General features: G+C 65.6%; 73 protein-coding genes and 3 pseudogenes. 29 read left to right on the plus strand and 47 right to left on the minus strand.

What is annotated here, in order from left to right:
- The 21 genes and pseudogenes from CEX88_RS21500 to CEX88_RS26145 form a co-directional block, all read right to left on the minus strand.
- A pseudogene (locus tag CEX88_RS21500) lies at positions 1-607 on the minus strand (S8 family serine peptidase); the annotation flags it as partial.
- Entirely contained in the window at positions 604-2,121 is a 1,518-nt protein-coding gene (eccD, locus tag CEX88_RS21505) for a type VII secretion integral membrane protein EccD (RefSeq protein ID WP_094295046.1), read from the minus strand. The pseudogene CEX88_RS21500 and the gene eccD, both read right to left, overlap by 4 nt.
- A complete protein-coding gene (locus CEX88_RS21510; RefSeq protein WP_238382148.1) occupies positions 2,118-3,275 on the minus strand; it encodes a MinD/ParA family ATP-binding protein in 1,158 nt (385 codons plus the stop codon). The genes eccD and CEX88_RS21510 overlap by 4 nt, the downstream gene beginning before the upstream one ends.
- Positions 3,276-4,059: 784 nt before the next feature.
- On the minus strand, positions 4,060-5,016 hold the full coding sequence (locus tag CEX88_RS21515) for an ESX secretion-associated protein EspG (protein ID WP_094295047.1): 957 nt from the start codon (positions 5,014-5,016) through the stop codon (positions 4,060-4,062).
- A gap of 14 nt (positions 5,017-5,030) precedes the next feature.
- Complete coding sequence (locus tag CEX88_RS21520; RefSeq protein WP_094295048.1) at positions 5,031-5,324, minus strand: hypothetical protein; 294 nt, start codon at positions 5,322-5,324, stop codon at positions 5,031-5,033.
- A gap of 37 nt (positions 5,325-5,361) precedes the next feature.
- Positions 5,362-5,664, minus strand: coding sequence for a hypothetical protein (locus CEX88_RS21525; RefSeq protein WP_094295095.1), 303 nt, complete (start codon positions 5,662-5,664; stop codon positions 5,362-5,364).
- A gap of 78 nt (positions 5,665-5,742) precedes the next feature.
- On the minus strand, positions 5,743-7,110 hold the full coding sequence (locus CEX88_RS21530) for a PPE domain-containing protein (protein WP_094295049.1): 1,368 nt from the start codon (positions 7,108-7,110) through the stop codon (positions 5,743-5,745).
- Between the two features lie 4 nt (positions 7,111-7,114).
- Positions 7,115-7,414, minus strand: a complete 300-nt coding sequence (locus CEX88_RS21535; RefSeq protein ID WP_094295050.1) for a PE domain-containing protein — start codon at positions 7,412-7,414, stop codon at positions 7,115-7,117.
- A gap of 171 nt (positions 7,415-7,585) precedes the next feature.
- Entirely contained in the window at positions 7,586-8,011 is a 426-nt protein-coding gene (locus CEX88_RS21540; protein WP_094295051.1) for a helix-turn-helix domain-containing protein, read from the minus strand.
- The gene (gene eccCa / locus CEX88_RS21545) at positions 8,004-12,167 is read right to left on the minus strand and encodes a type VII secretion protein EccCa (RefSeq protein WP_094295052.1); all 4,164 of its coding nucleotides are present in this window, start codon (positions 12,165-12,167) and stop codon (positions 8,004-8,006) included. The genes CEX88_RS21540 and eccCa overlap by 8 nt, the downstream gene beginning before the upstream one ends.
- A gap of 5 nt (positions 12,168-12,172) precedes the next feature.
- On the minus strand, positions 12,173-13,651 hold the full coding sequence (gene eccB, locus CEX88_RS21550; RefSeq protein WP_094295053.1) for a type VII secretion protein EccB: 1,479 nt from the start codon (positions 13,649-13,651) through the stop codon (positions 12,173-12,175).
- Positions 13,652-13,779: 128 nt separating this feature from the next.
- Positions 13,780-16,209, minus strand: a complete 2,430-nt coding sequence (locus CEX88_RS21555) for a hypothetical protein (protein WP_094295054.1) — start codon at positions 16,207-16,209, stop codon at positions 13,780-13,782.
- Positions 16,209-16,511: a hypothetical protein gene (locus CEX88_RS26405; RefSeq protein WP_238382149.1), complete on the minus strand. Its 303-nt coding sequence runs from the start codon at positions 16,509-16,511 to the stop codon at positions 16,209-16,211. Before CEX88_RS26405 ends, CEX88_RS21555 begins: the two co-directional genes overlap by 1 nt.
- A gap of 311 nt (positions 16,512-16,822) precedes the next feature.
- Positions 16,823-17,164, minus strand: a complete 342-nt coding sequence (locus tag CEX88_RS21565) for a hypothetical protein (RefSeq protein WP_094295056.1) — start codon at positions 17,162-17,164, stop codon at positions 16,823-16,825.
- A 13-nt stretch (positions 17,165-17,177) separates the two neighbouring features.
- Entirely contained in the window at positions 17,178-17,861 is a 684-nt protein-coding gene (locus CEX88_RS26410) for a hypothetical protein (protein WP_238382150.1), read from the minus strand.
- Positions 17,862-17,940: 79 nt separating this feature from the next.
- A complete protein-coding gene (locus CEX88_RS21575; RefSeq protein WP_094295058.1) occupies positions 17,941-18,351 on the minus strand; it encodes a YbaB/EbfC family nucleoid-associated protein in 411 nt (136 codons plus the stop codon).
- Positions 18,348-20,144 (minus strand): hypothetical protein, encoded by a 1,797-nt coding sequence (locus CEX88_RS21580; protein WP_094295059.1) that lies wholly within the window; start codon positions 20,142-20,144, stop codon positions 18,348-18,350. Before CEX88_RS21580 ends, CEX88_RS21575 begins: the two co-directional genes overlap by 4 nt.
- Positions 20,145-20,154: 10 nt before the next feature.
- Positions 20,155-20,454, minus strand: coding sequence for a DUF2694 domain-containing protein (locus CEX88_RS21585; protein ID WP_094295060.1), 300 nt, complete (start codon positions 20,452-20,454; stop codon positions 20,155-20,157).
- Between the two features lie 9 nt (positions 20,455-20,463).
- On the minus strand, positions 20,464-20,778 hold the full coding sequence (locus CEX88_RS21590) for a type VII secretion target (RefSeq protein ID WP_094295061.1): 315 nt from the start codon (positions 20,776-20,778) through the stop codon (positions 20,464-20,466).
- 33 nt (positions 20,779-20,811) lie between these two features.
- A complete protein-coding gene (locus tag CEX88_RS21595) occupies positions 20,812-22,437 on the minus strand; it encodes a DUF4226 domain-containing protein (protein ID WP_094295062.1) in 1,626 nt (541 codons plus the stop codon).
- Positions 22,437-22,580 (minus strand): hypothetical protein, encoded by a 144-nt coding sequence (locus tag CEX88_RS26145; RefSeq protein WP_202931604.1) that lies wholly within the window; start codon positions 22,578-22,580, stop codon positions 22,437-22,439. Before CEX88_RS26145 ends, CEX88_RS21595 begins: the two co-directional genes overlap by 1 nt.
- A 1,297-nt stretch (positions 22,581-23,877) precedes the next feature.
- Here CEX88_RS26145 and CEX88_RS21605 point away from each other — a divergent pair.
- The 3 genes and pseudogenes from CEX88_RS21605 to CEX88_RS26630 form a co-directional block, all read left to right on the plus strand.
- On the plus strand, positions 23,878-24,717 hold the full coding sequence (locus CEX88_RS21605) for a helix-turn-helix domain-containing protein (protein WP_238382164.1): 840 nt from the start codon (positions 23,878-23,880) through the stop codon (positions 24,715-24,717).
- A 213-nt stretch (positions 24,718-24,930) separates the two neighbouring features.
- Positions 24,931-25,158, plus strand: a pseudogene (locus CEX88_RS26625) (putative immunity protein); the annotation flags it as partial.
- A gap of 32 nt (positions 25,159-25,190) precedes the next feature.
- Positions 25,191-25,445: pseudogene (locus CEX88_RS26630) on the plus strand (hypothetical protein); the annotation flags it as partial.
- A 12-nt stretch (positions 25,446-25,457) separates the two neighbouring features.
- On the opposite strand, the gene CEX88_RS21615 reads toward CEX88_RS26630, so the two are convergent.
- Positions 25,458-26,387, minus strand: coding sequence for a DUF2637 domain-containing protein (locus tag CEX88_RS21615; RefSeq protein WP_094295064.1), 930 nt, complete (start codon positions 26,385-26,387; stop codon positions 25,458-25,460).
- Between the two features lie 164 nt (positions 26,388-26,551).
- Complete coding sequence (locus tag CEX88_RS26545) at positions 26,552-26,686, minus strand: hypothetical protein (RefSeq protein WP_274381133.1); 135 nt, start codon at positions 26,684-26,686, stop codon at positions 26,552-26,554.
- A 237-nt stretch (positions 26,687-26,923) separates the two neighbouring features.
- Between CEX88_RS26545 and CEX88_RS21625 the strand changes: the two genes are divergently transcribed.
- The 5 genes from CEX88_RS21625 to ripC all read left to right on the plus strand — a co-directional run bounded on the left by CEX88_RS21625 (position 26,924) and on the right by ripC (position 33,875).
- Complete coding sequence (locus CEX88_RS21625) at positions 26,924-27,262, plus strand: helix-turn-helix domain-containing protein (protein WP_238382151.1); 339 nt, start codon at positions 26,924-26,926, stop codon at positions 27,260-27,262.
- Positions 27,263-28,114: 852 nt separating this feature from the next.
- Positions 28,115-28,831 carry a ParA family protein gene (locus CEX88_RS21630; RefSeq protein ID WP_094295066.1) on the plus strand — a complete coding sequence of 239 codons (717 nt, stop codon included), beginning with the start codon at positions 28,115-28,117 and terminating at the stop codon, positions 28,829-28,831.
- The gene (locus tag CEX88_RS21635; RefSeq protein ID WP_094295067.1) at positions 28,831-29,739 is read left to right on the plus strand and encodes a ParB/RepB/Spo0J family partition protein; all 909 of its coding nucleotides are present in this window, start codon (positions 28,831-28,833) and stop codon (positions 29,737-29,739) included. Before CEX88_RS21630 ends, CEX88_RS21635 begins: the two co-directional genes overlap by 1 nt.
- Before the next feature lie 667 nt (positions 29,740-30,406).
- Complete coding sequence (locus tag CEX88_RS21640) at positions 30,407-31,561, plus strand: lysozyme family protein (RefSeq protein WP_238382152.1); 1,155 nt, start codon at positions 30,407-30,409, stop codon at positions 31,559-31,561.
- Positions 31,562-32,783: 1,222 nt separating this feature from the next.
- Positions 32,784-33,875, plus strand: coding sequence for a peptidoglycan hydrolase RipC (ripC, locus tag CEX88_RS21645; protein ID WP_094295068.1), 1,092 nt, complete (start codon positions 32,784-32,786; stop codon positions 33,873-33,875).
- A 20-nt stretch (positions 33,876-33,895) separates the two neighbouring features.
- On the opposite strand, the gene CEX88_RS21650 is transcribed toward ripC, so the two are convergent.
- The gene (locus tag CEX88_RS21650; protein WP_083407547.1) at positions 33,896-34,693 is read right to left on the minus strand and encodes an alpha/beta fold hydrolase; all 798 of its coding nucleotides are present in this window, start codon (positions 34,691-34,693) and stop codon (positions 33,896-33,898) included.
- Between the two features lie 54 nt (positions 34,694-34,747).
- Positions 34,748-35,596: a F510_1955 family glycosylhydrolase gene (locus CEX88_RS21655; RefSeq protein ID WP_094295069.1), complete on the minus strand. Its 849-nt coding sequence runs from the start codon at positions 35,594-35,596 to the stop codon at positions 34,748-34,750.
- Between the two features lie 247 nt (positions 35,597-35,843).
- On the opposite strand from CEX88_RS21655, the gene CEX88_RS21660 reads away from it, so the two are divergent.
- Positions 35,844-36,539: a DUF305 domain-containing protein gene (locus CEX88_RS21660; protein WP_094295099.1), complete on the plus strand. Its 696-nt coding sequence runs from the start codon at positions 35,844-35,846 to the stop codon at positions 36,537-36,539.
- Between the two features lie 17 nt (positions 36,540-36,556).
- Here the strand turns inward: CEX88_RS21660 and CEX88_RS21665 are convergent, their stop codons facing one another.
- The 3 genes from CEX88_RS21665 to ripA form a co-directional block, all read right to left on the minus strand.
- Positions 36,557-37,741: a sensor histidine kinase gene (locus CEX88_RS21665; protein WP_094295070.1), complete on the minus strand. Its 1,185-nt coding sequence runs from the start codon at positions 37,739-37,741 to the stop codon at positions 36,557-36,559.
- Positions 37,738-38,484: a response regulator transcription factor gene (locus tag CEX88_RS21670; RefSeq protein WP_067952909.1), complete on the minus strand. Its 747-nt coding sequence runs from the start codon at positions 38,482-38,484 to the stop codon at positions 37,738-37,740. Before CEX88_RS21670 ends, CEX88_RS21665 begins: the two co-directional genes overlap by 4 nt.
- Positions 38,485-38,851: 367 nt before the next feature.
- Complete coding sequence (gene ripA, locus CEX88_RS21680) at positions 38,852-40,255, minus strand: NlpC/P60 family peptidoglycan endopeptidase RipA (RefSeq protein ID WP_094295071.1); 1,404 nt, start codon at positions 40,253-40,255, stop codon at positions 38,852-38,854.
- Between the two features lie 338 nt (positions 40,256-40,593).
- On the opposite strand from ripA, the gene CEX88_RS21685 reads away from it, so the two are divergent.
- From CEX88_RS21685 to CEX88_RS21710, 6 genes are all read left to right on the plus strand, one after another.
- Positions 40,594-40,956, plus strand: coding sequence for a BlaI/MecI/CopY family transcriptional regulator (locus CEX88_RS21685; RefSeq protein ID WP_083407553.1), 363 nt, complete (start codon positions 40,594-40,596; stop codon positions 40,954-40,956).
- The gene (locus tag CEX88_RS21690; protein ID WP_094295072.1) at positions 40,956-41,876 is read left to right on the plus strand and encodes a M56 family metallopeptidase; all 921 of its coding nucleotides are present in this window, start codon (positions 40,956-40,958) and stop codon (positions 41,874-41,876) included. Before CEX88_RS21685 ends, CEX88_RS21690 begins: the two co-directional genes overlap by 1 nt.
- 333 nt (positions 41,877-42,209) lie before the next feature.
- The gene (gene lpqS, locus CEX88_RS21695; protein ID WP_094295073.1) at positions 42,210-42,626 is read left to right on the plus strand and encodes a putative copper homeostasis (lipo)protein LpqS; all 417 of its coding nucleotides are present in this window, start codon (positions 42,210-42,212) and stop codon (positions 42,624-42,626) included.
- 102 nt (positions 42,627-42,728) lie between these two features.
- A complete protein-coding gene (locus CEX88_RS21700; RefSeq protein ID WP_094295074.1) occupies positions 42,729-43,847 on the plus strand; it encodes a PLP-dependent cysteine synthase family protein in 1,119 nt (372 codons plus the stop codon).
- Positions 43,844-45,109 carry an MDR family MFS transporter gene (locus CEX88_RS21705; protein ID WP_094295075.1) on the plus strand — a complete coding sequence of 422 codons (1,266 nt, stop codon included), beginning with the start codon at positions 43,844-43,846 and terminating at the stop codon, positions 45,107-45,109. The genes CEX88_RS21700 and CEX88_RS21705 overlap by 4 nt, the downstream gene beginning before the upstream one ends.
- A gap of 110 nt (positions 45,110-45,219) precedes the next feature.
- On the plus strand, positions 45,220-45,966 hold the full coding sequence (locus CEX88_RS21710; protein WP_202931605.1) for a winged helix-turn-helix transcriptional regulator: 747 nt from the start codon (positions 45,220-45,222) through the stop codon (positions 45,964-45,966).
- Between the two features lie 62 nt (positions 45,967-46,028).
- Here the strand turns inward: CEX88_RS21710 and ripB are convergent, their stop codons facing one another.
- The 5 genes from ripB to CEX88_RS21735 all read right to left on the minus strand — a co-directional run bounded on the left by ripB (position 46,029) and on the right by CEX88_RS21735 (position 51,908).
- On the minus strand, positions 46,029-46,775 hold the full coding sequence (gene ripB, locus CEX88_RS21715; protein ID WP_046361656.1) for an NlpC/P60 family peptidoglycan endopeptidase RipB: 747 nt from the start codon (positions 46,773-46,775) through the stop codon (positions 46,029-46,031).
- Between the two features lie 486 nt (positions 46,776-47,261).
- Positions 47,262-48,485, minus strand: coding sequence for a L,D-transpeptidase (locus tag CEX88_RS21720; protein WP_094295077.1), 1,224 nt, complete (start codon positions 48,483-48,485; stop codon positions 47,262-47,264).
- A gap of 366 nt (positions 48,486-48,851) precedes the next feature.
- A complete protein-coding gene (locus CEX88_RS21725) occupies positions 48,852-49,805 on the minus strand; it encodes a sterol desaturase family protein (protein ID WP_094295100.1) in 954 nt (317 codons plus the stop codon).
- A 47-nt stretch (positions 49,806-49,852) separates the two neighbouring features.
- The gene (locus CEX88_RS21730) at positions 49,853-50,623 is read right to left on the minus strand and encodes a helix-turn-helix domain-containing protein (RefSeq protein WP_094295101.1); all 771 of its coding nucleotides are present in this window, start codon (positions 50,621-50,623) and stop codon (positions 49,853-49,855) included.
- Positions 50,624-51,083: 460 nt separating this feature from the next.
- On the minus strand, positions 51,084-51,908 hold the full coding sequence (locus CEX88_RS21735) for an alpha/beta fold hydrolase (RefSeq protein WP_094295102.1): 825 nt from the start codon (positions 51,906-51,908) through the stop codon (positions 51,084-51,086).
- A 158-nt stretch (positions 51,909-52,066) separates the two neighbouring features.
- Between CEX88_RS21735 and CEX88_RS21740 the strand changes: the two genes are divergently transcribed.
- From CEX88_RS21740 to CEX88_RS21770, 7 genes are all read left to right on the plus strand, one after another.
- Positions 52,067-52,279 carry a heavy-metal-associated domain-containing protein gene (locus CEX88_RS21740; RefSeq protein WP_094295078.1) on the plus strand — a complete coding sequence of 71 codons (213 nt, stop codon included), beginning with the start codon at positions 52,067-52,069 and terminating at the stop codon, positions 52,277-52,279.
- Complete coding sequence (locus tag CEX88_RS21745; protein WP_094295079.1) at positions 52,276-53,247, plus strand: heavy metal-binding domain-containing protein; 972 nt, start codon at positions 52,276-52,278, stop codon at positions 53,245-53,247. The genes CEX88_RS21740 and CEX88_RS21745 overlap by 4 nt, the downstream gene beginning before the upstream one ends.
- 40 nt (positions 53,248-53,287) lie before the next feature.
- The gene (locus CEX88_RS21750) at positions 53,288-55,573 is read left to right on the plus strand and encodes a heavy metal translocating P-type ATPase (RefSeq protein ID WP_094295103.1); all 2,286 of its coding nucleotides are present in this window, start codon (positions 53,288-53,290) and stop codon (positions 55,571-55,573) included.
- A gap of 26 nt (positions 55,574-55,599) precedes the next feature.
- Positions 55,600-55,878, plus strand: coding sequence for a YHS domain-containing protein (locus CEX88_RS21755; RefSeq protein ID WP_011856767.1), 279 nt, complete (start codon positions 55,600-55,602; stop codon positions 55,876-55,878).
- Positions 55,879-55,948: 70 nt separating this feature from the next.
- Complete coding sequence (locus tag CEX88_RS21760; protein ID WP_011856766.1) at positions 55,949-56,278, plus strand: metal-sensitive transcriptional regulator; 330 nt, start codon at positions 55,949-55,951, stop codon at positions 56,276-56,278.
- A 55-nt stretch (positions 56,279-56,333) separates the two neighbouring features.
- The gene (locus tag CEX88_RS21765) at positions 56,334-58,466 is read left to right on the plus strand and encodes a heavy metal translocating P-type ATPase (RefSeq protein WP_094295080.1); all 2,133 of its coding nucleotides are present in this window, start codon (positions 56,334-56,336) and stop codon (positions 58,464-58,466) included.
- A 215-nt stretch (positions 58,467-58,681) separates the two neighbouring features.
- Entirely contained in the window at positions 58,682-59,188 is a 507-nt protein-coding gene (locus CEX88_RS21770) for a pyridoxamine 5'-phosphate oxidase family protein (RefSeq protein ID WP_094295081.1), read from the plus strand.
- Between the two features lie 34 nt (positions 59,189-59,222).
- On the opposite strand, the gene CEX88_RS26415 is transcribed toward CEX88_RS21770, so the two are convergent.
- From CEX88_RS26415 to CEX88_RS21785, 3 genes are all read right to left on the minus strand, one after another.
- Positions 59,223-60,107 carry a hypothetical protein gene (locus CEX88_RS26415; RefSeq protein WP_094295082.1) on the minus strand — a complete coding sequence of 295 codons (885 nt, stop codon included), beginning with the start codon at positions 60,105-60,107 and terminating at the stop codon, positions 59,223-59,225.
- A gap of 205 nt (positions 60,108-60,312) precedes the next feature.
- Positions 60,313-62,712 carry a S8 family peptidase gene (locus CEX88_RS21780; protein WP_238382154.1) on the minus strand — a complete coding sequence of 800 codons (2,400 nt, stop codon included), beginning with the start codon at positions 62,710-62,712 and terminating at the stop codon, positions 60,313-60,315.
- 173 nt (positions 62,713-62,885) lie between these two features.
- A complete protein-coding gene (locus CEX88_RS21785; RefSeq protein WP_094295104.1) occupies positions 62,886-63,848 on the minus strand; it encodes an AAA family ATPase in 963 nt (320 codons plus the stop codon).
- Between the two features lie 402 nt (positions 63,849-64,250).
- On the opposite strand from CEX88_RS21785, the gene CEX88_RS21790 reads away from it, so the two are divergent.
- Together CEX88_RS21790 and CEX88_RS21795 are read left to right on the plus strand one after the other, a co-directional pair.
- Positions 64,251-64,688 (plus strand): hypothetical protein, encoded by a 438-nt coding sequence (locus tag CEX88_RS21790; protein ID WP_238382155.1) that lies wholly within the window; start codon positions 64,251-64,253, stop codon positions 64,686-64,688.
- Positions 64,689-64,754: 66 nt separating this feature from the next.
- Positions 64,755-65,837, plus strand: coding sequence for a VldE C-terminal domain-containing protein (locus CEX88_RS21795; protein WP_094295105.1), 1,083 nt, complete (start codon positions 64,755-64,757; stop codon positions 65,835-65,837).
- Positions 65,838-65,853: 16 nt separating this feature from the next.
- On the opposite strand, the gene CEX88_RS21800 is transcribed toward CEX88_RS21795, so the two are convergent.
- Positions 65,854-66,492 (minus strand): helix-turn-helix domain-containing protein, encoded by a 639-nt coding sequence (locus CEX88_RS21800; protein ID WP_238382156.1) that lies wholly within the window; start codon positions 66,490-66,492, stop codon positions 65,854-65,856.
- A 405-nt stretch (positions 66,493-66,897) separates the two neighbouring features.
- Here CEX88_RS21800 and CEX88_RS21805 point away from each other — a divergent pair, with 405 nt between their 5' ends.
- From CEX88_RS21805 to CEX88_RS21825, 4 genes are all read left to right on the plus strand, one after another.
- Positions 66,898-67,278, plus strand: a complete 381-nt coding sequence (locus CEX88_RS21805) for a WhiB family transcriptional regulator (protein WP_094295085.1) — start codon at positions 66,898-66,900, stop codon at positions 67,276-67,278.
- Between the two features lie 649 nt (positions 67,279-67,927).
- Positions 67,928-69,130 (plus strand): helicase associated domain-containing protein, encoded by a 1,203-nt coding sequence (locus CEX88_RS21815; RefSeq protein ID WP_094295087.1) that lies wholly within the window; start codon positions 67,928-67,930, stop codon positions 69,128-69,130.
- A gap of 412 nt (positions 69,131-69,542) precedes the next feature.
- Complete coding sequence (locus CEX88_RS21820) at positions 69,543-70,151, plus strand: hypothetical protein (RefSeq protein WP_238382157.1); 609 nt, start codon at positions 69,543-69,545, stop codon at positions 70,149-70,151.
- An 86-nt stretch (positions 70,152-70,237) separates the two neighbouring features.
- Positions 70,238-75,670: a DEAD/DEAH box helicase family protein gene (locus CEX88_RS21825; protein WP_238382158.1), complete on the plus strand. Its 5,433-nt coding sequence runs from the start codon at positions 70,238-70,240 to the stop codon at positions 75,668-75,670.
- Between the two features lie 46 nt (positions 75,671-75,716).
- Here the strand turns inward: CEX88_RS21825 and CEX88_RS21830 are convergent, their stop codons facing one another.
- From CEX88_RS21830 to CEX88_RS21860, 7 genes are all read right to left on the minus strand, one after another.
- Positions 75,717-76,580: a DUF4226 domain-containing protein gene (locus tag CEX88_RS21830; RefSeq protein WP_238382159.1), complete on the minus strand. Its 864-nt coding sequence runs from the start codon at positions 76,578-76,580 to the stop codon at positions 75,717-75,719.
- Positions 76,581-76,670: 90 nt separating this feature from the next.
- Positions 76,671-78,491: a winged helix-turn-helix domain-containing protein gene (locus CEX88_RS21835; protein ID WP_238382160.1), complete on the minus strand. Its 1,821-nt coding sequence runs from the start codon at positions 78,489-78,491 to the stop codon at positions 76,671-76,673.
- Positions 78,467-78,814, minus strand: coding sequence for a hypothetical protein (locus CEX88_RS21840; protein WP_126315856.1), 348 nt, complete (start codon positions 78,812-78,814; stop codon positions 78,467-78,469). The genes CEX88_RS21835 and CEX88_RS21840 overlap by 25 nt, the downstream gene beginning before the upstream one ends.
- A gap of 230 nt (positions 78,815-79,044) precedes the next feature.
- Entirely contained in the window at positions 79,045-79,701 is a 657-nt protein-coding gene (locus CEX88_RS21845) for a hypothetical protein (protein WP_126315857.1), read from the minus strand.
- Between the two features lie 11 nt (positions 79,702-79,712).
- Positions 79,713-80,153 carry a thermonuclease family protein gene (locus CEX88_RS26420; protein WP_238382161.1) on the minus strand — a complete coding sequence of 147 codons (441 nt, stop codon included), beginning with the start codon at positions 80,151-80,153 and terminating at the stop codon, positions 79,713-79,715.
- A gap of 344 nt (positions 80,154-80,497) precedes the next feature.
- Positions 80,498-80,809: a type II toxin-antitoxin system PemK/MazF family toxin gene (locus tag CEX88_RS21855; protein ID WP_094295091.1), complete on the minus strand. Its 312-nt coding sequence runs from the start codon at positions 80,807-80,809 to the stop codon at positions 80,498-80,500.
- The gene (locus CEX88_RS21860; RefSeq protein WP_094295092.1) at positions 80,806-81,111 is read right to left on the minus strand and encodes a hypothetical protein; all 306 of its coding nucleotides are present in this window, start codon (positions 81,109-81,111) and stop codon (positions 80,806-80,808) included. The genes CEX88_RS21855 and CEX88_RS21860 overlap by 4 nt, the downstream gene beginning before the upstream one ends.
- A gap of 138 nt (positions 81,112-81,249) precedes the next feature.
- Here CEX88_RS21860 and CEX88_RS21865 point away from each other — a divergent pair, with 138 nt between their 5' ends.
- Positions 81,250-81,519: a hypothetical protein gene (locus CEX88_RS21865; RefSeq protein ID WP_094295093.1), complete on the plus strand. Its 270-nt coding sequence runs from the start codon at positions 81,250-81,252 to the stop codon at positions 81,517-81,519.
- Between the two features lie 11 nt (positions 81,520-81,530).
- Here CEX88_RS21865 and CEX88_RS21870 read toward each other — a convergent pair whose 3' ends face one another.
- The 3 genes from CEX88_RS21870 to CEX88_RS26150 form a co-directional block, all read right to left on the minus strand.
- Positions 81,531-82,019, minus strand: a complete 489-nt coding sequence (locus CEX88_RS21870; RefSeq protein ID WP_094295094.1) for a MerR family transcriptional regulator — start codon at positions 82,017-82,019, stop codon at positions 81,531-81,533.
- Positions 82,012-83,238: a coiled-coil domain-containing protein gene (locus CEX88_RS21875; protein WP_238382162.1), complete on the minus strand. Its 1,227-nt coding sequence runs from the start codon at positions 83,236-83,238 to the stop codon at positions 82,012-82,014. The genes CEX88_RS21870 and CEX88_RS21875 overlap by 8 nt, the downstream gene beginning before the upstream one ends.
- A gap of 364 nt (positions 83,239-83,602) precedes the next feature.
- Complete coding sequence (locus CEX88_RS26150; RefSeq protein ID WP_202931606.1) at positions 83,603-84,898, minus strand: helix-turn-helix domain-containing protein; 1,296 nt, start codon at positions 84,896-84,898, stop codon at positions 83,603-83,605.
- Positions 84,899-85,286: the final 388 nt, after the last annotated feature.

An 85,286-nucleotide genomic window follows, 5' to 3' on the forward strand; every position in this document is an offset into this window, starting at 1 on the left:
TGGGGAGAAGAGGCAGGGGCGGAGGCGGAGGCTCGGTGGTGGTCTTGGTAACGGTGATTGTGGGCGGTGGCGGTGGCGGTGGAATCGGTTGTGGCGCCGGGGCTGCGGGCGGTGGCGGTGCCACCTGGGCGCCCGCCGGACGCACCGGCAGCGGGGCACCCGAAGGTGCTGCGCCGATCAACGATGCGACCAAAGTCCCGTGTCCGTCACAATCTGAGAGCCCATCACCGTACTGCGCCAACACGTAATCCCCGCCTGCCACCAGGTGCGGCAGGCGCGGAGAGGGCGCCACCCCGGTATCGATGACGGCGACGACGACCCCGGCACCGGTCGACTCTTGCCACGCCGCGGTCATATCCAGCATTGCCAGCGCCGGGGGCAGCTCGCGCAGATCGCTGCCGGGGACGACACCGGTCAGCGTGCACGCGCGCGTCTGCTTCATCGGCCAGTCTGGGGCTGGCGCGGGATCTGGCGGTGGCGGGCCGGGCGGCACCACCGGTGGGGTGATCGCCCAGCTGGCTCCCATGCTGGTGGCGGCGAGCAGCGCAACCGTGCCTACCAGTCCAGCACCGGTACGCACCCGGTCGGCAAAAGGCTTGCGGCTCATATCCCGTGCCTGACTGCGTTGCGGATTACCGGATACAGATTGAGCAGCCACAGTGCCCAGGGCAGCAGCGCGAGCAACAAGACGTACTCGATCATTTCCACGAACCGGCGCATCGGGGCGGTGTATTCGCGGAAGGGCACCACAAGCGCCGAGAGCAGTCCCAGCACGGCGAGGCCGAGGGTGACCGCGACGCAAATCATGGCCACCTTCAAGCTGGTGGAATCGCTGGCGGCGTAGCGGCCGATGGCCACTGCCGCTGCCCCCATACCGGCAACCATCAACGTGACGGACTGATAGCGGTCCACGAACGAGCGTGAGCGAAGCACCAGGATCACACAGACCGCTCCCACGAAGGCGGTGTAGCGCCATCCGCCGGGCTGGCCAGGTACCACGGCGTAGCGGGCGGCGACGATGGTCACCACGGCGAGCCCAATCATCATGCCGGTCAAGGTGTTGTTACCGCGCATCACCCATGCGCGGACCTGTTCCGCGGTGGCCACTCCGGTCGGGCCGACTGGCGACACGGTGTCGGAGGGCTGGCCGGGCAGCCGCTCGAAGACGCCGCGATTGGTCACGGACGGAAACAGCGGTGTCGGCACGCCGGAGGCGGCGACGGCGGTGCTGGTCGCCCACGTCACGGCGATAACCACGCCGATCATGGCGATGACGGCGACCCGTTCTGGACGGACCTCCCACGTCGAGGCCGCGACGACCGCCGCCACGAAGGCGAACGCACTGACGGTCAGAATCGCGGCGATCGCCACGATATGGCGGCCCCAGATCGTGGCGAGCACGATGACCCCGACGATGACGGCAACAAGCGGTGCGGCGAGGTGCCACAGGCTCGGGGTGCCCGGCAGGGACATGGCCGCGGCAGCCGCCGCGGGAATGAGCGCGACCCAGGACAGTGCGTGACCGGTTGCGCGGCGCTCACGGCCGGCCACAGTGCTGGGGTCTGCCTTGGACAGTCCGCGGGCTGCCGCGACGAGCGCCACCAGCATCGTCCAAGCCGAGGCTGCGCCGATCCAGCCGTACGAGGCGTCGGTGCCGCCGATGCTCCACCACCAGTTGACCAGGATGAGGCATGCCCACCCCACAACGCCTGCGGTGAGCCAGCTGGCGACCTTGCGGCCCATGTCGGGTGTCAGGGTGGCCAGCAGCTGATTGGCGGCCCGCGCGATGGCGGTCGAGACCATTTCCGTCACCGGTTCGTAGGTCTCGGCCGAGGCCGCCGGCAGCAGCCACAATTGCTCCCCGTCGAGCACCCCACACTCATCCAGCGTCTTCTGCGGGTCCAGCGGTTGTGCGTCCGCGCGGCACAACCGGTAGCTCTGCTCGGGATTGAGCAGTGGGCGGCCCCGTTCGCGCAGAACCTCGTTGACGCGGGCCACCAGGTCTTCGGTGACCGCGATCAGCGCCACCCCGGCGGGCAGGGAGTAGTCGATCTCGAAGTCCTCACCCACCAGGAGCGCGACCCGGCACAGCGCCGGGGTGGACGGCTCGGCGGGGTTCACTTCCCGTCCTCACTGCTGTTGAAGCCCGAGGCCAGCCGAGCGGTGATTTCCAGGTAGCGCCGCCGTGTCTCCGGGCGCAGCTCGTTGATGTCAATCACCCCAGCAGAGGCGATATGCGGATCGAACGGGACGACGAAGACGCGTTGCGGGCTGACCCAGCGAGAGAACTTCTCCACCAGCGACTCCACCAACTTGCGGTGAGCCTTGCCTGTCTCGCCCCGCACATCGTTGATGACGACGACGGTGCGTTGTAGCAACCGGTGATAACCAGCCTCGTAGGCCCAATCCATCAGCTCAGCAGCGCCTTTCGCGCCGTCCGGCGCTGTCGAAGCCACCATGATCAAGGCGTCGGCGCGGCTCATCAGGCCGGGGATGACCTGGTGGTCGACATCGGTGCCGGAGTCGCTGATCAACACGCTGTAGAAGCGCTGCAGCACCGCATGAGTGTCGGTGTACACCTGCGCAGTCAGTGGCTGACGATCGCTTTGGTATCGATTGCCTAGGACATCGAGGCCGGCAGACTCGTTCATCCCGACGTGCGAGCGAATATCGCTGTAACCATTCAGGTTTCGATCCGACAGCACGTCCTTGTAGGAGTTCGTGGCTTTGGGGTCGATCCGATCGGCCAGGTTCGAGGCGCGATCGGGGTTGGCGTCGATGGCGATCACTTTGTCCTTGCGCAGCGAGGCGAATGTCGACCCGATCGACGCGGTGGTCGTTGTCTTGCCCACGCCACCCTTGCCGCCCAGCACCACGATGGAGTAGGTGCCGCGCAGGTGGCCGGCGACCGTCGCGTTGAGGTTACGCAGCAGCTGCTCATCCGGTGACTCGCCGGTGTTGATGAGCTTGAATGTCCCGTAGTAGAGCCACTTTCGCCATCCGCGTGACGAGGGGATCTTGCGTGGAGTGTTGAGTTCGGAAGCGGAAATCTGCTCGCTGCGCAGCTCAGCACCCCCGGACCCGGTGTTGTGGGACCAGTCCCATTCGGGCGGTCGCGGCCCGCTGGGCGCTACGGGTTCACTTTGCCGCGACTCCGGCGCCCGCGCCGACCAGCCCGGCGGTGGCTGGGTGGGTCGCTGTCCCCCGCCTGACTGGGGGGCACCGCCCTGAGCCGGCCAACCGGGAGGAGGCGGTGGTGTTGCGTTGGATCCCAACGCGTTTCGCAGCGTTTCGCGAGACAGAAACTGTGTGCGTTCCTCCGGCGCGACCGGCCGAGGAGCCGGTCGTCCCGGCGGTTCTGCCTCCTGGCGTGGTACGTCATTGCCGAAGGCTGATGGCTGTCCAGCCGGGCGTGCGCTCCACGGCGGCGCTGCAGGTCCCTGTTCGTGGTGCTGCGGACCTTCGGCCGTGGGCGGTCTAGGCGTCGCGTTCACTTGGGCTGTTGGCTCATCGTTCGCAGGCGGGAATTTCGCTGCCGGAGTGCGTATCTCACCCTGGATGGGGCTGGATTCGAGGCTCTGGTTGGGGCCTTCGAGCGACTGAGGCGGCCAGGGAACCGCGGGATAACCCGGTGGGGGCGCTGCGGCATCCCCGCGCGGCACGTTGTTCGTCGGTGGGGTCTGACCCGTCGTCGGTGGCTGTTGGCCCCATCCCCCGCCGCTGTCGCCGGGTGGGTCGATGTGGTGCCGGCCGCCGGCAGGGTCGCCCTGGGGCTCGTCTGTAGCAGCAAATGGTGGCTGCGGATAGCTGGGGCCTGCTGGCGGCGTTTCGTCGCCGGCGCTTGCGGCCCCTGGTGCACTCCCGCGCGTCTCGTCGTCATCGCCGCGCCCCGTGTTGTTCAGTGCGTCGAAGAACTGTTGATCTCTGGACTCGGTCATGTAGCCCCGCCCTCCTGCCGATTTCCACCGGGGAGCGCTAAAGGCTCCTCGAATCGGTGAATATCACCGTCGCAGAAAGACTACCAACCACACATTTCAGGCGTCCACGACGTTAAGCACATCAGTGTGCGTGAAATGTCTGAATTCTTTGATGCTGGTCCCAGCCAGCACCGCTGGGCAGGTCCTTCAGCACGTCGCTCACCGCGCGATTGATCCGCGCCGCGGTGCCGGGAAACAGCATTGTCCAGCGCTGCTGGTCGTCGGTGGTACTGGAGGAGATGACGACCCTGCCCATCAGGGAGTCGACAACCATCGCACCCGTAGCGGCAAACTCAGGACCATCCACTGAATATTGGGTGGCGCCGATGGCCGCGCGCACGGCCCCGGTATCGGACACGGCGACGATAACGCGAGCCTGGCGTGCCGTCAGGCCTAGCTTCAGCAATTCCCCGATCACGTCGTAACCCTGCGGGTCCGACTGCCAGCTGCCCAGCACTGACTCCAGCTGTTCGGCCTCGATGTTGACGCCCTCGAACTCGGCCGGGATCTCCTCCCCGAGCAAGTCGTTCACAGCCTCGAAAACAGTAGTGTCACCGTCGAGGGGGCTGATGGTCACTTCGTCGAGCGGTTCCTCACCGCTTCGCCACACGCGCGCTGCGACAACCCATTTACCGTCACGGCGACACAGAACCGCTGTCCGATCGGCAGATTGGTGTGCGCGCCATGCGCGTAGCGCTGCCGCGGCAGCAAGAGGCTCTTTGAGCGGATCCGCTGGCGGCGTAAAGATTTCTGGGGGGCCGGTGAGACGCTCAGACTTCGCGTCCGGGCGGGACACCCTGATTGACACGTCGATATCGCAGCGGCCCAGTGTCCAAAGCCATTCCTGCACATCAGGGTCCAGTGTCCGGCCCTGGCAGACCCCCGCCTCCTCCAGTACCTGCAGGCCGGGGTGGGAGGCCAGCATAGCCTCGGTGTCGCCCACAGGCCGCACGCGCAGCGCCGCAGGAAGTCTGGTGACGCCAGAGAGCGCAGCTGTCAGCCACAGTCCTTCGGAGGTGGTCGACAGCTGCGCTCCCATGGGTCAGTCCTTACTCAGATGCCGACGAAGCGGGCAGCGTTCGCCGCGTCACCCATATCGGTGTTCTGCACCGCGCCGCCCTGGGCGCCGCCGTGCCGCTGGATGGTCTCGAAGACCTGCTGGTAGGCCTGCGTGATCGAACGCTGAGCCTCGGCGTAGGCGTTGGCACCCTTGTCGCTCCAGAAGTCCTGCGTCTGGGCGAGAACCTGCAGTGCCTGCTCCTGAAGACCGTTCAGATGCGAGACCAAGCCGGCCTGGGCGGCCACGTGGTCCATCATCTTCGCCTGGTCGTACCGCATACCCTCCATGTGGGTTCTCCTTCGAAAGTTGTTGTCGGTAGTTGGGTTACGCCTGGGTGGCGACGCTGGACAGCTTGGCCTGGTTCTCGGCCTCCACGCGGTCGTACTCGTTGGCGCCGGTCTGCATGGCCTGGATCACCTGATCGAACCGGGCCGAGACGTTGCGGCCGGTGGTGGCCACTTCCTCGGTGGTCTTCATCGAGGCCACGGAGGCGATGCCGACGAAGGCGCTCCCGCCGAGGTCCTGGTTCATCGTCATGTAGCGGCCCAGGGCGTTGAGCGTCTGGTTCTTGATCTCGTCGAGCTGGCTGGCCGAGTTGCGCAGCTTGGTTGAGTCAGTCTGGAACATGTCCACTTCCTTTCGAGTCCCGTATGGGATGGGTGTGCTGGTTGGTTGTCATGTGTTGCGCCGGTTGTCGCCGAGCGATCACCCTCCCCCGTCTGTGTAGACCACGCCATTGGCGGTCAGGATGGGGATAGCGTCCGCGTCGTCGAGGACCACCGATAGGGAGGTGTCGTCCTCGCTGCGGCTCGCGCCTTGATCGCGGCGCTGCCCTGCCTGGGCGGCGCCCATCGGCATCATTCCGGGCATGCCGGAGCCCATCGGGCCCGTAGCCATGCCCGGCATGCCTGCGCGTGCGGCCGCCGAGGGCTTGTTCTGGCCGGGCGCGCTCGACCCGTCTGCGGCCGAGGCTGGGCCCCACCACGCCGAGGGCATCCCGATCGGGCCACTGCCCATGCTGGCGCCGGCGGGTTTGGTGAGCGCGGCCGTCACCGGGCCACCGCCGGATCCAAAGCCGCCGCTGACACCGTTCATAGACGCAGCGAGGTTGGCGCCGGGAGCGTTGGCCGATAGTCCGCCGAACGGTCCGCCGCCCATGCCGCCCATGCCGCCCATCATGCTGCTCAGCTGGCTGCCCATCTGCATAGGCGCTTGGGCCAGCTGCGACAGCGGCTGGGTCATTCCCTGGGCCATGGAGGGCAGCGAGCTCGCCATGCCCATCATCGATTGGCTGCTACCGAGCAGTTCGCTTCCACCCGGCTGAGCGAGTTGCGGGGTGCCGGTAGTGCCCACATCGCCCTCGCCGCCTGACTGGCCGGCGCTGGTCGCCGCCGACAGCGCGGCCGGGGCCGCCGACGAGACGGCTTGACCCGCGGCCTGTAGTGGGGCGCTGAGACCCTGCATGGACGCTTGGACACCGGTCTGGACTCCTTGCGCGCCCATGCTGGCCGCCCCTGCCGCCAACGCGGCCGGATTGCCTCCGGCGGCCAGCGGTGGGCGAAGCGGGACGCTGAGGCCGGACACGATGCTGGCCGCGGCGCTGGAGTAGCCGGTCATCGCGGTCGCGTTCTGCGCCCAGTACTCGCCGTACTCGACGTCAGCCTCGGCGATGGCGGGGGTGTTCTGGCCAATGATGTTCGTAGCTTGCAGCGTTGCCTCGCGGATGCGGTTGGCAACGACGACCGGATACGGAATGGTCGCCGCGACCGCCGCAGAATGGGCACCAGCAGCAGCGCCGATCAGACCACTGGCCTTCTCCGCATGAGCGCCGGCCTCAATCTGCCACTCCGACTTCGGAACAGCAGCAGCCATCATGGAGGTGCCACCTTTCCCCCACCAGCTGCCGGTAGCGGTCGTCGCCGCAGTCGCCATCATCTGGGCGCCCTGCTGAATGTGGGTGACCCCGGCGGCCTGGTAGCCGGCCACGACCGATGTCATGGCCGCCGCGCCTGGTCCGGTAGTCAGCCGGATGGCGTTGGTCTCGGGTGTAAGCCCCCAATATTGAGCGGGCATGTGCTCAGAGGAGCAGCGAGGCCTGGTTGACGGCCTCGGTTGCCACAGACATCACACCGGAGACACCGACATCGCCAGCGAACATTCCCCGGTCCGCGACGCTGACGCCGGTCTGGGCAAGGAACTGCGCGTTGTGCGTCTGGATCGCGGTGGCCAGAAGGGCGGAGACCTCCTCGCTTCCCATCGGGACAACGGCAGTCATCGCCGGTGCTGAGCCCGCGAGCACGCCGGCGGTGGTCGCCGTTCCGGTCGCTTCAGCTACGGATTGAGCAGCAACGCCAACTGGATCCACAAAAAAGGTCACGATAAGCCTCCCCTAAGGCGCTAGGTACCTGATAAGCCGAGAGTAGAGCGGTTCCGCAGTGGCTGCCACCAGCGCAGCCACATTCGCTGCCAACAATTTTGATATTCGCCGTTGGTCCGCTTGTCCCTCGGACATTTCTTCTTTTTGCATTATCCCAGCTACTGACTGACCCTAAGTGCACTTATTTTCACGGGTACGTGTAGCCAGCTGAGCTGCGGATTCCGCAATATCGCCGATGACCTCAAGTCGCTTGCTCAACGTGTCCGCGGCCGCGGACCCGGCCCTGGCTTCGTGCGCGATCTGCATGAGCTGCTCCACCAGTACCTTCGTGGTCCCGCTCAGCGGGTATTCGGTCCCCGCGCGCAACGTAGGTTCCGCCCCGTCCAGCACCGTGGCGAAGCTGCCCGGGGTCCATCCGAGTGCGGCTTCTATGCGACCCCGCGTGACTTCACGGCCGGGAATCTTGCCGCGGTTGATCAGGTCGGTGATCGTGGAACGACCCACCCTGGCGATCTTGGCCAGGTCCATCTTCGACAAGCCCAAGTCCAGCCTTGCCGCGTCGACGGCTGCGCCGAGCCGATGTCCCGGATCACTCAAGGGGCAGCACCTTCGCGATCTGTGCGGGGGCCGACAGCCGGTCGGTCACGTAGATTCCTCGGCCCGCCGGCTGCCTGGCGGCACGAACGCCTCTGATCAGCTCGCCCTCCATGCGGTGGCCGTCCATGACGATCAGAGGGGCGGTTTGCGCGATGAGCCGTCCGGCCAGCGGAGAGGACATCGCCGGCCCCCACGGGAAGCGCCGCCCGATGATCAGGTGCAGACCGACCTCGCGAGCGCGGTCGATGTATTTGGTCAGACCCTCGGTCGCCGGACCCTTACCGTCCGCGCGGAACATGTTGGCACCAGCGCTCCAACCAGCCACGATCTGTTCGTCGTCGACGAGGACGAAGATCTCCGGTCCCGACCAGGAGCGCGTGGCCTGGGCGAGTTCTTCCTGTCCGGCGCGGCCACGTGGCATGCGTGGGGCCAGGAGCGAGTCGATATGGCGGGTCATCGCCCGCACATCGTCCTCGTAGTAGGTGTAGCCCTCGGACTCCACACCGTCCTCGCCGATGTAGCGACCCAGGTGCGGCCCTTGCACCACCCGGACGACCGAGTTGCCCGGATCAATGACATAGATCTGAGCTTCTTCGGGTCGGTACGACCGCATGATCGCCCGCGCGACGGCAGCCACGGAGTTCGATACGCCGCACTCCGGGTTGCCGATGAAGAGCAGGTGGGGGTTGCGGTTGAAGTCGGCTTCGGCAGCCACCAAGCCCACCTCGGAAATGCCGAAGGGCACCACGCCGCGCTTGGGCTCGCGCTGGGCGGCGAAGACCTCCTCGAGGCTGACTGTGCTCGGCAGCATGCGGACCTGTGCGACCTGATCGACACCGGTGAGCTTCGTAATCACCTCGGCGGCCTCGCGCGGGCCGATCGTCCTTCCCTCCGGAGTGGACAGGATGGGCAGACCGGCCTGGAAGTGGTAGCCGGCCATCGACGTGCCTCGGCCGCTGATGGTTTCGGTTCTCGTCTCAGCGGTCTCGTCACTGGGATCACCGAGCAGTTCACGCTTACCGAACGGCACCTTCTTGGCGACATCACGGTTGTTCTTCGACGGATCGTCTTGGCTACCCAGAGCCAATTCGACGTTGAGGGTGAACGTGTTGGACATCCAGGAGGGGAAGCCGCCCGCGATCCAGCCCGCGGCGGCGATGATCGCGCGAACCCCGAGGCTGTTGCCGCGTTCCATGATTACGCCGAGGTCGGCCATCATGTCCTCGCCGAACGTGGTCCGGAACTGCTGCCAGCCATCGATGACCAGGAACACCTCACCGAAGGCGTCATCGGGTACCGGGCCGGTTTCACCACCGAACTTGCGCGCACGGAAGCTTTCGATGCTCAAGCCGAGCCGACTGAACGCCTCTTCGCGCTCCTCCACGAGAAGCTTCATTTCCGCGATCGTGCGCTGCACACGCTCACGGTCACCTGCCCGGGCGAACGAGCTCACGTGCGGAAGCGCCTCAACCTCGTTGAGACCCGGGCCGCCCATAGCCACCACCACGAACTGCACGCGCTTCGGGTGATACATCATGGCCGCACCGGTGATCATCGTCGTCAAAGCGGTTGTCTTACCGGAACTCTGTTGGCCGATGACGGCACAGTTGCCCGCGGAGAAGTCCAGCGCGTACACGCGTTGCGCGTGCTGGAAAGGCCGGTCCTCGATACCAATCGGGAACAGCAGTCCGGGGGTGTGTCCGTAGTCCTGATACCAGGGCTTGCGCCGCAAGCGGCGCACCAGCTCCTCGACGGGCACCGGCTCCAGCGGCGGCAGCCACATCTGGTGGACCGGCACTCTGGTCTGCTCACGCAACGAGTTGATCGAGGCCTCAAGCTCGCGGATCGGTTGCCCGTCAGCGCCGAGCACGGTGTCGGTCGATTCAACGGGAGCGGCAGAGAGCTTGGGCGCGGACGCGATCGCGGCCATCGGCGCAGCGGTAAAGACCTCGGGGGCCATGTACCCGGCTTGGGTGCGTACCGCTTCGGCGGCCACCCGGCGCGGCGGATGGTAGACCTTGCGCGCGAACGCGGATTGGAACCGCACCAGCCGATCTCGGCCCTGTACGCGCAACAAGCCCGCACCGGCAGGCTTTTCGGGAAGGTGCTTGGCTTCGTCGGTGCCGATGATGGCCATCGACTCGCCGGCGTCCAGGGTACGAAGACCCACGCGGATCGGGATGTTGGCCATGATGCCTGACTGCATTTCATGCCCAAGCCGCTGCGAGCCCAAGATCATCTTCACGTTCAAGGCGCGGCCCTGGCGGCCGATCTCGTCGATAATCTTCTTCGAGTCGGGCGCTTCGATGAACATCTGGGTGAACTCGTCAATGACGATGATCAGAGCGGGCAGCGGTTCCAGGCGCTGGCCCAGGTGGATACGGCGGTACTCATATTCGGCGACCTCGCTGATTCCTGCGCGGTCCAGCAGTGACTTGCGGCGCTCCAGTTCGCCGTTGATGACGTCGCCCATGCGCTCGATCCACAGCGAGTCGTCCTTCAAGTTGCCCATTGCGGCAACGACATTCGGCAGACCAGCGACCATGTTGGCCGTCGTCTTGCCCTTGAAGTCGAAGAACGCAAACACCAGCGTCTCCGGAGAATGCGTCAGCGCCGCCGACAGGATCAGAGTCGTGAGGAACGACGACTTACCCGAGCCTGTCGTGCCGGCGATCACCATGTGGTGGCCCATGCCACCTTCGTGGGTCTCTTTGAAGTCGATGTGGACTGGCGCCCCAGTCGGATCGACACCGATCGGGAACTGCAACCACTTTGCGCCCCAGGCATTGTCTTCAAAGGGAGGCCCTTGCAGCGTTGGCGCCCAGAGCTTTTCCACGTCGAGGTTGCCGGGGTCATCGATGCCGAGAACCTTGTAGAGGTCGGCGTCGACCGAGGTGTCGTCGATCAGGCTGCGAGAGCGCTCGCCCTCCACGCGGTACCGGGCCATCTTGCGTGCCAGCACCCGGGCGCTCGCCAGGTCCATCGAATCGGGGCGGCAGAACCATTGACCGCGGTGCGTGACCTCCGACTCCGACACCCAGAACGTATTGGCTTCTTCGAAGCCGAGGCCGCGACCAGGCTCGTCGGACAAGGCCAGGAAGGTCACCCCTGCTACACCGCCAGCGCGGGTCAGCGTTTCCCAGTGGCGGTCATCGCCGCGGCGGCGACGGTCGTCGATCACCAGCCAGTGCGGCGTGGTGGTGGCGTTCGTGCGGAAGGCGTCGCGGCCGTGCAGCTCCGTGCCCACCGCCCCGTCCATCTGCTCACCGGTTGTCCAGACCATCCGGGTAGGACCGCCGCGGTCGCGCAGCGTGGGGTGCGCGCAGTGCGGCAGCCACTTGCACCACTCCCAACGGGCAATGTCGTCGGTGACGATCATGATTTTGAAGTCCCGCGGTGAATGCGCCACGGCGGCTTGGCAAATCAGCGCCCGGGCCAGCCCGTACACCGCATCCATGCCGTCACGTCCGATGAGGGCCATACCGGCAATATTGCGCAGCAGCAGCGGTTTCGGCGCGTTCTGCAGCTTGCTTTGGGTCTGCAGAAACGCCGACGACGCGTCGTAAGTGACCGGCTCGTAGTCCTCGCGGCGGCCCAGCTCGTTGGTCTCCAGCTCCTTGACGACCTTCGAGGTACCCAGACCCACCCGGACCTGGCTGTAAAACACCTTCAACACTTGATCATTAGGCGTGCGGCACCACATCCGGGCCGACCCCACAAGGCCTGACAGCAGTGCCGGCTCGGGATGGAGATACTCGAACTGCGCGTGCTGGGCTCGGGCGGCGTCTTGTACCTTGTCCCGCGTCTCATCGAGGGTCATCGCATAGTCGCGCAGTGCCTGCTCCATCTGCGGCCCCGACAGCTGCTTATCGCCGCCGCCACCACGATTGGAGAACATGTAGGACCCCATCGACACGATCATCATGATGGGGAACAACAGGGTCATCATGCCCATCGTTCCGCTGCGCAGACCGGGCTGAGACAGCATCAGGGCCATGATCCCGAGGAACGCGACGCCCATGACAACGGGAAGGATGATCGCGGCCTTGCTGCGTGGAATCGGCCGGGGGGCCTCCAGCGGTTCGGGCACCGTTTCGCGGCCGCCCATCGTCGGTGGGATCTTCACCGAGCCTTGACGGGGCTTCACTGTTGCCATGCGGTCTACCGTCCTTGTTCGGTGATCGGGGCCGCAGAGCCGGCCAACGTGTCGTGCATGGTCATCGCCGCCTGCTTCGACAGCTCCGGGCCCGCCGGCCATACGCGAAGCAGTGGCCATGGCGCCAAGCGCGGCGCGACATTCTTGAGTCCCAGCGACTGCAGTGCTTCATCGTCGAACGGCACGCCGTAGCGCGCGCCGGATTCACTGATCAGCCAAAGAGTTTCCCGACGAGCGGACTCAGCGCTCGCACCCGTCGTCGAGACCCACGTTGCCGGACTGTCAGCGAGCAGAACCTGATCGGCCAGCGTGCCCTGGTCGGCAGTGCTGACGACCAGAGGAACCAGATGCGCCTCCTGCTCGGCAGTCACCGGCAATGCTCGCCCGACCAGAAGTCGTTGGCGGGCTTGCCGATCCGTGACTCCCCGATCCCACGCCACACACAGCACAGGCTCGGCGCGCCAGTCCACGACTTTGAGTGGCTCCGCGGGATACCCGGTCACGTCGAGCACGTCCCGCACGGGAACATCGCCCAAGACGTCCGGGGAAATGCGGGGAGGTTGTGAGACGCCGAATGAATCGCGCTGCCGCAGCATGGCCGCCACCACTGAGGACACCGGCTGCACACCACTGCCGAGTACCACGTAGAACTGGTCTTGACCCGACGCCACGTCCTGAGACACCACGACCGCGCCGTTCACCATCGGTGTCGTCGTACCCAGATTGACCGTGCTGGGCTGGCCCGCCCCCGGCACCCCCGGGACGACCAGGGGCCTACCGGCAGGCAAAGCGTCGACCATGGCCTGAGAGAGCACAACCGGGGCACCGGCTTCCTCCAACCCCAGCGGCTCCACTACTGCCCTGTCGGAAAGATCGACCGGCATCCGCACGCCATTGGTGATGACATACGCCTGCTCGTTGAAGATGCCAACAACCGCAGTATCAGGGGCGACCTCGCGGGCGCGGTCGCCCAGCGTGAGGTCACCGTTAATCCCAGTGATCACCGGACGCCCGCTCATCGTCTCGGACGCCGTGTCGCACACTGCCCAGCGCGACACCTCAGGAGTGAGCACCTTGGGCGGCTCGGTAGGAGCGCCTTCGATGCCGACCAGCGGCCCCCGCGGCCACTTGGCGAGGTCGTCGGGACTGACGAACGTCGGCTCGGACGGTTGTCCGGCGATCAGCCATGCCGACACCAGATTCAGCGCCGGATGAAGCCGGCCGTCCACTGACACGAAGACCGTGCCGAGTTTGCGGTCGGCCACGATTTTGGAGTCGTTCACCAAGCCCGCTGGCCGTAGCCAGCCCACCACGAGCGCCCCCACCATCACCAGGACGGCGAGCAGCGCCGAGATCATCAACATCAATCGCTGCGTACGCATGCGGTCGGTCTGCATACGCACCGACCGGCGCTGAAATGCAAATCCCAGCCGCCGGCGCAGGAAGTAATGACCTCGCACCTGTGTCTTGGAAGCCAGATTCATCGGCACTCCAAAACCGTACCGTGCAAAACAACGAGTCAGCCACCACCGCAGCCAAATTGACTGCGAACGAATTTAGGCGAGGTTGCTGCGCTGGCATCAGGTCGACGCCTAATGTGGACTGGGCGCGTTCACCCAGCGTGCACGAGGTCCTCTTCGACGCTGGCCAGCGACTCAACGATCAGATCGCGGATATGGACGTTCCCGGCGGTCGCAGCTGCGTAACACATGTCGGGCAGCGGCAGCGGCCGTGTAGCCCATCCACCAATCAGCTCGGCTGTGCGCGCCACCATCCAGTGCGCGCGATAGCGAGCAAGTTCTTCGATGGTCTCGCTCGGATCGGCCTGGCCAACGAAACCCGGCCGAAAAATCGACGTGACGGTATTGAAGTCCTTGGCCGCCGCGTCGTACTCAGCCCACTGCTGTGGGCTTGGATCCCGATCTCCGCCGCGTGTCAGCCAGATCTGACGAACAGCGTTGGGGATTCCCCCTTCGACCGCGACGCCCTGGGTGGTGGCCGTGTTCATCAGCAGGGCGCTGGCCGCAGCGACGATCCTGTCCTGGAGCAGGGGGTCAGCGTCCATGACGCGCAGCAGCCGCGGATACACATCAGGCCACAGCGCCGCCAATCGGTGCTCGTGCATTCCGTCCAGCCCGGGCGCAGCGGTCTGCTGGCCCGGTTGAAGCAGCGGGTTCGTCTGTCGCGTGCATGACGGCGGATGCTCCACGCCGGCATCGCGCAGCGCCGTTAACGGGCCCGTCGTCGCAGCCGCCACCAGCCGCCAACCCATTTCAGCGCGCAGCTGCGCGTACTCGATGAGCACTCGCGCCGGGTCAGCCCAGCCGAACCACAACTGTCGAAAATGGTCGTCCAACAAAGGATCCGTTGCCAGTACGCGTGCTGAGCGGGGCACATAGACACCAGCGGGAATGTAGCTGGCCCCATCGTTGGACGTCACGACAGTCTCAGTGCCGCTAGGTGAACGAAAGACTCCCACCGCCCACTCGATCGGATAACCGACCGCCTGAGCAGCGTGCTGGAGCTTCCACGCCAACTCCTTCGCCGCCGCCGCATCGGCCGACTCACGCCGCTCCCGGGCGGCAGCGGACTGGCCCGCTGCGACCACACTCGCCGGAATCAGCGTCGCACCACCTCCGGCGCCTGCTGGCGGCGACGGCGTTGCAGGCGCATTGCCACCAGCGGCGAGCGTGCCCGCCGGGACCGTCGCCGGAGGCGGCGGCGCAGCGCCGGCCGGTGGACCCATCGACCCAGGCGGCAACATCATCGGAGTACCACCACCAGTGCCCATTCCGGCCCCGGTCGAAGTGGCGGCCGCCGGAGCGGCCGGAGTGACCATGCCCGGCTGAGCTGAGGCCGGTGAGACGCCACCACCGGGAGCAGCCGAGACGGGTGCCACCGGTGCCGCGTGTCCCCCTCCAGTCAGCGCCGGCGACGGACTCGGCGGAGCCGGTGGAGCAGACGGCATCCCACCACCGATGCCCGCCCCAGTCGACAAGCCCTGGGAGAAAGCCGCCGCCGGTGAACCAGCGCCGGTGCTTGCGCCCGGAACCCCTCCACCACCTGGCAATCCGCTTCCCGCGCCGGGCACCTGACCCATGCCGCTACTCAACGGATTAGATCCCATCCCCGGCATGCCGCCGGAGCCAAGGCCGCCCGGCATTTTCGGCATACCACCGCCGGAACCAAGGCCGCCACCACCAGATCCCATGCCGCCCATCGACGGCATGCCACCACCGCCAAGCGGTGTAGCCGCTCGGCTCGGTGATGTCGCACCGGGAGTCGCCTGTGTCACCGGCGGGCTGGCCGCCGCGGCGAGTGCACCGTCGCCTGGTGCCGTGGAGGTGCCGGGCTCAATCCCTGATTGAGTAGCTCCGGATCCTGTGGGATCGGCGGGGGGCGTCTTCGGGCTTTCCACCGGGTCGCCCGCGTCATCGGTGCGCTTTAATGGATCGTCTTCTTGGGTGATCCCAGGTGATGTGTTGTGGTCGACGGGGGTAATTGCGGGGCTCGCCGCGATGTCACCGTAGCGAGTGAGAAGGTCGAGAGCGCGGGTGTTTTCGGCTGTGGCCTTGAAAGAAGTGTGCAGCGCCATTGCCGCTTCCACGCCCCAACCGGTCTGGGTTCGGGCCTGGGCGTGGTACGCGGTTACTAAAGTTTCGCGCTCCCCCGGGAGCTTGGCGGCGTTGATCGCGGCGTCCGCATCACGGACCAGTTGGTCTTGCCCTGCAGCAGTTTCGCGGAGTACCACGGCAATGCCGTTGCATTTCTTCGCAACACCGTCGTGCCACTCACTGATGGTTTTGGCTTCCTCAGCCAGCATTGCTCCAGCCTGATGTGCGCTATCGAATCCCGTGGAGTCGGCCGCGTCGCGGAATGCGGCATTGTCTTGCACGATCTGCTGGTGGATACCGTCCCATGCCGCCGCTCCCGCCTTGTAGGACTGTTCCTGGGCGTCCCAATGGGCAGCGTCCGGCGGAACCATGTCCGGCGTAACGATCAGCGGGCCATACGATCCCGCCCCTCCCCCTGTCGATGGCATTAGCGCAACCCGCACGCAGGCGCGATCACATCCACGAGGTCATTGCCGCGTTGAAGGGCCGCACTTGCCGCTGGCCAGTCCCGCATGTTTACGAAATGCAGTCTGTCGATCTCGGAAGCGATCCAGGCGCTGATGGGGGCCACGATGTCTTCGGGCGCGGCAGGTTCAATCTGAGTGCGCAGGAAGGAGACCTGCGACATGCTGACGCGCTTTTCGTTGGCTCTGGCGTCGAAACGAGCGTCCATGGCGCCTTCGCCCGGCGCAACAGCGGCGCGCGCTCGGGCGGCAGCAGCAGTCGTCAAAGCCGCCTGCTCCCAGGCCTCGCACGCAGTGGTCTTTGATGCTAGGACTTCGGCGCTGCTGTAATCGGCTGGTGATGGTGGGGGGGACACGTTGACCATGTGCTGAGCAGGTGTGATCGGGCTGCCGAGCGCGACCGCCGTTCCTACTGTCGCGGCGGCGGCAATGGCGAATGCGCTTGCAGCGGCGACGATTCCGGTGCGGCGTGGTCGCGGTGTCAGTTGAGCTGGTGGCCCACCCGCGTTTTGGGGGGGAGGTGCGGGTGGACCACCGGGTTGGGGGTGCTGGTGGGTCGCTGAGGTCGCGTAAGTAGTCATACCGTTACGGTCCCTCCGCTGGGGATGAGGGTGAGCGACTGCCGGTTTTCGTTCTCGATCGTTTCCATCGACGTGACGGACTCAGTCTTGCGCTGATAGATGCCCGCGATCCGCCGTCCGCCGCCCGCGTTGAGGCCCTGGCGAATTACTTCATCCTCGGCAATGGTCTCTGTCAGCGGCGCCCACATCGGACGGGCCGCGCAGGCAGCAACAGCGCCGGATGACGCTGCGCCAGACGGCGCTTGGGCCACAGTCTCGGCAACCAACGCAGGAGCCGACGCGTTCGCGGCGTGAGCCTCGACCGGCTTGAGGTTGAAGGGCTTGGTAACTGCAGGCATTAAGTTGTCCCTTCTACTTCTGGCAGGCCGCGTGGGCTTTGTCCATCGCGGTCTGGCCCTGCTGTGCGGGTAGGTTGCGGTCCTGGCCGCTGGTATCGGCGGCCAGCACGGCAAGCGTGGCATCGATGTAGTCGCCCATCGGGTCAGCAATTTCGCGTGGCGTGGCCGGCGGGATGTGCAGCCGCAGGTACTCCATCTCCACCAGGACCACCGCCTGCTCATTGGCGAGTGCGGCTTTGTATTCGGGGCTCTCTCGGTTGGGTAGCGCCGCTACGAGGGGCACGGAGGCCTCGTAGACGGCGGCAACCACCGACTTAGCTGCCGCGCACGCCTCGTCGCGGGCAGCGCTGACTTCCTCGGCGCTATAAACAGGTGCGGAGGGCGTCACTGTTGTGGTGACCGGCGCTGGGTCGGGGCGCGTCCAAGCAAGAGCGCCCATCACTACTGCCGCTACCGCAAGTACGACTGCGCCGCCCGAGAGTCCCCACACCAACTTCGGCGTGCGTTGACGCGGCGGGGTTGCCGGCGGCGGCATGTACGGGGCTGCCTGGGACGCATGAGGAGGCAGCACACCGGTCGGGCTGCCCGGCGGCGGGAATCCACCCACGGGTGGCTGCTCTGGTCCGCGTGGGGGTGCCCACGGCGAGCCGGGACCCGCGGCAGCGGGTCCGACCTGCGGTGACGTGCCCTCACTCATACATCAACCGTAACGCCGATAGACGACATGTGGCTACCAGCACGGCCCGATCCGCCATAACCAGCTCGCTGCGGGCTCTTCATTGCTGAAGGTTGTTGAGTAGCCGGGCTGCCTCCTCGGCTGCCTTTTCTGCGTTCTGCTCGATGACTTCACGCTCGGCGTAGGCGTCGGCGACCGCGGCTTGCAACGTCGTGCTGATGACCCGCTCGAGTCCCTCGTTGGTGTAGCGGGTGGTGCATCCCGGGGCCAGCGACAATGACACCAGCCGCCCATGGTGATTGACCGACAGCTGGACATCGCCATCAGCGCTTTCCATGTGTACGTCGATGCTGGCCCACTTCTTGCGGAGATCCCGCAGGGTCTGCTGCACACGCTCGATGCGCGCGACGGCTTGGGCGACCAGCTCGGCGTCCGATTTGTAGGCAGCCGGGCGGGCACCGTTGGTCGGTGTGGTCGCCGGCCTCGCGGCGGATCCGTGTGCTGCGGTCATTTCGCATCCCCTTCGGGATCGGGTGGCATTGTGACGCGGCGGCGCGGCCGCCCTGGCGCAGCCCGATCAGTAGGTGTCGCTTTGGTTGCGGCGGCGTTGTCGACGCTGACAGTTTGGCGGCGCTCAACTTCACCTTTGACCGGTTCCCCGTTCGGAATGGAGGGGATGACCACGGTCTTGTCCGGTGGCGGTTTCGCCCGATCGCCACCAGCGCCGCCACCGGCACCCATGCCGCCCATCATCGGCGGCATCATTCCCATCCCGCCCATACCGGCACCGGCGGGCGCGGGTGAGCCGGGCGGGACCGCCCCACCGCTCGACGGCAGCGACGGTGCCCCACCGGTGGGCGCTGAGGCAGCGGCCAGCGCGCCCCCGCCTGGAGGCAGAGAGGTGTCGAGACCGGCTGGCTCCATGCCGCCCCCACCGCCGCCACCACCGCCGCTGCCGAGGCCACCACCGAAGTCAGACAGTCCTGCGTCATCGAGCGAAGCGTCGTCGAGCCCGAGGTCAGGCTCCTCCTGAAGGCTTGACGCAGCACCTTGCATGACCTGCTGAGCGGCGCCCATCAGCTGCTGCGGGACGCTGGTCACTGCCCCCATGGCGCCACCGAGAGCGCCTGCGAGCATGGAAGGAACCATTGCCGCCATCGGCAACATCTGCTGCATCGGGTCACCGCCCATCGGCGAAGCGCCCTCGCCGCCGGCCAGCAGAGGATCGGCGGCAGGATCGGCCAGTGGGTCGGCCAAGGGGTCGCCGCCCCCGGTCTCGCTGGCCGCGGCGCCGGTATCTGACGACGCAGCTGCGCCGGACTGATCTTCGCCGTCGCCGGGCTTCCGCTCCCCTGGTTGCCCGGACCCTTCGCTCGGCGTACTGGACCCGTCCTTCACGATGTCGGTGACCGGCGGCGGTGGCGGCGGAGCTTGGGGCAACTCGCCTAGGTGATAGGACACCCCTGCCGTGGTGGCTGTGGTGTCGAGCTGCTGCAGGTGATTGCCGTACCGCACGAACTGGTCAGCGCCCATCAGGCCGCCGGTCTGCATCATCAGCATCTGCGCGCGGGTCATGGACTGCCGCGTGTCGGCGAACGCCTGGGTGCGCGGAGTTTCTTGCTGGGTGCGGTCAAAGCGGCCACCGTGATCTTGTGCGGCTTGGGCGACCGTGGCGGAGTGGGACGCCATCTGATCGGCCCAGGATGCGAACTTGTTCAGCGAGGCCGCCAGCTGTGGTCCGGTTCGCCCGGTGATGCCGGCCGCTACGGCGCTCTCAGCGTTTCGGGCAGCGACGGCGCACGCCTCAAAAGCGCCCTGGTAGGCCTGGCAGGCAGTGTGAAAGGTCGTGCCGGTGCTGCTGCTGCCCGCCTCGATCAGCCCAGCGGTCACCTCCCCGGGTCGCGGGGCCATCGGGGAAATCGGGGTGTCAGGAGCTACCGCGTTGGTCTTGACTGCAGCCTGGGTCGCCGGTCCGCCTACCGGTGCCGCGGGTGCCCCTCGCAACGCCAGTGATGCGGCATTGGCGGCTTCGCGTTCAGCCATGTCCATGCTCACCGCGGCCACGGCTTGGGCGGCGGCGGTGAGGACTGCCGCACCATCCAATGCCCGACTGGACAGCACTCCCCCATGCTCGGAGAGCCGCGCCGCCGCCGTGGTCGACACCTCGTCTGGCGCCAGCGGGGCGTGCACGGGGGGCGCAGCGGCCAGCGCGGCCAGACTGCCTGCGGCCGAGGTCATCCTCGCGGCGAGCGTGGCCATCCCGCCGAAGTCGACATCAACGCGTGGCCCCCCACTGCTTGGCATGTCTCCCCCCTTAAAAGTCGATGGTCATAGCGAACGCGGCCACCTGGTCCTCAGTGGGCAGAAACGAGCCCACGTTCTCCACACGATTGCCTTCCATCTCCAACCGCAGCGCCAACTGTGATCGCAGGTAAGCCAGGGTGTTCAGGCGGATGATCCGCGCCGCGAGCTCCTCGTCGGCGAGATCCATCGCCTCGGGCTCCAGCTGCACCCCGACCGACGCACCCTGGCGGTCGACAGAGACGATGATGGACTCGTCGTGGCTGGTTGCCTCGAAGACTTCCACCGTTGTCTGCTGCGCCGACTCAAACACCAGCCCCCCTTAAGTGTCGGACGGGCTGATGGTCACGCGCGCCCGGTTCTCAGCCTCGACTCGCTCGTACTCAGCTGCCGAGGCCAGCAGGGCGTCACGCATCTGCTCATGCCGAGCCTGCTCGCTGGCCAACGCGGCGTCGCGCTTGGCTGCAACCTCGCTGACCGACGCTTTGACCTGGTGATACAGCGGGCCCAAGGTTTGCGCCTCAGTCGTCATCCGCTCGTTGTCGGCGCGTGCGGCCACGATCTGATCGATCGCCTGCGCGTGCACTTCTGCGCGACGACGCAGCTCAGAGGGATCGACCTGTACAACCACACTCATAATTTAACCCCGTTCGTCTGTAGGTGCGGACACTCAATTGGCCCCCGCCAGCACGGTTGCTGCCGGAGCTGCAGGGGCTGTCTGGATCTGCGGACGTGCCCAGCCCAGGAAATTCGGGCCGGTGGGCATCTCCTCAACAGGGGTGACCTGTCCGTTCAGCCAGACCTTGCCGTTGCCCAGGGCCATCACGCGGTGATCGGTGAACTGGGCGTAGTCCATCATTCTGAGTTGGCTGGGCGAGACCGGATCGTTGACCGGTGCACCGGGGGGCAGCACTGTGATGTGGGCCTGTCCGGCCGCGTCGTCGAGGCTGGCGCCTTCGAGGACCAGGCGGCCGGCGTGGGCCAGCTGCGGGCTCTCTGCGGTGACGGTCGATCCGTCCGGCAGCTTCACCGAAACGTCGGGGCCGGGCTGGGCAGGAGGAACCTGACCGGTTTCAGCGGCTACCGGCTGAGGCTGTGCTCCGTCAGCAGGCTTTGCCGCCGCGGGCTCGGTCGCCGGGTCATCTGTCTTGGCGTCGTCGGCAGCGGCTTCGTCGGACTTTTCATCCTCAGGGTTGTCCCGCTCAGAACCGTCCGGCGTGGCCGCCAGCGGATCATCCTTGAGCGCCTCGGCAGGGTCGTCCTCAGGCGGTCGCGCGGACGCAGCTTCCTTGATCGCGCCGCCGATCGCCCCGCCCAAATCGCCCAGGCCACCTCCGCCGCCGAAGCCGCCCATTCCCGGCATCATCGAGCCCATCGCGCCCGGAAGCCCAGACAGCGCACCCATCGCCGGTCCGGCCAACCCACCAAGGCCTGCCATCAGCGGATCAGAGGCCAACCCATCCAGCAGAGGGTCACTGGCCAGGGGGTCGCCAGCCCCGGTGCCAGTGTCGGCCGGTGCCGGTGCGCCTCCCGCGGAACCGCCTGTGCCGCTACCGCTTTGGCCGTTGCCCCCGGTCGTGGCCGGGTCCGTGGAGCCGGTACCGGAACCAGCCGAGTCCTTCACCGCGTCGTAGCGCTGCGAAAGCGCATCGAGCACTTCGGCCTTGGATTCGGCGTCCATGCCGGAGGACTTGACGATGCCCAGGATTTCTTGAGTCTTGCTCTGCAGAAAGTCGTTGAGCTGCTGTTGACCGGCCGGAGTGTCCAAAGTTGGTCCCAGCTTGTGGATTTGGTCCACCAGTGCAGCTTGCAGTGCCTGCAGCTGCGCCTTGCCCTCATCGGATCCGGTCTTGGCACCCAGAACCGCATCGACGAGTTCTTCGTCGGCCTCGGCCAGTGCGGTCGTGTTCTTGGCCAACGCGTCATCGACACGCTGAGAAGCCTCAGCCGCACGACCGGAAAAGCCGTCGTCGGCAGGCGCTGGGGGGGCCTGGCCAGGCGCGGCAGGCGGGGCGTCGACACTGGCCGGCACTGTCGCCGGGGGCGCGCCGAGCGGGTCGACCAGCTTCCCCCCATCGAAGAGGGTGGGATTGTCCAGCCGCAGCGCACCCAGATACTTGTCGTCGATCGTGGTGGGCAGATCGCGGTTGCTCAGCCATTCCTCCGGGTGATGTTTGGCCCGCTGGTACATCTCGTTGAGCGCGGCGAAGTCGGAGTCGTTGAGGGTTCCGCGCCAGTCAGGCTTGAACCGCATGATGTGGTCAACTGCCGCCACGACTTCGGCCGCGGTGGCCATTAGCGGCCCCTTGCCTCAGCGCCTCCGCAGCACGAGACGGTTCTGTCTGCCACCGAGATCTGCGCACTGGGCGGTGTGCCGGACAGCTGATCGGCTGCGTCGGCGAGCACTGCGGCCAGCAGATGCGCGACAAAGGAGTTCATGCGTCGGACCATAGATTTGCAGGCGGTGGCGGTCCACCACCCTTGGCACATTCGTTGTAAATCTCGGTGCCGACACCCCCAAGATCACGATCTGATCTCCAATGTTCGGCGTGTCGGTGGCTTTCTGAAAGAGGGTGCGTAAGGATCAGCTCTGCTCGAACCTTGCCACGATCTGGTGGTGACCAGCGTGTCTCGGCGGTTAATCCGCCACTTGCGTGCGAAACTTCGTCAAGTACCACTCGCATCAGGAGCCGCAGAGGTCACAAGATCGACGCCGTCAGGGACCAGCGACAAGCGCGAAACGACCGTGAGAGGAGCAACGCAATTGACTGCGCAACAGGCGGCTACACCCCGCGGCCGCCCGCATCTCGGTCCGCGAGTGGTCGTCACTGCCACCTTCTGGCCGAGCCTGGAACGCCTGGTGGACCAGACGCGTGCATGTCTCGACCGGTCACCATTTCTGGCCGACCTCCTGGCATGGCACGTCGACCGTCCTGACCTTATTCGACACCACCAGCCGATCCTGACGCTCCGCGTCGGGACCGACGTCCGCGCACTGACACGGCCCAGCACCGCTACGAGACATTGCACAGTACGAGTCCACCCAGCCGTCGCTGGCGAGCTCGTCGCGCGAGCACAGGACGCTGGACTCCCCCGCTCGGTGTACAACGCTCGTGCCATCGCCGAGATCCTCGGTGGGGGTGCCCTACCCCTATCAGCGATTCAGGAGGGTTTGCCCTTGGCGATGTGACGACGCCAGTGGTGCCATGAGGAACCACTGCCAACTTCCCACATCTGAATAGGCGAAAGCGCCGATAAAACGACTTTGCCCCCCGGCTGGAACCGGAGGGCGGGTCGGGCGCGAACGCCACATTCCCCGAAGGGAACTGTCGTGGAAGACAGGTCTCACGGTAGCGCATGCGTTGGCACTGGTCCAGACTTGCGCACCGCGTTTCTCCATATGTCCACCCCGAATGTGGACAATTCGCCCCGTGCATATCGCGGCTGCAGCACCGCCGTGCGTCGCCGCGGCACGATCCGAACCACTCCGGTGGCGGACGTCTTGGCTATCCGTCGTGGTCGCCGTATGGCCGGGCGCGATCTGCCCTCTCCCGCCCAGTTCGTCAACCTCGAACTCGGGTCGGACGCCCATGCCGGCGTCGCGTGCTGGAGCGGAGGCCCTACACGTTGGGCACAGGTCACCGTGGCGTGCGCCTACGACCAGCGGTACCCACAGATCCGGGAACAGATGACGGCGCCGGTCTCCAAGCGAGCCGTGGTAACCATCGCCGCGGAAATGGCGCGCTTCGCTGACCGCAGCACCGGACGAAACTGCCGGCCGAGTGTGGCGACGCTCGCGACGCGGACGGGGTTCTCGGAACGTACTGTTCAGCGGGCGCGGGAGTGCTTACGTCTGCTCGGCGTGGCCACCGAGGTGGTCCGCGGCCGCCAGCGGACGTTCGTGGAGCGGATGGCGTCCTGGCGGATGGGTGATCGATCCCGTGGGTGGGCCTCAGTCTGGGCGTTGCACGACAACCAGCAGGTCACCCGGGTTATCCACATACTGACACCCCACCTGGAACGGTCCCCACTTAAGACAGCTATCTCACCTTTAAGGAGACTGGTTACTACCCACGCGGGCGCCAGAGGCGCCCGGCAAGGCGTCGCTACGCGCCGCCGAAACATCGACAGAAACGGGCAGCGCTTGGCGCGAACGTGGCGCGAGCATCCGAAGGCTCCACCGTGGTCACGCAAGTACGGTACCGGCGCCTGGGCAGCGGTTCTGGCCGCGCCGGCCCGTGCCGGATGGACCGCCGAGGACCTGAACGCGGCTGTGTCGGAATGGCTGATCGGTGGCCACCGGATTTCTGACGCTCCCCCTCGGCCGATCGGGCTGATCGGAGCCATCTTGGCGGCGTACACGGCGCATAACGAGCTGTCGGTGCGGCCTATGGCGTACGCGGAAGCCGCCGCTGCTGCTGAGGCCGCTCAGCGCGCGGAACGGGCTATCCAGCGCGAAGCTGAGCGCCAGGAGCACGCCCGTGGAAGGGAAGTCGGACGGGAAGCACTGCATGGCCCGGGACGCGCTGAGGTCGCCGCAGTGTTGGCGGCAATAACCCGGCGGCGGGGCCGATGATCAATCTTCGGCGGCTGGCTCCCCCAAGATTGTTGGGGCGGAGCCGGGACCGGCGACGTCGTTAAGCGACGGCCGAACCGAACAACAGTTTCAGTTAAAGGCATTTCGCCGATTAGGTGTGCTGTCTGATGAGGTCCGTGACACGCCAGACTGAGGTTGTGGGCGGTCTTTGTCCCCGGATGAAAGGTGGTGAGTTAGAAGTACTCGCGTGACGATCAGCGTGCAATGGCGACATGGGCACTTGATTGCGCCGAGCGCGTGTTGCCGACCTTCGAGGCGGTTGATCCCATCGACCTGCGTCCCCGGCGGGCAATCGAGACTGGGCGTGTGTGGGTAAGCACTGGTCAGATCAGCGTGGCTGTGATCCGTAAGGCGTCGCTGGATGCCCATTCGGCCGCCAAAGAGATCATTGATCCAGCTGCTATCGCGGCTGCTCGCGTGGCGGGCCAGGCAGTCGCCACTGCCCCACTGCCCACGTGCCGCAACACCCATATGGGGGTGCCTATTATGCACTCCGCGCTATCGCTGCACGATCGCCGGACCAGAGTGTGGACGACATGTACGAGGAGCGTCAGTGGCAGGCCGGCCAGCTCCCGGATCATCTGCGCGCAGAATCATGGACCGCATCGTGGTTGAAGAAGGCCGGCGGGGCCTCCGGGTATCAGTTCGCAAGGGCGCCGGCTTCTGAACCGCTTGGGCGGCAGCTGCATGAGGAGCAGCACACTTAGGCGACGGGCCACTCATCGTTCCTGGTCTACTGACGACCGCTCGGAAACGTCACCCGAAATCGGGGACCGAGCAGCCCCCGGTCGTAGGGTGCTCTCGGCGAGCACACTTTTCGCGGCGTCTCGGATTCTTGCCACCGTGTCGTGCCGCAGGTCGAGCCGCTGACCGATCTGACGCAGCGCAAGGGGCGGTTGAGTGTCGTGGAGAAGCCGGAGGGCGGCCGCGATCTTGGCTGTGGGATAGGAGGTTATTTGCCCGCGTTCGTGAATTGCTGCGGCCACGGCTTCCCATCGTTCAAGGCGGTCAGCCGCTAGGGCTAGGGCGTCTTCCCGTCGTTGGGCAGTCTCGTCGGGCTGCTCGTAGGGCGTGAATCGCCACAAAATGGAAAGCCCGTGCGTCACGAGTACCAGCGCCAATGGCGGAACGCAGGCGACCGCCGCGGCACCCAACGATCCCAATGGCTGCTCGGGCAGCCGGCCGTCGGGCAGCATTGCGTGTACGGCATTCCCCGCCACGCTGACTGCTGCGCCCACCGTTAGTAGCGCCCAAAAGTACCGGCGGGGTCCGCGCTGTTCCGGGTAGGCAGAAAACGTCACCAGCGCCATCGTCGCAAGCACGATCGTCCCGTCAATGATGACCGGCCACAGCCACGCGAACTTGTCCGGCCACACCGTGCGAGCCGCGAGATCAGCCAGCGATGAAAATGAAAGCGCGAAGCTGAAAACTGCAACTAGGACGGTGATTCCGACCGCCGCGGCGCGGGTTATACGAACGAGCGATAGCTTCGACGCTTGATGGGAGTGCCTCGCACTGGCAGATAAGGCTGATTGCTCCTCGTTGAGCGCTAAGGGTCTGGTGCCGTCTGCAAGACCGTTGGTGCGGTCAGGACGGGGTTCATCCTCCTGTAGCGAGCCGCACGCGGCGTCACTAAGCAATGCCGTCATCAAATGTCCGCCTTCGTTGCTGGGCCGTCACAGCGCAGCATTCCCGACCGACTTTCGCGCTGTCCACGACTACGGGCACATTCGGGCCAGATCGCCGGGCAGAGCCTGCACGCGCTTGGACGACCTCAGTCGACAGCTGAGGCCTGCAGGAATCAGTCGAGGCTCTAGGACACCTTCAACGGGCGCGGCAGCGCATCGTCCTGCTCACAGAACGCATGCGCTCGGGCGATGAGGTCCTCCACCGCCGGCGCCAGCAGCTCGGCAACCTTGACCCCACGGGACTGAGCGTACCGAGTCAATGCTGAATGATCTTCCTCGCTGACACGCTTGGCCACGAGTTTGGATGAAGCACGGGTCTCCCGGTGGCGCCAGTTGCGCCGTCGACCAGCCGTGTCTTCGCTCGCACTGATGTCCGCCACCAGACCGCTCCGATCAGCTCGTTGGGAAGGCTGCTCTAAGCTCTTGACCAGCCATTACGGGATCTGTGTAACAGAATATCAGTAACACGAACTGTGTAACACGATTCCTGTAATAGCATGTCAGGCGTGTCCTATGCGCAATCGGCGGGAGTGCAGAAGCTCTCCTCGGTTGTCTTTGGGCAGAAACACCGGCTGGCGACGATGGCCGCCATTGCCCAGGGTGACGGCCTAGTCAACCCCAGCGACTTAGCCGCCGAGCTGAACTTTCCTGCGCAGAGCGCACTGCAAACCCCGTTGAAGGACCTCGCTGAGGCTGGCCTCATCACGCGACAAGACGGCATGGGCCGCGTCTACTACCGCAGAAACCCGCATCCAATCTGGGACGCTGCAATCGAGCTGCTACATCAAGCGCTGGCCGCGGACGTCACCGCCGCGGACGTCAAACCCCGGGCGTAGCGGCCGACCCGAGGGACGCCGCCGGGCAACCTTGAGCGCGCCGTTCTGAGCGCAGCGGCCTAAGGAGCGTAGGCACGGTCCACCATGGCGGGCCAGCGCAAATGAGCTCGCGCCACACCCTTCGATCACGCTTTTGCGCTGCGCCCTCCCCCGACCCACCGACAGCACCGCAGCCCCCGGCCGGACGCGTAGATGCCGGGCGTGGAGCCTCCAAGCGACTGGCTACCAGAACGCAAGGGCCCGTCGAGCCATCGGACCAACCCGGCGGCAGTTGCCCACGGATGATTGTCGCTGGGCTGCGATGCGCTATCGCCGAGCCTTGAGCCTCACCGGCGGCGGACCTATCAGGGCGGCCTGCGCCGGGCCGCGCACGCGGGAGCTGCATGGAGTCCCGATGGAGCCGTGGCGGCAGCGAGGATCGACAGCCGCGGCCGCTGGGGTCGAACGGAATGTGTCTGGTACCGGCGGCCCCTCCCCCATCGCGGTCCGTGGACGCTCGACCGACTTGCCTCCAAGCTGCGGCGTATCGACCCTCGATTGAGTACGCCGATGGCAACTCCCACAAGGCCAGTTTTCCGCGGAGAACCCGGTCGACATTGCAGTTTTCCGCGGAAAACTGACGCGAACGCGCTGGTCACAGCCGCTTGGGGCATACTCCTGAACGCGATCACGGACAGGTTTGAGTAAGCCGCGGGGTAGCTGACACTGCTCGGTTTTCCGCGGAAAACTAGCGGAGTTGTTTGACTGTTGCGCGTGTCGCCAGGGCAATTCAACCGTGCGGACGTAGCCTTACAGGCGACCGTTCTCGCGCGCCGCATTCGCGCATTTCGTATACCTCAAGGGGCTAACGCAATGTCCAGAGTCATCACGTTACTTAACCAGAAAGGTGGCGTCGGCAAGAGCACCGCAGCCGTCAACCTCGCCGCAGTTCGCGCTGAGCGCCTAGGTAAGGATTCGCCGGACGATGCCGATCCTCGAGTTGCCGCCGTGTCGATCGACCCGCAGGGTTCCGCCGCATGGTGGGCGAGCCAAGTCAGCGAACTCCCCTTCTATCTGATCCAGGCCCACGACGATCCACTTGAGCATCTGGCGCTGTTGAACAACCTGCCAAGCATCGACGAGGTGTATGTCGACACCGCGGGCTGGTTCGATTTGGACCCCGACGGTTCCGGAGACGGCCTTGGCTCTGGGCACTCCGCAGATGCCCTACGCACCGTGCTCGACGTTTCCGACGAAGTGCTGGTTCCGATTCTGACGGAGCCTCTGTGCTTTGACCCCACCGCACGAACCATCCGCAAGATCTTGGAGCCGCGCGGGCTCCCCTACCGCGTCTTCATCAACAACCACGACAGTCGCGATGGCAGCTACTGGCTCAACGAGACCCAAGAGTTTGTTAGAGGTCGCGGTTGGCCCCTGGCTGAAACCGTGATCCGGCACTACAAAATCCACACGAATGCATCCAACGACGGAGTGGTCGTCACGCAGTACAAGAAGACGGGGAAAGCAGCCAACGCGGCGTCGGACTACTACAGCCTCGCCGACGAGTTGATGGCAGCGGAGGTTCACTGATGAGCCGCGGAGGTGTCAAGAGCTTCGCGGCGCTAGCCGAAACTATCGGCGACAAATCGTCGGTTGACGGGGCATCAGTCGCGTCCATCATTCCCCGAGCCGGCCAGTCGCGGTCAGTGCCGCTGCGCGAGCTTGTCGGTAATCCCCATAATCCGCGCGACTCCCTCGGCAACCTTGATGAGCTGGCTTCGATTGTCCAGCATCAGCTGCAACCAGTCGTAGTCGTCACGAAACGCGCCTATCAAGCGTTGTATCCCGATACGCCGATCGACGCGCGCTGGGTTGTGATTCTCGGCAACCGGCGGTTGGCAGCGGCGCACCAGTTCGGCCGGCCCGAGCTCGATATCGTGATCAAGGACGAACTCGCTGCCGACAGAGCAACTCTTCTCACCGCTGTGATCGCCGAGAACGTCGACAGGTCAGGCTTCGACGTGATCGAAGAAGCTCGTGCAGTCGAGAGCCTGGTGGGGGAGTATGGCAGTGCTGACGCGGCGGCTGACCACCTACACAAGAGCAAAACCTGGGTGTCCCAACGTCGTGCACTCCTCAAGCTGGCGCCCGAGCTTCAGGAAGCTACTCGGCGCGGCGAACTTCCGATCCGCGAGGCGCGTGATCTTGCGCGAATCCCCTGGGAAGAGCAGCGGGCGTCTTGGGATCGAGCGCAATCCGACACGAATGCTGAAACTGAAACTGACCAGGTGGGCCAGGACGGCGCAGCAGGGGAGAAGGAGTCACGAGGGCAAGGTGACCGACCCGGAGCGCCGCAGACCCACTCCCGGTCGGTGAGTCGGGCACTTAAGCGGTTTGACGTCGACCCAAGCGCGCTCGCAATTGCATTGCACGGTCAACTTGGGGATGCCGGCGCGCGAACTCTCGCGACACAGCTCCGTAAGCTCGTCAAGCAGTAGAGGCGTCGCGGGCCCGCCTGGTTTTCCGCGGAAAACTGCCCGGCGGAAAAGGCAGTTTTCCGCGGAAAACTGCAGTAGCTCCGTCGCAGGCCTAAAGTCTGCTGCGCTCAGTGATGTTGTGCATCAACAGTTTTAGCGGCGCCAACTGCGGAGCGCCTCAGCAATGGGCGGGTGACGAAGCCTAGCTTGAGGGTGGGCCACCCCCAAGCGCTGGTCGAAGCTGACCGGGCGTTGAGCGGCGATGGGGTCGATACAACACCATCGTTGAGCGGCGCCCCACGCTTGCAGCGTCACCCGGGCCCTCGTAGCACGTGCGCTAGAGGCGAATGAAAGCACGCCGAGAACCTTTGAACGTATGATCGGGCGATGGTGCGGCGGCTGAGACCGACGCCCAAGGGCTACGCAGAGCCTGGCCCGCCGGAATTCTGCCCCGCCGGCCATCCGCTGCGCGGCCCTCGCCAGGTTCTCGTGGGGACGCAGCAATGCTCCACGTGCGCCGGGGTAGGACTGGGCCCGCACAGGTCGTACACGTGTCAGACGTGCTGGCGCACGGTCTATGACCCTAAGCCGACGCCGGCGTGCACTTTCGTGGCGTTCGACAACCGAATCGTCCCGCACGACGAGTAGCGATTTTGGTTCTGGTGGTGGTCGGTGGTGTGGGTGGTGGGTGATACTGCCGTTCATGTCCTTGCAGGGCTTGGTCGATGCGACCGCAGACGCGCTCGGTGGTGCGCGCGAGTTGTACGGCCCGGCTGCGTCGGCGTCGGGGTTGCCCTCGACGAGTGGGTTGCAGAACCTCAAGACTGATCTGCGGGTGTCGGTGGATACGGTGCCGGCGACCTGGAGTGGTCGTGGGGGAGAGGGCTACAAGCTGACTGGCGGCGGTGGTGTGGCCGCTTTGGACAACGTGATCGGTGCCGATCGGGGGGTGGGCCCGCAGGTGGTGGCGGCGTCGAACGAGTCCCGTGATGGCCGCGCCGGGATGAATGGCGTGGTGAGCGATACCCGGTCGGGGGTCAATGCGATCGCCCCGAGCACTGATACCCCGGCGGGCAAGCAGGTCCTGGTCAATCATCTCGAAGGCCAGCTCGACCGCGCCAAGGCCCTGCTCACCAAATCCGAACAGCGAAACGTCGCGTTGGCGAACATGATTCGTTCTGCTGGTGGTGGTTACGGTGGCCGGCCGATGGGCGGCGGCATGTCGATGGGCGGCGGCATGGGAATGCCCATGGGCGGCGGCGCCATGTCCCCGCTGGGCTCGCTGTCGGCGCTCTCCGGCCTGACCCGCAAGATTCCGGGCCTTTCGGGCTCGTCGTCGCCGCGTCGGGCGTCCGCGACCCGTGGTGCCGCACCGGACTCTTCGGCCGCAAAGATCCCAGTGGGTGACGTCAGTTTCGCCGGGCGCGGCACCTTCCCCAAGGGGCCCGCGGCCATGTCAGCGGCCATCAATGCCGCGCTGGACGCCCGCGGTGTCACCGACCCGGTGGCTCGCACGAGGTGGCACGAAGGCTACATGACGCTCACCGGCCGCGAAAGCGGCCATAACGGCAATGTCGTCAACCTGTCCGACTCCAACGCCCACGGCGCCCAGATGGCTGATGGCGCCCCGGCCAACAGCTCCCGCGGTCCCGCACAGTGCATCCCCACCACCTTCGCCGCCTATCACCAGCCGGGCACCTCGACGAGCATCTACGAACCGGTTGCCAACATCGCCGCCTCGATGAACTACGTCATGGACCGCTACGACGTGAGGCCGGATGGGTCCAACCTTGCCGCCCGGGTGGCCCAGACGAACGCGAGCGCCAGCCCTCGGGGGTACTGACCAGCATCGAGGGATTTTGTTCTTGTAGGTTCGCATTTGCGTGGCGGATTCTCATGTGAGATGGCGGCTTATGGCGGATCCGCCGGCTGGATGAGAATAAGTAAGACTATTGGTGGAATTGCTTTGCGGCTTCGAGGGCTCAGCTCTTGCAGTTCACTTAGTCGAGCGCGCAAGCTGATTGCACGCCGTTGTGGCGGAGTTGTCAGATGTCAGCACCGGATTATCGAGGCTCCGAAGCTGCGGTCGCTGGGCGGCCGTGGGTGAGTGGATCGCTGTCACAGGCGTGGAATTGCGCCGGTGGGACGGAGGTACATGTGTCCACGGCGACCATCACTTTTCGGTCGTCTAATGGTGAAGTTGAGCGTTCGTCGGTGGCTGGCGTGTCAAAGGCGGAGTTCTGGACTGCGCGGCCATGGCGGACTTTTCGATGGTATGAGGGGCAGCGCCACTATCCCGGTAGCGACGATCGCCGAAGGGCGCGTTGAGGCAGCCGTCGCACCCGCGTTGCAGTCCGGCGCACCGCGCAATATGTGTGCGCGTCGGACACGGCGGCGGTGGGCGCCCATATCCTGCTGGGCCGCGGCTGCCAATGCGGCCCACAGCAGCGCGCCGTCACAGTGACGGATTGCGGCCTTATACCGAAGTTGGGTAGCTGGACAGAAGTGCTGGCTAAATGGCGTCGAACCACACGGGCGGCGCAGAAATTCCGGCGGTGCGGCCCAGCGGATGCGGTGCCGCCCGATCGTTTCGCCGTGGCCGTTGAGATCGACGCGCGGCGCGTCGCTCAAGCGCGCAAGCTCGAAGATGACTGATCGACGCGGCGGGCAAGAAAGCCTGAGGTAAGCGGGAGTTGCCTTGCCGCGCTGCATGGTGTCGGCGAGGAGGTCGGGGTGCGATCGCATTCTTCTGCGCGCTGGTAGCACCTGCCGTTGGCCAGAACCGTCGCATGGTCGGCCGGGTGGCGCGGATGGCGCCTGCAGGGCGCGTCCTCGTCATCGCCCCTGTATCGGATGTGCCACGCCGTGCTATTCGGGGACGCGGGGCGGTTCGCTTCGAGTGGCGTGGACACGGGACACCGGATCTCAGGGCTGTTCCGGCCGTCAGCGGATAAACCGGTTGTTTCGCAAGGCCCGGCTGGACAGCGGCTGCCTGGCCTCGTAACCTAACCGTGACCTACGTATCTAATACGTACTTGCCCACTTCGCCGAAGGTTTTCGCTGTTGTGAATTCATCTGTGCTGGCGGTCCTGCCGCGCGCGTTGGGTAGACGGCTCGTCTGCATTTTGGTTGCTTTCGGCGTTGTTGCAGCGCCTTTGGCAACCGATGTCCGCGCTGATCCGGCGGCTGATGCCCTTGCCGAACTGACTGAATTGTCGCGTCTGGCGGAGCAGACCACCGAGCAGATTCACACGGCGCAGATCGACCTTGACGAGAAGCTCGCAGCGCAGCAGGTTGCGGAGAAGGGGGCGGTTTCGGATCGCATGGCCGCGGATGCAGCGGCGGCCGATCTGGTGAGGTATCAGGCTGCCGTCGACAGGTTGGCCGCGGCTGCCTACGTGGGGGGGCGCACGGATACCTTGGCGGCGGCGTTGACGGCGACGTCTCCTCAGGATTTGATCGATCAGCTGGCAGTCCAGAAGACGGTTGCGTCGGAGCTGACTGTGCAGATGGCTGCGTTCCGGTCGGCCAGTGCGCGGGCCGCGGCAACTGCGGAGGGGTCTGCGAAGTCGGCAGCCCAAGCACGGACTGCGGCCGATGAGGCCGCGGCAGTGCGGACCGACCTGGAGGCCAAACAGCGTCGGATGGCGGAGCAGACTGCTGCTGTGCAGGCCCGCTACGACGCTTTGACGCCTGATCAGCGAGCGATTCTGGCTGACCCTGGCCCCGCGCCGCCTCCTTTGCCGTCGACTCCGCCGGTGAGCGATCCGAGCATCGTTGCTATGCCGGGCCCGGCGGGCGGGGCCTCCTTGGGGAACGGTGTTGCGGTGGTCCAGGCGGCGCTGACACGGGTGGGGTCGCCTTATACGTGGGGAGCCACCGGTCCGGATGCGTTCGACTGCTCTGGGCTGATTAAGTGGGCGTTTCTGCAGAACGGCAAGTCGTTGCCTCGGTCGAGTCAGGCGCTTGCGCAGGGCGGGCAGCCGGTGGCGCTTTCAGACGTTCAGCCCGGCGACATCGTGACCTTCTATGCTGACGTGTCTCACGCGGGGATTTACATCGGCGACGGGTTGATGGTGCACGCGTCGACGTACGGAACGCCGGTGAAAGTGGCGCCGATCTCGTCGGCACCGATTCACAACGTGCGGCGGTACTAGGCCGCCGCCGCGGCGCTGCGTCAATCGTTGAAGAAACGGCTGGTGATTTCCGTCCACTTGCGGATCTCGTCGATGGTGTGAGCGACGTGCAGCGTCGAGTCGGGGATCAGCTCAGCGAGGCGCTCGGCGGTGGAGATGGGATGCAAGGGGTCGGTGTCCCAGGCCAGCACCAAAGTGGGCTGGCGAATGGAGGTCAGCCGATTGGGGTCGGGTAGATCGGAGGAGCCGACTCCGCGCAGCGCGGCGGAGACCACATCGTCGTCGACGCCGGGTTCGAATTTGCCGTGCCGGTAGTTGGCGAAGATCGGCAGTGGGGGAGCTTCGGCCCATTGTTGTCGCCAAGCGGTTGTCCCAATGGAGTCGATGAGGTCGGCGGTGTCGAAGTACCACTGGCGCAGTTGATCGGGCCCTGTTTCCCAGGCGACGGGAGGGATCACCAGTGCCAGCCGCCTGAATCGGCGAGGAGCGTTGAGGGCGGCGTGCAGTGCTGCAGCGGCTCCGAGCGAGGATCCGGCGAAATCGATGGGTTCATCGAGGCCGGCCGCGTCCAGGACGCGCAGGAGATCGTTGGCTGCCTGCTCGAAGCGATAGTCCTCGGGTTCTGGTCGGCCCCGTGATGCGCCGTGTCCGCGTTGGTCGTAGGTGATCAGACGGCGGCCCTCGGCGATAGTGTCGATGTCGAAGATGCCCAGGCCGCGCACGATCTGCCGGCTCATGAGCACGCCGTGCCCATAGCCGACTGGCACCGTGTTGGGTGGGCCGCTGAGCTGGTAGGCGATGGTGGCGCCATCGGTGATGAGAAGGTGGTCATCCGGCATTGCGGCTCCTCAGATGCGTTGGTGCGGTATTCCGTGGGGTTTCGGGCCAGCCGTCTATTCGACAGCGGTGAGGACGTTGACGGTCGCGCCGTTGTCGGTGGAGGTGTAGATGGCGGTATCTGTGGCGATGTAGACCTGACCGTTGCCCGCGGCGAGCAGGGCCTGGGGTTTGTTGTTGAGCGAGTGGCCCGGCTGCCAGGTCTGCCCGTCGTCGGCGCTGGTGTACAGCCGTCCTTCGAGGTCGGCGCCGAGCAGGGGACCGCGGTCGGGCCAGCTGATGAACAGCAGTGCCGGCGCACCGGTGACTGCGCTGAACGTCCTCGCCCCGTCGGTGCTTCGGAGCAGCCCTTGGCGTGCTGTCGCGAGAATCTCATCCGGGGCACCCGGTGATACTGCGAGGTCGACGGCGGCGGGCACTTCTGCGCGCTGCTGCCAGGACCGCTGGTCAAAACTAACCATCACGGTGCCGGATTGGCTGTCGTGACCGTAGACCCGTCCGTGGCGGTATTTGAGCGCGTGGAAGTCGGCGCTACCGTGCAACGACAGAGGTTCCCAGGACTGGCCGGCGTCGCTGCTTTTGATCAGGCCGAGGTGCGGGGGCTGTTGACGATCGGCGGGGTCGGGGTGGCCGCTAGCCAGGAATTCGTCGGGGCCGGCGACGGTGAAGCCCATGAAGTCCTGCGAGAGCTCACCAACTCGTTGGGGCGCCTGATCTTGCTCAACGGTGTAGAGGCCGTAATGAGTTGCGACGTAGAGCTTGTCGTCAGATGGGTTGATGCCGAGGCCGTGGATGTGCACCATGCCCGGCGCGACGGCGGGTGGCGGGCTTTCAGGGGCGTTCGACGAACAGGCCGCGGCCAGAGCCCCGGTCAGGGCGATGGCGAAAAGGTTGCGGATCAGCACACGGACACCTTCCGGTCACGAGATCTACGTAGTTCAATAGTAGGTGGGCAGTGCGTGGCTACTGCGTGAGGTGGCTGCGCCTCGGGTGGCGCCGACCGCGGGTGACAGACCGGGGGAGGTGTCTTCATCAAATCTTCATCGGATCACGAACCGACCCATACTCGGATTGCTGAGGCTGGGGTGCGGCGGCGCAAGGCTTGCCGTGTGGACGCATGGTGTCACGAAGATGTTCGAGGAAGGATGTGCGATGCAGCACAAGCGTTTTGGATTCGGGCTTGCGACGCTTGCGGCGTCGGCCCTGTTTGTCAGCGGCTGTTCGAATGCAACGAACGAGTCTCAGTCATCGGCGTCGAGCACCACCTCGGCAGCAGCGTCGGCGTCGGCTTCGCCCAGTGCTGCGAGCAGTGACGCTGCCCATAACGATGCTGATGTGACGTTCGCGCAGGGCATGATCCCTCATCATCAGCAGGCGATCGAGATGAGCGACATGCTGCTCGGCAAGCAGGGAGTTGATCCTGAAGTAGTGTCACTCGCCAACGAGATCAAGAACGCTCAGGGTCCTGAGATCGAACAGATGCAGGGCTGGCTGCGGGACTGGGGAGTGTCCTCGTCGACAACGGCCCCCAGCACCGCCGCAATGCCCGGTCATGACATGCCTGGCCATCAAATGCCCAGCGGAGACATGGGTGATATGCCGGGTATGAGCGGCGGCGGTATGGGCATGATGTCGGAAGCCGATATGGCTGCACTGCAGAACGCGCAGGGCGCTGAGGCTAGCCGACTCTTTTTGACCCAGATGATCGAGCATCACAAGGGCGCGATCATGATGGCGCAGCAGGAAGTTGACAACGGCCAGTTCCCGGCGGCAGTCGAGATGGCGCGCAACATCGTGTCTTCTCAGCAAGCGGAGATCGACACGATGCAGGGAATGTTGGACAAGTAGCGCGGAGAGGGCACTAGTCAGGGACGCGCTGAGTCAGCCGTCGCAGGGTGGTGTTCGCTGCGTATCGGGGTGATGGGCAGGGCGATGGTGAATGTTGCGCCGGCGCCGGGTCCAGCACTGGCTACCGAGATGGATCCGCCGTGGGCTTCGATGAGCGCTTTGGCGATGGCGAGCCCTATACCGGCGCCGCCATGCTCGCGGTCGCGGGCGGTGTCTGCCCGGTAGAACCGTTCGAACACTCGGGTGACGTGCTCGGCGGCGATCCCTTCTCCGGTGTCGGCGACGATGATTCTTATCTGGTCGCCGTCACGAAGACAGTGAAGGTGTACCGACCCGCCGGGCGGTGTGTGCCGTAGCGCATTCTCCAGCAGGTTCCCCAACACTTGAGACAGTCGTTGTTCGTCGGCCCAAAGCGGCGGTAGCGGTTGCGGGAGGTGTACGCGCAGTCCGACCCCCTTGGTGTCATAGCGTTCTTGTGCTGCTGCGACGCACTGGCGGGTTAGGCGGTTCACGTCGAGGGAGGCGTAGGACATAGACATCGCACTTTCCTCGGCCTTCGCCAGCGCGGCGACGTCATCGGAGAATCGCACCAGCCGACGGGTTTGGTCGCGCAGCATGGCTGCTGTCTGGGGTGTCAAGGAGCGCACGCCGTCTTCGAGTGCCTCGATGTAGGCCTCGAGTACTGCCACGGGTGTGCGGATCTCGTGCGCGAGGTCTCCGAACAGTTGCTGGCGTGTCGAATCGACGGCTTGAAGCCGGGAGGCCATTTGGTTGAATGCGGTTGCGAGGGCGTCGAAGTCATCGCCGAGGCGCGGCGGTGACACGCGGATGTCGTAGTTCCCTTCAGCGACATCGGTGGCCGCGGCGGCGACTTCGGTGATGGACCGTTGGAGGCGTCGACTGACGTAGAAGCTGACCACGAGGGCGGCCAGTGCTGACACCGCTAGGGCGCCTCCGATGGAGATCACCGTTGCGTAGCCGTAGGCCTCTTCGGCGTGGACTTCTTCCAGGGAGTCCATCGGGACACCGGCACGGTGGAGGTGTTCGCGGAACAGCGGTGGGCCGACCACGGCAGCGACCACCGCGGTCGTCGCCGCTCCGGCCGCCAGCACGATGGCTTGGGCCGCCAGGAGTCGCAGGCCGATACCGGGACGGCCCGGCCGTCGACGCCGGCGAGGGGTCGACGTAGGTGGGGGAGTCACTGTCCGGTTCCCATCCGGTATCCGACACCTCGAACCGTGGCGATGTAGCGGGGGCGTGCGGCGTCGTCGCCGAGTTTGCGTCGTAAGTGTCCGATGTGGACGTCGACGAGGTGTTCGTTGCCGACCCAGGGTTCGTCGCGGATTATTTCGAGAAGTTGTCGGCGGCTCAGCACGATTCCTGGCCGCGCGGACAGGGCTTCGAGAATGTCGAATTCGGTGCGGGTCAACAGGATTAGTTCGTCGTCGATATGTACCTCGCGGGCGGCGACGTTGATGCTCAGTGCGCCGAAGCGGCGCGGCGGGGCTGTCTCTCGTTCGGCGGGTGCGGCGGCTGTTTGCAGGATGCGGGGTCGCCGCAGCATGGCGCGGATGCGCGCGACCAGCTCGCGGGGACTGAAGGGTTTGGTGATGTAGTCGTCGGCGCCGACGGTGAGGCCGAGCACGGTATCCAGTTCGGTGTCACGGGCGGTGAGCATGACGACGTAGGCGTCGGAGAAGGTCCGCAATTGCCGGCAGACCTCGAGTCCGTCGATGCCGGGTAGGCCGAGGTCAAGGATGACGACATCGGGATCCAGGTCGCGTGCGACGGCGATTGCGTCGACACCGTTGCCGGCGACGACGGCTTCGAACTGCTCGCGTTCGAGATAGCTGGCCACCACTTCGGCCAGGGGGAGTTCGTCGTCGACGACCAGCGCGCGGTATCCCTTCGCGCTCTCAGGCGCGCCCAGGTGGTGGTGCTGCATGTCCCATATGGTGCCTGCTGGTGCGCCCGTAACCAGGTATGGCTGACCGGGCGGCTCGATCTTCAGCAGATCTTCACACGACTCATACCGTTTTCCTCCTGCGGTGGGGTGAGGCTCACTGTGAGGAGGGCTGACATGCGTTGGCTGATGGACGTGTGCCCGAACAGTCTCGGGTGGCAAGCGTGGCTGATCCTGTGTGCCGTGGTCGTGGTGCTGTGGGCGGCTGCGATCGCCGGCGCGACGGCGCTATTTAACGCCTCTCGCTGGCCGCGTCGTTCGGGGCGGCCTGACGTGCCTGAGGAGGCCGATTCGCAGCGGCCGCACCGCGGCGCACTGACCGGTCTACCTGCGCGGCATCGCGGCGATGTCAATATTCGATCAAGCGGGTGACGTAGGGCGTCATGCCGGAGGTGCGTACGGGCGAGATTTTGACGACCGACCCGGTGTAGGGGGCTTCGATCATCATGCCGTCGCCCAGATACATCGCTTCGTGCTGGCTGGCGTTGGGGCCGTAAAAGATGAGGTCACCGCGCCGCATCTGTGACGAGGGGATCTTGCGGCCTGCGTTGTATTGCGATCCGGAGTAGTGGTCGAGTTTGATGCCGACGCCGGCGAAGGCATACAGCATCAGGCCCGAACAGTCGAAACCCACGGTGTTGGCGCCCTGGTCGATGCCTCGTGACGGGCCGTTGGCGTTGCCGCCGCCCCAGGAGTAAGGCACGCCCAGTTGTGACATGGCGCGGCGAATCACGAATTCTGAGGCCTGGCGGCCGTAGAGGCGGGGGATGCGTCCGTTGGTGATGCCGGGATCTGCGGCGGCGGTGACTGGAGACAGAATGCCGAGTTTGGTGAGGAACTTGCGGCCCATGTCGGCCGTCAGCTGCGCCGAGGTCGCCATGATTTTGAGGACGGCATTGATGATGGCCACCGGGTCGCCGGCCACGTTAGCGCTGGGCACCATCGGCAGCGTGGTGTCCCACAGGCCCCCCTCGGTGGCGCCCCCCGGCGACGTGGTGCCGCGGTCCCAGGGAGCGCCGGATGCCGGCCCAGTGCCGGGTTGCGCGGCACTGGGCGCGGCGGTTGTCGCCGCCACCGGTCGGGCGGCTTCCAGTCGTGCTTGAGCGGAGTCGCGTTCGGTAGCGAGCCGTTCGACCTCGCGTTGCTGTGCGGTAAACGTCTGCTGGGCGTCCCGGAGTGCGGCTACCGCGTCGTCTTGCCGGCGTTGGGCGTCCGCGGCGGCGCTCTCGGCGCGCGCCCGCGCTGCCGTCGCAGCAGAAAGCTTGTTGGCCTGATCGGTCTGCCGACGCAGGAGGTCGTCGTGGACCCGCTGGAAGCTGATGGTGAGGGTCTGCTGGGTCGAGGCCCCGGCCAGGATCTGCTCGGGACTTTGTGCCAGCGGCAACGCACCCGACGGCCCGTTCGTATAGGTCGACGCGGCGAAGCGGTCAAAACGCTGTTGTGCGGCCTCGATCGCGTGTTGACTGTCGGTAAGGGCTTGGTCGCTGGCAACAACGTCGCGTCGGGCCTGCGCGAGGGTGTCGCGAGCGGCCGCGATTTCGACCAGGGCACGGTTGACGCCCTCTTGCTTGATCTGGATGTCGCTACCGACGTCGGCCATCCGCTGGTTCGCTTCGGCGACCGCCGCAACCAATGAGGGAACGTCGTCGCGGTCGGGGCTGCCGTCATGCCCGGCAACAGCGGTGCCCGGGGCGCTGATCACCAGTGCCGGCATTAATGCGAAGAGACTCAGAAAAGAAGTGAGGCGCCGCATCGAATCTCCTCAGCTGGGGTGAGCGTTGTCGAGCCGCGCACCTAAGCCGAAAGGCACCCGCGGCACTCCTACTACCGAGCTAAGTACGTAGCACAATAGTACGTAGACGGAACGTACATCACTTTGGTATCAGGAGGAACGTCTGTCACAGTCTCAGGTCGGTTACAACTGTGCGCCACGGGCGCTAGTTTCGCGCGCCGCGGCCGGTAGTGCAGATGCTGGCCCTATGCGGTCGAGGTGAGGCGTATCGCGGCTTTTCCCAGCTCGGCGGCTACATTGGGGACTGAAGAGCTCGGGGCGCGAGGAGGCCAGCTCGTCGCGGAGAGCGGGAGGCGCAAATGGAACAGCGAGGATTCGGCGACCTCGAAGCGGTGGTCATGGATTGCGTGTGGGATTACGCCGAGCCTGTCACGGTGCGTGAGGTTTTCGACGAGATCTCTCAACGGCGCCAGATCGCTTACACCACCGTGATGTCGACGATGGACAACCTGTACCGCAAGCGCTGGTTGCAACGTCAGCGCGACGGGAAAGCGTACGTGTATCAGGCGTCCATGAGCCGCGAGGAGCGTTCCGCGCGTTTGATGAAGGCCGCGTTCGACGCCGGCGGGGATACCGATGCGGTGCTGGCGTTCTTTGTTGAGCAGATGAACGCCGAGCAGTCCGCTCGTTTGAAGGCGGCTCTGCGCAAGGGGCGTCGGTGATGACCGCCGCGCTGTGGCTGCTCCTCTATGGCAGCGCGCTGGCCTGGTGGGCGCCACCGGTCCTGAGGCGGATGACCCGTCACGGCATCAGCCCCCATATGGGAGTGGCCGCCTGGCTGGCCACCGTCGCCGCGACGCTGACGGCGTGGCTCGTCGCGCTGATCATGGTCATCGGCGCAACGACGGACAGTATTCGTACGGGCGCGGTCGTGACGCTGTGCCTGGAGCTGTTTGGCTTCTCCGAGCACACCCCCATGGCCGGACGAATCGGTTCTGTTGTTCTCATCGCGGTAGGAACCCTGACGTCAGGGTTCGTCGTAATGCGGATCGGTCGCTGCTTGTCGCGGCTGCGGGCGCGAAGTCACGAGCACGCGCGTGCCGCGCGGATCGTCGGCCGACCCACCGACCATCCCAATGTGGTGGTCGTGGAGGCCGACCGGCCTGCTGCCTACTGCGTGGTCGGACGCCCGAACGCCATCATCGTCACCTCCGCGGCGATGAAGTCGTTGAATCGATCACAGCTCAAAGCGGTTCTGGCGCATGAAAACGCGCACATCTCGGGGCGCCACCACCACATCCTCATGGCCCTCCGCGCTTTGGGGGGCACACTGCCGCGGCTTCCGCTTTTCGCGACGGCCCCTCATCGTGTGGGTGAACTGCTGGAGATGTGCGCTGACGACACCGCCGTGCGCCGCGTCGGCACGCATCCGCTGTTGGCTGGATTATCTGCTCTGGCCGGAGAACACCCGCCTGCGCGGGAAGGCCTCGCCGCGGCGGGAACAGCGGTCATCGCGCGAGCGCAGCGCCTGCTCAGCCCCACACGCCGGCACGTGCGATGGCGCCACCGCATCTGCCTGACAGCCGCGATCACCGCCATGCTCGCCACACCCGCTCTCATCCAGGTGCTCTGCCACCACTAGCGCCTCAACGCCGGCCGCACGCTGCGCAGGTGGAGCCAATGCGCGTAGGCCGCCAGCAAAGGAAACACCGCTTGGCGCGCGGGCCGATAGAGAGCAAATTATCTACGTAGTAAAACCGTAGATGATCTGCGGTGCAAGCAGCGCTCCGATCTATTGCATCTCCTTCGCGGAACCTCCAAAAGGGCGTTTTCGCAAGGGCATCGGGCGAATTCGATCGTGCGACGGAACGGCCGGTTGGCTCGGCGCAACGGCGGTCGCGCTCTGATTACAACCCGGCATCGGCTCAGGGGCCGAGCCTGAATTCGCCGATCCGCTGCTACAGTCGGCAACATCGTGAAGTATTTCGACGCGAACTCTGGGCAACGCCGCCGCGCCATCGTCGCGGCGTTGATCGCGTTCTGGACCGTCATCGTCGGAGCCGAGTGGGCACTGCCCGGCGTGAATGCGGCACCTGCGCACGGACCGCACACCCTGGCCACCACTGCGGTCGGCGCGCCGATGTCTGTCGAGCTCGACCACCCCCACGTCTCCCAACCCGACGCCGAGTGCACGCCCGACACCCTGGCCGAAGCGATCCTGCCGCGGGGAACGGTCTCCCTGATCGCGCTCGCGCTGGGCCTCGTCGTGGCTGTACTTCCGCTGCTGTGGTGCCAGGCGGCGAAGGCGCCTATCCGCGGTCCACCACGGAACGCCCGCGCCCTGCGCACCGGCCGCGACGTGCTCGCCCACCTGTGTATCGCGCGCCGCTGATCGGCTAGCGTCAGGCCCCGTCGTCTTCGACGGTGGCCGGTGACCGCTCCCTGCCGTCAGTCGCCGCGCATCGTCGCGGCCTCACAGAAGCGACATTCATCGATGAATCCTGCCCTGCCAATCCGCCATGCACGCACTTCCCACACCCGATCGGCACAGCCACAACGCGGCCGCAACGAGCGGCCCGCCACCATGGTCGGCCAGACCCCTGTCTTGAGAATCAGCGCACCGTTCACGTCAGAAGAGCGGGGCTTTTGGGCCAAACTCGAAGGCTTCAACCCGGGAGGAATGAAAGACCGACCCGCGCTACACATGGTCGAACGCGCCCGCTCCCGCGGGGCACTTACCCCCGGCGCCCGCATCGTCGAATCCACCAGCGGCACACTAGGATTGGGTCTCGCACTAGCCGGAACGGTCTACGGGCACCCCGTCACCTTGGTCACCGACCCCGGGATGGAGCCGATCATCCAGAATATGCTCGCCGCGTTCGGCGCCGACATCGAATTGGTCACTGAACCGCACCCACAGGGAGGCTGGCAGCAGGCCCGCCGTGACCGCGTGCAGAACATCTTGGCCACCGACCCGCGCGCCTGGCATCCCGATCAATACAGCAACCCCGATAACGTCGAGGCCTACCGCGGGCTCGCGTTGGAACTGAACGAACAACTCGGCGCCGTTGATGTCCTGGTGTGCTCGGTGGGCACCGGAGGCCACTCGGCCGGCGTCGCACGCGTCCTCCGAGAATTTAACCCGCAGCTGCGGCTGATCGGCGTCGACACGGTGGGCTCGACGATCTTCGGCCAGCCCGCGGCTTCTCGGCTCATGCGAGGCCTGGGATCGAGCATCTATCCCGGCAACGTCGACTACCAAGCGTTCAACGAAGTGCATTGGGTTGCCCCCGCGGAGTCGGTGTGGGCATGCCGCACCCTGGCGGCCACCCACTACGCCAGTGGCGGCTGGAGCGTCGGTGCGGTCGCCCTGGTTGCAGGCTGGGTCGCACGCAATAGCCCTGCCGGAGCCACTGTCGCAGCGATCTTCCCGGACGGCCCGCAACGCTACTTCGACACCATCTACAACGACGACTACTGCCGCGCCCACGGCCTGCTCGACGCAGCGCCCCCACGGCATCCCGCCACCATTGAGGACCCGATGACCCAGACAGTCACGGCGTGGACGCGATGCACCACCGTTGTCGACCCCACCGAGGTGCAGCCACGATGACCCTGCTGTCAGCCTTCCGCAGCTTCGGTTGGCCCAGCCGGATGCTGATGATCAACCAGTTCGGCATCAACCTGGGCTTTTACATGCTCATGCCTTACCTGGCCGGCTACCTCGCCGGCCCGTTGGGGCTGGCCGCGTGGGCCATCGGCCTGGTGCTGGGTGTACGTAACTTCTCCCAGCAAGGCATGTTTCTCATCGGCGGCACTCTGGCAGACCGGCTGGGCTACAAACCGCTCATCGTCTGCGGATGTGTCCTCCGGACAGCAGGATTCGGCCTGCTCGTCTTCGCTGAATCGCTGCCGGCGGTTCTGATCGCCTCGGCAGCAACCGGCTTCGCCGGCGCCCTGTTCAATCCTGCGGTGCGCGCCTATCTGGCGGCCGACGCGGGCCCACGGCGCGTGGAAGCCTTCGCGGTGTTCAACGTGTTCTATCAGGCAGGCATTCTGGCCGGACCCCTTGTCGGGCTGGCCTTGATGTTCGTCGATTTCCGAATGACAGCTGCCGCCGCAGCGGTCGTGTTCGCAGCGCTGACCGTGGCCCAACTCTTAGCATTGCCCCACCGCGCCGCGGGGACACCTGATGAGAAGACATCGGTGCTGCAGGACTGGCGAACAGTAGCGGCCAACCGTTCCTTTCTGCTCTTCGCGGCGGCCATGATCGGGTCGTATGTTTTGTCATTCCAGGTCTATCTGGCATTGCCGCTTCAGGCGCGAGACCTGTTTCCGCGCAACGATTCCCTTGTCACCGCCATGATCTTCGTGGTCTCGGGTCTGGTTGCCGTCCTCGGCCAGATGCGGATCACACGATGGTTCGCCCACCGCTGGGGCGCCGGCCGCTCCCTGGTGATCGGCATGCTGATCCTCGCGGCGTCGTTTTTGCCGCTGATCGTGCTGCCCGATGACACCAGGGCAGGCAGAGTCGCCGCCGCGACCGCGCTACTCGTCGCCACGGCGGTGCTGGCGGTCGGGTCGGCGGCCGTCTTCCCGTTCGAGATGGACACCGTCGTCTCGTTGGCCAACAACCGTCTCATCGGAACGCACTACGGCTTCTACAACACCATCGTCGGAGTCGGCATTCTTGTCGGCAATCTGGCCACCGGCTCGCTGATGCAGGCCGCCCGAGATCTCGGGCAACCCTGGCTGCTGTGGGTCCTGCTGTCGGCAATCGGGCTGGCCTCCGCAGCCGCCTTGTTCCGGCTGGACCGACGCGGCCGACTTCAACCCGAACAGCTGACATCCTCTGGCGCGCAAACCCCCCGCTGAACACCCGAAGACGCGAACATGTCCGACACCCGATATCGCCATCTACGTAGTAACTTCGTAGATGGCGATATGCTGGTTCCAGCATCCGCGCAGACGCCTTCACGCCCTGAATGGCCCACGCTGGCAAGGAGACTGCCACGACCATCGAGCCGCACCCCGCTTCGGGCAGCGTTGCCTCTCCGGCGATAGCCGCTGGGCGCATTCGCGTTCTGCTGGTTGAACCTCGGCGCATCTACGCCGACATGTTGGCCCGCACCCTACGCGCCGAAGAGTTCGCCGTCGACGTCGCACGCTCAGATGCTGCAGCGCTCACCGCGGTGCGCGGCGATGACCCCGACGTGGTGGTGGTGTGCCTGGGATCATCCGCGCACGGCGCCGTCGTCCTTGACCGTGTTCGCCAGGCCGCCCAGTGCGGCGTCGTCGCGCTCGCCGACACAGAGATGGCGCCACTGATATCGCGCGTCGGAGTGGCTCCCATCGGCTCCCGCGACAGACTCAGCACGCGAATACGGCAGACACTCAGGCATTCTCACCAGCGCAGCGAGGAAGGCGGCGCGCAGCGACGCCACGTCGACGATCTGGTGATCGACGTGGCGGTCCGGCGGGTCTATCAGCGCGGCAACGTCATATCGCTGACTCGAACGGAGTTCGCGATCCTTCGGGTTTTGTCCGATGATCCAGGGGAGCCCGTGACGTGCCGACGACTTCAGGAAGCCCTGTGGGGGGCGACGCAGCCCGGCGGGCGGTCAGCACTGGGCGTGCACATCGGCAATCTTCGTCGCAAGCTCGGTGACGCCCCGTCTTGTCCGCGCTATGTCCGGACGGTCCGCGGCATCGGCTACTGTCTGGCCGGCTGAACCGTTACCCGGTGCGGACCAGGCTTTTGGTGGGAGGAAGCTGTTGGCGGAAGCGTTCGGGGTCAGGTCTCGATAATCCGTATGACGTACGGTGTCATCCCGGCGGTACGCACCGGTGAAATCTTGATGGGAACGCCGGTTTGTTGCGCTTCGATCATTTTTCCGCCGCCGAGGTAGATCGCTTCGTGTTGGCTTCCGCCGGGCCCCCAGAACAGGAGGTCACCGCGTTTAGCTTGCGCGGGAGGTACCTTGCGGCCAGCGTTGTACTGGTCGCCGGACCATCGCGGCAACAGTACTCCGACGCCGGCGAAGGCGAATCGTGTCAGTCCTGAGCAGTCGAAACCGACGGTGCCTGCGCCTTGGTCGACACCGCGACTAGGGCCCGTGAGGCTGCCCCCTCCCCAGGAGTAGGGAACGCCGATCTGCGTTCCTGCCCTGCGGATAACGTATTCGATCGCCTGGGCACCGTAGAGACGGTTGCCGCGGACGCTCGTTTGGGGGCTTGCCGCGGGACTGACGAGTCCGAGACTGCTCAGGAAGCTACGCCCCAAGTCCATCGCAGTCTGGGTGGCAACGGCCGTCGCCTGCAAGGACGCGTTGGCGATGGCAACCGGATCGCCGGGCGCTCCCGCACTCGGGATCTTGGGCAGGAGTGGATCCCACGGACCGCCTGTCGGCTCGGCGGAGGCTGCTGGCGTGCACGCCAAAAGTACCGTCGCGACGACGGCAACGATCACCCCAGTCAGGCGAAAGCCGACCGCAGATACGCGGCCTTCCTCCGGGCGGACGCATCGGGCCATCGGTTCCATATGGCGTTCTTTCTTTCGGCTGTCGGAGCGCCGGTGATTGGTTTCGCCAAGAAAGGCGAAGCCGAGCGTTCCGTACTGTGCAGCAACGATGTACGTAGCGAATACGTAGATCAGCCTAACTCACATATGCCTCATCAGTAACACCAGCAACAGAATTACAATGCTGGAATTTCGGCGGCTGAAATTGCTAATGGTGTTTTGCGAATGGGTGTTTGAAAGTGTCGATCGTCGATGGCGGGACTACGAAATAATCGGTGGTCCGGACAAGTGAAAACGCCTTTACCTGAGGACGGCAAACCAAAGGTGCCGTAGCGGAAAGGGCTGCGCTACCTGTCCTGCGTGGGCCCCGGGGCGCGCGATGCTTGGGTGACGCTCGGCAGTTCGCAACCCGGTTCGGTGATGCGAAACGTCCTGTCGACACGCGTAACTGGTGCCACGAGGTGACTGGGAGGCGGCGGTTGTGAGTCTCCGCTTCTGATCTGAGTTTCAGAGGTTGGCGTTGCCGGCTTTCCACTGATCCCAAGGGATGTTCCAGTCACCTAAACCGTCTGTCCCCGACAGCGTGGGGCCGGTGGTGTTGATGACCTCAACGATGTCGCCGCGTCGGGTGTTGTCGTAGAACCAACGGGCGTTGGCCGGATTGACGTTAAGGCATCCGTGGCTGACATTGGCGATGCCTTGGCTGCCCACCGACCACGGTGCAGAGTGCACGTAGATCCCGCTGTAGGACATCTGGGTCGCCCACTCCACCTCGGTGCGGTATCCGTCAGGAGAGTTGACCGGAACTCCGTAGGTGGACGAATCCATCACCAGAAACGAGTAACGATCTCCGATGATGTAGGCGCCGTTATCGGTCGGGGTCTTGGCTTTACCCATGGAGATGGGCATGGTCTTGACGATCTGACCATTGCGCCGCACAGTCATCGTTTTGGTGGCGTCATCGGCGGTGGCGATGACCTCGTCACCGATGGTGAACCGGGTAGTGACGTCATCCTGACCGAACAGCCCGTCACCGAAGTTGACGCCGTAGGCGTTGACCGCCACCTCTACTTTTGTTCCCGGTTTCCAGTATTCGGCCGGGCGCCAACGTACTTCGCGATTATTGAGCCAGTAGAAGGCTCCCTCGACCGGGGGGGTGGTGGTCACGTTGATCGCTTGCTGCGCCGCAATCCGATCGGTGATGTTTTCATCGAAGCGGATCGCGATGGGTTGGCCCACGCCAACCGTCTCGCCGTCGTTGGGCAGGACGTAGGGCATCGTCAAGTTGTCGGGCGAGTGGGTTTCGAAGGTCGCTGTCGTAGTGGTCGCGCCGCCCAGTCCAAGGGCCTGGGCATGAAGGGTGTACTGCTTGTTGTAGCCCAGCGGCTCGGCAGACGACCAGGACACGCCATCGGGGCTGAGCTGTCCGTCGACGAGTTCGCCGGCTTCGTTGGTCAACGAGACTTGGCCGAGAACGCCGTCACCGGCGGACACGGTAACAGGGGAGTCCACCGCGACACCGATCGCTCCGTCGGTCACCGACACCTGCAATTTGGGCACTAGCAGGTCGGCGAACGGGGTGCCTTTATCAGTGATGACCTCGGGCTGGGGCGCGGCGGCCGGCGACGAGCTGCACGCGGCCGCGATCAGCAGCACCGCCATCGACAGGACGGCCGTCCGCAGCCACTGCGCCGTCCTGCGAAACGGTGGGAGGCAAGTCGCCTGCGGCATCAGTGTGGTCTCCGTATCCGAATGTTGACATCGCTGATGAGCGGGCACAGCGTGCGCCGCGACAGCCGTTCGCGGGCGGCGGTGCACCGTTCACGCATATGGTTCAAGTGTGCTGATGCGTCATTTGGCTTTCTTAGTCCTTCGATGAAGATTCAGTAAAGACGCAGACTTGCGCACTGGTCTGCCCGACATGGCATCCGGCTAGCTCTGGCAGGCGCCGAACGGGCTGCCGATCGTTAGTTCGTCGATCGTCGGACCGTGGCGCGCAATAGGCCACGTAAAAGGCTATGGGTCTAGTACGCGTTCTGGGCTGATCGGGAACGCTTGAGGCAATCACGGTCCGGGAGCGCCAGATGCTGGTCCCTCTCAGCCCTGCTCCAGTGTTGGTCTCGTCGCGGTGCGGTCCTTCGTCGCGGTCGTGGACTTGAGGCTGCACCCTCCGGCGGGGGTGAAGGGGTGTATCAGCTGCCGCCCGTACGCGGTGGGGTAGTCGGGGTGTGCGGCCATGCCGAGCTGGGTGGAGTCGAATCGACGGGCGGCGTTATAGGAGTAGGTGCGCATCAGGTGGTCCCAGACCAGGGTGAACAGCCCGAAGTTGACGTCGCCGATGCCAGCCCACTTGAGGTGATGGAAGCGATGGCCTTCGTTGAGAGCCAAGACGTACTTGGCGGGGCCCACGCGGTAATCGGCGTTGGAGTGCTGCAGCAGCAGCTGGATCGCCACCGCGAGCGCGAGTAGGGAGGCCACGTTGACGGGCAGACCGATCAGGATGAGCGGTGCCACACCAGCGGCCATCTCAACGGTTTGGTGCAGCGGGTGTTTCATCAGGCCGTTGAGGCCGTAGAAGCGGGTGATGCTGTGGTGCACGGCGTGAAAACGCCACAACACGCCGATCTTGTGGCTGGCCACATGGACCACGGTGATGCCGAGGTCGGCGATCATGATCGCGGCGAGGACCTGCAGCGGCAATGCCCAGGTGCGCGGCCACAGCTGCGGGGCCGGGACGACCGCCGCTAGTAGTGGAATGGCAGCCACGCTGGCCAGGATCAGCGTCTCGTTGACTGCGACGTGGATGCGGTCGCGCCTGCTGTCTGCCTGATCATGATTCCATTCGGGGTCATACGGAATGACACGTTCGACCAGCAACGCGGTGGCAATCGCGACGGTCATCACGGCCAGCAGCCAGTATTTCGCGGCGCCGGCGGCGGTTAACGCCACACCGGCGCCGTTGAGGCCGAGCAGCATGACCGGCACGTAGCCGTATCGGGCCACCGCCTGTGCCGCGGTGAACGCCGTCAATGGCGGGGACTTCGTGCTCACCACCTGATCGTCGCGGCTACTGGCGTGGCAGAGCTTGAATGATCCGGCTACACGGCGGTGTCGAGGTCCCAGGACACGTGCCGGCTCAACGCCGAGGGCGCCAGCCCGAACATCTCCCGCGTGGTACGGGTCAGATGGGCGCTGTCAGAAAACCCCGCATTATGCGCGGCGCCGGTCAGGTCATCGCCGGCGTGCGCGCAAATGATGGCGAGCCGCAGCCGTAACCACAGCACGTAGCGGCGCAGCGGAATGCCGACCTGTTCGGTGAACAGATGGGTCAATCGGCTCGCAGACACACCGACCTGGGCCGCGAGTTCGGTACCTCCGACTGGGCCTGCAGCCACAAGGTCGGGGAGCAGCCGCAACGCCTCATCGACGGCGCGATGGCGCGTCATTGCTTCATCAGCTGCCATGGCGGGTGCGAGGTGTTCGATCAGCTCGTCGACCACGACGACCAACGGACGTCGGCGGGTGAACGTCAACACCGGAGCAACAGTCCAGCCGGACCGAAGCGCGCGCAAGTGCGCCGAGCGCCCTGGGGCAGACTCCGGTTCCAAGAACACCACGGTGCCCTCCGGCGCGCCGACTTCGACCCGGTGTGGCGCATCGGCGGGCACGACCACCTTGGTGCCGCGATGCTGGTTGCCGTGCTCGTCACGCATCGTGAAAGGTGTTGTTGCGGTGACAATCTGGACGGCATGGTGGGCGTGTAGGTCGGTGGTGCCAATCGATCCGGTGAACGCCAACACCCCAGGCCGCAGCAGTGCCGTCCCGCCCCAGTGCGGTTCACCGGTGATACCACCGCCATCCCGCATCATCGCCACGAATCGATGCTACGGCCTTCCAATAATCAACTTACCGCGGCGCCAGCAACGGGGAACATCGAATCGGGCGTGGCCAGCCATCCGCCGCCACGGGTAATGCAGGATATGCGCCATTGGCCAGTCACCCACCGCCGCGCCTAGCTCGGGCGCCCTTGTACCGTATACCCCTCAGGGGTACCTTCGTTGTATCACCCGGAGCGGGTAGCCCGACAACTGGAAGGCGTATCGCTGGTGACCGTACAAGAAAGATTTCGGCAGCTCGTCCAAAGCCAGACCGCACGGTCGATCGCCAAATGCATCGCTTTGTGCGCGGTGGGTCGTGTCACTAGTGGGCGCCGCTCAGGCAAGCCCGGCGAGGGAAAGTCCTGCTGCGGCTGACAGCACCGCGACAGGCTGCCCCCGAGCGGCTTGCCGCCGGAGCGTCAGGCCTCACTGCTGCTGCCGTCCTTAGTGCCTAGTCTTCATGGACCCGAGTGTCCCGGTCCGATGTTCTACGAAGGAAGTTCTCGATCGCCGGGCCGAAAGCGTGTGCCATGTCCTCAGCGTCGACAAATTGGCGGGACATCGAAACTTCGGCGAGGACCCCTTGTGGAAGGACAGTGGCGAGGCTGTGTGCCAAGCACTCGGGGTGACGGATGTCGTCGCCGGCGATGACGAGCGTCGCAGTGTCGATGCGCCGGAGGTCCTCGACCGTTGCAAAGGCGCGGTCATGACCGATTGACGCCGCGGCCGCCGCACTGTGGGCGTCAGCGCGCGGAATAGCCTCAGCGACCAGGTTGGCGATCAGCGGCTGAAGATCAGGAATGAACAATTCCCAGGCGGCCTGCAGACCGCGGGAACGGGCACGCTCGGCGAAACGATCCATCAGATCGGTGTCTGCGGCTTTGTCCGCATCGTCCTCTATCGCTTCAGCACTGATGACCACCGCCGACCGGGCGATACGGGGGTGCTGGAGGCACGTCCGCAAAACGATGGTGCCGCCCAGTCCGGCGCCGACAAGGTGGGCGCAGGTGTCATCGAGCGCGTGAATGATCGCAATGACGTCGCTGACGTACTGATCCCATCGGTGCAACGTCGGGTCGGGACAACGCGATGCTCCGTACCCTCGAATGTCAGGCAACGCAACGCGATACCGGCCAGCGAGCCGGTCAGCAAGCGGTCGCATGCTGTAGTGATCCGGACCCCCACCATGAAGCATGATGATCAGTTCGCCGCGCCCGACGACCTCCCCCATGAGGGGCCAGCCATCATCTCCGACGTGTAACGCGCGCACCGCCAACTGATCCCTCCCACCGTTCCGGGATAGCGCTACGCGCGTCGACACCTCGCCAGGGGCCCCCGGGAAAGTAACCCTTGAAGCATACCCCTAAGGGGTATATGCTCTCTTACGTATACCCGGTAGGGGTATCTACACCCGGTAAGGATAGGAGATCGGTGATGAGCACGAGCACGTACGCCGTCACAGGGATGACTTGCGGACATTGCGAGCTGTCGGTGCGTGAAGAGGTCAGCGAGGTTGCCGGAGTTGAAGGCGTCGAAGTTAGCGCCAAAACCGGCACCCTGATCGTGACGTCGAGCCGTCCCGTCGACGACGCGCAGATCCTCAACGCCGTCGACGAGGCCGGCTACTCGGCGGTGCGTGTCGCATGAACGCCGCGGGACGATTGACAGCGTTTGGTGCCGGACTGGCAGTGGCGTTCACGGCTGCATACGTCACCGCCGCAGCGGTCGTCCCTGATACCGCGGCGACATCTCCCCAGACCCAAACTTCCGATGCTGCAGCGGATCACAGCGCGCCGCCGACCGAGCAGGCGTCGCCAGTCATTCCCTTCGCCGACCCGCCGGGGTTGTCGTTGGCCGAAGACGGATACGTCCTGAGCCCGGTGTGGTCCCCCAGCGCACCCAACGATCGGGGAACGATGAGCTTCACCATCGTCGACCCGGGCGGCACGCCGCTGCTGGACTACGCGACCGTGCACGACAAGCAACTGCACCTCATCGTGGTCCGTTCCGACGGCCAGCACTTCGCCCATGTACACCCAAGGCTGGACGCGGCCACCGGCACGTGGTCAACGCCGTGGACGTGGAACGCCGCCGGCACCTACCGCGTGTTCGCCGACTTCCAACCCGCAGGGGCGGGCAGCGCCAAACTCACCCTCACCCGAACCGTGCAGGTGGCCGGCGCGTTCGTCCCGGCGGTGGCGAGTGCCACACGCACCGTGGATGAAATCGCCGGATACACCGTGAAACTGGACGGTGCACTCACCGCGGGCGTCTCCCACCAACTCACCGCGACAGTCACGCGCGACGGCCGGCCGGTGATGACCTTGCAGCCCTACCTGGGGGCTTACGGCCATCTCGTCGCCTTGCGTGAGGGAGACCTGGCGTATCTACATGTGCACCCTGAGGGGGCCGAGCCGGTACCGGGCGGCACCGGTGGGCCTGCGGTGTCGTTCGCGGCGACCGCACCCACAGCGGGGCGCTACCTGCTCTACCTCGACTTCAAAGTCCAGGACACCGTGCACACCGCCAGCTTCGTCGTCGACGCCGCACCCGGTGGTACCAACGAGCCCGCGCCAGAGCCATCGCGTGACGCCGGCCATGCCGGCGGGCACTGAGCTATCCCGTCCGAATCAGAAACTGAAAGGCAGTGGCTTCATGACGACATCGACACCGGTGTCTGGCCCGAGTGTGGAACTTCGCATCGGGGGAATGACCTGCGCCTCCTGCGCCAACCGCATCGAGCGCAAGCTCAACAAGCTCGACGGCGTGGCCGCGACAGTCAATTACGCGACGGAAAAGGCCACCGTCACGGTGCCTGACGGATACGATCCGGCGCTGCTGATCGCCGAGGTGGAGAAGACGGGCTACACCGCCGCGCTCCCGACACCGCGCACGCCGATGCCCTCCGACGCATCCGGTGACACCCCGCACGCCGTGGACACCGCCGACCCCGAACTGGCGTCGCTGCGGCACCGCCTGAGGGCCTCGGCCGTCCTGACGGTGCCGGTCGTCGCGATGGCGATGATCCCGGCGCTGCAGTTCACGTACTGGCAGTGGGCGTCGCTCACGCTGGCGGCCCCCGTCGTCGTGTGGGCAGCATGGCCATTCCATCGGGCCGCCTGGGCCAACCTGCGACACGGCACCGCGACCATGGATACGCTCATTTCGCTGGGCACCGTGTCGGCGTTCCTGTGGTCGCTGTATGCGCTGTTTCTGGGCAGTGCCGGCGCGCCGGGTATGAAGCATCCCTTCGCGTTCACCCTGGCGCCGTCGCATGGCGCCGCCAACATCTACCTCGAAGTCGCCGCAGGCGTAACCACGTTCATCCTGGCCGGACGCTACTTCGAGAAGCGGTCCAAACGGCAGGCCGGAGCGGCACTGCGAGCCCTGCTCGACCTAGGCGCCAAAGACGTATCCGTCCTGCGCGGGGGGACGGAAACCAAGATCGCCATCGAAGAACTCGTGGTTGGCGACGATTTCATAGTCCGTCCGGGGGAGAAGATCGCCACCGACGGCGTGGTGGTGTCCGGTTCCTCGGCTGTCGACGCCTCGATGCTGACCGGCGAAGCGGTACCCGTGGAAGTCGCTACCGGCGACACCGTGGTCGGTGCCACCGTCAACGCCGGCGGCCGGCTGGTGGTGCAGGCCACTCGCGTCGGCTCGGACACCCAGCTCGCGCAGATGGCCCAGCTAGTCGAACGCGCCCAGACCGGCAAGGCCGAAGTTCAACGCCTGGCCGATCGCATTTCCGGCGTCTTCGTACCGATCGTCATCGCTATCGCCGTGATCACCCTCGGCGCCTGGCTGGGGGCGGGATTCTCAGTCGCCGCCGCGTTCACCGCAGCGGTCGCGGTCCTCGTCATCGCCTGCCCCTGCGCCCTCGGGCTGGCCACGCCCACCGCCCTGCTGGTGGGCACCGGCCGCGGCGCGCAAATCGGCGTGTTGATCAAAGGTCCCGAGGTGCTCGAATCCACCCGCAAGGTCGACACCGTGGTGCTGGACAAGACCGGAACCGTCACCACCGGCAAAATGACGCTGGTCGATGTCATTACAGCGCCGGAAACCCAACGTGCGGAGCTGCTTCGACTGGCCGGCGCCCTGGAGAACGCCTCCGAGCACCCCATCGCCCAAGCCGTCGCCGCCGCGGCGGCCGAGGAACTCCACGCCTTGCCCGTTCCGGAGGACTTCGCGAATGTCGAAGGTAAAGGCGTCCACGGCATCGTGGATGGACACGCCGTCGTCGTCGGGCGCGAATCACTGCTGGCCGACTGGGCGCAACACCTCAGCCCGGATCTGTCCCACGCCAAGGCCCGCGCGCAAGCCCAGGGAAAGACCGTGGTAGCGGTCGGGTGGGACGGGCAGGCGCGCGGTGTACTCGTCATCGCTGACACCGTGAAACCGACAAGCGCACAGGCAATCTCGCAGATGCGTGACATCGGTCTGACCCCCGTGTTGCTCACCGGCGACAACGAAGCCGTCGCTCGACAGATCGCCGCCGAAGTCGGCATCGACGACGTCATCGCCGAAGTCATGCCCGAAGGCAAGGTTGACGTCATCGCAGGCCTCCAAGCCGAAGGCAAGACGGTCGCCATGGTCGGCGACGGAGTCAACGACGCGCCCGCCCTCGCCCAAGCCGACCTCGGTCTGGCGATGGGCACCGGCACCGACGTCGCCATCGAGGCCTCCGACATCACCCTGGTGCGCGGTGATCTGCGCAGCGCCGTTGACGCGATCAGGTTGTCCCGCGAAACACTGTCGACGATCAAAACCAACCTGTTCTGGGCGTTCGCCTACAACGTCGCAGCGATCCCCGTCGCAGCACTGGGCATGCTCAATCCGATGCTGGCCGGAGCCGCAATGGCATTCTCCAGCGTCTTCGTGGTGGGCAACAGCCTGCGCCTGCGCCGCTTCAAAACCACTTCCGCCGACACCACCAGTTAAATCACCGCCACCTGTGAGGAGAACCAATGTCCGAGAATCAGAACCGCACGTCAGCCTGCTGCTGCAGCGGCGCAGCCGACAAAATCGATACCTCACCCATCGACCCTACGGCGAGGAACCTGCTTGACCTCGGATCGCAGAACGAGACCACCTGCCCCGTGATGCCCGGCACGCCGGTGAACAAGACGGTCGCCGAAGCGGCGGGACTATTCCGTGACTATCGCGGTCGGCGTTACTGGTTCTGCTGCAAGGGATGCGGACCACGCTTTGACCGCGACCCCGACAAGTATGCCGCCGTCGCATGACCGCGACCCTCGTCGCGCACTCCTCGCCGGGCACCCGAAGTTAGTCACCACCACGCACAAGGAAAGCGTCATGACCCACGCCGACAACACCAGGCACTGCCCCTCAACAGGCACCACCCACCACGGCTACATCACCGATAAAGACAAATACCTCAAGCGATTGAAGCGCATCGAAGGCCAAGCCCGCGGCATCAGCAGAATGATCGAAGAGGAGCGGTACTGCATCGACATCCTGACCCAAACAGACGCGCTCACCAAAGCCCTCCAAGGTGTCGCGCTGGCACTGCTTGACGACCATCTTCGCCACTGCGTCCGTGACGCCGCCGCCACCGGCGGACCGGCCGCTGACGCCAAACTCACAGAAGCCTCTGAAGCCATCGCCCGCTTGGTGCGTTCCTAACACCCACATCATCAATGCGCGTCGACTGAAACGCGAAGCCTCACAAGGAAAGAACATGACAAACCGCGATGACCACGGCGTAGCAACATCCCACCCTGGCGGGCACGCCCACCACCAATTCCCCAGCGCACACCCTGACACCCACCCACACGGCGAACACCACGGCCATGACAATCACACCGGCCACACGGGCCATAGCGGCCACGGCGGTGACCACGTGGCCCAATTCCGCAAGCTCTTCTGGATCAACCTGATCATCGCCATACCGGTCGTCGCGTTCTCGACCATGTTCGCGATGCTGCTCGGTTACGACGTCCCTGACTTCCCCGGCGCACGCTGGATCGCGCCCCTGCTCGGGACAGTGATGTACGTCGTCGGTGGCCGCCCGTTCCTCACCGGTGCGCTGAACGAGATCCGTTCCCGTAAACCAGGAATGATGCTCCTGATCGGACTGGCGATCACCGTCGCTTTTTTCGCGTCCTGGGGCGCGAGCTTGGGCCTGCTCCACCACGAGCTGGAATTCTGGTGGGAACTCGCCCTTCTCATCGTCATCATGCTGCTCGGCCACTGGGTAGAAATGCGCTCGCTGGCCCAGACCACCTCAGCGCTGGACTCACTGGCAGCACTACTTCCCGACGAAGCCGAGAAGATCGACGGCGACCGCACCGTCACCGTCTCGCCGACCGACCTGCACGTCGGCGATGTCGTTGTAGTCCGACCCGGCGGCAGCATCCCTGCCGACGGCAAGATCGTCGACGGACGCGCCGACATGGACGAGTCCATGGTGACCGGCGAATCCCGGCCCGTTACCCGCGGCGTCGGGGATCCCGTAACAGCCGGCACCGTCGCCACCGATTCCGGGCTTCGGGTCGAGATCACCGCCACCGGCGACGACACCGCCCTAGCAGGCATCCAACGCCTAGTCACCGAAGCACAGAATTCGTCCTCGCGTGCCCAGCGCCTTGCTGACAAGGCCGCCGGCTGGCTGTTCTGGTTCGCCCTGATCACCGCCGCGATCACCGCGGCGGCATGGACAATCGTCGGCAACCCCGATGCCTCGGTGGTAAGAGCGATCACCGTGCTGGTCATCGCCTGCCCTCATGCGCTGGGCCTGGCGATACCACTGGTCGTGTCCATCGCCACCGAACGCGCCGCCAGAGGCGGCGTCTTGATCAAAGACCGGCTGGCCCTGGAAGGTATGCGCACTGTCGACGCCGTGCTGTTCGACAAGACCGGCACCCTGACGAAAGGCGAACCCACCGTCACCGCCGTCGAGGCGACCGGAGACGACGACGGCGACACCGTGCTCGCGCTCGCCGCCGCCGCCGAGACCGACAGTGAACACCCCCTGGCGCGGGCCATCGTGAAAGCCGCCGAGGATAGGGGATTAACCGTGCCGCGCGCCAGCGGCTTCTCGTCCTCTCCTGCCGTCGGTGTGACTGCGACGGTCGACGGGCACGAAATCCGAGTGGGCGGCCCCCGACTTCTCGAAGAAGTCGGCGCCCAGGAGGTCCCCGCGGCCACCGCGTGGCGCGGCGAAGGCGCCATCATTCTGCACGTCATCCGCGACGGAGAGGTGCTCGGCGGCCTGCGCTTGGCCGACGAGATCCGCCCCGAATCCCGCGAAGCCGTCGATGCGCTTCACAAGCTTGGCGTGCAAGTCGTCATGATCACCGGCGACGCCGAAGCCGTCGCCAATAGTGTAGGCCACCAGCTGGGCATCGACCGGGTGTTCGCGGGGGTGCGCCCCGAAGACAAGGCGTCGAAAGTTGCTGCCCTGCAACACGAGGGCAAAAGGGTTGCCATGGTCGGCGATGGAGTCAACGATGCCCCCGCCTTGGCGCAGGCCGATGTCGGCATCGCCATCGGTGCCGGCACTGACGTCGCCATCGCTTCCGCCGGTGTCATCCTGGCCAGTTCCGACCCCCGCTCGGTGCTGTCGGTCATCGAGCTGTCCCGCGCCAGCTACCGCAAGATGAAACAGAATCTCTGGTGGGGCGCCGGGTACAACCTCATCTCTGTGCCCCTGGCTGCTGGTGTGCTGGCACCCATCGGCATCGTGCTGCCCATGTCGGTCGGCGCCATCCTCATGTCACTGTCAACGATCGTCGTCGCGCTCAACGCGCAACTTCTGCGCCGCCTCGATTTGACGCCCGAGGCGAGCACCCGCGCCGTTCTCAACCGTTAGGGGACGGCCCACCATGTGGAGCAGCCGGCGACCATGTGAAGTTCGAATCGCCGCTCCCAACCATGTGGAGCTTCGCACGAAGATGAGGGAATGCAGTCGCCGGTCGAATTCTCGATTATCCGTCGACCGCCGGTACCTTCGGATGCGCCGTAGACGGCGTGTAGCTGAGCGACGAGCCACCCAATCGGAGCCGGGGAAGCGGAGGAAGGAGACCAGTGACCGACCTCGCCACTGTCGAAAATTCGATTCGACGACGGTCGTTCGGCACCCTGTCGACGCTCGATAGCAGCGGCAACCCCCACGCGACGGCCGTCACGTACGCAGCGGCCGGTGAAGGCACAAACCTGACGTTGTACATCACGACCCGTACTACGAACGTCAAGGTTGGCAACATTCGACGACGACCACAGGTAGCCTTCGTCATTCCCGTGCCGCACCGCTTTCTCCCCATGATGCCGCCGGCAGCTGTCCAGTTTGCGGGGTCGGCCGAAATACTGAACCACGAAAACGCCGACGCGCGAGGGGCATTCCATGCGGACTGGTTTCTCCGTCGCATTCTCGCCGCCGAGGAGCGCATCGTCGCTCAGCGTGCTGAGCTGTGCTTCATCGCGGTCCGGCCGAGGCGATGGTTATCCACCTACGGCATCGGAATGTCGGCCCTCGACATCGTGCGTCATCCGGGCGACGCCATCGGGCGGGCAGACCTGACGGGCGGAAACTAGCCGTCAGGCCGTGTATTGGCCATACAGACGTAGGTCAATGCACATGGTCGTGGTCTTGGTGGTCGTCTAGCGGCGTCGCCGCTGGAAGCGGCTCGCTGATGGGCACGGGCGTAGCCTGCTCAGGCGCGCCGCCAGAGCCAGCGCCGGGCGCAGGAGCTTCGACTGGGCGCACGGCAGGCGGGGGAGACGTCGGCTCCGGATCGTGATTGTGATGGTCGTCGACGTGTTCTGCACTGGTTGCGTGATCATCGGAGGCGGGCTCCCCAGCGGGCGCTGCAGGGGATGGTTCAGGATGGCTGTGATGGTCGTCAGTCTGCTCTGCACCAGGTCCGTGGTGATGAGCCCCTGCTTCAGCGCTGGCTGGGGCGTGGTGGCCGTGCCGTAGACCAGAGGCAGCGCCCACGGTGGACGCCAACGTGACGATCCCAATCGCGCCCAGGAGCACCATGGCGCTGCCGAAGGCGGGCACCGGTTCTCCTTGAAGGCCGCGGTGCCAGACCCAGCCAGCGCCCATGACGACATAGATCTGAAGCAGCAACGCGCATAGATCCGCGGCTTGTATCAGTTCGGCTTGACCGGCGTGGGGCCCGAGCGGCGCTCCCGCGGTTCTCGACACGGACCAAAGCGCAATAACGGCAAGGTTGACCATGATGCCAAGAGCTAGCACCGGGGTGGTGGTACGGGTGAGTACTAGCCGCGCCCACAACAGTTGGAATAGCGCGATGCCAGCGAAAAACAGGCCCGCTGGCATCCATTCCTGCCAGTGCGTGGGAACGACGGCGAAGTGGATGACAGAAGCGCCTAGTGAGGCGAGCGCGGCAAGCCGAGCCGCTAGCCGGCTGTCGGTCTTCTTCGCTGTCCTAGGCGCCACCGAACCAGGATGACAGCGCCACCCTCGACACTGGCTGCATGAGGCCACATCTCAATACGAACGAGATTCATTCGTCATCAACTACTGCCGTCCTACGTAGATGGCGCGATGCGATCCTTCGTCTGCGCGTCTCAACCACCGCCGTTCGGCGATAACCAACACCGGCTTCTCTTGAGACCTCGCCGATGCGGCAGTAGCGCACGTCGCTGTTCGCGTCCGGAAATGGCTCAGATTGTCGACGGGACTACGCGTGTCACCGTGTCCTGGGGCGGAGTCGTATTTGCAGTTGTTGACGAACGTCCTGGTGGATATCAGCACGAATGGTTGGGGCAACTTCAAGTGTCGCCGCCAGTGCGTAGCGAATTGGTGCCGCCAGGCGTCCTGCGTCGACGCGACAGTCGACGTTGATCTCCAGCGCATCGCTGGCAGTGAACACGACGGCCCGCTGACCTTCAAGAATCTCGTGTTGAACCGTACCGTTGCGGGACACGCGCGCTTCAGCTTCCAGGCGCTCGACTCCCAGTGGCTGACGCGGCGGCTCGAAAGATAAGCGGGCCATACGATGTCGGCGCGTCGCTGTGTTGACCGGGGAAAGCCAGGCCAGGGTTATCGTCAGCCGTCGCCAGTCGGTCGTCGCAGCCAGGCTGGTCGGCAGAGGCAGTGCAAATGTCTGGCGTTGGTCGGCTGTGATGGACCCGGCGCCGAGGAGGAGAACTCTGTTGGTCGCGGCTGTGACGATCCGTTCGGCGTCGATGGCGCCGTAGCCAAGTAGCTGAGAGATGTCACGACGGTTGAGATCGGCGCCGCCGTCTATGGTGCGGGTCAGCCCCTCGCGCATGGCGCCCCAGGATGCGGCGTGAACAAGCAAAGCCTTGGCAAGCACAGGATGGTATTCGGCGGTGGCGAACGGTGGTTCGCCGTCGGCGGACTGTAGGGCTTCAAGCACATCGAAGATGTGGTCGGCGGTGCGCGTCGCGAGGGCGGTGGCGTTGCTGGTTCCGTGCAGATAGGCCGTTCCGTTGAGCGCGCCGCCGTGTCCGGGTGCGGCGACGCGCATACCGGGGCCGGTGATCGTTGTTTCCGCCGGATACAAGGTCGTGGTTCCTTCGGCCGAAGTCGGACGCTGGTGCAGACTTCGACCGCCGGGCAGCAGTATTTCCGGTTTTACCGAGTTGCGGTGGCCGAAACCCACGGGACTGTAGAGCGCGGGCATTCCCGCGTCGGCGGTGTCGAGCACCGTGTCGCTGGTTGGGGTGGTCGCGGCGTCTGCATGCAGGGCTCCCACGGAGATGACGTTCACTGCCTCAGCGGGGGAGAGGAGTCGTCGACGGCGCGCCTGCGCGTACATGGCGGTGCCCACCGCGCGCCGTAGTGCGGATACATCGAGCAGCGCTGCTGCGGGGATGTCGGCGTCAATGGGATGGTTGCCCGCGCTGACCAGGATGAGCACGTTGTACGTGTGGGCGAGCCAGTCCAACAATTTCGCTAGGGGGCTGATGCGGCGCACGAACATCTGGATGGGGTCGCCGATGGACAAGTTGACGATTCTCACGCTGGGAGCCGCAGGATCGTGTTGGCCGTGTCGCTCGAACAGGCGTCGAAAGGCTTCGTGGATGAGGTCGACTAATAGCCGTTCCCTCAGCACGGTTTCGCCTTGGCCACTGAATGGGTGTGGCTGCATGATCGGCCGCACGTACACGCGGCGCTGTGTTGGTCTGCCGGGAGCGTTGAGGTCGCCGTGGCAAATCAGCGACGCCATGGCGGTGCCGTGCTGCATCTGTGATGCGGTATAGGACGCAGCGATCTGGTCAGGATCGTCGATGATCAGTCGTTCGGAGAGGGCGATGTGACCGGCCATCGGCAGGCCATCGAGCAGGGCGATCCGTGGACGTCGGTCGGTGGGCTTCACCGAAAACACTTCGGGTTCAACAGGTTCGTCGGAGGGCGCTGCTGACGGAATGGTCATCGGCCGTGCCGGGGACACATACATGATGGTGTCGGTAGTCAACAGTGCGATCGCGTCGGGCCCGCGATCAAGGACCGCTTCGACCTGACTGTAGGGGATATCAGCGAGAATGGCGTGATAGCCGATGCCGGTGAGTGTCGATTGAGTGATGACTTGGCCGCCGGCTGCGGTGATGAGTTCCCGTACAGTCGTTTCGGCAACCGCCCGGCGGGCGGCATCGCGGCGGAACCACAGCTCGACTTCGACGCGGGCCGTGGTGGCTGACTGTCCCACGACGGCGACGTCTTCGCGCCAGCGCTCCAGCAGACCGGTCTCGCGGACCCGATCTTGGGGTCCCCAGCGCCTCACCTCGCGCAACAGCGAAAAGACCTCGCGTAAGGGCGCTAACCCGAAAGGCATTGCTGCATCGCGGTTCTCCTGCCATCGCGCGAAGAGGGTGAGGAGCTCAACGACGGCCTGGCTGTTCGACATCACAACATAGAGACTGTCGGTCACGGCATCGTCGCTCGGTTCGCCATCGCGTACGGCGTGGAAGTCGTCGTCGGCGGCGAACTCGTCGCCATCAACTTCGAGGAGGAACTCTAGGCCGGGCACACGGGCTGCGGCTCGCGCGAACTCGGCTACGGGCGCGGCGAGGTCGAAGACCACCACAAGCTCGGGATCGGCTTCACTGGTGTCGCCGTCCACGTCGACGCGCCCAGCCTGCAGAGCCTCTTGGAGAGCGGCGAACTGTGGTGCTAGCCGCTGCCCTTGCCGGGCCGGTTCCGGTCCGGCGATGCGAGTTCCAGGAAAGCGGGGCGCGCCGGTAGGTATAGGCCCGTTCACCGGGGCGCCGAACGACAGCGGTGGACGCGGAGAGGTCACATCTCCCTCATGGCGTTGCGCTGCTTGAGCCGTTCGCGCACCACATCCTCGACACGGCCATCGGGTAGCGACAACACATAGCGCCGCATGACATCCAGCGCGAACTCCTCAATGTCGGCGTAGCTGGCGCCCGCAAGCTTGTCGGCGAGGGTGCGCGGCGCCATACCGAGGTTCCCGCCGAGCCGCACACGCAGCTGCTCGAGAAAAGCCGTGGCCTGTATGCGCGACGGGGGAGGCAGTGTTAAACGCACCTGAAAGCGGCGCCACGCCGCGCGGTCGAGCAGTTCGCCATGGTTGGTCGCGCAGACGGCGACGACGTGGGAGGGCAAGCGATCGATCTGTAGGAGCAACGTCGAAACGACGCGCTTGATTTCGCCGGTTTCGTGCGCGTCGGAGCGCTCCTTTGCGATGGTGTCGAACTCGTCGAAAAAGAGCACGCAGCGCCGAGTCCTTGCGAACTCGAAAACGTGATCGATTCGACTCGTTGTCTCTCCGAGAAAGCTAGATACAACTCCCTCGTAACGCACGGCGTAGAACGGCACCATCAGCTCCGCTGCCAATGCTTCAGCAAGCGAGGTTTTACCGTTACCAGGCGGACCTTCCAAAAGGATGCGGTTACGCGGTTCCAGGCCGTGGCTGCGGAGAAGCTCGCTACGGTGATGCTCCTCGATGATCTCGGTCACCGCCGCCGTGACGGCAGGCGCCAGATGCACCTCTGACAATCGCCGCTTAGGCACAATTTCGGTGACCAGATCAGCGACCTGGCGGGCGGTGTCATCACGGGCGAGCAGGCTGCGAGCACCGGCAGTGGTGATCAATTCGGACAGACGATCAGCCACAAGATGGTGCTGATTGTTGCGCTCCTCGGCGATGATCGCCTCCACCAGCATGCGAAAGCGGGCGACGTCGCCACGCTGCTGCGCCTCGACCAGATCAATCACCAGGTCAGACCTCGCCATGGCCCCCTCCTTGCACAATGCCGCTCGCTCGATCATTGCAGATGCGCGCACCACCGCGGGTTCAGCGCCGCACAATGTGGTGCTCTCTAGCAGCGCCAACAGCCTCCAGATAGCTGTCCGAGGATTCCTTGCCCGCTCGGCCACCGGCCGCGCGCTGGCTGGCCCACAAGCTGCCCGGAGGTGTCTCTGGAGGCGCAGTGGTGTGCCGCTAGCGATGGTCGGCGCTGGTTGACTAGCTGATTGGTGTGGACGCGACACCCGTTCCAATCGGCGGGCTGATCATCGCGTCCTAGAGGGCGGCGACTAATGCGGGGTCGGTCCGGCGTCGAAGGCGGCCACGTCCAGGGAAGGCCGGTTACTGTCAGCCCAACCGGAAACAAGTCCTTGACCGTAGGTATCGACGTGGCAGTGCGAGGCGAGCGAATCCTGGCAGCAGCGCTGGCAGCAGCGGGAAGGCGGCGATTCCGGAACCGGATCGCCGGGCAAGCCGCCCGCTACTGGTCGGCGCCCACAGGATCGGCCTGGGAAGCGAACTCACACTGGCGCAACGGAATCGGTGATCAAGCCTGGCTGGAGGTCGGTGACGACCACTGGAAGATCTATGAAACCTTCGCCCGAGCCCTTAATTCGCCCAGCCCGAACACGGTGATGGAGTGGGGCGCCGGCGGCGGGGCCAACGCCGTGGCTTTCGCCCCCCATGCGCAGCGGTTCATCGCCGCCGACATCTCCCAAGAAAACCTCGACGAATGCGTCCGACAAGTCCGCGCGACGTGCACGACACCCGTCGAGACACGGCGCATCGACCTCGCCTGCCCCGAACAAGCTGGGCCCGCTTCCTGACTGACATCGAGCGATTTTGGTTCTGGTGGTGGTCGGTGGTGTGGGTGGTGGGTGATACTGCCGTTCATGTCCTTGCAGGGCTTGGTCGATGCGACCGCAGACGCGCTCGGTGGTGCGCGCGAGTTGTACGGCCCGGCTGCGTCGGCGTCGGGGTTGCCCTCGACGAGTGGGTTGCAGAACCTCAAGACTGATCTGCGGGTGTCGGTGGATACGGTGCCGGCGACCTGGAGTGGTCGTGGGGGAGAGGGCTACAAGCTGACTGGCGGCGGTGGTGTGGCCGCTTTGGACAACGTGATCGGTGCCGATCGGGGGGTGGGCCCGCAGGTGGTGGCGGCGTCGAACGAGTCCCGTGATGGCCGCGCCGGGATGAATGGCGTGGTGAGCGATACCCGGTCGGGGGTCAATGCGATCGCCCCGAGCACTGATACCCCGGCGGGCAAGCAGGTCCTGGTCAATCATCTCGAAGGCCAGCTCGACCGCGCCAAGGCCCTGCTCACCAAATCCGAACAGCGAAACGTCGCGTTGGCGAACATGATTCGTTCTGCTGGTGGTGGTTACGGTGGCCGGCCGATGGGCGGCGGCATGTCGATGGGCGGCGGCATGGGAATGCCCATGGGTGGCGGCGGCGGATCGCCGATGAGCGGCTTCGGCGGCGGCGGTCTTGGCGGCCTCGGCGGCCTGTTCACCCCGATCGCCAAGGCGGGACTGGCGAGCAGATCGTCGTCCGGTCGATCCAGCTCGTCCGGTGTGCCGGGTATGCCGGGGCTCGACCGGCCAGGTCTGGCGAACGAGTCGCGCCTGCAGAAGTACACCCGCCGTCTCAGCCGCGCAATCAGTGCCGCCTTCCCCGAAATCACAGACATCGGTGGGTTCCGGCAAGACTCGCTCAAGTGGCATCCGTCCGGGCTGGCCATCGACGTCATGATCCCGCAGTGGGACACCCCCGCCGGCAAGGCGCTCGGTGATCGGGTGGTGCAGTTCGTTCAAGCCAACGCGCAAGAACTCGGGCTCGATCACGCGATCTGGCGCCAAAGTCAGCACAACGCGGACGGCAGCTCGTCGGGAATGTCGGATCGCGGAGACCCCAACCAGAATCACTTCAACCACGTCCACATCGCCAGCATCGGCGGCGGCTACAGCGGATACTGACCCGTCCTAGGTCGCGTTATTCGAGTGTCTCCGCAGCCTTTTGGATGGACTCGCGGCTCTCGTGCACCTCGCGCATCACGGCAATCGCGTCGTCAAAGGATTCGGCGTCGGGCAGGCTGGCCGCGATCAGACTTTCCATCTTGCGCATGTTCGCGTCGAGCGCGTTGAGCGCCGCCGCGCGTGCACCGGGATCATTGAGCTCGCTGGTCAGTACCTCCAGACAGACCGCGGTGATGGCCACGACGGCCGAGGCGATGGAGAGCGCCTGACCGTACTGGGTGGCGTTGCGCATCCCGCCGGCCGAGGCCAGGCGCTGTTGGAGAACTTCCGTGGGGTCGACGCCGGTATCGGGGTCGCGCGGAGGCACCTTCGGCGGATCTTCGCCGTCGCGGATGGCCTGGAACGTGCCGCGCGGCCATTGCAGTGCGTCCTCCAGTTTGGGCACGGTGCTCACTCGAGGCGGGCCAGCCCCGCGTTCGAGCCTGGTTGCCGTGCCGAGCGACACCCCGGCGATCTCGGCCAACGCACGCTGGGATAACCCCAGCTCAGCGCGGCGACGCGCAACGCAGTCCCGCAGTCGCGCGAGCGAAGGGTCAAGAGCATCGCCGCTGGCAGGCGTGGTTTCGCCCGCTTCCTCGTCGATGTCGCTGCCCACACTGAAAGTGAACCACATGCAGGCGGAACAGACACGTATCTGACTACGTGCCGGGTCCGCAGGTTTGACCCGTGTCCGCCCACCTGAGTGCGCCACAAATGACCAACTAAGGCGCAATGTGTCCGCCCCGAGCGGCGGGTTGCGAAGAATTTTTTGGGGCCGGTGCAGAGCTACATCGCTGCCCACCTTCGCCTGGGGATACTCCTCACAAGAGCAGTTAGAGCGCCTTTTTTCCGAGGTGTTCCTGGCTGGCGCTGGGCTGCGCGATCGTCCATATGTCGGCGTCCGCCGTGGACAGTTGAAGATTTGTGCTGCACAGATGCCGATCGGTGGGGTTATGATCACCTCATGCTCAATAAGGGCACAACTAACACACAATTACAGACCAGTTTGCGAGGTGGTGTCATGACACATCTAGTGGCCAATCCGGTCAAGATGGAGATCAACGGGCTTTGCAACTACTCCGACCCCGAGGACTGGTTCGACTACCGCAAGACCAAGCAGTGCAAGCGGATCTGCGGCAACTGCCCACTGCGCCAGGCCTGCGCCCGTAGCGCCCTGGCCCGGGGAGCCACCGATGGTGTGTGGGCAGGGGTGGATCTGCCTGGAGCGCACGCCTCGGTCGAGGAGCACCTCGTTGCGCGCCGGCAGCTGGCGATGGTGGTTTCTGCGATGGATCATCAGCCCGAGGCGCACCGTCTACGGTGTCTGGCGATCCGCGAAGCGATGCACAACGCCACGTTCCCGGGCACCGGGGCGTTTGTCGCGGAGTCGGCCAGTGCCTAGTACGGGCGCGAGGACCTGCGCCAACAGAATCCTGCGGGACTACCTTGTCGCCGCCCTGCGCTGTTCGACGCACCCGCTGACCACAACGCAGCTACGCCAGGGCGCGCCGGCCGTCGCCGTACAGGGCAGCACGCGCCCGCTGCCGCCCACCCAGGAAGCCATCTACCGGCTGCTACGCATCCTCCACAGCGAAGGTGCCGTCGTCGCAACCGAGGTCGGCGCATGTCGGCGCGCCTGGTTCGCGACAGTCGACCCCGACGCGGACCGCGAGATAGCCAGTCTCGATGCCCTATTCACTGCGCCCAGCGCCGCCGCTGCGCACCGACCTTCGACATTCGATCCATGCCGGCGACGCCACTGACCGCGGACGTGCTCGCCGCACTAGAGCGCATCGGCTGCCCGGTCAGCACTACCGACTTATGAGGTGGCTCAACCGCGACCGCGCGACTCCGCTCGTCGTCGACCAGGTGTACCGCGCGCTGGAGGCGCTGCGCTCGCGCGGTGCGGTGCAGCGCATGAGGTCGGCAAGCAACAAGCGGATCCGCTACTGGGACATCGCGACCAGCAGTCCCTGCCGGTGCGGGCGTCAAGCAACACCCATCACGACCGCCGCTGAGCACCGGCGGCAAAGCCCAAGGAGGACAACCCGATGAGCAGCAGCTTCGCCCGGCAGAGCACGCCGACTCAACGACGGACGGCCCCTCAGCGCGGCGCCCACATCACAGCGGTGCCCCATTACGGCCGCCGAGAGCAGCAGTGGCACAGCAACTACAAAGCCCTCCTCGCCTTCGTCGCCGAGGCCGGCCACGCGCAGCCAATCGAACGCATCACCCGGGAAGGATGCAGCATCGGGACATGGGTTGACACCCAGCGCGCCCGCTACCGATCGGGCCGACTGCCACTGCACCAGCAAAACCTGCTCGAAGCCGTCCCCGGCTGGATATGGACCCCTGATCGGTCCGCGGAGTATCAACGCATCTGGGACCAAGCTTTTTCCGCGCTGCAACAGTTCGTCGACACCCATGGCCATGCGCAACCGCAGTACAAGTCCACTGGGGGAAGAATCAGGCTTGGCGTCTGGGTCAGCAAGCAGCGCGAGTTTCACCGCGAAGGAGTCCTCGCCCCGGAGAGGGCCCGCCGACTTGAGGCGCTGCCGGGCTGGGAATGGGAGCCAGAACAGGCGAGAGCCGCCCGTTCCTGGGAACGGGCCTTCGAGCTGCTATGCGCCTACGCCAGCGCCCACGGTGAGGCCCGGCCGCCGTGTGACCACATGACCGACAATGGTTTCAGCCTGGGCGGGTGGGTCGGCCGACAACGGGATGACTACCGAGCAGGGCTTCTGTCTGCGGAGAAAACTCAACGCCTGGGAACGCTGCCGGGTTGGGTGTGGGACGGCAGAGAACTAGTTGCCCAGGGCCGGAAAGCATTGTGGGACCGGAACTTCGGTGATCTTGTCGCCTATGCCGCCGAACACGGGCACGCGAGCCCTGGTCTCGATGACGCGGCATACCGCTGGGTGGTTATTCAGCGCAGACGTTATGCCAGCGGACGACTTGCCGCCGACCAAGTGACGCGCTTGGAGACCCTGCCCGGGTGGCGCTGGCGCCTGCGCAGCGTGAGGCGAAGCTGGGATGACTACTACGCGGAATTCCGTCGCTACGTCACCGATAGCGGTCACGCGAGGCCGCCGGTCAGATTCCGCACCGCTGACGGGTTGGCGTTGGGCCAGTGGACAGTCGACCAGCGCCTCGCCTATCGCCGTGGGCAGCTCACCGCGGATCAGGTTCGCCGGCTCGAACAGGTCCCGGAGTGGTCATGGAAGACCCTGACGCCGCCGAGGCCGACATGCTGACAAAAAACCCAGTGCCTCGCGCTCTGGTCGTCGAGAACGCCAGCAACGGTGCTTTCACCCCCGGCATCGTGCGGGTACGTGTACGCCCTTGGAGTCGGCGTATTTCGTCGTGCAGCTGCGGGTGGCGCGGCCGGCGACGGGTGATGCGATCGCGAAGCGTTCTGGACGCACTACTGCACGCGGCCTCGCGTGGATGTCATCCGGCGGTGCCGCTCGTCGACGTTGACATTGGTCGGCGGCCATGACGCCGAGGGTGCCAATGGGCATCAGTGATCGGCGGTTACGGGCGTTCTTCGCCACTCGGGGCTACCCAGACCCCGCCACTGTCAGCCAGGAGAGGACAATATGGGCCGCAACAGAGCGCCGGACCCGAACCAGCCGGATCTGTTCAGCATCCTCGACGAGGCAGGCGGTGACGGTGATCGATCCGGAGATTCTCAAGGCGGTGCAGACCGTCTACTCGACAGATCTGAGCCTGCCCGAGGAATGGACGCAGGAGCGCCGCAACCAGTTCCTGACCGCCGAAGCGGACAAAATCAGCTCGATGGCAGCCAGTATGGCCGAGGAGCTGTGGGAGAAGGCGCTCGCGGCCTGGAGTCGTCAGCGCCACGGCCAGACCCCGAATCACGCGACCAAGGTGGCACTGCTGCAGGCGGCCCGGGCGCAGGCAGCTCAGACGGTGCTGAACAACGAGCTGTACGACCTGATCGAGACCGACGAGACCACCCCGGAGTGGGAGAGCCCCGACCCGATCTCAGACCCGGCGCAGCTCAGCTGGGAGCAGCGCTGGACGAACCCGGCTCATCAGAGCGAGCCGACCGAGGCCCTCGAAGCGTTGATCGACCGTCTGTGGCCGGCCCCGGACTTTTCGGGACCGTTCCGGATCAAGGCGGGCTACCTGACATCGGCCCGGGCCGAGGACGGCTTGGCGCTACCCGCCCGCCCCGAGGACCCGTTGACCGCCGAGTTGGCGCAGATGATCTACCGCGACCTGCGCGCGGACGGACTGCCCGAGCGATAGGCCCCCAGGTCTCGCTCTTCGACGACCTTGCCGACGATGTTTCCGACGACCTGGCCGATGATCTCGCAGCCGATATTGGCTCCGAGATGGGCGCCGACAGCGCCGCCGAGCCGCACGCGGATGAGCGCAGTGACGCAGCGGACACCGCGGCAGTCGACCCGCCGGTGGCTACAGCCGCCGGCGAGCCTGCACTGGCGCAACCCGCCGTCGTGGCAGAGGAGTTTCGCAGCACTGCCGACTTCCCGGCCAGCACTGATGTTCTGGTGCCCTCAGGTGCGAAAGCGCGTGCCCGCGCCAACCTCGCCGCCATCGAGCTGGTGCACACCCTGCGCGACGCCGGTCGACCGGCAACCCTTCCCGAGCAGCGCATCCTGGCTGCCTGGTCGGGGTGGGGAGCCATCCCGCAGGTCTTCGACCCCCGCGCAGAAGACTTCGCCGCCGAACGAGCGCGCTTGGCCGGTCTGCTCACCGCCGAGCAGTATCGTCGCGCCCAGGCCTCGATCCTCAACGCCCACTACACCGACCCCGCCGTGGTGTCTGCGGTTTGGGATGCACTAGGTGCGGCGGGTTTCTCCGGCGGCCCGGTACTCGAACCGGGCTGTGGCAGCGGCACATTCATCGGCCACGCGCCCGAGGGCGCCACCCTGGTCGGTGTCGAAGCAGACGACATCACCGCCGCCATCGCCTCACTGCTCTACCCCTCAGCTCAGGTCCGCCATGAAGGATTCGAGACCACCCGCGTCCCTGACGGCAGTTTCACCGCGGCAATCGGCAACGTCCCGTTCGGGCGGTACGCCTTAACGGACCCGCTGCACAACCCCCGCCGTCACAGCATTCACAACCACTTCATCGTCAAGTCGCTGTCCCTGGTCGCCCCCGGCGGATACGTTGCCGTGCTGACCAGCCGCTACACCATGGACTCAGTGAAAACGACTGCACGCCAGGACATTGCGCAGCGTGCCGATCTTATCGGGGCACTTCGGCTTCCGTCGCAGGCTTTCAGCCGTGTCGCCGGCACCGAGGTGGTGACCGACCTGCTGATCTTCCGCCGCCGCGAGGAAGGCGTCCAGGTCGATCTCGACACCTTGGACTGGATCAACACCGAGGACGCCGATCTGGTTGACCCGCGCACCGGCGGCGAGGAACAAGTTCCCGTCAACGCCTACTTCCTCAACAACCCGCACCGCGTCTTGGGTGCCACCGAGCTGGGTCACGGTCTGCACGGCTCGCCCCAGCTCGCCGTGGTCGGCGCCACCGGGCACGACTTGGCTGATCAGATTCGCGATCAACTCCAGCCGATGATGGCGGCGGCGGTCGCGCGCGGCCGCGGTCTCACTGCCCGCAGCGAGGACCTCTCCGGCGGCATCGAGGACGGCTTCGCGCCCGGGCTGCGCACCCAGGCCGCTCAGGTCGACGACCCGCCCCTGTACACGCTGCGCTACAACGCCGGCTCCCGCAGCATCGACTTCTGGGCCGGGCATGGCTGGGAGCCGAACAAGACGCCCAAGACCCTCATCGAGGAAACCCAGGAGCTGATTGCGCTTCGTGAGGTGGCCACCGCGCTGATCGCTGCCCAGCGGGATGGCGAGCCCGAGCATGACCGCGACCAGCTGCGCGCACACCTGAACACGCTCTACGACAACTACGTCAGCAAGCGCGGACCGGTCAACCGCTTCGAGTGGGTGCAGCGCAACGCCACCCAGGCCCTGCACGACAAGCGCATCGCCAAACTCGAAGCGACCTGGCGCGAGCAGGAGGGCACCACCGGCCGCCCCTACGACGGGCCCGTGCCCGCCGAAATGGTCGAGCAGTGGGAAACCGAAGCCTGGCAGCCACCGGAACCGTTCAAGAAGTTCCGCCACCTCGAAGGCGGCATGCGCTACGACCCCGGCTGGGCGGTCGTGTCCTCGCTGGAGGACTTCGACGAGGAGACCGGAACCGCCACCAAGGCACCGATTTTCAGCCGCGACGTCCTCACCGCTGACATCGAGCGCACCACCGCCGACACCCCCGAAGAAGCGCTCGCGATGAGCCTCGATCGGACCCGACGCGTCGACGTCGACCTGATCTCCGAGCTGCTCGGCATCGGTGAAGACGACACCCGCGCCCTGCTCGACGGCCTGGTCTACCCGAGTCTCGACGATCCCGACGAGCTAGTCCCGGCCACCACCGCGCTGTCAGGCAACGTGCGCTCCAAACTCGCCGCCGCCATCGAAGCCGCCGACACCAACCCCGCCTACGAGCCCTACGTCGCGGCGCTGCGCGAAGTGCAGCCCGAGCAACGTGAAGCCGAAGACATCAAGGTCCGCCCCGGCGCACCGTGGATCCCGGCCGCGGTGATCGCCGCGTTCGCCGAAAAGACCTTCGGCATCAACGGCGTCACGGCCGAACACATCGGCGGCCGCTGGACAGTCGACGTGCCCGGCTACAAGCGCCACGGCCGCCTCATGACCGACGAATGGGGCCTACAGAAGCGCAACTTCGACGCGGTGAGCCTCCTAGAAGCGGTCTGCAACTCCAAAGCCGTGGTCATCACCACCGAAGAAGGCGATGTCGACGCCCAAGCGACGTTCGCCGCGCAAGCCAAGTGCGCCAAGATCACCGAGGAGTTCACCCGCTGGCTGTGGTCAGACGACGAGCGCCGCGACACCCTGGTTACCGAATACAACCGACGCTTCAACTCGCTGCGCGCCCCGGTCTATGACGGCAGCCAGCTGCGGCTGCCGGGCCTCTCCGACCACTTCACTCCGCACTACTACCAGCGCAACGCCGTCGCCCGCATCACCAACGAGCCCTCCACCCTGCTCGACCACGTGGTTGGCGCCGGGAAAACGGGCACGATGCTCATGGCCGCGATGGAGCTGCGCCGCCTGGGCCTGGTCCGCCAGCCCTGGATTGTGGTGCCCAACCACATCATTGAGCAAGTAGGACGCGAAGCCAAGCAGTGGTATCCGGCCGCCAACGTCCTGCTCGGCTCCTCAGCCACCAACGCCGAAGGGCGCCGGCGGTTCATCGCCCAGAGCGCTGCCAGCGAGTGGGACATGGTAATCGTGCCGCAATCGGCGTTCACCGCCATCAGCGTGTCCAACGATGTGCGCACCGCCTACGCCGAACGCCAGCTCGACGAGCTGCGGGCCCAGTTGCAGAACGCGACCGTCGAGCGCAGTCAGAAGGCCATCATGCGGGCCATCAAGTCTGCCCAGGCACGCCTGGAGAAATTGATGGCCGCCGAAACCAAAGACCTTGGACTGCGTTTCGAGGAATCAGGATGTGACTACCTCCTGATTGACGAGGCGCACATGTACAAGAACAAGCAGCGTGTCTGCAACATCGAGGAGCTGTCGTGCGCGACCGCCGCTCAACGCGCTGAGGACCTCAGCCTCAAACTCGACGTGCTGCGCGAGCGCCGTCACGACGAAGCCCGGGCCCGCGGCATTCCTGAGCACGCCGTCGTCGAGCGCGTGGCCACCTTCGCCACCGGCACCCCGATCGCCAACTCCCTGGGCGAGCTGTTCGTGATGCAGAACTACTTGCGCCCCGACCTGCTGCAGGCAGCCGGTGTATCCGACCTCGGCGACTGGGGTGCGGCGTTCACCGCCACCCACACCAGCATCGAAGTCAACGCCACCGGCACCAAACTGCGGCCGGTCACCCGCGTCGCCAAGTACACCAACCTGCCCGAGCTGCTCGCACTGACAAACGCCTATACCGATGTCGTCACCCGCGACCAGGTGCCCGTGCAGCTGCCCGAGCTGCGCACCGGCGCCCGCCAGATCGTCAGCCTTCAACCCGATGTCGAGGTCGTCGACTTCATTGCCGACCTCGGTTGGCGGGCCGACCATCTCGACGCGCGAAAGCCGCAGCGTGACAACATCCTCAAGATCAGTAACGACGGCCGCAACGCGTCCCTCGACCCCAGGATGGCCCACCTCGGCGCACCCACCCACAGCCGAGCCGCCGAGGTCGCCGAACGCGCCATGGGCGTGCAACGCCGGCTGGCGGATCGCCAGTACCGAGACCGAGACACCGGCGAACTGCTCCCGACCCGGGGCCCGCTGCAGCTCATGTTCTGCGACCGCGGCACCCCCTCGAAGGATCCACGCCAGTTCACCATCTACCAAGCCATCAAAGACGAACTTGTCGCCCGCGGAATGCCCGCAGAATCCATCCGGTTCGTCCACGAAGCCCGTACCCACGCACAGCTCAAAGCCCTGTTCGCGCAATGCAACCGCGGCGACGTCTCAGTCCTCATCGGTAGCACCGAGAAGATGGGCACCGGCACTAACGTGCAATCCCGGCTGGCCGCCCTGCACCACGTCGACGTCCCCTGGCGTCCGGCCGACCTGGAGCAGCGCGAAGGCCGAATCCAGCGCCAAGGCAACCAAAACGATGAAATCGACATCTTCAACTACGTCACCGAATCCAGCTACGACACCGTGATGTGGCAGCGTGTCCAAGCCAAGTCGCTGTTCATCGAGCAGATCCGCCGCAACGAAGTCCTCGATTCCGAAATCGAAGACCTCGGTGGCGGAGACATCGGCGCCGCGGCCGCCGAAACGAAGGCCATCGCCACCGGTGATCCCCGGTACCTTCGCCAGGTCGAACTCGACGACACCGTGCGCCGCCTCAGCGCCCTGGACCGGGCTCACCAGCAGTCGGTGCGCAACCGAGACTGGCAGGTCCGCGTCCTTGAACGCGCGATTCCGGCCAAGCAGGCCGACATCGAGGCCCTGGCACCCGTGGCCCAGGCCGCCGCTGACCGCGGCGACGCACCGCACCGCATCGTCGTCGGCGCCGACACCTTCACCGATCGCACCGATGCCGCCGCCGCCCTCACCGCGGCTTGCCGGCGGGCCTACATGGCCGGCAAGGATCGCGGCGCCTCGCGCTACGAGCCGATCGGAGCCGCCATCAACGGCGTCGAGGTCCTGGGCGCCCGCGACCTCACCCACGACATGCTGCTCCTCAAATTGGACGTACCCTCGCGCACCACCGAGATCGACGGCGCTGAACTGCTGGCCGCCGGATCGGCTCTCGGGCTTGACGTGTCCGGGCCCAAACAGCTGGGGTTGCTGCGCCGCGTCGAAAATCTCTACACCGGACTGCCCGACCACCATGTCCGCCTGCAGCGCGAACAGGACCGCCAGAGCGAGGAACTCGACGACCTGTTGGCGAATCCGCCGGCCCCGTTCGAGCAGCGCAGCGAATTGGAAGCCAAGCAGGCCGAGCTGTCCGCACTGACGTTGGAACTGCGGATGGCCGCCGAGAGCCCCGAGGCGAAGGCGCGCGCCGAAGCCGCCAGTCAGCGGATGAAGATGCGCGGCCGTGAACCGGGGTGGAGTCTGACGCTCAACCCCACGCCGGCGCTGGTCGAAGAACTCGGCTACCCCAACGCCGACGCGGTGCGCCGCGCCGTGCGTATTCGGGAACGGATGGCGCTTGAACACCACCAACGCGATATCGCTCCCCGCGACCACGACCGCACCCGCGACGAGGACGGTCCCAGCCTGGGCCACTAAGCACCCATATGGGCGCTAGGGGGATATGGGTTGGTCGGGGCCAGGCCTACAAGATGCTCGGCGGGATTGCGGGCCCGACATTCGGTCCTGGGCCGGCACCACCGGGATCGATGGGCTCCCACCAATCGTCCTCGTCGTCGGTCCACGGGTCCCCAAAGTTGGGGCCGCTGGCCAGCTCGAACTGCTGGCCGACAGTCTGAAAGTTTGACGCGAGCCGCGTCGACATCTCCTGAGCATTGCTGGCGACCTGCTTGGCCTCGGAGGCCTTGCGGTCCAGGAACTCAGCGAGCTGTTCGCGGCCGGCGGCGGTGCCCAGGGTCGGCTGCATCGCGGCAATGCCCAACTGGATCTCTTGCTGAATCCGCTGCAGCTGCGCCTTGGACTGCGCATCGGCGGTGTGTGCGTCGGTGATGTTTTGCGCCAACCCCTGATCAGCCTGATTCAGAGCATCGCGCGTCTTGCGCAGCGAAGCGTCGGTCGCGTCGGCTTCCTCAGCACCCTTGCCTGTCCAACCCGCCGGCCGAACCGAGCCCGGGGGATAGGGCCGGTGGTCAGGCACCCACACCCCCGACCCATCCGGCGACTCTGTGTACCTCGGGCCCATGGGATAGTTCGGGGGCCCCAGCTCACCAGGAGGCTTGAGGATCACGCCGCCGTCGTCGTGAATCCCGTCGAGTGTCGAGCGCGGCATCCCCGACGAGGTGTTCATGTCCTGCTCGGGGATGTAGGGCGGGTACTGCGGCACCTCCGGGGCGACGCCATCAGGGCCAGGAATCTGTGGGTAGTAACTCGGGTACGGGTATGGCGGCAGGGTTGGGTCCGGCGTCGGCGTATCCAGCGGCGGGTTGAAGCCGCCCAGCCCGCCGATACCCGTCATCAGGTCGTTGACCTGCTGTTCCCAGAAACCCACGCCAACGAAGATAGGCGCATCCTGGTGGCCTCGCTACCACCAGCGCGTACTTTGCCGCCGAATCGGCCGGTTTTGCCTCACACGGCTCGGTCAGGTGAGGTCAAGCAGGTCGGCCAACTCATCGTCACCGCGACCACGAAGGACCGCGCCGACGTCTTCCGGCCGGCACTCCAGCGCGGCCGCGAGCGCGGATGCGGGCTTCCGCACCGCGTGGCCGAGCAGCTTTTGCAGCCGAGTTTTGGCGCCGTCTTCGGCCGTGAAGCGGACCACCTCGAGGGACGCATCGTCGCCCCTGAACGCCAACACCAAGGTGTCACCGGCAGTAGCGCCGAGAGCCAAGGCGTGGGTGCGGAGCGAGCCGATGCTGGCACCAGTTGTCGATGCCAGTCGCCACGACAGGGTGACCGGTCCGTGTGTGCCGGTGAATGTTCGCTGCTGGCCGGGGGAGACGCCGGCGGCGTCGGCCACCACCGGGTGGACGGTCTGCCCCGATCCGCGCAGGACTTCTGAGGTGACGAGCTGGGCTACGCGAATCTCGTTGGGTCCGTTGCGGAAAACGCCGCGAACGGTGTTCAGCCGCGGCAGCGTGGGCCACCCATCAGCCTTGGTCCGTCGTCGTGCGACACCCTTCTCTAAGACGAACACCAGCGTGCCTAGATAGGAACGGATCGACGATTCGGTGATGTCTGGGTACCGCGCCCGAAGCTCCTCGATGAGGGCACTGGTGCTGGCTTTGCCGCCGGCGGCGTCGATGTACTCGCCGATCGCGTGGACGATGTTGACGTACTCACCAACCCCCCACTTCCGCAGCCCCCACGTGCTTCGGCTCGTGCGGACAAAGCGGCGGTCGTGTTTCGACAGAACCGCTTTGACGCGCTCCAGGCTGATGCCCATAGAGTCCGCGAGTCCCAGGGTGGCATGGATGGTCTCAGCGGTCGCCGGGGTTCCCAAGACCTGCAGTGCCGCAATAGCCATGTTGGCGGCGGTATCGCCTGACCAACGCACCCACAGATCGCCGAACCGGCGAAGGTCGGCCTGGCTTTCGAGATAGGACAGGGCAACACCGGTCGGCATTCCCAGGCTCGTCAATGCGTGGAGCAGCGCATCGGTGGTGGGGGCGACGTCACGGGCGTGGAACATGCCGTCGACTGCAGCGGCCACCAGCGAGCGGGATCCCCCGGGGGGTGAGGTGTTCTCGATCCAGTCGCCGCGGCGGCCATAGGGGCCGGCGATGTGAAGAAGGACGGCGGCGGCCTGGCCAGTAGGGTCCAAGCCCAGGCGGCGCAGTTCGAGGTCGGCAGTGGTCGCGGGAAGGTAGGGGCCCAAGCGTCGCCGCATTTCGTCGGCGTGCTCCCCAACTTCCTGATGTGCGGGATCGTTGAGCAACTCGGCGAACCGCGCCCGGGCCCGCGGCAGGTTGCGGCCCACCGAGGCGGCGTGCACCCCGAGACGGTCGGCGACGGCGTGCTGAGGAATGGGGTCGAGCGCCCAGACCTGCGCGGCGAGAATCTCACGGTCGAAGTCGTCGAGCTGGTCGACCAGGCGGGTCACTGCTGCATCGGCGCCGACTCGGCCGGCGGCCAAGGTGTCGTGCCGAACCTGCACGGCACGCTGGGCGGCCTCGATTAGTGCACGAACCGCGGAGGCGCCCAGTTTCGGCCGCAGGAGCAATGCCTGGGGGGTGAGGTCCGCCAGGTCTGCCCAGCGGGGGTATTCCTCGGCGTAGGCGCCTAGCCGCCTCGGCAGCCGCGCGTAGGGAATGGTGAACGCGCCAATGCTGTCGAAGCCCGCGACGAGATCCCGCAGACGCGTACTCAAAATCGTCTGGTTGCGCCACCAGTCCGGATCGAGAATCTCGTCGAGATCCGTCCGGGCGTTCTGCCCCCTCATGCTGGCCGCGATGTCGCCCACTGCGACACGTCGGGTGGGTGCTGGTGTTGTGGGGTACCGATACCGTCGTGCCAGGCGCTGAGGCTGCAGCTCGTGTGGTTGATCACGCATGCGCTATTGGGGTGCGTGACAGGATTCTCGGCCCAGCCGATGGCAGTGAGGTTGTCGTAGGTCGCGTTCACCAGCCGGTCGGTCAAATGCGTTCCGACGCAGACCAACTCAGTGACTGCTAGGGCAGTCGTGGGGTGGGCAATCCAGGTGTCGGGCTCGATGATGTCGAGCGCCCACAGCACGACGCTGCCCTCCCCGGCGTTGCGCAGCGCTTTGCCGATGTTGGCGAGCACGGTCAGCTCGTTGGTGCGGTGAGGGCCAAAGGCGTGAGGTGAGGTGTCGAGCCATTCTGCCAGGTCGATGCGGGCCCATATCCGAGCCGAGGACAACTCTGGCGAGCGCCGACACCCTGGTCGTGGAGGCCACCCGGCGGACGCAACAAAGTCGATGCGCGAGTACAGCGTTTCCGACAGCCCAATGTCGCGAAGCTTCTGTGCGGCAATCTGTTCCGGTGCAGTCACGGCTATGAGCTCCGCGTGGGTGCGATGCGGTGGCGGTACCGGTCGGGGAGGTACGCGCGATGGGCAGGACCGAATTGCCCTGCGTCGAAGACGACCAGCTGGCCTGTCCGCCGGCGCCCGAGCGTCCACCCGTCGACATCGGTCCACCACGGGTTGGCCAGGAGTTCCTCGTCGGTCAGATCGTCTGGCTCGACGACCGTGACGCGCTCCATCTCTAGGACACGAACGCCCGCAACGTAGGTCCACCGCGCGGGCGCGACGGGTGCCGCGATCGCCGCCGCAGCCTCAAGGTTGGACGTGGCCTCACCGTCAGGATTCATCGCGAGTTTCCATACGGACTCTGCCCCGATGATCACAATGCGCTGGGAGCCGGCGTCGAAGTCGTATCCGGTGTCGGCGCCGAGTGCCACCAGGACCGTCAGCGCGTCCTTGGTGAGCCTGTCGACGGGCTTGGTCGTGTGCCCTCGCCGTAGCGCGAGCCACACACAGAACGCCTGCAGTTCGATGATGCTCAGGCCCGCCAGCGCTTCGTCGGTGAGCCTCGCTGATGGATGGTAGATCTGCTCGATCCGCTTCAACAGCATTCCCACGTTGGGGGCTTCGATCGCCTGGTCGATCCGATGGACCGGCCCAGGACCTGTAGTCGACGTCGTTGGCATAGTTCGTTGTGTCAGAGTGGAGTCGATTGGGTGTTGCCGTTGCATGGCGGTCCCCAGAGCCCGCGGCCAGCGGCGCGTGCCTGCTCCTCGGCGGCCATGATCTCGGGGTACCGGCTCACCGGCTTGCCCCCGTACACGTAGGGGCGGGCCATGCCGGCCGCCACCGCGGTGACGGCAAAGTCGCGCCCGTCAGCAAGTTCGACGTAGGCCAGGGTCCGGCCGTAGCGGTCGTGGGAGTCCTGCCCGGGGTCGGTGACGAGCGCGATGCGTTGCCCAGTGAGGGTGTCCGCCGCGAACCGCGCCGCCTCGGGGCCCCAGCATCCGACCGACCAGCCGGGCTTGTGCAGTTCCGGGGAATCGATGCCTAGAAGTCGCACGCGGAGGCGGCCGCGGGTGTCGTCGCGAACATCGAGTGTGTCTCCGTCTACAGCTCGGAGCACTGTTGCGCTCACCGCGGCGGGTGTGGCGTCCGCCGTTGGGGATGAGGGCGTGCAGGAGGTCGCGGCCGCGATCAGCCCGCACGCTATGCCGAGGTGTGCTACCGCGGCCCGGCCGCGCTGCGGCGCAGGGGCTTTTGTTGCTGTATCGCGCTCGCAGCGAGGGGCGCCGGGCAGCGTGAAACATCTCTGCGCGCCGCGCCGAATGACATACCCGCGCCCACACGACGGACATAGCGGCCGGGCGGTGCCCTTGGGCGTCACGGCGCGCGGGTTATCGCCTGATGTGGGTGCACGAAATGCCCACCGGGCTCCGCTGTAGTTGTTGCCTCGCCGCATGATTCGTTGCCCATCGTCCATTAGGGAAGTGCGATTCGAAGTGCCTTGCTGATCTCCGCCATGGTCGATGGCGACAAGGTGCCCAACGATTCGGTCAGCTCATCGTGGTACAGCTGCACGATGTCATCGACCAAGACGAAGCCCACCAGCGGATCAGCCGCGGTCAACGGCACGACCGTGGGGACGTGCGAGTGCTTGCTCGTAGTCGTAATCCGTGCCGCGAGAACGGTATCGAGGTTTCTGTTCCGCGAGTTGTTGCTCAGGATGACCCATGGCTTCGCGCCATGCCCGAGGTCCACCCGGTACGCCTGGCTGCGTAGCGCGCGGCTCACTGACGCCCCTGGCCCCGGCGCGCATAGCGGTCCCGCGCGGTCCGGCGCTCAGCGTTAGACGGTTCGCTGTTGAACTCGGTCGCCAGCTCGGCGTAGCCGGCGTCGAGGACATGTTCCTGGAGGGCCTCGGCGCCCGCCTGGAGCAGCGCCCGCAACGCCGCGGCTTCCGACTTGATGTCGTCGACATCGTGCTGGCTGGCCCAGTGTCGCAACACCTCGTACGCCGGCGATCCCTGATTCAGGTACGGGGCTATCACGGCCTCGTCGGAGTCGCCGAGGATGAGGCTCACACGCTTACTCATAGTGTACATATTACACCACTATCAAGCGCATAGATAAGCGCAATTCTCGGCTCAGATGTGACGTATAGGCGGGAGCGGGTCGTTGGTTGGCGAGCGGGGTTGCGCGGCGCTGTCGGCCACCGCGGCGACAATGGCCTGATGAGTGATGACGTTGGCGGTTTGTCCGTTCGGCAGGGGCCGCGCAAGCGCGCCGGCGATGTGCGCGTCGCTGTGCTGGTGCGCGTCGAGGGACGGCCCGCCGCGGTGCGGGTCTTTACCGATGAAGAGGCCGACGAGGCTGCCCAGTACGCGGCAAGTACCGGGGGAGTAGTTGTGCCGCTGCCGCTTTCACCGCCAGCTGGGTATGTACGCGGACCCGATGGTTCTCTGCTACCGGAGGGGGCGGCTGGGGCTTCGCCGCCAGCATGAGCCCGGCCCCGTCAAAGCGATTCGTCGTGAGGGTGTCGGCCCTCGGAGGCCAGCGCGTCGAGGTAGGCGTCGTGGTAGCGGGTGATCGACAGTCGCTCGGAGGTGAATTGCTCCAGGACGCCGGTGATGAGTGGTTGGCCTCGGAGCGAGGATCCCATTCGGTCGTAGGGCCAGTGGCCGAAACTCATCATGTCAATGCCGAGTGTCTGCTGCGGGTATTCGCGGGCCTCGGTGATGTCGTTTCGGACCGCCTCCAGCTCGGTCTCCAGGCGACGGAGTGCGGACGCGGCACGGCGGAGATGGCGGTCGCGCTGCTCTTTGAGCAGGTTGACGCATTCCGTCCATGTCGGGATGGTGTCGCGAGGGAAGTAGACGTGGCCGGCTTTGCCGCGCACAACCTGGGGGAGCAGCCCGTCTGCGGCCAGCATCTTGAGGACGTCGGTCGGAATCCCGCACAGCTCGGCGGCTTCCGACAGCTTCGCCAGGTGCGGCTCACTCACCCGCCTGGTCCGTTCCCGCGGTCTTGCGTGCTGAATTCTTGCGTGGTGTAGAGCGTTTCGCAGGTGTGCGCGCAGTCGGAGCTGCGAGTTGGCCACGTAACGCCTCAGTAGCCGCCGATGCTACTGCGAGAGCTTCGGTGAGCGCCTGCACCCGATCGTCGGCATTGCGCTGGGCCTGTGCGAGCTGTTCCGCGTGCGCCTGGCGAAGAACATCGCGCTCGGCGACGGTCTCCTCTCGAAGCCGTTCCAGGGCGGTGCGGTCATGTTCAGCGGACCGGCGGGCACTATCGGCCTCGGCGCGACTCGTGGCTAGCTCCACGCGAAGTGTTGCCGCTTCGGCGACCGCCTGCTGCGTAGCTTCATGAGCAGCGTCGATCTCGACTTGCATCCGCTGGCGTGTGTCGTCCATCTCCCCGCGTGCGGCGTCGACCTCGCGGCGGAGCTGGGCTGCGGTATCCCGCTCGCGTGCCGCTTCCGCATCGGACGCGCGCTGCGCGGAGAGCGCTGCTGCGGCCTCCATCCGGGCCGCTGACGCCTCCTGCCTCGCGTCCTCCACGGCCGCGTCACGCTGCGCTAGACGATCGGCGTTCTCCGCGGCTGCGTGGGCTACCCGCTGTTCGGCACTGGCCACTGCAGCGTCTGTTTCGGACCGCATCGCTGCGAGCTGGACTTGGGTTTCCTCCCGCACCCGCGCTAGCTCGGCAGCGGATTCCTCAGCAAGTACGTCCGCCTCTTCCCGGTCACGCTCAGCTTGCTCGGCCCGAGCCTCTGCGAGGCGGGCAGTGCGCTCGGCCGCAGCAGTACGACGCTCGGCTTCGGTGATCTTGCTCAATGCGTCACGATGCGCGTCTTCCACCTCCGCGCCGGCAGCTTCGAGGTCGCTGGCGGCCTGGACCACCGATGCCAGTTCGCCGAGGTAGGTTCGCATGTCATCAAGACGGCCAGGCAATTCGGCCAGCCGTTGATCAAGGGTCGCGCGCGCCATCGATACGGGCGCCGCCGTGCCGGGCTCTTCCTGCAGCGTTACCACGCTCTGATGATTCGCTCGGCGGGCCTTAAAAGCCGACGCGCGATTATGCACCGGCCCACCGCCCTCATCGGACTGCTCGCAGTAGCGCGACGGCCGTCCAGTAGCCGGGTCCGGGCGCCGCGGCCGCGTGCATCCGGGATAGCTGCAGTGGTCCCGGTCGAGGGTCTCCGCGGTATCGCTCTCGTCCATGCGACCAATATAGACGTTTCGTCGCCTCAATGACATAACAAAACGAAACGAAACAAAACCTCGGTGACGAAACAAAAGTTGGACGCGTGGGGGCGTTCGCAGGGGCTGACAGCCGTGAGGGCAACCACCCGTCGGCCCGGACGCATGACCTTCCCCCCGTTCAACCCAATGCCCGATCCCCAGCACCTAGGTGGGGACTGAATCCGCGACTACCTGATAGCGCCGGACTGGGGGCCATTGATGTCCGGAACTACCTGACACCGGCGGACACCCAGCGACCTTCCATGGGCCTGGGCCTCTCGCAGCTAGCCGACTCAAAGGTGTATCTACGGGAAGTTCTCGGAGTTCAGGTGAGTGTCCAACATCAAACCGGGCTGATAGGTCGTTCAGGCATAGGGAACGGCAGGGTGAATTCGGAGAACCAACGCAAAGGGTGCAAATTGACGCCGCCCGCTAGTGACTCGGTGGCCTCCGGCGGCAGATCGTAGAGCGTCAGTACGTCGTGATCCTGAAAGAGGACCTCGGACAACTGATCCCATGATCCGCGTCGCACCTGGCGTGGGCGGGCGGCGGCCTGGGCCCGTCGCAGGACGAGGTGAAGAACCATTTCTTCGCCCGTACACCGGGGGATGGGCGCCCCCCAGAGGCGGGTGTCGGCTGCCAAGCGGTCGGCGGCAGCGGCCAGTTGGTAGCGCCACAGCCGCGACTGCCCGAAGGTGACCGAAGGCAGCGTCGCAAGCACATCGAGCTGGCTGCTATTGACCGGGGTGACGGGAGCTGAGCCAAGGGCGTCGGCGTCAGATCGGATGGCGGCGGCAATCTCGTCGGCCGCGTTAGCGATGAGGGTCGCTTGCCGAGAGGAGATTAGCTCGACGATCTCGCTGTACTCCTCGTCGTTCTCCATCAGGGCCAATTCCTCGTCGTCAGCAGCGCGTGTTCCCCACGGGTCTTCACCGCTGGCAGCGTCCGTGTCCTCGGGGATTCGGCAGTCGAGCGAGGTGTAGGGATCGACGCCAGCGGACGTCGCCACCAGTTCGTCGCTGTCTCCAACCAAGTAGGTCAGCTCGACGGTCAGAATCTGCCACTCAGGGGCAGTCTCCCGATGGCGGTCCAGCACTGCCCGATAGTCATGGCGTGCATAGGCGTCAACGGCTGCCTGATCTTCGTCGAGACCACACTCGATACCGAGCCGGGCGGCGGCTTTGAGGGCGGTAGCTTCGTCGGGGTAGGCCCAAAGATCCAGACGGCGGTAACCGCTGTAGCCGCGGTGCGCCACAGTCCAGATTCCCGGTCCGCGCGCCCACTCGTGCACCCGGTTGTCCGCCCGCCCTGAGAAGCCTTCGGCGACGATCACGTTATGAATGAACGCTGCGCCAGCGGTCCTGGGAGTTGAATCGGCGGCGGTGGCACGATCGGCGTCCAGATAGCCGGCATCGTGTAGGGCTGCATCGAGTATCTGCTCATACGAGCAGCCAATCTGGACCGCTGCTGACTTCAAGTTCTGTTGCGTTGGAAGAGACCGTATTTCGCCAACCCGCCATTGCCGCAGCGCCTGACGGCTGATGCCTATCCTGTCCGCCAGGCCGCCGATGCTAGCGCTGTGGCGGCGCAGGTACTCATCGATGAGGCGGCCAAGATGGCTGGATGCCGGGGAAGTCACGAATGTCAGTCTGCTCCTCGTACGCAACCCATGGCAAGTGTCAGTTACCATATTTGGAAACCGCTACTTTACATAACCTAGTTTATCGGCAAATCGGTTGCGGCACAGAGGAATTCGTCTAACTGATCAGCCAGAGTTCGATTTTTTCCGTTGTACTACTGCGTTGTACTGCGTTGTGCAGTTGACCTCTGACTTTTTCACTCATTCGACAACCAGCTAATAACCCTTGTCACTCCTTCGCCTACCGGAAGTCGCGTCTCGTGTCCGTTCTCATTGATTCTGGGGCATTCTCATTGAATCTGGGGTAAGTGCGTGTCTTTCTCATTGAATCTGGGGCACGAGGCTTAGCGTTTATGTGTGCTGACGTCGGCTGTTTCGGCTGGGCCAG

This window comes from Mycobacterium neumannii (assembly GCF_002245615.1).
Lineage (GTDB): Bacteria > Actinomycetota > Actinomycetes > Mycobacteriales > Mycobacteriaceae > Mycobacterium > Mycobacterium neumannii_A.

Bases quoted from the DNA above. Each gene is read 5' to 3' on its own strand.
- CEX88_RS21660 (WP_094295099.1), top strand. From the start codon at position 35,844: ATGCAGCACAAGCGTTTTGGATTCGGGCTTGCGACGCTTGCGGCGTCG.
- CEX88_RS21825 (WP_238382158.1), top strand. From the start codon at position 70,238: ATGGGCGCCGACAGCGCCGCCGAGCCGCACGCGGATGAGCGCAGTGAC.
- CEX88_RS21705 (WP_094295075.1), top strand. From the start codon at position 43,844: ATGACCCTGCTGTCAGCCTTCCGCAGCTTCGGTTGGCCCAGCCGGATG.
- CEX88_RS21635 (WP_094295067.1), top strand. From the start codon at position 28,831: ATGAGCCGCGGAGGTGTCAAGAGCTTCGCGGCGCTAGCCGAAACTATC.
- ripA (WP_094295071.1), bottom strand. From the start codon at position 40,255: ATGCGGCGCCTCACTTCTTTTCTGAGTCTCTTCGCATTAATGCCGGCA.
- eccB (WP_094295053.1), bottom strand. From the start codon at position 13,651: ATGAATCTGGCTTCCAAGACACAGGTGCGAGGTCATTACTTCCTGCGC.
- CEX88_RS21525 (WP_094295095.1), bottom strand. From the start codon at position 5,664: ATGTTCCAGACTGACTCAACCAAGCTGCGCAACTCGGCCAGCCAGCTC.
- CEX88_RS26410 (WP_238382150.1), bottom strand. From the start codon at position 17,861: ATGAGTGAGGGCACGTCACCGCAGGTCGGACCCGCTGCCGCGGGTCCC.
- CEX88_RS21720 (WP_094295077.1), bottom strand. From the start codon at position 48,485: ATGCCGCAGGCGACTTGCCTCCCACCGTTTCGCAGGACGGCGCAGTGG.
- CEX88_RS21580 (WP_094295059.1), bottom strand. From the start codon at position 20,144: ATGCCAAGCAGTGGGGGGCCACGCGTTGATGTCGACTTCGGCGGGATG.
- CEX88_RS21875 (WP_238382162.1), bottom strand. From the start codon at position 83,238: ATGGACGAGAGCGATACCGCGGAGACCCTCGACCGGGACCACTGCAGC.
- CEX88_RS21555 (WP_094295054.1), bottom strand. From the start codon at position 16,209: ATGCCATCGACAGGGGGAGGGGCGGGATCGTATGGCCCGCTGATCGTT.
- CEX88_RS21615 (WP_094295064.1), bottom strand. From the start codon at position 26,387: ATGACGGCATTGCTTAGTGACGCCGCGTGCGGCTCGCTACAGGAGGAT.
- CEX88_RS21740 (WP_094295078.1), top strand. From the start codon at position 52,067: ATGAGCACGAGCACGTACGCCGTCACAGGGATGACTTGCGGACATTGC.
- CEX88_RS21625 (WP_238382151.1), top strand. From the start codon at position 26,924: ATGTCAGGCGTGTCCTATGCGCAATCGGCGGGAGTGCAGAAGCTCTCC.
- CEX88_RS21750 (WP_094295103.1), top strand. From the start codon at position 53,288: ATGACGACATCGACACCGGTGTCTGGCCCGAGTGTGGAACTTCGCATC.
- CEX88_RS26145 (WP_202931604.1), bottom strand. From the start codon at position 22,580: ATGAACTCCTTTGTCGCGCATCTGCTGGCCGCAGTGCTCGCCGACGCA.
- CEX88_RS21650 (WP_083407547.1), bottom strand. From the start codon at position 34,693: ATGCCGGATGACCACCTTCTCATCACCGATGGCGCCACCATCGCCTAC.
- CEX88_RS21670 (WP_067952909.1), bottom strand. From the start codon at position 38,484: ATGCAGCACCACCACCTGGGCGCGCCTGAGAGCGCGAAGGGATACCGC.
- CEX88_RS21530 (WP_094295049.1), bottom strand. From the start codon at position 7,110: ATGCCCGCTCAATATTGGGGGCTTACACCCGAGACCAACGCCATCCGG.
- CEX88_RS21815 (WP_094295087.1), top strand. From the start codon at position 67,928: ATGAGCAGCAGCTTCGCCCGGCAGAGCACGCCGACTCAACGACGGACG.
- eccCa (WP_094295052.1), bottom strand. From the start codon at position 12,167: ATGGCAACAGTGAAGCCCCGTCAAGGCTCGGTGAAGATCCCACCGACG.
- CEX88_RS21590 (WP_094295061.1), bottom strand. From the start codon at position 20,778: ATGAGTGTGGTTGTACAGGTCGATCCCTCTGAGCTGCGTCGTCGCGCA.
- CEX88_RS21755 (WP_011856767.1), top strand. From the start codon at position 55,600: ATGTCCGAGAATCAGAACCGCACGTCAGCCTGCTGCTGCAGCGGCGCA.
- CEX88_RS21565 (WP_094295056.1), bottom strand. From the start codon at position 17,164: ATGCCTGCAGTTACCAAGCCCTTCAACCTCAAGCCGGTCGAGGCTCAC.
- CEX88_RS21685 (WP_083407553.1), top strand. From the start codon at position 40,594: ATGGAACAGCGAGGATTCGGCGACCTCGAAGCGGTGGTCATGGATTGC.
- CEX88_RS21690 (WP_094295072.1), top strand. From the start codon at position 40,956: ATGACCGCCGCGCTGTGGCTGCTCCTCTATGGCAGCGCGCTGGCCTGG.
- CEX88_RS21860 (WP_094295092.1), bottom strand. From the start codon at position 81,111: ATGAGTAAGCGTGTGAGCCTCATCCTCGGCGACTCCGACGAGGCCGTG.
- CEX88_RS21710 (WP_202931605.1), top strand. From the start codon at position 45,220: ATGGCCCACGCTGGCAAGGAGACTGCCACGACCATCGAGCCGCACCCC.
- CEX88_RS21700 (WP_094295074.1), top strand. From the start codon at position 42,729: ATGAATCCTGCCCTGCCAATCCGCCATGCACGCACTTCCCACACCCGA.
- CEX88_RS21745 (WP_094295079.1), top strand. From the start codon at position 52,276: ATGAACGCCGCGGGACGATTGACAGCGTTTGGTGCCGGACTGGCAGTG.
- CEX88_RS21805 (WP_094295085.1), top strand. From the start codon at position 66,898: ATGACACATCTAGTGGCCAATCCGGTCAAGATGGAGATCAACGGGCTT.
- CEX88_RS21605 (WP_238382164.1), top strand. From the start codon at position 23,878: ATGGCGCGCTTCGCTGACCGCAGCACCGGACGAAACTGCCGGCCGAGT.
- CEX88_RS21595 (WP_094295062.1), bottom strand. From the start codon at position 22,437: ATGGCCACCGCGGCCGAAGTCGTGGCGGCAGTTGACCACATCATGCGG.
- CEX88_RS21845 (WP_126315857.1), bottom strand. From the start codon at position 79,701: ATGCCAACGACGTCGACTACAGGTCCTGGGCCGGTCCATCGGATCGAC.
- CEX88_RS21730 (WP_094295101.1), bottom strand. From the start codon at position 50,623: ATGATGCGGGATGGCGGTGGTATCACCGGTGAACCGCACTGGGGCGGG.
- CEX88_RS21765 (WP_094295080.1), top strand. From the start codon at position 56,334: ATGACAAACCGCGATGACCACGGCGTAGCAACATCCCACCCTGGCGGG.
- CEX88_RS21630 (WP_094295066.1), top strand. From the start codon at position 28,115: ATGTCCAGAGTCATCACGTTACTTAACCAGAAAGGTGGCGTCGGCAAG.
- ripB (WP_046361656.1), bottom strand. From the start codon at position 46,775: ATGGAACCGATGGCCCGATGCGTCCGCCCGGAGGAAGGCCGCGTATCT.
- CEX88_RS21520 (WP_094295048.1), bottom strand. From the start codon at position 5,324: ATGGAGGGTATGCGGTACGACCAGGCGAAGATGATGGACCACGTGGCC.
- CEX88_RS21515 (WP_094295047.1), bottom strand. From the start codon at position 5,016: ATGGGAGCGCAGCTGTCGACCACCTCCGAAGGACTGTGGCTGACAGCT.
- CEX88_RS21795 (WP_094295105.1), top strand. From the start codon at position 64,755: ATGTCCTTGCAGGGCTTGGTCGATGCGACCGCAGACGCGCTCGGTGGT.
- CEX88_RS21575 (WP_094295058.1), bottom strand. From the start codon at position 18,351: ATGACCGCAGCACACGGATCCGCCGCGAGGCCGGCGACCACACCGACC.
- CEX88_RS21785 (WP_094295104.1), bottom strand. From the start codon at position 63,848: ATGGCGAGGTCTGACCTGGTGATTGATCTGGTCGAGGCGCAGCAGCGT.
- CEX88_RS21865 (WP_094295093.1), top strand. From the start codon at position 81,250: ATGAGTGATGACGTTGGCGGTTTGTCCGTTCGGCAGGGGCCGCGCAAG.
- CEX88_RS21760 (WP_011856766.1), top strand. From the start codon at position 55,949: ATGACCCACGCCGACAACACCAGGCACTGCCCCTCAACAGGCACCACC.